The sequence below is a fragment of the Mesorhizobium sp. M1169 genome, assembly GCF_040318345.1.
In the GTDB taxonomy this organism is placed as follows: domain Bacteria; phylum Pseudomonadota; class Alphaproteobacteria; order Rhizobiales; family Rhizobiaceae; genus Mesorhizobium.
Genome location: NZ_JAMYME010000011.1, coordinates 1 through 111,946 on the forward strand (window position 1 = coordinate 1; position 111,946 = coordinate 111,946).

The following is a 111,946-nucleotide window of genomic DNA, read 5'->3' on the forward strand; positions in this document are numbered from 1 at the left end:
TGGGGGCGGGGGGGCTCCCCCGCGGGGGGGGTGTGGGGTGGGGGGGGGCGGTGGGGGCGCGGGGCCCCCCCCATCCGGGGGGCCCCCACCCCCCCTGGCGGGCGGCGGTGCGCGCGCCCCCCCCCGAGCCGGAAGTTGAGATCGTGGACCTGGATAGCCGTCAGCTCACGCCGGCAAAAGTGCCTCGCATGAGCAGATCCGGCAGATAGCTTGCCGGCTTACCGCCAACCGCCTGCCCACCGGTCAGGCCGCCTTGTATTTCAGGGCCGAAGAACGAATACGGAAAGGGCGTGACCGGCCGGCTCATCGCATCGAGCCGTGCCCGAAGATCTTCGGGAATGTCGAAATCAAGCGCGCCGAGATTGTCCTTGAGCTGGTCAAGCCTGGTGGCGCCGACGATGACGGACGCAATGCCTGGCCTGTTGGCCGTCCAGTTCAGGGCGACCTGGGCCATGCTGCGGCCGAGCTGGCCGGCAACCCTCTCCAGTTCGGCGACGATTTGCCAGTTGCGATCGGTGAATTTCTGGAAACCGGGATTGGTCGAACCACGCATTGTCTCCAGCCGGCCACCATCCTCGACGACTGTATCGAAACGGTATTTTCCGCTGAGCAGACCGCTGGCCAACGGACTCCAGACCATGATTCCGGCGCCATAGTGCGTGCCGAACGGCACGAACTCGTGCTCGATGTTGCGCTCGGCCAGCGAATATTCGAGCTGAAGCGCCGAAACCGGTTCATAGCCGCGATGCTCGGCGACGGCCTGCGCCCGGCTTGCGTACCAGGCCGGCACGTCGGACAGACCGACATGCCGGATCTTTCCGGCGCGCACCAGATCGTCCAGCGTCCGCATCACCTCCTCCGGCGGCGTCAGCCTGTCCCAGGTATGGAGGATGTAGAGATCGATGTAGTCGGTGCCGAGCCGCTTCAGCGAACCGTCTATCGCCCGCAGGATGTTCTTGCGGCCGTTGCCCCCGGCGTTCGGGTTGCCCGGTTCGGCGTTGTAGGTGAATTTGGTACTGATCACCGCCTTGTCGCGCAGCCCGCGCTCGGCGATGAATTCGCCGAGCCAGGTTTCGGCCGTGCCACCGGTATAGAGATCGGCGGTATCGAAGAAATTGCCACCGGCTTCGATATAGGCATCAACCAAGGCGCGCGCGGTTTCCTTCTCCGCGCCCCAGCCCCATTCCGTGCCGAACGTCATGGTGCCGAGCGCCAGGCGGGTGACACGCAGCCCGCTGTTGCCGAGCGTGTAGTAGGACATGGTCATGATTTCTCCTGAAGTTTGAAAAGCGGGATTGAGGTCTTGCCTGGGATACGCAGTCAGGCCTTGGCCAGAGCATCGACCACCACCTGGAAGCGGCGCGGATCGAAATAGTCGTGGTAGGCGCTGATCAGACCGCTCTTGAAGTGGAAAATCGCGATATTGCTGTTGGTGTATTCAGTGCCGCCGATCAGCACCGCGCGGTTCTTGTACTCAACGACGATCGCGTCCGAATCCGCTGCCGGATAGATGGCTGTCAGCTGCGAATCGAAGGATTCGAAATTACCGAAGAGGCCTCGGAAGGCCGCCAGGATCGCGGCCTTACCATCGATGCTGTTTCCAAATCCTGCCGGCGGGTAGAAGACAAGTATCCGGCCATCTTCAGCCCAAAGGTCGCCCCATGCCTCAATGTCCTTGCTGTGCATCAGATCAAAGAATTTACGCACGGTCTCGAGATTACGGGTTCGTTCGGAATCGAGGTCGGTCATTAGACGTCTCCTTGGCTGCTCGGCGATTGCCGTGTGATGCAGCCAAAGATGCGCCCTCCTTTTCCCGCCGATAAGATTGCATTATGCGAATGGACTATGCGATATCATGCATGAATGGACCGCGATCTGCTTAGCCACCTACCTGTAATCGTTGCCGTCGCGCGACGTGGCGGCTTCGCGCCGGCAGCCGCCGAGCTCGGCATGAGCCCGTCAGCGGTCAGCCATGCGGTTCGGCTGGTAGAGGAGCGAATCGGCCAGCCGTTGTTTGCCCGCACCACGCGCAGCGTCTCGCTGACCGAGGCTGGCACCGCGCTTGTCGCTGCGGCGGAGCCGGCGCTGGAAGACATTGCCGACCGGATCGAACGTATCCGCTCTGTCAAAGGCCGGGCAAGCGGACTGCTCAGGATCAACGCGCCGCGTTTGGCGCTGCCTCTGGCGCTGATGCCCATCCTGACGGCGATGGCGGAACGTTACCCTGACGTGACGGTGGAGATCGTCACCGACGAACGTCTGAGCGATATCGTCGGCGAGGGTTTCGACGCCGGCATCCGGCTGGGCGAGATGATCGCCGAGGATATGGTGACGGTGCGACTGACAGGGCCTTTCCGCAGCATCATCGTTGCCTCGCCGGCCTATGTCGGCGGGCGCGGGCGGCCATGGGCGTTGGCCGATCTCGCCGCGCACAACTGCATCGGCTATCGGCTGTTGCGATCACGTGCGCTCTATCACTGGGATCTATCCGATCAGGGCAAGGATATCAGCGTCGAGACACGCGGCAGCGTGGTCGTCAGCGATCCGCTGTCGGCAAGGGAAATGGCGCTTGCCGGCATCGGCCTCGCCTATCTGTTCGAGCCGCTTGTCAAGCCTGACATCGAGGCAGGCCGGCTGGTCGAAGTCCTTGGCGAGGCATCGATCGAGGAACCGGGACTGTTCCTCTATTTCCCGCGCCGCGCCGCGATGGCCCCGAAGCTCCGCGCCTTCATCGACACCGCGCAAGAAATCGGCCGGGCATCCTCGCGGATACCCGGCCGAAAAAGCCTTTCAAACGAATAGTTACTTCTTGACCGCTGCCGCGACTTCCGCCGCGAAATCGGTCTCTTCCTTCTCGATGCCCTCGCCGAGCGCGAAGCGCAGATAGGAAGCGATTTTGGCTGGCGCGCCGATTTCGCTTTCGGCATCCTTCAGCGCCTTCTCAACGGTAATGTCGGGATTGAGCACGAAAGCCTGCTTGAGCAGCACGACCTCTTCATAGAACTTGCGCAAACGGCCTTCGACCATCTTCTCGATGATCGCTTCCGGCTTGCCGGACTGGCGCGCCTGGTCGGCGAAGATCGCCTTCTCGCGTTCCACTGCGGCCGGATCGAGCTCTTCGGTGGTCAGGGCCATCGGATTGGTGGCAGCGACATGCATGGCAACCTGACGGGCGAAGGCGTTGGCGGCATGCGCGTTGCCTGTCGTCTCGATGGCCACCAGCACGCCGAGCTTGCCAAGGCCGTCGGCGACCGCATTGTGAACGTAGGTTGCGACAGCGCCGTGCTCGACGGTGAGCTTGGCCGAGCGGCGGAAGCCCAGATTCTCGCCGATGGTGCCGACAGCGTCCTTGATGGTCTCGGCGACCGACTTGCCCGAGCCCGGATAGGGAGCGGCGGCAACGGCCTCGGTCTTGCCGCCATAGGCAAGCGCGACCTTCGCGACATTGGCGACGATCTCCTGAAACGCAGCATGGCGGGCAACGAAGTCCGTCTCGGAATTGACCTCGACGATCGCTGCCTCGCGGACCCCGGAATCTACGCCGATCAGGCCTTCGGCAGCGGTACGGCCAGCCTTCTTGTCGGCCTTGGAAATGCCCTTCTTGCGCAGCCAGTCGATGGCTTCTTCCATATTGCCGTTGGTCTCGTTCAACGCCGCCTTGCAGTCCATCATGCCCGCGCCGGTCAAGTCGCGGAGTTCTTTGACCTGTGCAGCCGAAATGCTCATTGTCGCCTCTTTGTCTAAATGCACTGACGCACCATCGATTTTCGATGATGCGCCTGGTGCCGGTAGCGCTTACCGCGCCAACATATTGGAAAGATGAAGGCCGCGGCCGGCCTTCGCTACTATGCTTCCGGGGTCTGGGCTGCCGGGCTCTCGGCGGCCGGGGTCTGATCGAGCGCCGGCTCGACCGGAGCCTCGACCGATGCGCCGATATCGACACCGAGCGCGCCCTGCTGACGGGCGATGCCGTCGATAGCTGCCTTGGCGATCAAATCGCAATACAGCTGGATGGCGCGGGCCGCGTCGTCATTGCCGGGGATCGGGAAGTCGATCTTGTCCGGGTCGCAGTTGGAATCGATGATGGCAACGACCGGAATGCCGAGACGCTTGGCCTCGAGAATGGCGATCGCTTCCTTGTTGGTGTCGATCACGAACATCAAATCGGGCGTCGAACCCATATCCTTGATGCCGCCCAGCGCCTTGTCGAGCTTCTCACGCTCGCGGTCGAGGTTGAGGCGCTCCTTCTTGGTCAGGCCCTGGGCCTCGCCGGCCAGCATCTCGTCGAGCTTGCGCAGGCGCTGGATGGAATTCGAGATCGTCTTCCAGTTGGTCAGCATGCCGCCGAGCCAGCGCGAATTGACATAGTACTGGGCCGAGCGCTGCGCGGCATCGGCGACGATGTCGGAGGCCTGGCGCTTGGTGCCGACGAACAGCACGCGGCCGCCCTTGGCAACAGTGTCGGAAACCTGCTTCAGCGCCTGGTGCAGCAAAGGCACCGTCTGCGAGAGGTCGATGATGTGTATGTTGTTGCGGGCGCCGTAGATATAGGGCGCCATTTTCGGGTTCCAGCGGTGGGTCTGGTGGCCGAAGTGAATGCCAGCTTCCAATAGCTGGCGCATGCTGAAATCAGGCAGAGCCATTCTTATTTCCTTTCCGGTTAGCCTCCACGGACACAGGCATTTTTGGACTTTGTCCTCGAACGCCACCGGAGGTTTCAGCCGGATTTCTCCCGGGCAGACACCAAAGTCCGTGTGTGGAATGAGCGCGCATATAGAGGGGAAGCGCGACAAACGCAAGCGTTGTGGCATCTTGTGGTTCAGCGCGCGGCGATCAGCGCACCAGTGTCATCCCCGCATCTTCCCCTTCGGCACCCGCACACGCCGGAAAACGGCGACGATCTCCTCGCGGCTGCACTCGATGGCGCCTAACCGCACTGCGCGGTCGCGCTCGAACCCGGTTATGTCATAGTGCGGTGCCGATGTCTTCGGCGGTCCTTGGTAGGACGCGCGCTTGATGCCGAGCTGCCCGGCAAAGCGATGCAGCTCGTCGGTGTCGTCTGCCAGCAGATGACACCAGCGGTGGCCGACCCATTTCCAGATCGCCGCATCGACATAGACCGCCACAGGCTTGCCGCACTCCTTCATCTTGCGCCGACCAACACACCGCTAACGATGATAGAAGGGATTGGCATAGAAAATGAAGCCGCCGCCAGCCTCGAGTTGCGTCATCGTCTTGGTGACGGTCTCCTGCATCCGGTCGTGCAGTTCGGCGAGTGCCTCCTCGACGGAGCCTTGATAGGCGTGCAAGCCTAGCGGCTCCGGTACCCGGACATAGGCGCGGCGTGGGCCTGCCGGCTGCGGCACGAAACGGTTGATCGTATCGCGCAGCGTACCCTTGCAATAATCGTTGCGGATCCGCTTCAAATGTTCGGCGATCTCCTCCTGCGTGATGCGCGGGTTGGCTGAAGCCCACCGCCCGACACGCTGCACGCGCTGGATTGTATCCGCCAGCATTCGGACCTGCTTCTGGCTTCCGCTGCCATCCGTGTTTTCCCGCAGCCAGCGCCGCGAACGGCGCAAAAGGTCGGCATTGTCGAGCGTGCCGGCGTCGACCGAGACAAGTTCGGCAAGGCGACGGCCGAGTTCGGTCAGCAGGTCCTTTTGACGTGCGTCATACGAAGCCCGCTCATCGGACCGCAGGCCATATGCAGCCTCATCGCGCGACAGCAACGTCGCATAGATATGATGGATGCGCTCCGGCAGCGAATCGGCGGCACGGCGTTCGATCTTCAGGCTGTGCTCGACATAGGCGCATTCCTTTGCCAGCGCTGCCTCGACATTCCCCATGAAAGCAAGCTTCCAGATCACGGGCGCGATCCAAACCTTGAAATCCGGATCCGTCAGGCGGCCGCGCTTCAACGCCTCGAACCCCATTTCGACCGCGCCCGGCAGCAGCGGGGCAATGATGTTGGCATGCCAGCCGACACCGCCTTCGGGATGCAGGAGCACGCCGTGCCCCGTCAGCGCCCAGGCCACCGAATGTTCCTTGGCGGCCGCGCTGTTGCCCGGGATTTGCGCGATCAGATTGTTGGCCAACCAGAATTTCTGCATCAGCCGGCCAAGCCCGTTGACGACGCCGTGCGTGGCCCAGGATGCCGCCAGCGGGCTTACCCGCGAGACGACCTCCTTGTCGATCATCCAGTCGGTAAAGAATTCGGGATGGTTGGGCGTGATGAACGTCGCCTTGCCCGCGCCGCAACAAGCCTTCAGCCTTTGCCGGTCATCCTCCGGAAAATCGATGTGGCGGACATTGGCGACGCCGCGCAAACCGGCCAGACGGTTGAATGGCAACAGGTCGCGAAAGCCTGGAATGCCGTGCAGCATGACAATCCGGTTGACGAATGTCATAGCGTTGATCAGCGTCGCATTGGGCCGCGGCGCCACAAAAACGTCGATCCTGCTCAACCTGCTCCCCCGCGGCGCATACCGTCATAAGACGTTGATAGGCAATTGCGGCATGCTCAAGTCGATGCGACTTGTCGCGCAAGATTAAGCGCTACTATCCCGGATAGCGGCCGGCGGCTTGCCGTTCACTCGAGCTTATTTAGACGGGCAGGCCTTTGGCTGATCGAACAGCGACAGATTGACCAGTTTGCCGGTCATCGAGAACTCGCCATAGTCCATGACGAGATCGCGCGTGATGCCGTTCTTGTGCAGCTTGAAGCTGATCCGGTATTCCGGTACCTCCTCGCCGCCTTTGTCGGCATCATCGAAATAGGCGATGTCGACCGGCCAGTATTTGTCGGTGGCGAGCTTGGCCAGCGCCGGCGCTTCCGGATCGGCATTGTCGGCATCGGCTTGCTTGCCGACGACGACGGTGGTGGTCACCACCTTGTTGGCATCCTCAGAGCCGTCGAACAGGTTGGTTTCGTAGAAACGCTCGCCCTTTTCCGCCTTGCCGATCATTTCGACCATTTGCTGGGTCGGGAACTGGGTCGGCGCGAGTTCCAGGCTGTTCTTCTCGGGCTTGTCGATATCGACCTTGAGACCGTTGGCTTCCTTCGTTGCGGTACCCTTGACCTCCTTGTCGAGGTTCTGGTCGACAAAGGATTTGTTCACGAAGGAGAAGGTCTTGCCCTCGGCATCCTCGAAGGTGGTCATCTGCTGGTCGGTCAGCCTGGTGTTGTCGCTGGTTACGATCTGGGTCACCAAACGGAACTTTACCGTATAGCCCTCGCAAGGCGAGCCGTTGAACTCGTAGACCATGCGGCCGGTGATGCCGGTAATGCCGGAACGGTCTGAAGCCTTGTCGAGTGAAATGTCGTAAACAGCACGATGCGCCTGCAGCGCAGGCACCGCAAAAGCGGGAGCCGCCCAGGAAGCCGCTGTCAAGAGAACGGCGTTGAATGCGAGGCGCGTTGCGCGCATGGGGTGCTCCGATCATCGCGGCTAATGGCAAGCCGCATGGAAAGATAGTCCAGCTTAAAAAAAGTCGTGGCGGAAGCGAGGCAAAAATAGCAATTTCGGCCCGACCTGCGCGGCACCTTCAAGCAATAGGGAAATAGCATGAGCGAAACAATCGAAAAGCGGCTAAGCGATCTCGGCGTGACGCTGCCGGCCGCCGCCGCGCCCGCCGCCAATTACGTGCCCTATTGCCGGACCGGCAATCTGCTGTTCACCGCCGGGCAGTTGCCGCTCAAGGAGGGCAAGCTCCAGGCGAGCGGACTGCTTGGCCGCGATGTCGACACCGCGACCGGCAAGGAAGCCGCAAAATACTGTGCGATCAACATATTGGCCCAGGCTCAGGCGGCACTTGGCGATCTCGAGAAAATCCGTCGCTTGGTGAAGATCACCGTCTTCGTCGCCTCGGCACCGGATTTTGTCGAACAGCATCTGGTTGCCAACGGCGCCTCGGATTTTCTCGCCGCCGTGCTCGGCGATCGCGGCAAGCACGCTCGCTCCGCCGTCGGCACCGCCTCCCTGCCGCTTAATGCCGCAGTGGAAATCGAAGCGATCTTCGAAGTCGAATGACCGGGACTGCAACCATGACCGATCTTTCCTGGCTGACCGCCCGGCCCGTCGCCCATCGCGGCCTCCACGACATGAACAAGACGCGCTGGGAGAACACCCTTTCCGCCTTCGCTGCGGCGGCCGAGCGCGGCTACGCGATCGAATGCGATGTGCACCTGTCATCCGACGGCGTCCCCGTCATCATCCACGATGGCGATCTGCGGCGGCTGACCGGCGAGGACGGCTTCGTCTGGCAGCGTACGGCTGCCGAGATCACGGCGCTGAAGGTCGGCGGCACCGCCGACCATTTGCCGACGCTGCAGCAGGCGCTTGATCTGGTCGACGGCCGTGTGCCGATGGTTGTCGAGCTGAAAGGTGCTGCCGGGCACGACGAAGGCCTGGTCGAAAGCGTCGGCAAGATGCTCAAGCATTACAACGGCAAGACCGCGATCATGTCGTTCGACCATTGGCTGATCCGCGAGTTCCCGAAATATGCACCCGGCATACCCGGCGGGTTGACCGCCTACGGCAACGACAACCACCTGATCGAGGCGCATTTCGCCATGCTGGCGCATGACATCGCCTTCACCTCCTACGCTGCCGGCGACCTGCCGAACCGGTTCGTCTCCTTCGTGCGAGAGAGACTCGGCATGCCGGTGATCACCTGGACCGTGCACGACCAGCCTGCCGTCGACCTGACCTTCAAATATGCCGACCAGATGACGTTCGAAGGATTCGAGCCCGATCTGGTACGGCTCGCCTGAGCGGGCTTGTATGGGTCCGCAGCGAGCTTAAGTAAGCCTCATGGATCAAGGGGACGACTGCGAAAGACAAACGGCGAATGCGGAGCTGTCGATCCGCATCGCCGCGGGCATCGGCGCCTTTACCAGCGCTGAATGGGACAGCCTCGGCGGCACTACACGCGGCGATGTAGAATACGGCTACAACCCGCTTGTTTCATTCGCTTTTTTGAGCGCGCTGGAAGATTCCGGCTGCGCTGTTCGGCGCACCGGCTGGCAAGGCCATCACCTCAGGCTGGAAACCGCGCGAGGCAAGCTGCTCGGGGCGGTCCCCTGCTATCTGAAGTCGCACAGCCAGGGCGAATATGTCTTCGACCATGGCTGGTCGGACGCGTTCGAACGCGCCGGCGGGCGCTACTATCCGAAGCTGCAATGCGCGGTGCCGTTCACACCCGTCACCGGCCCTCGCCTGCTGGTCGGCAGGGGCGAGGACAGCCCCACCGTCAAGGCCGGTCTTGCGGCCGGCCTGAAGGCGGTGACGGATAAGCTCGGCGTGTCTTCCGCGCATGTTACTTTCGCGCCGGAGGACGACGTCCAGGTATTGGCGGCGGCCGGCTTCCTGCATCGCACCGACCAGCAGTTTCACTTCTTCAACGAAGGCTTTTCGAGCTACGACGATTTTCTCACAACGTTAGCCTCGCGCAAGCGCAAGGCAATGAAGAAAGAGCGGCGCGAGGCCCTCGCCGACGGCATCTCGATCGACTGGCTGACCGGCAAGGATCTGACCGAAAAGGCCTGGGACGACTTTTTCGCGTTCTACATGGATACCGGCAGCAGGAAATGGGGCCGGCCCTACCTCAACCGCGATTTCTTCTCGCTGATCGGCGAACGCATCGCCGACGACATCCTGCTGGTCATGGCCAAACGCAGCGGGCGCTACATTGCAGGTGCCATCAACTTCATCGGTTCAGACGCGCTCTACGGCCGCAATTGGGGCTGCATCGAGGACCACCCGTTCCTGCATTTCGAGGTCTGCTACCATCAGGCGATCGATTTCGCCATCTCGCGCAAGCTGAAGGTGGTTGAAGCCGGTGCGCAGGGCGAGCACAAGCTGGCGCGCGGCTACCGGCCCGTGACGATGCATTCGGCGCACTACATCGCCCATCCAGGTCTGCGCAATGCAGTGGCCGACTACCTCCAGCGCGAGCGGCGCGAAGTCGAGCGGATGAGCGAATATCTGGAAGAGCACACCCCGTTCCGCAAGGACATGGCGCAGTAGAGCAGCGAGACCCCACTCGCTCAGCCACACGGGCCGCATGGCCGATGTCGACCGATCGTCTTGCCCGCCCGGAACAGCTTCGCTACACGAGACAGCGAGCCAAGAACCGGAGCGCGCGCCATGGCCGAAGCAATCTATGACAGCAGCAACATCTTCGCAAAAATCCTGCGCGGAGAAATCCCTTCGCACCGCGTCTACGAGGATGACGCGGTCATTGTCTTCATGGATGTGATGCCGCAAGGACAGGGTCACACGCTGGTGGTGCCGAAAGCGCCGTCGCGCAACCTGCTCGACGCGGATCCGGCGGTGCTTGGCCCGCTCTTCGTTCACGTCCAGAAAGTTGCGCGGGCCGTAAAGAAGGCCTTCGATGCCGATGGCGTCACGGTTATGCAGTTCAACGAACCAGCTTCGGGGCAGACTGTCTTTCACCTTCACGTCCATGTCATTCCGCGCTTCGACGGCATTCCCTTGAAGCCGCACAGCGGACAGATGGAAAAGCCTGAAGTCCTGGCCGAAAACGCCGGCAAGATACGGATGGCGCTGGCAAGCTGAACTGGCGCAACCGCCCTGGCGGGCGCCGGGCGGTTAACCGGAAAATGTCATAAAAAAGCCCCGGTGCCGGGGCTTTTTTTGATTTGTGGATTCGTCAGTTCTTACGCGGCAGTTGCGGCACAAGGCTGCGCTTGCCACCATCCTTGCCTTTCGGCTCCGGCTTCGGCGCCACCGCCTTTTTCGCGGCGGGCTTCTTCGCCACGGCCTTCTTGGCCTTCGGCACGTCGTCCGGCTCTTCCTTCTTCGGCTTCACCGGCGCCTCGTCGGCGAGCGATTCGAGCTTCAGGCCGGTCTCGCCGGTTTCCTTCTTCTCGACGGTGACACGTACCGTGCCGCCCTTCTTGAGCTTGCCGAACAGCACCTCGTCGGCCAGCGGCTTCTTGATGTGCTCCTGGATGACACGGCCAAGCGGCCGGGCGCCCATGCGCTCGTCATAGCCCTTGTCGGCCAGCCATGCGATCGCCTCCTGCGACAGGTCGAATGTCACGCCGCGCTCGGAAAGCTGCGCTTCCAGCTGCATGACGAACTTCTGCACCACCTGATGGATGACCGGCACCGGCAGCGAGCCGAACGGAATGATCGCATCGAGACGGTTGCGGAACTCCGGCGTGAACAGCCGGTTGATCGCTTCGACATCGTCGCCTTCGCGCTTGGTCGAACCGAAACCGATGGCCGCGCGCTGCGCATCGGACGCGCCCGCATTGGTGGTCATGATCAGGATGACATTGCGGAAGTCGATCTGCTTGCCGTTATGGTCGGTCAGCTTACCGTGGTCCATGACCTGCAACAGGATGTTGAACAGGTCCGGATGCGCCTTCTCGACTTCGTCCAGCAACAGCACGCAATGCGGATGCTGGTCGACGCCGTCGGTCAGAAGGCCGCCCTGGTCGAACCCGACATAGCCGGGAGGGGCACCGATCAGCCGCGAAACGGTGTGGCGTTCCATATACTCCGACATGTCGAAGCGGATCAGCTCCACGCCGAGCGACGCGGCGAGTTGCTTGGCCACTTCCGTCTTGCCGACACCGGTCGGACCCGAGAACAGGTACGAGCCGATCGGCTTTTCCGGTTCCCGCAGGCCGGCCCGCGCCAGCTTGATGGCCGAAGTCAGCGCGGTGATCGCGGTGTCCTGGCCGTAGACGACGCGCTTCAACTCGATGTCGAGGCCTTGCAGCACCTTCTCGTCGTCGGCGGAAACCGTCTTCGGCGGGATACGCGCCATCGTGGCGATCGTCGCTTCGATCTCCTTGATACCGATGGTCTTCTTGCGCTTGGCTTCCGGCACGAGCATCTGCGAGGCGCCGGTCTCGTCGATCACGTCGATCGCCTTGTCCGGCAGCTTGCGGTCGTTGATGTAACGCGCCGAGAGTTCGACCGAAGCCTTGATCGCCTCGCTCGTGTAGCGGACCTTGTGGAACTCCTCGAAATAGGGCTTGAGACCCTTCATGATCTCGATGGCGTCCTCGACGGTCGGCTCGTTGACGTCGATCTTCTGGAAGCGCCGCACCAGCGCGCGGTCCTTCTCGAAGAACTGGCGGAACTCCTTGTAGGTGGTCGAGCCGATGCAGCGGATCGCGCCCGAAGACAGCGCCGGCTTCAACAGGTTCGACGCATCCATGGCCCCGCCGGAGGTGGCCCCTGCCCCGATCACGGTGTGGATTTCGTCGATGAACAGGACGGCGCCGGGATAATCCTCGAGCTCCTTGACGACCTGCTTCAGCCGCTCCTCGAAATCGCCGCGATAGCGGGTGCCGGCCAGCAACGTGCCCATGTCGAGCGCGAAGATGGTGGCATTGTGCAGCACTTCGGGAACGTCGCCCTCGACGATGCGCTTGGCGAGGCCTTCGGCGATTGCCGTCTTGCCGACGCCGGGATCACCGACATAGAGCGGGTTGTTCTTGGAGCGGCGGCACAGCACCTGGATGGTCCGGTTGATCTCGCTCTCGCGACCGATCAATGGATCGATCTTGCCGGCCTTGGCCTTGTTGTTCAGGTTGACGCAATAGGCAGTCAGCGCGTCCTGCTGCTGCTTCTTCTTGCCGCCTTCCTCTTGCGGCTCGGCTCCGCTCTGGCTGCCTTGCTCGTCGTCGGCGCCGCGCGGCGTCCGCGTCTCGGAAGCGCCGGGGCGCTTGGCGATGCCATGCGAGATGTAGTTGACCGCGTCGTAGCGGGTCATCTGCTGTTCCTGCAGGAAGTAAGCGGCGTGGCTCTCGCGCTCGGCGAAGATGGCGACGAGCACGTTGGCGCCGGACACTTCCTCGCGGCCTGACGACTGCACATGGATCACCGCGCGCTGGATGACGCGCTGGAAACCGGCAGTCGGCTTGGAATCTTCATCGTAGCCGGTGACGAGGTTGTCGAGCTCGGTGTCGATATAGGTGAGGACCGTATGCTTCAACTCGTCGAGATCGACGTTGCAGGCACGCATGACAGCGGCCGCCTCGGTGTCGTCGATCAGGGCGAGCAGCAAATGTTCAAGGGTTGCATATTCATGGTGCCGCTCATTGGCGAGCGTCAGCGCTTGGTGAAGCGCCTTTTCCAGGCCTTGGGAGAAAGCCGGCATGTTACCTCACTTCTTCTCCATCACGCATTGCAGCGGATGCTGATTCTGTCGGGCGAAATCCATGACCTGAGACACTTTGGTCTCGGCCACCTCGAATGTATAGACCCCGCACTCGCCCACCCCATGATTGTGAACATGAAGCATTATGCGTGTGGCGGCTTCGCGGTCCTTCTGGAAAAAGCGCTCCAGCACGTGGACCACGAATTCCATGGGTGTGTAGTCGTCGTTAAGAATGAGGACCCGATACAGACTGGGCTTCTTGGTCTTGGTTTTTGTGCGCGTGATGACGGCCGTGCCGCGACCGGCCTCATTGCCGTTGCTGCCGTTCTGCATTCGCACCACGTAGCTCGTGGCAGTCAAACCTATAGTCACGTAGTCCTGCCTCTTTCGAATCCTCATGCATGCTCGACATGTAGGTGTTCGATGGACGATTTTAAGCCCTTCTGTTTAGCTGACAATATGGCTAGGTGGCCAAACTTGACCGATTTTTCAAATCGTGAAGACCGCAGGCCCCCGATTTCGGGCCGGCATGAAAAAACCCGGCCGCGCGTTCGCGACCGGGTCTGTCTTTGCAAGCCCAAGGGCCGGCTCGGAATGTTCGTCGAATTTACTTCGCCTTGGCGACGATCGATTCGAACGGCTTGTAAGCTTCCTTGGCGAGTTCGGCATAGAGATCGCCAAGCTTGGTGGCCTCGGTGACGAAGCTCTCATAGGACTGCTTGGCATAGTCGGACTGGATATCGATCGCCTTGTCCAGCGACTTGGCGGAAAAGAGCTTCTCGACAGCGGCGCTACCGGCTTCGAAGCTTTTCTTGGTGTACTCACCCGCCTCGGCGGCGATAGCCTGCGCCCCCTTGGACAGCGAGGCGAAGCTCTTCAATCCGGTGTCCGCAAATTCCTTGCCGTATTTGCTGAAATCTTCATAGGTCTGGGTCATTTCACGCATTCCCTTGAACGGTTGCCTTGGATGATAGACGCGGCTTGTCCGGGCCGCGTTGTGCAATGCGTGTAAATATATTGTGCAGTGCACAAAAGTCAAGATTCCCGCGGCAATGCGGATCGTGAGCTGCCGGCATTCGCTAAGATTCGAATAAAGAGAAGCTCAATCCCACAGAAAATGGTGAACGCGGCGGTTACCATAAACGGATTGGTAACGCTGCCTGCGTTAGCGTGGCCGGAGGTGAGGCAGGACCCTTTGCCGCCTCCAAGGCAACGGAAATTCAAAGGAACTATCAGTGCGTAAGGCGTTGTCGGGCTTCGTTTCCAAATCCGTGTCCCCCTTCAAAACGATCATGATCCTCGCCATGGCGATGAGCTTCGTCGTCGCGGACGCGGCCTCATCCATGGCGGCCAAGTCGGCGGCCATCGTCATCGATGCCAAGACCGGCAAGGTGCTTTATTCGTCGGATGCCGATGGCCGGCGCTATCCGGCTTCGCTTACCAAGATGATGACGCTCTATCTGACGTTCGAGGCGTTGGCGAAGGGCAGGATCAGCAAGAATTCCCCGGTCGTGTTCTCGGCCAATGCCGCTGCCGAACCGCCGACGAAGCTCGGCGTCAAGCGGGGCGGCTCGGTCACGGTCGAGACCGCGATCCTGTCGATGGTGACCAAATCGGCAAACGATTCCGCAACGGCGCTTGGCGAGACGCTCGGCGGCAACGAAGCCAATTTCGCCCGCATGATGACCGCCAAGGCGCGGGCGCTGGGCATGAGGGGAACCGTTTTCCGCAACGCCAACGGCTTGCCTGATCCCGGCCAGTTCACGACCGCGCGCGACATGGCGATGCTCGGCATCGCCCTGAGAGAGCATTTCCCGCAATATTACGGCTATTTCTCGCAGCGCTCCTTTCTTTACGGGCGGCAGCGCATCAACGGCCACAATCGTCTGCTCGGACGCATCAAGGGCGTCGACGGCATCAAGACCGGTTACACCCGCGCCTCCGGTTACAATCTGGTCTCCTCAGTCTCGGATGGCGATCGGCGCATCGTAGCGGTGGTCATGGGCGGCAGGTCCGGCGGCAGCCGCGACAGCCAGATGGCCGGGTTGATCAATGCCTACATGCCGCAGGCGTCGTCGCGCGGGGGCGGGCTGCTGATTGCCAAGGCCGGCGGCGGCAATCCGATTTCAGCTTTGGCCAAGGTGCTTCTACCGAAGCATGACGCGCCGACACCGGACAGCAAGCCGGACGACGATGCCGTTGCCTCTCTTGTCGAGGAAAATGCGCCCGTCGTCGAAGAGACCGCTCCGGTCGTTCAGGCCAAGAGGGTCAAGACGACGGCTGTGTCGACGGTGGACGACGTGGCGACAGCCCGGGTCGCCGCAGCCTATGCCGAACCGGCGGCAGAGGTCGATCCGGTCAGCACGGCGTCGGTGCCATCCGGCTGGGCAATACAGGTCGCCTCTTCGCCAAAACAGGCCGAAGCGAAGGCTTTCCTCGACAAGGCGACGAAGCAGGCGCCCTCCGTTCTGACCGATGCCTCCGGTTTCACCGTCGCCTTCGACAAGGACGGTGTCACCTACTACCGCGCCCGATTCGGTGGTTTCGGTTCGAAGACGGCTGCCTGGAAAGCCTGCAACGCTTTGAAAAAGAAGAAGATCGAGTGCTACGCCGTCCAGCGGTAAGCGGCGCGCGAAACGATATCTGTCCCGAAGTTCTTGCGTCGAAGGAGACTAGTTGTGATTGGAGAGCAAGACGTCCTTGGCTTCATTGATCCGCGCCGCCAGGAAAGACGTGCCACCGATATCGGGGTGCAGGCGCTGCATCAGGCGGCGGTGCGCCTTGCGGACATCCGCCGCGGCAGCCCCCGCTTCAAGACCAAGGATCTTGTAGGCCTCCTCCTTAGTCATGGCGCCAGAACCTGGCGCAACACCCAGCCCTTCGCCACCATTCGCATCAGCGTCTTTGCGCCAGATGGGAAATCGGCCGTCAAGATACGTCTCTAGCAATTGGCGGCTCTCCGGATCGCCGGAGAGTTCGCGATAGAGTTGCTGCAATTCGGCAAGCCCCATCGAGCCAAGCATCTTGCCTTCATGGCGCCCGGCCAGCACAAGGCCTTCGAGGCCGCCGGTATCGTGATCGAGTTCCATCTCAAGCGCCGCCGTACGAACTGTCGAACGCTTGCCTGCCGCCAGTTTGGCTGCCGGCCGATTCATGCGCATGGAGCCGTACCAGGCGAGCGCAGCCGACAGGATCAAGCCCCCGATGCCCTCGCGCCCGACCAGCAGCACGGCGACGCCGACCAGCCCGAGCAGCACAGGTCCAAGCGTCCTCATGCCGCCTGCAAGCTTCGCCGGATCGGCGCGCAGGAAGATGGTGAGCATGCCGAGAAACACCAGAAGCAATGCTACGAAAGCGATAATCGCGCCCATCAGTTTCCGCCGCCCCGCATATGCTCGATCATCAGTCGGTCCTCCGGCCTGCCCCGGGCCTCCAGTGCCTTCAGCCCGCCGGTGGCAAACACGGCGACGGACGAAAGCAGGCCGGCCAACGTCGCGGCAGCCCGCCGATCGAACCTGAACCAGGCCCCTTTCGACAGCCGCGCAATTTCCTTGAACGCCTTTTCCGCAGCGGCATCATGGCCCTCCTGAAAGACGAAGACAGGAACGCCGTGCAGACCGAGGCTGCCGGCCTTTTCGGCCAGATCATCTATGTTTTCTTCCATCGCGTCGCCGATATAGACCAGCGCGTTGACCTTGGCCGCCGCCGTCTGTTTCAGCGCGTGGGCGAGCACCTTGCCGATCTGGGTACGGCCGCTGCGGCAGTTGATGCGCGTCATCAGCTGTTTCAGAGCTGCGGTATCGGTGACGAATGCGGATGAGCGGCACTCGCCAAGGCCGCGAAAATAGACAAGTTGAACCTTGAGCGCCCCGGCCTTGCCGACGGCGTCGAACATCTCGGCCTGCAGCGCACAGGCGAGATCCCAGGTCGGCTGGCGGCTCATTGTCGCGTCGAGGGACAGGATCAGCCTGCCTGAACCGGTGGCGGATGCAGCGAGCGTCCTTGCCTGACGGAGAAACGCGTCGATCTCGCCGGTGCTCGATTGAGACTCGACCGGCGCAGGATTGGCCCTTGCAGGCACGGGCTGCTTCTTGTCGCTCATGACATTCAAGATGTGGCGTTGTCCCCCGGCTTGCAAGCCCAGATGAGGCGACCTGGAGGACCTGTGATGATGGCACCTGCGGACAGCGCTTCGGCTGGTGGTCTTGGCGTTGCGTTTCTCGGCGTCAGAGCAGGCCGAGATCGGCAAGCTCACGCCTGAGCTTCGGCGGCATCTCGATCAGCCCGGCTTTGCCCTTGCCGAGATCGGCCGGCGCGTCCGCCGGCTTCAGGTAGCGCCACCCCTGGAATGCACGGCGCGGTTGCCAGTCAGTGCGCACGACCTCGGGATCGAGGATCAGATGGCAACGGCCGATGCCCTCGTCATCGGTGAAGGGCCGGATTTCGGTGATCAGCTGGCGGCATTGGACATTGCCCTTGATCACCCAGTAGAGCGAGCCGCCGTCGGTAATCTCGGCGCCACGCGTCGGCACCATGCGGGTGGTGTGGTAGTGCTCGGCCGGTTCGCCGGCGCGGCGCCGCTCGTCGAGACGGAAGGCAATCCACTCTTCCAGATCCTCGACGCTGTCACAGCCGACGCAAAGCTTTATGAGATTGAGAGACATCGTTTAAGGTTTAGTCCAGCACGCGAACGCGTCAACGGCCTGATCGACTTCTCCACAGTGGTGGTCCATGCCGCCAGATTGGCGCTCAGCACTCCACGACATTGACGGCCAATCCGCCAAGGCTGGTTTCCTTGTACTTTTCGTTCATGTCGAGGCCGGTCTGGCGCATCGTCTCGATCGCGGCATCGAGCGGCACGAAATGAACGCCGTCGCCCTTGATGGCCAGCGAAGCGGCGGTCACCGCCTTGACGGCACCAAGCGCGTTGCGCTCGATACACGGCACCTGCACCAGGCCGCCGACCGGATCGCAGGTCATGCCGAGATGATGTTCCAGCGCGATCTCGGCAGCATTCTCGACCTGCTCGGGCGTGCCGCCCATGACGGCGCACAATCCCGCCGCAGCCATTGCCGAAGCCGAACCGACCTCGCCCTGGCAGCCGACTTCCGCCCCCGAGATCGAAGCATTGGTTTTGATGATGCCGCCGACGGCCGCCGCCGTCAGCAGGAAATCGCGGATGCTGGGCTGGTCGGCTTCGGGATGGAAATGCAACCAGTAGCGCAGCACTGCGGGCAGAGTGCCGGCCGCCCCATTGGTTGGCGCGGTGACGACACGGCCGCCGGCAGCGTTCTCCTCATTGACCGCCATCGCATAGATCGACAGCCAGTCGTTGGCGAGCAGCGGGTTGGGCCGGTTCTGCTGCCATTGCTCCTGCAGCTTGTCGTGCAGCATCCGGGCACGGCGGCGCACCTTGAGTCCGCCCGGCATGATGCCGTCTTGCGACAGGCCGCGCTCGATGCAGCCCTTCATGGCGCTCCAGATGCCGTCGAGGCCGGCGTCGAGCTCCCCGCGCGACATCTGTGTCTCCTCGTTGACGCGCTTCATCTCGGCAATGGAAAGCCCGCTTTTCGCTGCCATGGACAGCATTTCGACGGCGTTCTTGAACGGATACGGAACCTTCTTGCCTTCGGTTGTCGCCGAGCCCCTCGCCTTCATCCGCTGCAGTTCTTCCTCGGACACTACGAAGCCGCCGCCGATCGAATAGTAGACGCGCCTCAGCAGCAACCGGTCGCCGGCATCATGGGCAGAAAACGCCATGCCATTGGCGTGACCCGGCAGCGGCGTCTTGCGATCCAGCACAAGATCCGTTGCCGGGTCGAAACGGTAGGACGGATGGCCGGGCGGCGAAATCCGCTTCTCGGCGGCGATGCCAGCGACGATGCCGTCTGCTAGGTCGGGATCCACCGTCTGCGGCGTCTGGCCGGCGAGGCCGAGCACCACGGCACGATCGGAGCCATGGCCGATGCCGGTATAGGCGAGCGAGCCATGCAGGCTGGCAGCGATCCGGTCGACCTTGGCGCCGGCCGGGCGCGGCCAGTCGTCTCCCGCAATCTCGTCGAGAAACCGCCGCGCGGCCGTCATCGGCCCCATCGTGTGCGAACTCGATGGGCCGATGCCGATCTTGAACAAGTCGAAAACCGAAAGGAACACGTGGGTGTTTTCTCCTGGGACCCTGTTGAGGTCTACATATAGGAATTCCCATGATGTTTTCCGCTGTTTTGAAGATTGCGGCGCTGCGCCTGCCGACCTTGTTTGCTCCGGCAGCGACATTCCAACTTCGGCCATCGAAGCATTACTGCCGCCTGTGGTAAAAGCAACGCATGAGCGATTCCTTTCACCTATCGACGGCCGACCTTGCGGCGCTGGGGTTCTTCCTTACCGCGTGGGTGCTGCATACGCTCGCCGCCGATGGAATGCTGGTCAGCCGCATGTCGCTGACGAGGGCTATGAACACGCAGCGCGAGGCCTGGATGCGGACCATGGCCGAACGCGAGATCCGCATCGTCGACACCGCTATCATGAGCGGGCTGCAACAGGGGACCGCCTTCTTTGCCTCCAGTTCGCTGATTGCGATCGGCGGCTGTTTTGCCCTGCTCGGCGCCTCCGATCAGGTTCTGACCGTGCTGAGCGACCTGCCGTTTGGCGCCACGTCCTCACGCGCGGCCTTCCAGACGAAGGTGTTCGGGCTGGTGCTGATCCTGGCCTTTTCCTTCTTCAAATTCGGCTGGGCTTACCGGCTGTTCAACTATTGCTCGATCCTGATCGGCGCCGTGCCGATTCCGCATGGCGAGGCGTCGCGCAATCCGGTCACCGAAACGGCGGTGTGGCGTGCCGCGCGCATGAACATGTTGGCCGGAAAGCATTTCAATTCGGGCCTGCGCGGCGTGTTCTTCTCGATCGGCTATCTTGGCTGGTTCGTCGATCCCGCGGTGTTCGTCCTGTCGACGCTGCTGCTCCTGGCGGTGCTGGTGCGCCGCCAGTTTTTCTCGGCGGCGCGGCAGGCGGTGCTCGGTCAGCCGCCCGCCCCAACATCCGGCGCCGGAAAAGGCCGGTCTATCCGGCCCGACAGCCAGTAGGCAATCAGCCCGATCCATTCACGGGTCGCGATGGTTGTGGTCTGCAGTGCTTCGTTGGCATCCGTGCGGAACAGGCCGATGCCTTCCCTGCCGGAGGTGCGGTAGTCGACCGGCCACGGAACCGTCGCAAAACCGGCTTTGTCGAACAGCGCCTTGGCGCGTGGCATGTGGAAGGCCGAGGTCACCAGCAGCCAGGTCTCGCCCGGCTTTGGCGTGATCAGTTGTTTGGCGAAGACCGCATTCTCGTAGGTGTTGCGTGATTTGCCCTCAAGGATCAGCCGATCGGCCGTCACGCCGAGCGCAGTGAACAGGCGTGGAGCTGTCGCCGCATCGCCCTCGTCTTCGCGGACCATTGCGATGGGGCCACCTGAAATGACGATCTTAGCTGTCGGAAAACGCAGTGCCAGCACCGCTGCCTCGACCATTCGATCGCCACTGGCGTTGAGTTCATAGCCGCTGCGGACGAAGTTGATGGCGCTCTCCATACCGCCGCCGAGCACAATGATTCCGTCAACTCGTTCCGGCAGGGCTGGCCTAGGGAAACGCTCCTCGAGCGGATTAAGCATCACTGCGCCGAGCGAGGTCCACGCCGAGAGTCCAAGGACAAGGAATGCCAGCACGCTGCCGGTGGCAAACAGCCTCTTGCGCCCGACCAATGCCGCAAGCAATCCAGCCAGCAGCAGGATGATCGCGAGATTAAGCGGCTGGACGAAGAGCCACAGAACCTTGGAGACATAGAAGAACATCCCTCACCCCTCAGATGAGAAACGATCCTACCACCATTTTTCCGGCTGAAATGTGCCGGCCGCCTGTTCGATGACGTGGGCGGTCTGGAACAGCGTCTCCTCGTCGAAAGGCCGGCCGATCAGCTGCAGGCCGAGCGGCAGCCCCTTGGCGTCGAGCCCGGCTGGAACCGCTATGCCGGGCAAGCCGGCCATGTTCACCGTCACCGTAAAAATGTCATTGAGATACATCTTGACCGGGTCGGCGGCCATGTCCTCGTCGGCGATGCCGAAGGCAGCGGAAGGCGTTGCCGGCGTCAGGATGACGTCGACGCCTGCTGCAAATACATTTTCGAAGTCACGCTTGATCAGGGTTCGAACTTTCTGCGCCTGCAGATAGTAGGCATCGTAATAGCCGGCGGAAAGCACATAGGTGCCTATCATGATGCGGCGCTTGACCTCCCGCCCGAAGCCGGCGGCGCGGGTCTTTTCATACATGTCGACAATGTCCTTGCCGGGCACGCGCAAGCCATAGCGGACGCCGTCGTAACGGGCGAGGTTGGACGAGGCTTCGGCCGGCGCCACGATGTAATAGGCCGGCAGCGCGTATTTTGTGTGCGGCAGCGAGATATCGACGATCTCGGCGCCGGCATCCCGCAGCCAGGCAATGCCTTTCTGCCACAGCGCCTCGATCTCCGCGGGCATGTCATCGACACGATATTCCTTTGGGATGCCGACCTTCATGCCTTTGATCGGGCGGCCGATCGCCGCCTCGTAATCCGGCACCGGCAGGTCGACGGAGGTCGTGTCCTTCGGGTCGACCGAAGCCATCGACTTCAACAGGATCGCGGCATCGCGGACGTCGCGCGCGATCGGCCCGGCCTGGTCGAGCGACGAGGCGAAAGCTACGATCCCCCAGCGCGAGCAGCGGCCGTAGGTCGGCTTGATGCCGACCGTGCCGGTGAAGGCGGCGGGCTGGCGGATCGAGCCGCCGGTGTCGGTCGCGGTAGCGCCGGCGCACAGGAAGGCCGAGACGGCTGACGCCGAGCCCCCGGACGAACCGCCCGGCACCAGTTGGGCATTGTCCAACGTGCGCGCGGTCCTGGTGCCACCGGCCGAAACGAAACCGCCCTCGCCCTGATGTGTCGTCGGCATTACCACCGTGTCGAAGCGCGAACGCCGCCACGGATTGATGACCGGCCCGTAATGCGAGGTCTCGTTGGACGAGCCCATGGCGAACTCGTCCATGTTGAGCTTGCCGAGCATGACGGCACCATCCGCCCACAGATTGGCGGTGACCGTCGATTCGTAGCGCGGTTTGAAGCCGTCCAGCACATGGCTGCAGGCCTGGGTGTGGACGCCTTCGGTGCCGAACAAATCCTTGATGCCGAGCGGGATACCCTCGAGCGACCCGCCCTCGCCCTTGGCCAGTTTCGCGTCGGAGGTCTTGGCCATGTCGCGCGCCTTGTCGTCGGTGACCACGACGTAGGCATTGAGCGCCGGATTGGCTCGCTCGACCGCCGATAGATAAGCCTCGGTGATTTCGGTGGCTGTGATCTCTCTGGAGCGCAATTTGGCGCGGGCCTGCGAAATCGTCAGCTGGGTAAGGTCGCTCATCAGGCAAGGCTCTTTTCGTAAAACACCGACCACTCGGAATCGGGATAATTCAGCACCGGCCCGCAACGCGAAAAACCGGCGCGTTCGTAGACGGTCCAGGCGGCGGGATGACGGTCGCCCGTCTCCAGAACCAGACGCTTAAGCCCTTCTTGGCGCGCCAGCGCCTCGATACGCTCGACAATCTTCGCGCCGATCTTGCGGCCGCGATGCGAAGGTCGCGTATACATGCGCTTGACCTCGCCGACGACAGCATCGTGGCGCTTCAGTGCGCCGCAACCGATGGCAAGGCCGTTGTCGCGGGCGATGAAGACGGTCGTGTCGCGGTCCGCCATCTGCTCGACCGTCAAATGGTAGCAATGCTCCGGCGGCGTCAGCTCCAGCAATGTGGCGTTGAGCTCCTCGACCAGCCCACGCACATCGTCCTGCAGCGGCGTCTCAGCCGCGATGTCGATTGCCATCGGCCTGCTACTCCACGACCTTCGGCACAAGGAAGAAATTTTCTTCGGTCGCCGGTGCATTGGCGACGATGTCGGCTGCCTTGCCGCCGTCGGTGACGACGTCCTGGCGCTTTTTCATTGCCATCGGCGTGACCGAGGTCATCGGCTCGACGCCGGAAACATCGACCTCGTTCAACTGCTCGACAAAGCCCAAAATGGCGTTCAATTCGCCGGTCATGCGCTCTGCATCCTCCTCGCTCACCGCAATACGGGCAAGATGCGCGACGCGCTTCACAGTTTTTATATCAACGGACATGTTTGTGCCTCGGGAAAACCAGCGCTATAGCGGCGCGGCGCGTGCCACGCAACATGCATCGTGCCTTCAACTGCCCTATGGCATCGCCACGCCGTCGCAGAGGAAATAACTGCCGCCGTTGCCGCTCTGCTCGCCTTCGTCGGCGGCAGGCCGAACCGATACCAGGTCGATCTGCTTCGGGCTCATCTGTGTCAGTGAGAGAACATCGGGAAAGACGTAGCCCGGCTCCTGGCATATAGCGGTCACCGCCCAGCTCGGTGAGCGTGTCGCTTTGGTGATCTGCAGGAATTCACAATTATATTCGATGCTTTCCAGGCCATTTGCCGACAGCACGATATTGCCGCCCTCGATCACCGTCTGCAGCGTATCCTTTTTGGCCTGCGCGCAGAGGTCCTCCGATTGCAGATAGACGCCCTCGATGAAATTTTCCGCGGCCAGCGTCGGCGACGCGGCAACCAGCATTGAAATGCAAAGAGAATTTCTCAAGCGCATCGTATCGTTCCGGACCGGCTTTCTTTACAGCGTAATCGTCTCGCCGATCTTCGGCAACGCAACTTTCACACCCGATCCATCCAGCCCGGCCACGAATTTGTCGGCAGTCTGATCGATCATCGGAAATGTGCCGAAGTGAGCGGGAACGACCGTCTCGAACTTGAAGAAACGCTGGCAGGCAAGGGCTGCTACCGCGCCACCCATGGTGAAGCGGTCGCCGATCGGCACGATGCCGATCTTCGGTTCGTGCAACTCGTTGATCAGCGCCATGTCGGAAAAAATGTCGGTGTCGCCCATATGATAAAGCGGCTTGTCCTCGGGAAAGTGCAGGACGAGCCCGCCCGGATTGCCGAGATAGGTATTCTGGCCACCCTCGCCCGGAAAGGACGATGAATGCAGAGCCTGAACGAAGGTGGTGGTGAAGCCGCCGCAATCGACGGTGCCGCCGATATTGCCGGGATTGATCTGCTTGTCACCGACACCCTTGCCGACCAGGTACATGCAAATCTCGAAATTGGCGACCAGCATCGCGCCGCTCTTCTTGAGCACTTCGACGGCGCCGCTGATGTGGTCACTGTGGCCATGGGTGAGCAACACGTGCGTGATCCCTTCGGCCGGCCCTTCCCAGCCGCCCGCCCATGACGGATTGCCGACCAGATAGGGGTCGATGAGGATTTTCGCGCCTTCGATTTCGATTCTGAATGCCGAATGTCCGTACCAGGTCAGTTTCATCAATGCTTTCCTCGATTTTTGCTTCGGTAGAGGATAGAACGCCGACGGCGAAATTAAAGTGCCGCGCACGCTTTGCGCGTATAGGACGTGCGGCGTCGCGGTCAAAGGAAAAGCCGTTGGGCATCATCACCATCGAGGAGTTGCCGGCCCGGCTGGGCGGCGGCAAGACCCTGGCCGGTCTCGACCTTGGCGACAAAACGATCGGCGTGGCGGTTTCGGACCGCGGCTTGTCGTTCGCGCACCCGCGCCCCGTCATCATGCGCAGGAAATTCTCGCTCGATGCCGCAGTGCTGCTCGCCCTGTTGCAGAAGGAGAATGCCGGCGCCGTGGCAATCGGCCTCCCCATCAACATGGACGGCTCGGAAGGCCCGCGCGCCCAAAAATCCCGCGCTTTCGTCCGCAACATGGCTGGATTGACCGATCTGCCGTTCGTCTTTTGGGACGAAAGGCTGTCGACGGTGGCGGCCGAGCGAACACTGATCGAGATGGATTTTTCCCGCAAGAAACGCGCCGGCAAGATCGATTCAGCGGCGGCCGCTTTCATCCTCCAGGGCGTTCTCGACCGGCTTCAGGCGCTCGGCGTCGATGCCTGGTCGAAATAGCGGTTGCGCATCGCCGTGATCCAGCCACCAATCGTCTTGCGGCGGCGAAATGCCCAGAACGCCACCAGCAGCACGCCGTCGAATACGCAAGCTTTCGCCACCATGCCCGGAATGAGCGCCGGATCGACGCCCAGCATCTGTCCATAGAGCTGGAAGACGAGATCGTGTAATTGGCGGCTCAGCATGACATAGCCGAAATTGATGTCGTTGAGCGACAGAAAGAACCAGCCCCAAAACAAGAGGAGCGGAGCCGCCCACAGCGCGAACAAGGTGCGCATCAGCGGTCATCCCTCGAATCCAGCCGGCCGGAAATGCGGGCAAGCGAGGAATTATGCGCCGCTGCCTTGGCCATGACATGCGCGGCCGCTCGGATTTCGCCGGTCCCTGGAGCTGCCGCGGCAACGGTCGACCGCCGCTCCGCGAGCACCGCGACATAGGACGCCAGAAGTGCCGCCAATTGCACCGCGACAATCATGAACAGCCCATTGATACCTTGCGCGGCGCCGCCGATGACGATCAGCGACAGCACGCCTAAGGCGGAAATGAAGGCGATTCGCATGACGCTGTCGGCGGGATCCGGGTTGGTCGTGTCGCTGGTCAGTGCTTCAACAAAGGCCCAGCAGAACAGCACCGCGACGACAAGCAGTGCCACGGCGAGCGGCGCCACGACGACGGCGTTTTCGAGATCGGCAAATCGAGTGTTCTGGACGGGAACGCCCAGTACGCCAAGGGCCGTCGCCACGCCTCGATTCTCGTCGATGCAAATGAACGCCAGCAGGGCGAAAACGGCCGCCCAATGCAATGCCAGAAAAGAGCTCAGAATATGCCGCATGACGCTCCTGCTTCGCAGGGCAAAGCCGCTCAAGCTGAACAATCCTTGCCTTAACCATAACACTGGGCTTTGCCACCGGCCGCCGCAATGGAAACCATTCGTTAAGGTTAACGGCCATCCACAGGGTCGCGAGAGCGGCAGCGAATTGGGCGACGGCCCTTAGTTGATCGGCGGGTAGAGCGTATCGATGATCATGCGCGCATCATGGCGGGAATCGATCATGCCATAGGTATTGCGCCACTGGCCGGCGAGGCGCGTTTCGACGAAGGCGTCGGCGATCCGCCCTGCCCCCAACCTGCGAAGCTCTGCCGCCGCCGCCGACAATGCCAATTGCTCGGTCAAGAGCCGCGCCGAGCCCTCGTCGGTTGCAGCGACCTGCATTGCCGCTTTGAGCACGCCGACGGTGCCGCGTCCGCCGGCGCCGAGATCGCGGTCGATGCCGGCCAGCACGTCATCGAACAGGCCGGGTGCACGCCCCAGCACACGTAGCACGTCGAGCGCCATGACGTTGCCGGATCCCTCCCATATCGCGTTGACCGGAGCTTCGCGATAGTAGCGGGCGAGCGGCCCCTCCTCGACATAGCCATTGCCGCCGAGGCACTCCATCGCTTCATAGAGCAGCGGCGGCGCAATCTTGCAGACCCAGTATTTGACGACCGGCGTCATGGCGCGCGCGAAGGCCGCCTCGCCGCGGTCGCCGGCCGCCTCGTCGAAGGAGCGCGCCAGCCGGAACGACAGCGCAGTAGCGGCGGCAACGTCGAGCGCCATATCGGCCAGCACCCGCTGCATCAGCGGCTGCTCGACCAGATTGGTTCCGAACACCTTGCGGTGGCGCGTGTGGTGGACGGCCTCGGCCAGTCCGGCCCGCATGATCGCCGATGAGGCGACGGCACAGTCGAGCCGCGTCAGGGTCACCATGTCCATGATCGTCTTCACGCCCGCGCCGGGCTCGCCGACCATCTCGCCGATGGCATTGACGAATTCCACCTCCGACGAGGCATTGGATCGGTTGCCGAGCTTGTCCTTCAGCCGTTGAAAACGGAAGCCGTTGCCGGATCCGTCGCCGAGCAGGCGGGGAACGAGAAAGCACGACAGTCCCTCCGGCACCTGTCCGAGCACCAGGAAGGCATCCGACATCGGCGCCGACATGAACCATTTGTGGCCGGTCAGGCGATAAAACCCGCTGCCGGCGCGCTCGGCCCTGGTGACGTTGGCACGGACATCGGTGCCGCCTTGCTTCTCGGTCATGCCCATGCCGAGCGTCAGCCCGGCTTTTTCGACCGGAGGCTTCTGGCTTTGATCGTATTTGCGCGTCGTCACCCGAGGCGCCCATTCGCGAAACAGCTTCGGGCTGGCCATCAGCGCTGCCAGCGAAGCGCTGGTCATGGTGATCGGGCAGAGATGTCCGGTCTCGAGCTCAGCCGTGAGGTAAAAGCGTGCAGCGCGCACCTGGTGGCGCCGGCCGATCTCGGCGTCGCCATTCTCCCAGACCGACGAATGCAGCCCGTTGGCAACAGAGCGGCGCATGAGCGCGTGATAGGCGGGATGGAACTCGACCTGGTCGATGCGCCGGCCCTGGCGGTCATGGGTCCTGAGCTTCGGCATCTCGACATTGGCAAGACGGGCCAGTTCCTGCGCCTCATGGGTCAGAACGAACCGGCCAAGCCCGTCGAGGTCCTTGCGCACCGGATCGGAAAAGCGCTCGGCAAGCTGGATCAGCAACGGATCGCCCCGCCAGGCGTTGCCGCCGGCCAGCGGCGGCGGCTGGTTGGTCACGTCGTCGGTCACGCTTCGTCCTTATCACCTGAAGGCTGCGAATCCAAAGCCAAGGCGGTTTATAGCCTATGGCCAGCGGCGCGCGACGAAAATACCGGGGAGAACCAATCCAATCCCAAGCCGGTGCTTGCAGCCGCGGAGCCTCCCCCCTATAGCAGCGACTTGAGATGACCGACGCATCGTCCCTGCCGCTTTATCCCCACCGCCATCTTCTGGGCATCCGCGATCTTTCCCCTGCCGACATCGAGCTTCTGCTCGACCGGGCGGACAGGGCCGTTGCCATCTCGCGGCAGTCGGACAAGAAGACATCGACGCTGCGCGGCCGCACCCAGATCAATCTCTTCTACGAAGCCTCGACCCGTACGCAATCGTCATTCGAGCTGGCCGGCAAACGGCTCGGCGCCGACGTCATGAACATGTCCGTAGCGAGTTCGTCGGTGAAAAAGGGCGAGACGCTGATCGATACGGCAATGACGCTGAATGCCATGCGTCCCGACATATTGATCATCCGCCATCAATCGGCCGGCGCGGCAGCACTTCTTGCCCAAAAAGTTGGCTGTTCGGTGGTCAATGCCGGCGACGGCGCCCATGAGCACCCTACCCAGGCGCTGCTCGACGCACTGACCATCCGCCGCGTCAAAGGTCCGTTGTCGAAGCTGATCGTGGCGATCTGCGGCGACATCCTGCATTCGCGCGTGGCCCGCTCCAACATCATCCTGCTCAACGCGCTTGGTGCCCAGGTCAGGGTCGTCGCCCCTTCGACGCTTTTGCCCGCCGGCATCGAGAAGATGGGCGTCATCGTCACACGTTCCATGGCCGAGGGTCTGAAGGACGCCGACGTGGTAATGATGCTGCGCCTGCAGCGCGAACGCATGGAAGGCGCTTTCGTACCGTCGGTGCGCGAATATTTCCGCTATTTCGGCCTCGACGCGGAGAAGCTGAAGGCGGCCAAGGACGGTGCGCTGGTCATGCATCCCGGCCCGATGAACCGCGGCGTCGAGATCGCCTCCGAGATCGCCGACGGCCCGCAAAGCGTTATCCAGGAACAGGTTGAGATGGGCGTCGCCGTGCGCATGGCGGTTATGGAAGCGCTGCTCGACCCCCGTCGAAACCACGAGGGCCGCGCCTGATGAGCATAACGGTCTTCCGCCGGGCCCACATCGTCGACCCGTCGCGCGGCATCGATGAGGTCGGCACCGTCATCGTCGAAGGCCGTAAAATCGTTGCCGCCGGCAGGGCGGCCTTGAACCAGGGCGCGCCCGAAGGCGCCACCATCATCGACTGCGCCGGCAAGACTATCGTCCCCGGATTGATCGACGCGCGCGTCTTCATCGGCGAACCCGGCGGCGAACACCGGGAGACCATTGCTTCGGCGAGCATCGCTGCGGCGGCGGGCGGCGTCACCTCAGTCATCATGATGCCCGATACCGACCCGGTGATCGACAATGTCGCACTGGTCGAGTTCGTGCTGCGCACCGCCAAGGACACCGCAATCGTCAACATCTTTCCGGCAGCAGCGATCACCAAGGGGCTGGAAGGCCGCGAGATGACCGAATTCGGCCTGCTGCGCGAAGCCGGCGCGGTCGCCTTCACCGATGGCCGGCATTCTATTGCCAGCGCGCTGGTGATGCGCCGCGCGCTGACCTATGCGCGCGATTTCGGTGGCGTCATCGCGCATGAAACCCAAGACGCCGACCTCGCTTTGGCCGGCGTGATGAACGAAGGCCTTTACGCAAGCTGGCTTGGCCTTGCCGGCATTCCGCGCGAAGCCGAATCGATCCCCCTGGAGCGCGATCTCGCGCTGGCTCGGCTGACCGGCGGCGCCTATCACGCTGCCAAGATTTCGACGGCTATGGCGGCAAACGCGGTAGCGCGCGCAAAAGCCGATGGCGCCAACGTCACCTCAGGCGTGTCGATCCACAATCTGTCGCTCAACGAGAATGATGTCGGCGAGTACCGCACCTTCTTCCGGCTGACGCCGCCGCTGCGCGCCGAGGAAGATCGGCTGGCGATGATCGAAGCGATCAAGGACGGCACCGTCGACCTCATCGTCTCCTCCCACGACCCGCAGGACGTCGACACCAAGCGCCTGCCCTTTGCCGATGCCGCGGCCGGCGCCATCGGGCTGGAAACGCTGCTAGGCGCAGCGCTGCGGCTCTATCACAATGGCGACCTGACGCTGCTCCGGCTGGTCGAGACACTCTCGACCGCCCCAGCAAGATTGTTCGGCCTGCCCGGCGGCACGCTGAAACCGGGGGCATTGGCCGACCTTGCGCTCGTCGATCTGGACGAGCCATGGGTCGTCAGCGAGAGCGGCATCCGCTCACGCTCGAAAAACACCTGTTTCGAAGGCGCGCGACTGCAAGGCAAGGTCTTGCAAACAATGGTGGCGGGCCGCACAGTGTTTTCGGCCTAGGACGAAAACAGGCGTCACGGCTTAAAATCCGCTCAGCCAAGGAAAGTTCGGGGGAACAATGGCTTACAGTCCCGTCTTGGCATTGGTGTTCGGCTATCTTCTCGGCTCGATCCCGTTTGGCCTGCTGATCACCCGTGCCGCCGGCCTCGGCGACGTGCGCAACATCGGCTCCGGCAACATCGGCGCCACCAATGTGCTGCGCACCGGCAACAAGAGCTTGGCCGCGGCCACGCTTCTGCTCGACGCCCTTAAAGGCACCGCGGCGGTGCTGATCGCAGGCCGCTTTGCGCCCGAGCTCGGACTTTGGGCCGGCTTCGGCGCGTTTTTAGGTCATCTCTTTCCGGTCTGGCTCGGCTTCAAGGGGGGCAAGGGTGTCGCCACTTACCTTGGCGTGCTGATCGGCCTTGCCTGGCAGGCGGCGCTGATCTTCGCCGTCGTCTGGCTGGCGGTGGCTTTCCTGTTCCGCTACTCCTCGCTCGCGGCGCTGACGGCAGCAGTCGTGGTGCCCATGGCACTGTATTTCCTGAGCACGCCGCAGATTGCCGGGCTTTTCGCGGCGATGAGCCTAATCGTCATCGTAAAGCACCGCGCCAACATTGCGCGGCTGCTTGCCGGCACCGAGGGTAAGATCGGGGCCAAGGAGTGAGCGAGCCCGACGCCGGGCCGCGCCTCAGCGACCGGCAGCGGCTGAGCTGGCTTCGTCTGATCCGCACGCCGAATGTCGGCCCGGCTTCCTTTCGCGACCTGATCAACCGGTTCGGTTCGGCCGAAGCAGCGCTATCGATGCTGCCCGAGCTGATGATTTCGGGGGGCGCCAAAAAAATCGTCCGCATCCCGTCCATTGCCGAGACCGAGGCGGAGCTGGAGACCGCCCGGCGGGCTGGCGCCCGCTTCGTCGGCATCGGCGAAGCGGATTATCCGCCGCTGATGAAAAGCATGGATCATCCGCCGCCGCTGCTCGCGGTCAGGGGCAATAGCGCGGTGTTCCGCTTGCCAGCGGTCGCCATCGTCGGCGCTCGCAACGCATCGCTGGCCGGCATCAAGATGGCGCGAATGCTGGCGGCGGATCTCGGCCGCGACGGCTATGGCATCGTCTCCGGCCTGGCGCGCGGCATCGATACGGCCGCGCACCAGGGCAGCCTTGCGACTGGCACAATCGGCGTGCTCGCCGGCGGCCTCGATTTGCCCTACCCGCCCGAAAATGCCGGCCTGTGCGACGAGATCGCCGAGCGCGGCGGCGCCATCATTTCCGAAATGCCGTTTGGCTGGCAGCCACGCGCACAGGATTTTCCGCGCCGCAACCGGCTCGTCGCCGGTGCTGCATTGGGATTGGTGGTGGTCGAGGCCGCACAGCGCTCCGGCTCACTGATCAGCGCCCGGCTTGCCGGCGAGATGGGCCGGCTGGTTTTCGCCGTTCCCGGTTCGCCGCTCGATCCGCGCGCTGCCGGCACCAATGGCCTGCTCAAGGACGGCGCCATCCTTGTCACCGAGGCCGCCGATATCACCAGTGCGATAGCGCCGCTGGTCGGCGGCTGGTCGCCAAGGACATCGCCGCTTGAAGAGCCGCCCGACTTTTCAGCAACACCGCCGCCGCGCGAGGACGACCGCGACCGCGTCGTCGAGGCGCTCGGCCCGACGCCGGTAGCAGTCGACGAGATCATCCGTCACACCGGCCTGCATCCCGCTCAAGTGTTCATGGTGCTGCTGGAGCTCGACCTCGCCGGACGGCTCGAACGCCATCCCGGCGGCAACGTCTCGCTGATCTGACCGAGAGCTTGCGCATGTCACCGCAAGCAATCCCGATGTGATTCCGATGGCCGATCCGAGCAACAAACCAAAGCAGATGCTGTTCACTCGTATGACGGCCCTCGTCTGGTCAGCACTGAGTGTCATGCTGGCGCTGCAATGGTCGATGGATCTCGGCATGTCGGGTTTTCCCGACGGCTACATAACGCCCTTCGCAAGAGCGACCAGCACGCTTCTGGGCATTCTGACGGCAGCCTGCATGGCCCAGGGTCTCTACTTTTTCCTGGCCGGTGTGTTCGGCAGGAAGGTAAGCGCCGTCGGTCTTTGCCTGCAAATCCTTGCCGCAGCGGTTCTCACCGTGGTGCCAGTGCTTATCTTGAAGGATTGTCCGCATTCACAGCTGTGCAGCAGAGCGTATGAGGCGCTCACCGGCACGATGATGGACGATGGGGCGGGCGGCTAAAGCCACTGCATGCGTTCGGCACGAGGTTGTCACCCATGTCTTAGGTACAATCTGTTACCTATGTCTCCGGGTTGGACAATCTTGATTTTGGTGAGCGCGATGGGATTCGAACCCATGACCTACTGATTAAAAGTCAGTTGCTCTACCGGCTGAGCTACGCGCTCCCGCGGGCTCAGAAAGGCCGCCCTCGAAATTGCGCGGAACATAGGGAGAGTGCCTCTACCGGTCAACCGGAAAAAGACGGCTCCCAAACCGGACTTTCCTGCCGCGTCATCATGCCGTGCGGTGCGCTTCGGCGTTGACGGAACTGCCTCCCCCTCGCGCAAGGCCGAAGCTCGCGCTTTGCGGGACAAGCGCAAGCAGCGAATCGAGAGAACCTTTGCAGATCAGCAACTTGGGATTTTTGGCGGAACAATTTGCGCAGCCTGTCCGTTTTTCCGCGACAAGGGACATGCGTTTCAAGGAGAAGATCATGAATAGGATCATGTCGGGCCTGCTGGCGACCACCCTTTCGATCTCATTCGCTGCCGCGGAGATCGTGCCAGTCAACGCTCAGCCCAGCTATGCGCCCCCTGCCCAGGGGCTCACCTCGAATGTCCAGACCGTCCAGTACGAGCCGTGGCGGAGGCACCGGAGTTTCAATCGCGATTTCTCGCGTCGCGATTTCTCCCGTCGCAATTTTTCGCGTGACGACGGCATGTACTGGCGTGGCCATCGCGGCTATCGCTACTACCGTCCCGGCTACCGCCGCCACGGCGACTTCTGGTTCCCGCTGGCCGCGTTTGCTACCGGAGCGCTGATCACTGGCGCGATTGTCAACCAGAATCGTGTCTATCGTGGCGATGCCCACGTGCAGTGGTGCTATGATCATTATCGGAGCTATCGCGCTTCTGACAACACTTACCAGCCCAACTACGGTCCGCGCCGGCAGTGCCGGTCGCCTTACTGAGTCCCAGATTAGAGGCTGCAAGCCCGCGCCCGCAACGGCGCGGGTTTTTCATTAGTGCGAATCCGGTGGCATCCCTGCCTATTGCGCACTTAGCGTCCTGCGCACAGCGTGGCGCCAACCTGCCAGCTTGGCGGCACGTGTCGAAGCATCCATGTCCGGCTTGAACCGGCGCTCGAGCGCCCAGCTCCTGGCGAATTCCGCGGCCTTCGGCCAGACACCCGCCTTCGAGCCGGCCAGCCAAGCCGCACCGAGTGCTGTCGTCTCGAGAATTGTCGGCCGGTCGACCGGCGCATCGAGAATGTCGGCCAGCCGCTGCATCGTCCAGTCCGACGCCACCATGCCGCCATCTACCCTGAGCACGGTCTTGACCGAGGCGCCTTTCCAGTCCCGGCGCATGGCGTCAAGCAGATCGCGCGTTTGGAACGCAACGGATTCCAGTGCCGCGCGGGCAAATTCCGCCGGCCCCGAATTGCGGGTCAGCCCGAAGATGGCGCCGCGCGCCTCGGCATCCCAGTGCGGTGCGCCGAGCCCGACGAAAGCCGGCACCAGATAGACGTTCTGCGTTGGATCGGCTTCCGCCGCCAATTTGCCGCTCTGCTCGGCCTTGCCGATCACTTTGATGCCGTCCCGCAGCCATTGCACGGCGGCGCCGGCGATAAAGATCGAGCCCTCCAGCGCATAGGTGGTCTTGCCGTTCAGCCTGTAGGCAATGGTGGTCAAAAGCCGGTTCTTAGAACGCACGAGATCGCTTCCGGTGTTGAGCAGCGCAAAGCAACCGGTGCCGTAGGTCGACTTCATCATGCCTGGCTCGAAACAGGCCTGGCCGATTGCCGCCGCATGCTGGTCGCCGGCCACACCGAGGATTCTGATCTCTGCACCAAACAGGCTTTTGTCGGTTATTCCAAAATCATCGGCACAATCTTTCACCTGCGGCAGCATTCTTGCAGGTATGCCAAGAACGGCCAGCAGCTCGTCATCCCAGGCGTTTTGTTCGATGTTGTAGACCAGCGTGCGCGAGGCATTGGTGGCGTCAGTGGCGTGGATCTTGCCGCCGGTCAGCCGCCAGATCAAAAAACTGTCGATGGTGCCGGCCAGCAGTTCGCCCTTCTCGGCGCGTTTTCTGGCGCCCTTCACCTTGTCCAGCATCCAGGCGATCTTGGTGCCGGAGAAATAGGGATCGAGCAGCAGGCCGGTCTTTTTCGTGAATTTCTTCTCCAGCCCCAGCTTCTTCAGTTTCTGGCATAGCGGCGCGGTGCGGCGGTCCTGCCAGACAATCGCGTTGTGGATCGGCTTGCCGGTCTCCTTGTCCCAGATGACGACGGTTTCGCGCTGGTTGGTGATGCCGATCGCGGCGACTTCCGCTGCGTTGCGGCCGGCTGTCTTCAGCGCAGCCTCTACCGTTTCCACGACACTCGACCAGATCTCCTCGGGATCGTGCTCGACCCAGCCGGAGGCCGGATAATATTGGGTGAATTCCTTTTGCCCGCTGCCGACGACCTTCATCTTGTCGTCGAACAGGATCGCCCGGCTCGATGTCGTCCCCTGGTCGATTGCAAGGATATATCCGGTCATTCTCTCTCCCGTCGAAGCGAATTCAAGGTGCTACGATGTCTCGACGCCAGATGGCGCGGAGCCGTTCACGCAAACAGGGGAGACGGCAACATGCCGCCTCCCCTGAGTATGGCGATGCAGGCGCGGACGCCCGCATCAAACAGCCCTATTGCTGCCAGCTCTTCACCAGCTCGTCGTAGTTGATGGTGACCGGCTTTTCCTTCTCGTTCTCGATCTTGAGCTGAGGAGCGAGATTGCCCTTCTTGACCGCTTCCGCATTCCAGTAGGCGAGGTCATGCTCTTCGGCCATCTTCGGGCCAATATCGCCCTGGACGCCCGACTTCTCGATGCGGCTCATCACCTTTTCCTGCTCGGCGCAGAGCGAGTCCATCGCTTCCTGCGCGCTCTTGGCGCCCGACGAAGCATCGCCGATCGCCTGCCACCAGAGCTGTGCCAGCTTCGGATAGTCCGGCACGTTGGTGCCGGTCGGGGACCACTGGACGCGCGCCGGCGAGCGGTAGAACTCGATCAAGCCGCCGAGCTTTGGCGCACGTTCGGTGAAGCTCTTGTCGTGGATCGTGCTCTCGCGGATGAAGGTCAGGCCGACATGGCTCTTCTTCACGTCGACCGTCTTCGAGGTGACGAACTGCGCGTAGAGCCAGGCGGCCTTGGCGCGGTCGGTCGGCGTCGACTTCATCAGCGTCCAGGAACCGACGTCCTGATAGCCGAGCTTCATGCCGTCCTTCCAGTAGACGCCATGCGGCGACGGCGCCATGCGCCACTTCGGCGTGCCGTCGTCGTTCAGCACCGCCTTGGCGCTGGCGTCGACCATGCTGGCGGTGAAGGCGGTGTACCAGAAGATCTGCTGGGCAACCGCGCCCTGCGCCGGAACTGGCCCCGATTCGGAGAAGGTCATGCCTTGGGCTTCCGCCGGTGCATAGGCCTTCAGCCAATCGAGGTACTTCTGGATGGCATAGACAGAAGCCGGACCATTGGTGTCGCCGCCGCGCGCCGTGCAGGAACCGACCGGACGCGAATTCTCGTCGACCTTGATGCCCCATTCGTCGACGGGCAGACCGTTCGGAATGCCCTTGTCGCCATTGCCGGCCATCGACAGCCAGGCGTCGGTGAACCGCCAGCCGAGCGAGGGGTCCTTCTTGCCATAGTCCATATGGCCGTAGACCTTCTTGCCGTCGATCTCACGCCCGGTGAAGAACGCTGCAATGTCCTCATAGGCCGACCAGTTCACCGGCACGCCGAGGTCGTAGCCGTATTTGGCCTTGAAGTCCGCCTTGTTCTTCTCGTCGTTGAACCAGTCGTAACGGAACCAGTAGAGGTTGGCGAACTGCTGGTCGGGAAGTTGGTAGAGTTTCTTGTCGGGCGCGGTGGTGAACGAAGTGCCGATGAAATCCTTCAGGTCGAGATTCGGGTTGGTGACATCCTTGCCGTCGCCTGCCATCCAGTCGGTCAGGTTGCGCACCTGCTGGTAGCGCCAGTGCGTCCCGATCAGATCGGAATCGTTGACCCAGCCGTCATAGAGGTTCTGGCCGGTCTGCATCTGGGTCTGGATCTTCTCGACGACGTCGCCTTCCTGGATGACGTCATGCGTAACCTTGATGCCGGTGATGGCCGTAAAGGCCGGCGCCAGCACCTGCGATTCATACTGATGCGTGGCGATGGTTTCGGAAACCACCTTGATATCCATGCCGGCGAAAGGTTTCGCGGCATCGATGAACCATTGCATCTCGGCTTCCTGGTCGGCGCGCGAAAGCGTCGAAAGGGGCCCGATTTCCTTATCGAGGAAGGCCTTGGCCTCGTCCATTCCGGCATAGGCATTGCTTGCCCCGAGCAATAGGACAAGCGCAGTTGTTGATGTCAAGAATTGCCGTCGCATGTATTTCCTCCACTGTTAAAGTTCAAAGTGCGATCTGGATCGGCGGCCGGCACGCCGCCGTTCCAACAGTTTCCCCCTCTATACGTAGCGGAACACGCCGACGGCGTAGACCACGGAGAGAGCGAGAGCCCACCACAGATTGGGTCCGACTAGACCCAGCCAAGCGAGATGGATAAAGGCGCTGCCAAGCAGCGACAGGAACAGGCGGTCGCCACGCGTCGTTTCGAACCGCAGCACGCCGACGCGCGGATTGCCGCCCGGCGAGACGTATTCCCACGCCGCCATGCCGCAAAGCAGCAGAAAGATGGTTCCAAAGAAGGCCGCGGTCGGCCACGTCCAGGCCATCCACGAAAAATCGAGGTTGGACGAGAGGTTAAATCCCCACAGGCGGATATTGGCCGGATCGCTGAAGCCCACCGTTATTGCCACGAAATCGATTTGAAGTGCCACCCAGGCCACGACGACCAGGGCGAGAAACAGCACGGCCCACCACCATGGGCTTCTGTCGACCTGCTCCATCATACCCTCCCCAGGGCAAAGCCCTTGGCGATGTAGTTGCGCACAAACCAGATGACGAGCGCGCCGGGAATCAGCGTCAGCACGCCGGCTGCGGCGAGCAGCCCCCAATCCATGCCGGCGGCCGAAACGGTGCGGGTCATGGTCGCGGCGATCGGCTTGGCGTCGGTGGTCGTCAGCGTGCGGGCGATCAGCAGCTCGACCCACGAGAACATGAAGCAGAAGAAGCACGCCACGCCGATGCCGCTCGCAATCAGCGGCATGAATATCTTGATGAAGAAGCGCGGGAACGAATAGCCGTCGATATAGGCGGTCTCGTCGATCTCCTTGGGTACGCCCGACATGAAGCCTTCGAGGATCCACACCGCCAGCGGCACGTTGAACAGGCAATGCGCCAGAGCCACGGCGATGTGGGTGTCGATAAGGCCGAAGGCCGAATAAAGCTGAAAGAATGGCAGCGCGAACACCGCCGGCGGCGCCATGCGGTTGGTCAGCAGCCAGAAGAACAGATGCTTGTCGCCGAGGAAGCGGTAGCGTGAGAAGGCATAGGCCGCCGGCAGCGCCGCAGCCACCGAAATCACCATGTTCATAACCACATAGGTGATCGAGTTGATGTAGCCCGAATACCAGGACGCGTCGGTGAAGATGGTGCGGTAATTCGCCAATGTCGGTGCGTGCGGGTAGAGCGTCAGCGACGAGACGATCTCGCCATTGGTCTTGAAGCTCATATTGATGAGCCAGTAGATCGGCAAAAGCAGAACGATGATGTAGAGCGTCGGCACGATCCACCACCAACGCGACTCCTCGCCGCGACGGCGCATCAGCCGTGCGATCTCGTCCTGCCGTAGCGTGCTGGCGAGCCCTTCCGAAGCTGTCGTCTCGCTCACCCTGTCGGCTCTCTCTTCGGTGCGGCTCATCTCAGCGCTCCGCGTCGTAATTGGTCATCACGGTGTAGAACACCCATGACAACAACAGGACGATAAGGAAGTAGACCAGCGACATCGCCGCCGCCGGGCCGAGGTCGAACTGGCCGAGCGCCGTCTTGACGAGATCGATCGAAAGAAAGGTCGTCGAGTTGCCGGGTCCGCCGCCGGTCACCACGAACGGTTCGGTGTAGATCATGAAGCTATCCATGAAGCGCAGCAGCACGGCGATCAGCAGCACGCGGTTCATCTTCGGCAGCTGGATGTAGCGGAACACCGCCCAGCGCGAGGCACCGTCGATCTTGGCCGCCTGATAAAAGGCATCCGGGATCGAGACCAGGCCGGCATAGCAGAGCAGAACGACGAGGCTGGTCCAATGCCAGACGTCCATGATGATGACCGTGACCCAGGCGTCGTATGGGTCTTGCACATAATTATAGTCGATGCCGAGCGCGTTGACGTAATAGCCGAGCAGGCCAATGTCGTTGCGCCCGAACACCTGCCAGATGGTGCCGACGACGTTCCACGGGATCAGCAGCGGCAACGCCATCAAAACAAGGCAAACAGGCACGCCCCAACCCTTCTTCGGCATATTGAGCGCAATGAAGATGCCGAGCGGCACTTCGATCGCCAGGATGATGAAGGAGAAGACAAGGTTGCGGATCATCGCCTGCCAGAAGCGGCTGGAGGAAAGCAGTTCCTCGAACCATTCCGTGCCGGCCCAGAAGAAGACGTTATTGCCGAAAGTGTCCTGCACCGAATAATTGACGACCGTCATCAGCGGTATGACCGCCGAGAACGCCACCAGCAGCAGCACCGGCAGCACCAGGAACCAGGCTCTGTTGTTCCAGGTCTTTTCCACTTCAGGCTCCCATCTCGACGCGCCAGGAATTGGCATAGATGTTGATGCCGGCCGGGTCGAACCGCACCTTCGGATCAGCCGGAACTGTCTCGTCCTCGCCGATGACGGCGGCGATCTCGCGCCCTTCAAGATTGGCACGGACCACCTTGTGGCGGCCGACGTCCTCGACCTTGCTGATCCGGACGGCCATGCCCTGGCTGCCTAGGCGCACATATTCGGGACGGATGCCGAGTTCGATGGCGCCGCCGCCCGCCTTGGGCACGCCCGGCAGTTCGATCTGCTGCGAGCCCAGCTTCGCTGTCTTGCCGTCGATCGCCACCGGCATGACATTCATGCCGGGCGAGCCGATGAAATAGCCGACAAAGGTGTGGCGCGGGCGCTCGAACAGCTCCGCCGGTGTGCCGATCTGCACGATTTCGCCGTCATACATGACGACCACCCTGTCGGCGAAGGTCAACGCCTCGGTCTGGTCATGCGTGACATAGACCATGGTATAACCGAAGCGGCGGTGAAGCTGCTTCAACTGCGAGCGCAGCACCCATTTCATATGCGGGTCGATGACTGTCAAAGGCTCGTCGAACAGGATGGCGTTGACGTCGGAGCGCACCAGCCCGCGCCCGAGCGAGATCTTCTGCTTCTGGTCGGCGGTCAGTCCGCGCGCCTTTCGTTTGGCCATATCGGCCAGCCCGGTCATCTCCAGCGTCTCGCGCACCTTGCGGTCGACGTCGGGCTCCGGCACGCCGCGATTGCGCAGCGGGAACGCCAGATTGTCGTAGACGGTCATCGTGTCGTAGATCACCGGGAACTGGAAGACCTGGGCGATGTTGCGCTCTTGGGTCGACAGATTGGTCACGTCCCTGCCGTTGAACAGCAGCTGGCCATGCGAGGGATGCAGCAATCCCGAAATGATGTTGAGCAGCGTGGTCTTGCCGCAGCCGGATGGGCCGAGCAGCGCATAAGCGCCGCCATCCTCGAAGGTGTGGTGCACTTCCTTCAGCGCGAAATCGGCATCCGTGCGCGGGTTCTGCAGATAGGAGTGGCGGATATGATTGACATCGATGCGCGCCATCGCTTCCTCCTAGGCCGCCAGCTTCGGCGCGGCCACGGCACGGCCGTGCTCGTCGAAGACCATGATGTGGCGCGGGTCGATGAACACCTCGACCTCCTCGTCCGGCTCGAAGTCGCGAATGCCATGGGTCAGCATGACCCAGCGCGCATCGGCAAAATCGAGATGGACGAAGCTTTCCGATCCGGTGATCTCGGTGATCGTCACCTTTGCGCGCACCGGCACTGCGGCGGCGTTGGGCCGATCGAGGGACAAATGATGCGGCTGGAAGCCGATCGTATAGATCGCATCAGCAATGCCGAAGAGTTCCGCCGGCACCGGCAATTTCACGCCGCCCTCGAGCAGGAAATCCAGACCCTTCTTGGCAAGCACGATGGTGTTGAGCGGCGGATCGGCGAAGGTTCTCGCCGTCACCAGATCAACCGGTTTGCGGAACACTTCGATGGTCGGCCCGAACTGGGTGATGCTGCCTTCGGAAAGCGTCGCCGTGTTGCCGCCGAGCAGCAAGGCTTCGTGCGGCTCGGTCGTGGCATAAACAAAGATTGTACCGGCGGCCGCGAAGACTTTCGGCAGTTCCGCGCGTAATTCTTCGCGCAGCTTGTAGTCGAGATTGGCGAGCGGCTCGTCGAGCAGCACGAGGCTGGCATTCTTGACGATCGCGCGGGCCAGCGCGGTGCGCTGCTGCTGGCCGCCCGACAGACTGAGAGGCGTCCGGTCGAGATAGGGCGTTAGTTTGAGAAGGGCGGCGGCATTGCGCACCTCCCTGTCGATCGTTGCCTGATCCGTGCCGGCCACCCGCAGCGGTGAGGCGATGTTTTCGTAGACCGTCATCGCCGGATAATTGATGAATTGCTGGTAGACCATGGCGACGTTGCGCTTTTGCACCGGCATGCCGGTGACATCCTTGCCATCGAACCAGACCGAGCCCGAGGTCGGCACGTCGAGGCCCGCCATCAGCCGCATCAGGCTGGTCTTGCCGGAGAGCGTCGGCCCGAGCAGGACGTTGAGCGAGCCGTGCTGAAGCGTCAGCGAGACGTCGCGGATATGTTCCGCCGCACCCACCGTCTTCGTCACGTTTCTCAGTTCAAGCATGATGCCTCCTCCCAGGCTTTCTGCATCAGTCGGCCGTTCCTATTCGGCAGCCGCTACGTGCTGCCGGCTTATTCCGCGCATGAACTCGTCGAGCACTGCCGCCTGCTCACGGCTGAGACGCAGGCCGCGCTTGGTCCGGCGCCACAATACATCCTCGGCAGTCATCGCCCATTCGTTTTCGACGAGGTAGCGCACCTCGGCTTCGTAGAGATCGGCGCCGAAGTTGGGGCCAAGATCGACGTTCGACTTGGCGAGGCCCAGCAGCTTCCTTGCGCGGGTGCCGTAGAGCCGGGTCAACCGGCGGGCCAGCCGGGCGTCGAGGAACGGGTACGCCGTTTTCAATTTCGCCACCTCGGCATCGAAGCCGGTGACGGGAAAGTCACCGCCGGGCAGCGGCGCGTTTGCCGTCCATGGTTTGCCGCGCTTGCCGAGAAAACCCTCGATCTTCTCGAGCATCGATTCCGACAATCGGCGGTAGGTCGTGATCTTGCCGCCAAAGGCGTTGACGATCGGGGCGGCACCCTCGCCTCCATCGGCCTTCAGCACATAGTCTCGGGTGGCTTCCTGCGCCTTTGAGGCGCCATCGTCGTAGAGCGGTCGCACCGCGGAATAGGTCCAGACGATATCCGACGGCTTGACCGGCTGCGCGAAATATTCGCTTGCCGCAGCGCAGAGATAGTCGATCTCGGCGTCATTGATCCAGACGTCGTGCGGATCGCCGGGATAGTCACGATCGGTCGTGCCGATGAGCGTGAATTCGTCCTCGTAAGGGATGGCGAAAATGATGCGCCCGTCCTTGTTCTGAAAGAAATAGGCGCGTGGGTCGTCGAATTTCTTGCCCACGACGATATGGCTGCCTTGTACGAGGCGGACATTGTGCACGTCGTTCAAGCCGACGGTGGCCGACAGCACCTGATCGACCCATGGGCCGGCGGCATTGACCAGCAGCCGCGCCTTGACCTCCTCGGTATCGCCGGTCCGCACATTTTCAAGCCTGACCGTCCAGAGATTGCCTTCGCGGCGCGCGCTGACGACCTTTGTTCGGGTTCGAATGGTTGCGCCGCGTTCGGCAGCGTCGCGGGCGTTCAACACAACCAGCCGGGCATCGTTGACCCAACCGTCCGAATATTCGAAGGCCTTTCGAAACAGCGGCTTCAGCGGCTTGCCGGCCGGATCCTTGGCCATGTCCAGCGTTTTCGTCGGCGGCAGCAATTTGCGCCCGCCAATATGGTCGTAGAGGAAAAGCCCGAGCCGGATCAGCCAGGCCGGACGCAGTCCCTTGGCGTATGGCAGCACGAAGCGCATCGGCCAGATGATATGCGGCGCGTTCCTCCACAGGACCTCGCGTTCCATCAGCGCTTCGCGCACCAGACGGAATTCGTAGAATTCGAGATAGCGCAAGCCGCCGTGGATCAGTTTGGTCGAGCCGGAAGAGGTCCCGCTGGCCAGATCGTTCATCTCGGCAAGAAAAACCGAAAAGCCACGTCCAACGGCATCGCGGGCGATGCCGCAGCCATTGATGCCGCCACCGATGACGAAAATGTCATGAATCGGTGATGCGCTCAAAGAATCCTCCCTCGACTTCGCATTGCAGCATTTTTGGGTTCTTGCGAAACCGTAGCGGAATTATTTCGAAATGATAACGAATGTCAAACGAAATATGATGGGCGGAAGATGCCGCTACGGCATCTCTAGGAGAGCGACGTTTCGATCAGCTGAACTTCTGCCTCCTGGCAGATATTACGCACCGACGGGATGTCGCAACGATCGGTGATAAAGGTGTTGACCTGCGACAGATGGCCGATGCGGACGGGCGCGGTGCGCTCGAATTTGGTCTGGTCCGACACCAGGATCACATGTCGGGCGTTGGCGATGATCGCCTGAGCCACCTTCACCTCGCGAAAATCAAAGTCGAGCAGTGCGCCGTCATGGTCGATGGCCGAGGCGCCGATCACCGCAAAATCGACCTTGAACTGCCTGATGAAATCGACCGCGGCCTCGCCGACCACACCGCCGTCGGAACCGCGCACGACACCGCCGGCGATCACCACCTCGATCGAAGGATATATGCGCATCCTGTTGGCAACATTGATGTTATTGGTGATGACCATCAGGCCGCTGTGATCGAGAAGCGACTTGCTGACAGCTTCCGTCGTTGTCCCGATATTGATGAACAGAGACGCGTTGTCGGGGATCAGCCGGGCTGCTGCGCGGCCGATCGCCTCCTTCTCCTCGGCGGCGATCTTGCGCCGAGCCTCATATTCCATGTTCTCGATGCCGGAGGGGAACAATGCCCCGCCATGGATGCGGGACAAAAGCCGCTGGTCGCAGAGATCGTTGAGATCCTTGCGGATCGTCTGCGGCGTCACGTTGAAATGCGTCGCCAGCTCCTCGACCAGTACGCGGCCATGGTCCTTGGCCATCTGGATGATTTCGGAATGACGCGGCGACAGATACATCTAGCAACCTCTCATTTTCGTTTTTCTCGTCTATAGCTGAAAACGAAAGCCATGAACAGGTATGGGCCGGCTAATGAAAATCGGGCGACTGCAGCGAGAAAAGCTCCGGTGCAATCTCGACGAGGCTATCAACTCAGCCCCCGCGCGATCTCAGTGATGACCGAGAAAGCAGTATCGACGTCCGCCGCAGTCGTTTCGAACTGCCCGACCTGAAAGCGGACCGCCACCTGCCCGTCCACCCGGGTCTGCGTCAGGTAAATGCGGCCGTCATCGTTGATCGCGCTGACCAACCGCAAATTGTGCTCGTCAGAGTCGATGGCCGCAGCCGCGAGATGGCGGAATGAGAATAGCGACAGCATGGGTTCCGTGACGATCTCGAAATCCGGTTCCCGAGCCAGCCGCGCGGCGAGGCTCTCGCTCCAGGCAACATGGTTGCGGATCATGTTCCGCAGATTTTCCAAGCCATACGCACGCAGCAGGAACCAAAGTTTCAGAGCGCGGAACCTCCGTCCGAGCGGCACCGACCATTCGGAGTAGTTGATGACCCCGTCGCGGCCATGCGTTTTCAGGAATTCGGGCTTGATCGCCAGCGTGCGGACCAGCTCTTCCGGCTGGCGGATGAACTGCATCGAGCAATCGAACTGTGCCCCCAACCATTATGCGGGTTGAAGACGATGGAATCGGCATTTTCGGCGCCGGTCCAGAAATGCCGGAACTCGTGGCAGATCATGGCGGAGCCGGCCCATGCGGCATCGACATGCAGGTAGAGCCCGTGCCGCTTCGCCACCTCGGCAACAGCCGCCACATTGTCGGTGCCGCCGGTACTTGTGCCGCCGACGCTGGCGATGATGCCCGCCGGCAGCATGCCGTTTTCGCGGTCGGTAACGATCGCGGCTTCCAGAGCCGCCGTCTGCATGGCGCGGAAGCGTCCGGCGACCGGAATGCGCACGAGGTTCGCCTCGCCGATGCCCGACACCCAGATCGCCCGGTCGATAGAAGTATGGACCTGGTCGGAAGAATAGATCCGCACGACCGGCTGCCCTTGCAAGCCGTTCTTGTTGCCTTGCCAGTCGAGCGCGCGCTCGCGCATTGTCAGCACGGCGGCAAGCGTCGCCGATGAAGCCGAATCCTGCATGACGCCGGAAAATCCCTCCGGCAAACCAAGCGCCTGCCGCATCCAGTCGACGACACGCGTCTCGAGCTCGGTTGCCGCCGGCGAGGTCTGCCAGAGCATGCATTGCGCGGCCATCGCGGAAACCAGATACTCGGCCACGACGGAGACCGGTGCCGCGTTAGCCGGGAAATAGGCGAAGAAACGCGGATGCTGCCAGTGCGTCATGCCCGGCAAGATCTTTTGTTCGAAATCGGCGAAGATTGCCTGCATCGTTTCGCCGTCTTCCGGCGGCGCGGCATCGATGCTTTTGAAGATTTCGCCCGGCTCGACAAGCGGCCGCACCGGTTTTTCGCGAAGGCTGTTTCTGTAGTCGGCGCCCCATTCAGCCGCTCGCAGCGACCATTCGCGGAATTCGTTGCTATTCATCTTCGCCTCCGTAGCGCCTCATCGAGCCGCGATCAAAGAGCACGAAAAACGAAGGTTTTCATTCGGGAAAATCAGGCAGACTGGCAAAGGCGGTCTTCAGCGCGTTCGACCAGCTATCCGAGATCGTACGATAATATTGATCGTCCTGGGTTATTCGCTTTTTGAGGCCGACCTTGAAAGTGTCCTTTTCATAGAACAGCAGGTCGAGCGGCAGGCCGACCGACAGGTTCGACTTCAGCGTCGAGTCGAACGACACCAGCAGTAACTTCACCGTCTCGGCGAAACTCATCGTCCTTTCATAAGCGCGGATAATGATCGGCTTGCCGTATTTGGTCTCACCGATCTGGAAGAACGGCGTGTCCTCGGTGGATTCGATGAAATTGCCTTCCGGATAGATCATGAACAGGCGCGGCGCGCTGCCCTTGATCTGACCGCCGAGGATGAAGGAGGCGTTGAAGTAGGAATCCGCCTTTTCGCCCGCCGGCGACGAACTGGCGATGACCTCCTTGACGGTGTCTCCGACCAACCGGACTGTCTGGTACATGGAGGGCGTTTCGAGCAGTGTGGCACGGCGCTCCGCCACTGCCTTGGTGCGTTCGTCGAGCAGGCTGACCACGGCCTGCGTCGTCGCCAGATTGCCGGCCGACATCAAAACGATGACGCGCTCGCCCGGCTCTTCCCAGACATGCATCTTCCTGAAGGTCGAGATCGAATCCATGCCGGCGTTGGTGCGCGTGTCCGACATGAACACGAGCCCGCGATCGATCTTCAGGCCGACGCAATAGGTCATCGAATCTCTTTGGCAACAATCTTGCCGGGGATTACTGCTCCACGGTGACGGTGACCGCAAGCTGTTCTTCCGCCTGTCCCAGCCGAATTCCAGATACCGGCGTGGCGTCGCGATAATCGCGGCCGGTCGCCACCTTCACATAACGCTCGTCCGGAGAAATGCCGTTGGCGACATCGAAGGCGACCCAGCCGAGGCCCGAGACATGCGCCTCGGCCCAGGCGTGGCTTGCCGCCTGCTCGATGGCCGCATCCATCATCAGGTAGCCGCTGATATAGCGGGCCGGAAAATCCATGGCACGCGCCGCGGCAACGAAGATGTGGCTGTGGTCCTGGCAAACGCCGGTCTTGAGCGCCAGGGCCTCTTCGGCCGGCGTCGTCACGTTGGTGGTGTCCGGCGTATAAGCGACGCGCTCGCCGATCACCGCCATCAACCGGTGCAGCCTTTCGATGTCGGTACCCTTGCCGACCGAGGCAGCAAGCTCGCGAATGCCGCTGCCGATCGTCGTCAGCGGCGTTTCCTGGCCGAACAGCCAGAGCGGCGCGAAACCCTGGTGCGGTCCGCAGACGCCAGCGGTGTCGCGCGTCACCACTTCGCCGGCTGCTTCGACGGTGATGAAGTCGCGCTCGCCCTCGACGCTCAACAGCCGGGTATCATTGCCGAAATGGTCGGTGAAGCGCACTTCCTCGCGTGCGCCTTCGATCTTCAGCGCCCAGGACAGTACCGTCTGGGTGCGCCCGTTCACCGGGAGCAGCCGCAAACGCTGCAACAGATAGTGCACCGGCGCATCGTAGCGGTATTCGGTCCGGTGGGTGATCTTCAGCCGCATCGCACTCGTCCCTGGAGCATGAGCTTTTCCGAAAACCGGTCTCCGCTTTTTGGGATCATGCTCAATAGAACCTGTAATCCTGCGCGATCTCGTCGCCGAGCCTGGTGTTGTCGCGGATGAAATTGGCCAGGAATTCGTGCAGGCCGGCGTCGAAAATATCCTTGATCGACCCGGCCGTCAGCATGGCCTGGGTCTTGGCAGCCGTCGCATGACAGGCGTGGCGCTCCCCATAGTCGTCACCCAGGAATTTGAGATGCTCCGTCAGGAAGCGGTAGCAAAAGGTCAGCGAGCGCGGCATGCGGACGTTGAGGATCAGATAATCGGCGATGTTGCTCGGCTTGTAGTCGGCATCATAGACCCAGCGATAGGAACGGTGCGCCGACACCGAGCGCAGGATCGATTCCCACTGGTAGTTGTCGAGCGTCGAGCCGACCCAGGAGATCGACGGCAACAGCACGTAGTATTTCACATCCAGGATGCGCGCGGTGTTGTCGGCGCGTTCGACATAAGTGCCGAGCTGCGAGAAATCGAAAATCTCGTTGCGCAGCATCGTGCCGTAGAACGAGCCGCGGATCAGCGCCGTCTCGCGCTTAATTGCGTCGAGCGCGTTGGGCAGGTCGCGCTCGTCGATCGGCTTGGCCAGCATCCGCTTCAGCGACATCCAGGCTTCGTTGATGCTTTCCCAGGTTTCACGCGTCAGTGCGGTACGCACCATGCGGGCATTGTTACGGGCCGTTTCGATAGACGACATCGTGCTCGACGGGTTCGACGTGTCGCGCAGCAGATAGTCGGCGACATTGGCGGCGGTGTAGTCGGAATATTTCTGCGTGAAGCTGGCGTCCGAACCGGCGCTGAGCAGCACCGAATTCCACTCCTCCGAAGCGTTCTGAGTACGAGTCAGCGCCATGCGCAAGCCGGCATCCACCAGCCGCGCCATGTTTTCCGCCCGCTCGATGTAGCGGTTCATCCAGTAAAGCCCGTTGGCGGTGCGGCCGAGAAGCATGTCAGGCGGTCCTGTGGTGAATAGTGAATAGTGAATGGTGAATGGTGACTATCCGGATTCCAGGGCACGATTCCGCGCGCTTCACTTTCGGGCATTTCACCAACATCAACGACCCATATCCTTACCTATTCACTATTCACTATTCACTATTCACTATTCACTATTCACTATTCACTATTCACTATTCATTACTTCCACTCTAATCATCCAACACCCACGTATCCTTCGTGCCCCCGCCTTGCGAGGAATTGACGACCAGCGAGCCTTCCTTGAGCGCTACTCGGGTCAGCCCGCCGGGCACGATCTGGATACGGTCGGAAACCAGCACATAGGGGCGCAGATCGACATGGCGCGGCGCCAGCCCCTTGTCCGTCAGGATCGGACAGGTCGACAGCGCAAGCGTCGGCTGGGCGATGTAGTTCGACGGTTTTGCCGCGACCTTTTTGGAAAACTCTTCGCATTCCTTCTTGGTCGCCGCCGGGCCGACCAGCATGCCGTAACCGCCGGAGCCGTGGACTTCCTTGATCACCAATTCATCGATATGCTCGAGCACGTATTTCAGGCTGTCCAGCTCCGAGCAGCGCCAGGTCGGGATGTTGCCGAGGATCGCCTTGCGGCCGGTGTAGAATTCGACGATCTCGGGCATGTAGGAATAGATCGCCTTGTCGTCGGCGATGCCGGTTCCCGGCGCATTGGCGATCGTGATGTTGCCGGCGCGGTAGACGTCCATAATGCCCGGCACGCCAAGTGCCGAGTCGGGGCGGAAGGTCAGCGGATCGAGGAACGAGTCGTCGACACGACGGTAAAGCACGTCGATCTGCTTGTAGCCCTCGGTGGTGCGCATCGCGACATGGCCATCGACGACGCGCAGATCCTGCCCCTCGACAAGCTGCACGCCCATCTGGTCGGCAAGGAAAGCATGTTCGAAATAGGCCGAGTTGAAGCTGCCCGGCGTCAGCACGGCAATGGTCGGCGCGCCCTTGGTGCTTTGCGGCCGCACTGCCGCCAGCGACTGGCGCAAGAGCTGCGGGTAATTCTCAACCGGCCGCACCTTGATCTGCTGGAACAGCTCGGGAAAGAGCTGCATCATCGTCTCGCGGTTCTCCAGCATGTAGGAGACGCCGGACGGCGTGCGCGCGTTGTCCTCCAGCACGTAGAACTCGTTCTCGCTGATGCGTACGATGTCGACGCCGATGATGTGGGTATAGACGCCGGCCGGCGGCCGCACCCCGATCATCTCGGGCAGGAACGCCTCGTTCTTGGCGATCAACTCCTTCGGCACCCGGCCGGCGCGTAAGATCTCCTGGCGATGGTAGATGTCGTCGAGAAAGGCGTTCAGCGCCTGGACGCGCTGCTCGATGCCTTGCGTCAGCCGTCGCCATTCGTTGCCGGAAATGATGCGCGGAACGATATCGAAGGGTATCAGCCGCTCCGATGCTTCCTGCTCGCCGTAGACGGCGAAAGTGATGCCTGTCTTGCGAAAGACGCGTTCGGCGTCCTGCATCTTCTCGGTAAGTCTGGCCGGGTCCTGTTCCTTCAGCCAGCGATCGTAAGCCGAATACGGTTTTCTCAGCCCGGAAACTTCCGGAAGCATTTCATCGAACGCTGCCAATCGCATACTCCCCTGTGGCGCCATTTCACTGGCCTGGCTGGAGAAAATCAAGCGCAATCGGTGATTTGTTGGGCGCCGGCGATCAGTATATCGCACTTGCCTAAAATTAAGGCAGCACCAATAGGGCCTTGATCAGGCTTTGCCTGGTGTCCGGGCACATGCCGGATGCGGATCAAAACGCGCGAAAGGTGACGACCGTGAACGTGTCCTTGATGCCGGGAAGAATCTGCACTTTCTCGTTGACGAAGTGGCCGATGTCTTCCTCGTCGTCGACATAGAATTTGGCGAGCAGGTCGTAGTTTCCGGCTGTCGAGTAGATTTCCGAAGCGATCTCGGCATCGGCCAGGGCGCTGGCAACGTCGTAGGCCTTGCCCAGATCGCATTTTATCTGCACGAAAAATGCCTTCATTGCCTGGTCCTGCTCACATCGCACGCTCTAATCGAGCGGCCCTTGTGGCAGACTGCCGCCCGGCTTTCAAGCATCGGCAATCGCTCAGGCTGTTCTCGCCTCGACAATGCTTTCTCGGCTCGGACACGGACTGCCACGCCGAATGTTTGCGCTCGGCTGAAACCCTGAAGCACTGCAAAGCGTATGGTATCATGTACCTTCAGGCAGCGATTTCTCAGGGACAACGGAGACAGGCCATGCGCCGCGCGTTTTTCGCATTCGCAGTCGTTCCATTCATTTTCGCATCCCAGGCCTTTGCTGGCGACGCCGAAGTCAAAGCGGCGCAGACAGTCATCGATGGGCAGTTGAGGGCGTTCATCGCCAATGACGGCGCCATCGCTTACAGTTTCGCGGCTCCGAACGTGAAGCGGATTTTCCCGACCGTCGATACCTTCATGAATATGGTGACCAACGGTTACCCGCCGGTGCGCAGGCCGCGGACCTATTCCTTCGGCAAGGCCGAGGAGACCGCTCCGGGTTCAATCGTCCAGCAGGTACTGATCGTTGGACCCGACGGCAAGGATTATGAAGCGGTCTACATGCTGCAGCAGCAGCCCGACGGTACGTTCCGGATCACAGGCTGCAGCCTGCGCGCGTCGAATTCGTTCAGCACCTGAGTAGAAAACATTCAATAGCGCGCCCTGCCGCCCGACATATCGAACACCGCCCCAGTGTTGAACGCGCTGGCATCGGAGCATAGCCAAAGCACCAATGCCGCGACTTCATCCACAGAGCCGAGGCGCCTGAGCGGACTGGCGTTGATCATGTCGTTCACGACATCGTTGCCAAGGCGCCTGATGAGCTCGGTATCGATCGGCCCCGGCGCGACGCAATTGACGCGGATGTCGGTGTCGCTGACCTCCCGCGACAATGCTTTCGTGAAAGCAATGACACCCGCACTTGCCGCAGAATAGGCTGCGAGGTTCGGCAGTCCTTCCTTGCCCGCCAGCGAACCCATATTGACGATACGACCACTCCCGGCCTTGCGCATGATCGGCAGAACTTGGTGCGTGACTTCGAAAACACCCATCAGGTTGACGCCGATGATCCGTTGCCATTCGATCGGATCGAAGGCCTCGAATCCACGATAGCTGCCAAGGTAGCCTGCATTGTTGATGAGGATATCGATCCGCCTGTCATCGGCTGTGACCCCGGCCAATGCGTCCTTTATCTGGTGTGCCTTGGTCACATCGACACTCTGGCAATAGGCGCCATCGAGAGGCAAGGGATCCGCATCCCATATCCAGACATCGGCACCGGACTGTATCAGCTGCGCGGCAACGGCTTTGCCGATACCCCTTGAGCCGCCTGTCACGATCGCGGTCTTGCCGCCAAAGTCGTACGTCACGGTCATGGCTTGACCCCGACGGGACTCTGCGTCCGGACAATCGACCAGTCAATCGTTATCACGCAGACGGTGGCTCATTCAAAGAGCAGGAATATCGCCCCTCGCCCAGCCGTCGGCAATGTCTGCGCCGCGCGCTTCGGACGTGCCGGCCTCGATTGCAGCGCGGATGTCCTGCATCAGCTTTTGATAGTAGGACAGATTGTTCCAGGTCAGGAGCATCGCCCCAAGCGCCTCTTGCGAGCGCACGAGATGGTGCAAATAGGCCCGCGAATAGTCGCGTGCGGCCGGGCAGTCGCTTTCCTCATCGAGCGGACGCGGATCGTCGGCATGGCGGGCGTTGCGCAGATTGACCTTGCCGCGCCGTGTGTAGGCAAGGCCGTGGCGCCCTGCCCGCGTCGGCATCACGCAGTCGAACATGTCGATGCCGCGCGCCACCGACTTCAAAATGTCGTCCGGGGTGCCGACGCCCATCAGGTAGCGCGGCCGGTCAGCCGGCAGCTCCGGGCAAGTGATGTCGAGCATCTCCAGCATCACCGCTTGCGGCTCGCCGACAGCCAGCCCGCCGATCGCGTAGCCCTTCAGCTCCATTGCCTTCAGCGCCTGCGCCGAGCGCAGCCGCAGATCCGGCACGTCGCCGCCTTGCACAATGCCGAACATCGCCTTGCCGGGCTGCTCGCCGAATGCCATCTTGCAACGCTCGGCCCAGCGCAACGACAACTCCATGGCACGCTCGATCTCGTTCTGCTTGGCCGGCAGCGCTGTGCATTCGTCGAGCTGCATCTGGATGTCGGAATCGAGCAGCCCCTGGATCTCTATCGAACGCTCCGGCGACATCTCGTAGGCGCCGCCGTCGATATGCGAACGGAAGGTAACGCCGTTCTCGGTCAGTTTCCGCAGCTTCGACAGCGACATCACCTGGAAGCCGCCGCTGTCGGTCAGGATTGGATGCGGCCAGCGGGCGAATTCATGCAGGCCGCCGAGCCGCGCCACGCGCTCGGCGCCGGGTCTTAGCATCAGGTGGTAGGTGTTGCCGAGGATAATGTCCGAGCCGACGCCGCGCACCTGATCCATATACATGGCCTTCACTGTGCCGCCGGTACCGACCGGCATGAAGGCAGGCGTGCGGATTTCCCCGCGCGGCATGGTGATTGCACCACGCCGCGCCCTGCCGTCGGTCGCCAGCACCTTGAAGGTGAATGCGTCAGTCATTGAATTCCCTAGCCATCGAACTCCTTGTCGAATACCGGCGCGTCCGGGGCCTGCTTGTCGAGTGATTGCCGGTAGCGGATGCAGCCGCGCATGAATTTCGGCCACGGCGGCACGGCAATCGCCGGCTCGGTCTTTTCGGGCAAAAGTGACCAGAGGTCGGGATGGTGCCAGCACAGATCATGGCCGGTGGCGTCGCGGTGTTGGCGGATGCCAGCCCGCAGTTTCCTGACCTCGGCGATCAAGGCTTCCCGGTCGAAGGTTTCCAGGTCATCGTCCATCGGTATCCTCCCTGAACAGAAGACTTGCGTCTCCATAGGAATAAAACCTGTAGCGATTCTCGATGGCATGCGCATAGGCCGCCCGCATTGTCTGCAAACCGCAGAAGGCCGAAACCAGCATGAACAGCGTCGAACGCGGCAGATGGAAATTGGTCATCAGCATGTCTGCGGTCTTGAAACGATAGCCGGGCGTGATGAAGATGTCTGTCGGGCCTGACCATGCGGCCAGCCTGCCGTCCTCGCCGGCCGCGCTCTCCAATAAGCGCAGCGATGTCGTGCCGACAGCGATAATGCGCCCTCCTTTTGCTTTCGCCGCATTCAGCGCCTCGGCGGTTTCCGGGCTGACCGAACCGGTTTCGGCGTGCATCTTGTGGTCGGCGGTGTCGTCCGCCTTCACCGGCAGGAACGTACCGGCGCCGACATGCAGCGTGACGAAACGGCGCTCTATGCCCTTGGCGTCGAGCGTCGCAAACAGCTCCGGCGTGAAATGCAGCCCTGCCGTCGGCGCGGCGACCGCGCCCTCCTCCCTCGCATAAATGGTCTGATAGTCGCTGCGGTCGCGTTCGTCGTCGTCACGCTTGGAGGCGATGTAGGGCGGCAGCGGGATGTGGCCGACTGCATGCAGCGCCTCGTCGAGGAACGGACCTGACAGGTCGAAGCCGAGCAGCACCTCGCCGCCTTCTCCCTTCTCGATCACGGTCGCGTCGAGCTGGCCGAGAAGGCAGGAATTGGCGTCATGACCGAAATGGATACGATCGCCGGCGGCGATGCGCTTGCCCGGACGCATGAAGGCGAGCCAGCGGTCGGGCGCCATCCGCATATGCAGCGTGGCTTCGACCTGCGCCGCCGCCTCGCCGCGCCGCCTGATGCCTTTCAGCTGTGCCGGAATGACCTTGGTGTCGTTGAAGACCAGCACATCACCGGCCTTGAGCAGGGCCGGCAGGTCGCGCACCGTCCGGTCTTCGAGCCCCTCACCCGGCCTGACCACCAGCATCCTGGCACTGTCGCGCGGCTCGGCTGGGCGAAGCGCGATGCGCTCCTCCGGCAGATCGAAGTCGAAAAGGTCGACGCGCAAGAGATCCCCGCCTCAAGGTTCCGGGCAGGTCACCGCCCAGGCGCCGACACCGTCTATGCTCAACGTGCCGCCCATCGCGAAGCTGGACTGCTCGCTGGCCTTGACCAGCCGCAATTTGGCGACGATCGAGCTGAGGCCCTCATCAGTGAGATCGATCAGCATGCGCTCGCCGTCTTCGAATGCCTGTCCAACGATGACTTTCGTTGAGCCTGGCTGTCCGTCCGTGGTCCATGTCTTGCCGCCGGCATCCAGCCACACACGCGCCACCGCAATGACGGCCGTGTGTCCCATCAAAACATCAATCGATGCCGCGCCGCCGTCGGCGCTGCAGACGATCGATTCCGTTGCCAGCGCCGGAGTGGCCGCCGCGGCGAGCATAATTGCGATGGCCGCGACAGCCCGGCTGGTCATTTCACGTCGGCCGCGACCTTGAGCGATACGATCTTGTCAGGATCCTGCACCGGTTCGCCGCGCTTGATCTTGTCGACGTTGTCCATGCCTTCGATGACCTGGCCCCATACCGTGTACTGGCGGTTGAGGAAGGCGGCATCGTCGAAGCAGATGAAGAACTGCGAATTGGCCGAGTTCGGGTTCTGCGAGCGCGCCATCGAGCAGGTGCCGCGGCCGTGGTTGGCGTTGGAGAACTCGGCCTTCAGATCGGGTTTGTCGGAACCGCCAGTGCCGGCGCGCGATGGCGCGAAAGACGGCTTGTTGGAATTGCCGAACTTCACGTCGCCGGTCTGCGCCATGAAGCCGTCGATGACGCGGTGGAAGACCACGCCGTCATAGGCGCCTTCGCGCGCCAGCTCCTTGATACGGCCGACATGGCCGGGCGCCAGATCTGGAAACAATTCGATGACGACCTTGCCCTTGGTCGTGTCCATGATAAGCGCGTTCTCGCGGTCCTTGATTTCGGCCATGTCAGAAATATCCTTTTGAACAATTGGGGTTACTTGCCGTCCGCGGCGATGCGCACCTTGATCATGCGATCGGGGTCGGTCACCGTCCCGTTCTGCGCCTCGTCGCCTTTCTTGATGTGGTCCACCAACTCCATGCCGCTGACGACATTGCCAACGATGGTGTACTGGCCATCGAGCGGCGGTGCCGGCGCGAACATGATGAAGAATTGCGAATTGGCGGAATTCGGATCGTCGGAGCGGGCCATGCCGACCACGCCGCGCTGGTAGTGCTCGGTGCTGGAGAATTCGGCCGGCAGGTCAGGAAGATCGGAGCCGCCGGTGCCGACAGCGTCGGCATTGAAGCCGCTCTTCATGTTGCCGAACTTGACGTCGCCGGTCTGCGCCATGAAGCCGTCAATGACGCGGTGAAAGGCGACGTTGTCGTAGGCGCCCTGGCGCACCAGCTTTTTGATCTGCGCGACGTGCTTCGGCGCAAGGTCGGGCCTCAGCGCGATGGTCACGTCGCCGTCCTTCAGCGTTACGATCATGGTGTTTTCCGGATCGGCGGCAAAGGCCGACACGGATGCGGTCACAAGACCGGCAAGCACGGCAAGCACGAAGGCAAGCTTTTTCAGCTGCATGGGATCTTTCTCCGAATATCTTCGTTCATGCATGTCGTTACCCGAAGCCGGGTTCCACTTTTGGGTGACATGCATTTATTTCGCGAATTTGGCGGTGAGCGCGCCGGCCACGGCCGCCGGCACGAAGGGGCGGATGTCGCCTCCCATCGAAGCTATCTGGCGCACAAGTGTGGCGGTAATGGTGCGCACTGAAGGGCTGGCGGGCAGGAACACCGTCTGCAGCTCCGGCGCCATGGTCTCGTTCATGCCGGCCATCTGCATCTCATAGTCAAGGTCGGTGCCGTCGCGCAGGCCGCGGATCATGATCGAGGCGCCATGCTTCCTGGCCGCGTCGATTACCAACCCGTCGAAGGCGACTACTTTGATACGCGCACCGTCGCTGCCGAATTCCGCCTTCGCGGCCGTTTCGATCAGGCCAACCCGTTCCTCGAAGGAAAATAACGGCTTCTTGCCGGGATGGATGCCGATCGCCGCATAGATTGTATCCGCCACGGCCAGCGACGCCTTCAGCACGTCGAGATGGCCGTTGGTCAGCGGGTCGAAAGAGCCGGCATAAAGGGCGATGCGTTCGGTCATGGCAGGTGCTTCTAGCGAGCCTCTCTCCTAAAGGCAAATCCGATCGCCAGCCCGCGCCGTGAACCTTTTGGCCGACGTGAACGACAGATGAATGTGCCGCTGACAACAGCTTCACGCAGTGTTCACTAAGTTGCAGCTGCAGGAGATGAAACCAAACACCCATCTAATCGTTGTTAGGCGCAGGAGAACACGCACATGCTGATCTACATGCTCGCCACCGCAATGACCGTCGCCATGCTGATCGCCACCCTATTCGGGTTGCATCAGGAAGCACAGCGCGTCCGCGCCAAGGCCAATACCAAGCGGTTCGAGGGCTTCGGCAACCGCAGGCCTTATCGCCGCTTCTAGATTGCGGGTGTCTTCACACGCCGGCCCACAGGGCTGGCGTCGTCGTGCCAAACTCACTCGACGGAAGTATCGGGCTCCCTACCATCGGCATCGGCAACAGCGCCGCTTTCAGCATTCTCTTCGATCTCTTCATCCGCTTGCGGTTCTGAAATTCGCTCCACCGAAACGACCTTCTCGCCCTCAGCGGTATTGAAGATGGTAACGCCCTTGGTGGCGCGGCTGGTGAAACGAATGCCGTTCACTGGAACACGGATAACGGTGCCGCCATCCGAAACCAGCATGATCTGATCGTCATTGCCGACCGGGAAGGTCGCCACTAGGCGGCCGATTTCGGCCGTTTTCGAGACGTCGGTGGCGCGAATACCCTTGCCGCCACGGCCAGTCAGGCGGAAATCGTAGGACGATGAACGCTTGCCGTAGCCATATTCCGTCACCGTCAACACGAACTGCTCGTGCGCCTTGAGGAATTCATAGCGGTCGTCGGAAAGCTCTGCCTCTTCGCCGACCTCTTCATTGGTGAGCTGGATTTCTTCCTCCTCGCCGGCCGCGATGTCAGCAGCGAGCCGGCGTTCGGCCACCACCCGCTTGAGGTAGGCGGCACGCTCCGCCGGCGGCGCATCGACATGCTCGATCACCGCCATCGAGATCACCCGGTCGCCATCGGCCATCGCAATGCCGCGCACGCCGACCGAATTGCGGCTCTGGAAGACGCGTACGTCGCTGACCGGAAAGCGGATGCACTGGCCGGAACTTGCCGTCAAAAGCACGTCGTCATTGTCGGTGCAGGTCTCGACGCCGAGGATCTCGTCGCCTTCCTCGTCCAGCTTCATGGCGATCTTGCCGTTGCGGTTGACCTGGACGAAGTCCGACAGCTTGTTGCGACGCACGGTACCGCGCGTGGTGGCAAACATGACGTCGAGCTCGCCCCAACTCGTCTCATCCTCCGGCAGCGGCATGATCGTGGTGATGCGCTCGCCCTGTTCGAGCGGCAGCATATTGATCAGCGCCTTGCCGCGCGATTGCGGGTTGCCGATCGGCAGGCGCCAGACCTTTTCCTTGTAGACGATGCCGCGCGAGGAGAAGAACAGCACCGGCGTGTGCGTGTTGGCGACGAACAGCCGGGTGACGAAATCCTCTTCCTTGGTCGACATGCCGGAGCGGCCCTTGCCGCCGCGGCGCTGCGCCCGGTAGAGCGACAGCGGCACGCGCTTGATGTAGCCGGAATGGCTGACCGTGACGACCATGTCCTCGCGCTGGATCAGGTCCTCGTCTTCCATGTCCGCCCCGCCCTCGGCGAGCTCGGTGCGGCGCGGCGTGCCGAACTCGTCGCGCACGGCGATGAGCTCGTCCTTGACGATCTGCTGGACGCGGGCGCGGGACGAGAGGATGTCCAGGTAGTCCTTGATCTCGTCGCCGATCGTGTTCAGCTCGTCGGCGATCTCGTCGCGGCCGAGCGCGGTCAGGCGCTGCAGGCGCAGTTCGAGGATGGCGCGCGCCTGCTCCTCGGAGAGATTGTAGGTACCATCCTCGTTGATGCGATGGCGCGGATCGTCGATCAGAAGAATCAGCGATTCCACGTCGCCCGAAGGCCAGCGCCGCTCCATCAACTGCTCGCGCGCCGTCTGCGGATCCGGAGCGCTGCGGATCAGCTTGATGACTTCATCGATGTTGGCAACAGCGATGGCAAGGCCGACCAGCACATGGGCGCGGTCGCGCGCCTTGCGCAGCAGGAATTTCGTGCGCCGGCTGATCACCTCCTCACGGAAGGCGACGAACGCCTTCAGCATGTCGGTCAGCGTCAGCAATTCCGGCTTGCCGCCGTTCAGTGCCACCATGTTGGCGCCGAAGGACGTCTGCAGCGGGGTGAAGCGGTAAAGCTGGTTGAGGATGACATCGGCGACGGCGTCGCGCTTCAGTTCGATGACGACGCGGTAGCCCTGGCGGTCGCTCTCGTCGCGAATGTCGGAAATGCCTTCGATGCGCTTGTCGCGCACCAGCTCGGCCATCTTCTCGATCATCGACGCCTTGTTCACCTGATAGGGAACCTCGGTGATGACTATCGATTCACGATCGTTGCCGCGCGCCTCGACGTTGACGCGGCCGCGCATGACGATGGAGCCGCGGCCGGTCGAATAGGCGCTGTAGATGCCGGAACGGCCAAGCACGATGCCGCCGGTCGGGAAATCCGGTCCCGGAATGATCTCCATCAGCGCCGGAAGGTCGATCGCCGGATTATCGATGAGGGCAATGGCGCCGTTGCAGACCTCGCCCAGATTGTGCGGCGGGATGTTGGTGGCCATGCCGACGGCGATACCGCCGGAGCCGTTGACCAACAGGTTCGGGAAGCGCGCCGGCAGGACTTTCGGTTCGCTGCCCGACGCATCGTAAGTGTCCTGGAAATCGACGGTGTCCTTGTCGATGTCTTCCAGCAACTCATGCGCGACCTTGGTCAGCCGCGATTCCGTGTAGCGCATCGCCGCCGGCGGATCGCCGTCGATCGAGCCGAAATTGCCCTGCCCGTCGATCAGCGGCACGCGCAGCGACCAATCCTGCGCCATGCGCACCAAAGCGTCGTAGATCGAGGCGTCGCCATGCGGATGATATTTACCCATCACGTCGGCGACCGGGCGTGCCGATTTCACATATTTGCGGTTCCAGTGATAGCCGCTCTCATAGGCGGCGTAGAGGATGCGGCGATGCACCGGCTTGAGGCCATCGCGCACGTCCGGCAGCGCGCGGCTGACGATCACGCTCATGGCGTAATCGAGATAGGAGCGCTGCATCTCCTCGATGATGGATATCGGCTCGATGCCGGTGGGGCCGCCGTCGGCGCCGCGCGGTGTCTTTTGGTCGGTCAAATCGGATCACAATCTAATCAGGAATCACTTGGTGCTTATATAGGAAGCCAGCCTGAAACTCCAACAATCGCGGCAGTTTTCCAGTGTGGTTTTTAGCGGCAAATTCAAAAGGATAAACCAATTGCGACGATATGGCCGTGTACCCTTTCACGGGCGTCGCCGGCGGGCGCGATAAGTACCCGGCGCCTCGCCCATCAGCCGCCGGAAACGGCGATTGAAGGTTGATAGATCGTTGAATCCCGCCGAAAAGGCAATCGCCGAAATCGTCTGATCCGACGTCCGCAGCCGCACGGCTGCCCTGTGCAGCCGCGCTCTCAGCAGGAATTGGTAGGGCGTCATACCGGCAACGTGCCGGAAGGTGCGCAGGAAATGGTAAGGGCTGGTGGCGGTCTCGTCGGCGAGTTCGGCAAGCGAGATCGGCCGGTCGGCATCGACTTCGATGCGCCGCACCGCTTCGGCGACACGCTTCTGGTCACGGCGGCTCGGCGTCCGTCCCCGATCCGTAGCGCTGCAAGCCGCAGTTACCGCGGCACCGGCAATGCGCAGGGCGAGTTCCTCGAACACGCCGGTGTCGGCCATCTCGCGCGCCGCCTCCGCTTCGGCAAGCAGCGGCACCAGCGCCGGCAAGGGCGGCAGGCGCGGCGTTCCGAAATCGAGCGTCTTGGCGCCCGGCACGTCGGCGACGATCCGCTCCATATAGGCCGGTCCGAAATGGAAGGAGAGGCAACGGTCGCCGGCGCCATGCTCGTGCCCGCATTCGTAGCATGTGCCGGGATTGCCGAGCAGGAGCGCGCCCGGCGCCAGCATCGCCGTGCCCTCGCGCGCACGATAGCGGAAGGTGCCGTTGGTTACGGCGGCAACGCAGAAATCCCGATGCTCCTCCTCGAATGGCCTGTCGGCGGCGCTGGCGGTGCAGATGACATCCGACACCTGCCAGCCTCGGCCCGACGCCAGCCTGTGCGCGCTCGTCGTCATCGCCGAAACATAGCAACTTTTCCCAAGCGCAGAACCCCTGTCGGCGTCTATGCTTGCCGGTCTCCTGACAAGATGAGAGCGAAGCCATGTCCAATTCCTTTGCCAAGGTCCTGCACAGCGATGGGCCCGTACCGGCCCTTGCCGAGAAACTGAATCTTTATGGCCGCTTCGTCGGCGCCTGGACGTTCGACGCCACGCGCCATCTCGAGGACGGTCAGGTGCTGACCGGGCGCGGCGAAGTGCATTTCGGCTGGGTGCTCGAAGGCCGCGCGATCCAGGACGTATGGATCCTGCCTGCCCGTGACGCCGGCCCCTCGCCCTCGCTCGGCAAATGGACCTTCTATGGCACGACGTTGCGCGTCTACGATCCCGGCGTTGACGCCTGGCACATCTTCTGGAGCGATCCGCGCAATCAGTACTACAGCCGCCAGCTCGGCCGTGCCGAGGGCGACACCATCATCCAGCAAGGCGCAGACGGCACCGGATCTGCTGTGCGCTGGAGCTTTTCGCGCATCACCGAAAATTCGTTCCGCTGGCTGGGCGAACGCTCACAGGACGACGGCGCTACCTGGCGTCTTGAAGTCGAGTTTCTGGCGCGCCGGGCCGTCAGCCCCTGATCCGCACGGTTTCCACTGGCTCCGCTTTGCTCTACCAATCCCGTTATCCGGCTTTGCCGGCGGGGAGGGTCAGCATGCCGAGCTTCGACAGCCTGTTCAACGCCTTCGTCACCATACTGGTGACGATCGATCCGCCCGGCCTGGCGCCGCTCTTCCTCGCCGTGACCCGCGGCATGAACCGCGAGGAGCGCAACCAGGTCTCCGTGCGCGCCTCGGTCATCGCCTTCCTGGTAATGGCGTTGTTCGCAATCGCCGGCGCGTCGATCCTGTCAGTCTTCGGCATCACTCTGCCGGCCTTCCGCGTCGCCGGCGGCTTTCTGCTGTTCTTCATCGCCTTCGAAATGGTGTTCGAGCGCCGGCAGGACCGCAAGGAGAAGATCGGCGACGTCGCCATCACCAGGGACATGATCCACAACATCGCCGCCTTTCCGCTGGCGATCCCGCTCATTGCCGGTCCCGGCGCGATTTCGGCGACCGTCCTGCTCTCAAGCTCGTTTCAGGGTTTGGGCGCGCAGACAGCCCTTGTCGGCATCATCGCCATCTGCCTCGTCATCACCTACCTGGTGTTCGTGCTGTCAGAGCGCATCGACCGTATCCTCGGCCAAACCGGCCGTTCGATCCTGACAAGGCTGCTCGGCGTCATCCTGGCGGCGCTCGCCGTACAGTTCGTCGCCGACGGCATCAAGGCGCTGATGGCGACGTAGGAACAGCCCTACTTCGCTGTCGTTTCAATGACTTCGAAGTCGTGGGTAATCTCGGCAGTCTTGGCCATCATTGCCGAGGCCGAGCAGTATTTCTCGATCGAAAGCCCGATCGCCCGCTTCACCTTGGCGTGTGATAGCGCCCGGCCCTTGACGACAAAATGCATGTGAATGCGGGTGAACACCCTGGGATCGGCTTCTGCACGGTCGGCATCGAGTTCGACCACGCAATCTTCGACCGCCTCGCGCCCCTTTTCGAGGATATGGACCACGTCATAGGCCGAGCAGCCGCCAGTGCCGATCAGCACCAGTTCCATTGGGCTCGGCCCCGGCGTCTTGCCCTCCGGCCCGAACGCAGTGCCTAGCACCAGCTTGTGCCCATTGGCGGACTCGCCAACGAAAGTGCGCTCCTCGACCCATTTGACCCTTGCCTTCACCTGATACGTCCTTTCACCGCTCAAACGCACAACGTCCCGAAAATCCAAGACAGATTTTCGGGACGCCATTTCGTGGCCAAGGTGCCGGCGCTTTTCGCCGCAAGGGCAGTCCGCCCGAGAAATCAGAACGGGATTTCGTCGTCCAGCTCGCGCGACGAACCACCGCCGCCGCCCTTGTTGGCGCCACCGCGATTGAAACTTTCGCCCGGGCCGGACTGGCCGAAATCGGAACCGCGGCTCGCACCACCACCGGCATAGTTGCCGACCTGGCCGCCGCCCTCGCCCCGCGCATCGAGCATCTGCAGCTCGCCGCGGAATTTCTGCAACACGATTTCGGTCGTATAGCGGTCATTGCCGGTCTGGTCCTGCCATTTGCGCGTCTGCAGCTGGCCCTCGACATAGACCTTCATGCCCTTCTTCAGATACTGCTCGGCCACCTTGGCGATCTGGTCGTTGAAGATCACGACATTGTGCCACTCGGTCTTTTCCTTGCGCTCTCCGGACGTCTTGTCGCGCCAGCTTTCCGACGTCGCGATGCGGATGTTGACGACCGGGTCACCCGAATTCAGGCGGCGGATTTCAGGGTCCGCCCCGAGGTTGCCCACCAGAATGACCTTGTTGACGCTACCCGCCATGATACTTCTCCGCGCTCATCCGAAACCGAATTTTTGTCGCCGCACCTTACAGGCTATGGACAATCCCTGCCTGCCGTCGCTGCCTTTTCCCACAAGGTTTTTGTTCTCTTTTCGTTCTATAGGAGAGGCCCTGCACTGTCAATAGTTGTCAGTAAGAAGTAGTGTCTTGGCGTCGAATTTCCACAGACCATGGGATCGAGGCGAACGCATGAAGATGGTTGCGCATAACGATCAGCCGCAAGAAGAGTGGCGGACGGGAGTAAAGACCCGCATGCATGTCTCTGCCCGCAACGGCGCAACTCAACTTTGCATGTTTGAACAATGGGTCGAACCCACCGTTGGCGCCCCGACACATTGGCACCCGGTCGAGGAAGTACTTACCGTCATCGCTGGCAGGGCCGAGATGTGGATCGACGAAGAGCATCTCGTCTTGACTGCCGGACAGTCGCTTGTTGTCGCCGCGTACAGGCAACATGGCTTCCGAAACGTCGGCTCCGAATTGCTTCATATTCATGCTGTGCTCGCGTCACCAGTTTTCGAGGCGACGTTCAACGGATCCCCCGACATGGTGAGACGCTGGCTTCCAGCGAGTTTGTAAAACCTCGCCTGTCTTAAAAAATACCGCCTGTCTTAAAAAACACGGCTTGCCAAACCGATAAGTATTTACTTATGCTTTCGGCATGATCGAAGCAGACATTTTTCGGGCACTAGCGGATCCAACGCGTCGCGCCGTCTATGAGCGGCTCGCCGACGGCGAGATGACGGTGTCGGAACTGCGCACTGGCATACCGGTATCGCAGCCGGCGGTATCGCAACATCTCGCAGTGCTGCGCGGCGCCGGCCTCGTGGTCGAGCGCCGGGCCGGTCGCAACGCCTATTACCGCGTCGATCCGAAGGGGCTTGCGCCACTGCTCGGCTGGATCGAACGCTACCGTGCGTTCTGGCCAGAGCGCATCGAAAGGCTCAAGACGGTTTTGAAGGACATGGACCAATGACCAACCGAGGCAAAGAACGCGCCGAAATGGCCGCAGACAAGATCGAGTTCGAGTGCGAGCTGCCCGAACCGCCGGAACAGGTGTGGCGGGCGCTGACGGTGCCGGACCTGCTCGCGGCCTGGATGATGCCGAACGACATCAAGCCCGAAATCGGCAACCGCTTTGCCTTTAAAGCGCCGAATGCGCCGATCGAGTGCGAAATCCTCGACGCGGATCCCGGACGGCTGCTGCGCTATTCCTGGCGGGAGCGGCCGGCGCCCGGCGATACGCAGGTGCCGCCCGGCAATCCCCTGGACAGCGCAATGAACGACAGCCCAGTGGACAGCATCGTCACCTTTACGCTCGACCGCACCGTTTCCGGCGGCACGCATCTGCGCATCGTCCATGATGGTTTTGCTCGGGCAGCAGTGCCGGAGATCGCGATGGCAGGCGCCGGTTGCCGGCTTTCCTTTGACGCGCACACTCCCAGGCACAAGCAGATCGCCGCAAACACCCCGCGCCTCTTCCTGCGCGCGGCCTGAACGACAACAGTCAACGGAGACAACCGATGAGCGGCCTTGCCAATCTGGTGCCGATGGTGATCGAGCAGTCGAGCCGCGGCGAACGTGCCTTCGACATATTTTCGCGGCTGCTGCGCGAGCGCATCGTCTTCATCAACGGCCCGATCGATGACGGCACCTCGGCGCTGGTGTGCGCCCAGCTTCTGTCGTTGGAATCCGACAATCCCGACAAGGAGGTCTCGCTCTACATCAACTCGCCGGGCGGCGTGGTGACCAGCGGTTTCGCCATCTACGATACGATGCAGTATATCAGCTGCCCGGTCTCCACGGTTTGTATGGGCTTCGCCGCCTCGATGGCCTCGTTCCTTTTGATGGCCGGCACACCGGGGCGGCGCATCGCGCTACCCAACACCAGCATCGTGCTGCATCAGCCTCTCGGCGGTTTCCAGGGCCAGGCCTCCGATATCCAGCGCCATGCCGAGGGCATCCTTCGCACCAAGCGGCGCATGACCGATCTTTACGCCCGCCATTGCGGCCGCACCTACGAAGAAGTGGAACGCACGCTCGACCGCGACTTTTTCATGACCGCGCAGGAGGCCAAGGATTGGGGCCTCGTCGACCATGTCTTCGACACTCGCAAGCAGGCCGCATGAACGTGCCGGGCCGGCGGACGGAACTGAGGCGATTGAGCGCCCGCAATTTCAGCGCCATCGGTCTGGTCTTGCCGCTATCGCGGCACTATAGTCCGGCGATGACCGCCAGCCGCTCATCCAGCCTGTTATGCCTTGCCATCGCTACCGTTGCCGGCACGAACATGCTGGTGGGTATGGCACTTGCCCAAGATAATTCGACGTCTTCGCAAAAGGGCGCTCTGCCCGGTGTGACCAGCGATTATCGCATCGCCGAGCCAGCGCCGCGGCCTGAGCCTGACGATATGGCTCTAGGCAGCGGCAACGGCACCTTCAAGATTGGCGATACCGACGTTCGGATTTCCGGTAGCATCACCATTGATGTCGCTACCGGCAGGATCAGGCCCTCCAGCCGCTAAGTTCGCCTGGTGTGAACCACAAATATTGCGCTTCAAACGAACAGCCCCGCCATTGCTTTGCAACTGACGGGGCCTTCTTGGATCTGAAATCCAAATTGCCGGGAGTGTACTGCCGGCTTTTTATTTCGGATGCTTCGCGGCGTTCAGCCGACGATCCGACTAGCAGTCTCTGATTGTTGTGGGGATCGGCAGGTCAACGTGGGCAGGTAGCGCTAAACGCCTGACCTGGCTACTTATACCTGCCGCGGCTCCAGCGACACGTGGAGCCTCAAGGAACAATCCGGTGGAGTCATGCCTCTGCTCTCCTTCTGTTCGTTGCGACTGTCGTCGAAGCGCTCATCGCATAACCCGCGGCGTCTCGCAGGCTAGCCCCAGGCCGCGAGGCCATCGAAAGACGGCCGGCTTCGTTGACAATTGGATTCTGCCCCCATGACGCGGGGACGTCAACCTTGAATAGCCGGGTTGCCGAAAAATGTGATCGCGAGACGCTTTGTGAAGCCGGCCTCACGGGCAGCTTTTGTCAGGAGCGTGTTCGGCCTTTGTTCTTTCCGCTTGCCCGTTCGCGCGAAAGGCGGTTAAACGCTTTGGTCGAGAGTTGTGGCGTCTCTCGAAAAGGCGGCGAAATTACCTACATAGGGGGTGGTCGGGAAAACCCGCCCATCCCACGAATTCCAGATTCTGAGGCGGCGACCGGCGATGGCCGACCATAAATATCTCTCCATTCGCGGGGCACGCGAACACAATCTGAAGAATGTCGATCTCGACCTGCCGCGTGACAGCCTGATCGTCATGACCGGCCTGTCGGGGTCGGGCAAGTCGTCGCTTGCCTTCGACACCATCTACGCCGAGGGCCAGCGCCGCTATGTCGAGAGCCTTTCGGCCTATGCACGGCAATTCCTCGAAATGATGCAGAAGCCGGACGTCGACCAGATCGACGGCCTGTCGCCGGCCATCTCCATCGAGCAGAAGACCACCTCGAAGAACCCTCGTTCGACGGTCGGCACCGTCACCGAGATCTACGATTATATGCGGCTTTTGTTCGCCCGCGTCGGTGTACCCTATTCGCCGGCCACCGGCCTGCCGATCGAGAGCCAGACGGTCTCGCAGATGGTCGACCGGGTGCTTGCGGTCGAGGAAGGCACCCGGCTGTTCATTCTGGCGCCGATGGTGCGCGGCCGCAAAGGCGAGTACCGCAAGGAACTGCTGGAGCTGCAGAAGAAGGGTTTTCAGCGCGTCAAGGTCGATGGCGTCTTCTATGAGATCGCAGACGTGCCGGCGCTGGACAAGAAGTACAAGCACGACATCGACGTCGTCGTCGACCGCATCGTCGTGCGCGGCGATCTGGCGACGCGGCTCGCCGATTCCATCGAGACCGCGCTGAAGCTGGCCGACGGGCTGGCGGTGGCGGAATTTGCCGACAAGCCGCTCGACGCCAGCCAGACCGGCGAGGATTCGGTCAACAAATCGAAGAACGAGACGCATGAACGCATGCTGTTCTCGGAAAAGTTCGCCTGCCCGGTGTCCGGCTTCACCATTCCCGAGATCGAGCCCAGGCTGTTCTCCTTCAACAATCCGTTCGGCGCCTGCCCGACCTGCGACGGGCTCGGCAGCCAACGCGCCATTGATGCCAGCCTGGTCGTGCCCGACGAGAATGTCTCGCTGCGCGCCGGCGCCGTCAGCCCTTGGGCGAAGTCGAGCTCGCCCTACTATGCGCAGACGCTGGAAGCGCTGGGCGTCGCCTATGGCTTCAAGCTCGGCGACAAGTTCAAGGATTTGAGCGAGGAGGCAAGGCAAGCCGTCCTGCACGGCACCGGCGAGCGCGAAATCACCTTCCATTACGATGACGGCCTGCGCTCCTACAAGACGACGAAAACCTTCGAGGGCGTCATCCCCAACCTCGAGCGCCGCTGGAAGGAAACGGAATCCGCCTGGATGCGCGAGGAGATCGAGCGCTTCATGTCGGCCACGCCCTGCCCGGCCTGCCGCGGCTATCGGCTGAAGCCCGAGGCGCTCGCGGTCAAGATCGCCGGCAAGCACATTGGCGAGGTCACCGAGCTGTCCATCCGCAAGGCCGACCAGTGGTTCACCGATCTGCCCGCTTCGCTCAACGACAAGCAGAACGAGATTGCGGTGCGCGTGCTCAAGGAAATCCGAGAGCGGCTGCGCTTCCTCAACGATGTCGGTCTCGACTATCTGACGCTGTCGCGCAACTCCGGCACGCTTTCAGGCGGTGAGAGCCAGCGCATCCGTCTTGCCTCGCAGATCGGCTCCGGCCTGACCGGCGTACTTTACGTGCTGGACGAGCCGTCGATCGGTCTGCACCAGCGCGACAACGCCCGCCTGCTCGACACGCTGAAGCATCTGCGCGACATCGGCAACACGGTCATCGTCGTCGAGCACGACGAGGACGCCATCCTGCATGCCGACTATGTCGTCGATATCGGCCCGGCTGCCGGCATTCATGGCGGCCACATCATCGCCCAGGGCACGCCGCAGCAGATCATGGCGACGCCCGCTTCGATCACCGGCAAATACCTGTCGGGCGAGCTCGAAGTGGCGACGCCGGCACGGCGCCGCGAGGCCAAGAAGAACCGCCGGCTGAAGGTCGTCGGCGCGCGCGGCAACAACCTGAAGAACGTCACCGCCGAAATCCCGCTCGGCACGTTTACCGCCGTCACCGGCGTATCCGGCGGCGGCAAGTCGACCTTCCTGATCGAGACCCTGTTCAAGGCGGCGTCGCGCCGCATCATGGGCTCGCGCGAGCATCCGGCCGAGCACGACCGCATCGAGGGGTTGGAATTCCTCGACAAGGTCATCGACATCGACCAGTCGCCGATCGGGCGCACCCCGCGTTCCAACCCTGCCACCTATACCGGCGCCTTCACGCCGATTCGCGACTGGTTCGCCGGCCTGCCGGAGGCCAAGGCGCGCGGCTACCAGCCGGGGCGCTTCTCGTTCAACGTCAAGGGCGGCCGCTGCGAGGCCTGCCAGGGCGACGGCGTCATCAAGATCGAGATGCACTTCCTGCCCGACGTCTACGTCACCTGCGACGTCTGCCACGGCAAGCGTTACAACCGCGAAACGCTGGACGTGCTGTTCAAGGGCAAGTCGATCGCCGACGTTCTCGACATGACGGTCGAGGAAGGCGTCGATTTCTTCGCCGCCGTGCCTGGCGTGCGCGACAAGCTGGAGACGCTGAAACGGGTCGGCCTCGGCTACATCCATGTTGGCCAGCAGGCAACGACTTTGTCGGGCGGCGAGGCGCAGCGCATCAAGCTCGCCAAGGAACTATCACGCAAGGCGACCGGCAAGACGCTCTACATCCTCGACGAGCCAACCACCGGCCTGCATTTCCACGACGTAGCCAAGCTGCTCGAAGTGCTGCACGAGCTGGTCGACCAGGGCAACACGGTCGTCGTCATCGAGCACAATCTCGAGGTGATCAAGACGGCTGACTGGGTACTCGATCTTGGCCCCGAAGGTGGTGACGGCGGCGGTGAGCTGGTGGCGTCCGGCACGCCGGAGGACATCGTCCGCGAAAAACGCAGCTATACCGGGCAGTTCCTGAGGGACTTGCTGGAGCGGCGCCCCGGAGGCAAGCGCGAAGCGGCGGAGTGATGGCAAAGAACGGTCTCATCACGGTCCAAAGCCGCTTCGGCGTGGCCGAGACGATCGATCGCCTGGTCGGGAGGTGCAGGATTGCTGGTCTTCGCCCGCATTGACCACGCCGCCGGTGCGCGCAGTGTCGAAGCTTCCCTGCGTCCGACCCAGCTTCTGATTTTTGGCAACCCGAAAGGCGGGACGCCGCTGATGCAGGACCGGCAGCTTGCCGGCATCGATCTGCCGGTCAAGGCACTGGCTTGGGAGGATAAGCAAGGCAAGGTCTGGCTCTCCTACAATGACGCGCACTGGCTCGCTGAGCGCCACGGCTTGGGCGACGCCAGTCGCAATGCCGTCGCCGCGATAGCGGCCGGCATGGACAAGGTGATTGCGGCCGCTGCCGGCGCGGGCCAGTTTTGATCATGAGAGCCGCTCGGGCCGATGATCTCCCCACGGTGATCTCGCTTACCACCGACGCCTACGCGCCCTACACTGCCCTGTTCGGAGCGCCGCCGATCCCCGTCACCGAGGACTATGCGCCGCGCATAGAACGCGGCGAGGTCTGGCTTTCGGAGCAGGACGGACAGCCGGCCGGCTTGATCGTTCTCGAACGACATGCGGACCATACAATGATCTTCAGCGTCGCCGTTGCGCCCGCCTTTCAGGGCAAGGGTTTCGGCATCGGGCTGCTCGACTGGGCCGAGCAACAGACGCGCTTGTGGAGCTTGCCGGAAATCCGACTCTACACCAATGCCAGAATGGAACGGAACGTTTCGTTGTATAAGGCCTACGGCTTTCGCGAAACGGGTCGCCGGCCCAATCCATATCGGCCAGGATGGACGGTCGTCGACATGGCGAAAGCCGTCGAGACGACCGCCATCGCGTGATCCTTTTCTGCAAACCGGGAGGACGACCATGACTCAATCAGGAACAATCCGCGCCGGTATGGGCGGCTGGACCTTCGAGCCGTGGGACACGTCCTTCTACCCTGACAAATTGTCAAAGGCCAAGCAACTGCATTATGCCAGCCGGCAGGTGCCCACTGTCGAGGTCAACGGCACCTATTATTCGAGCTTCAAGGAGCCGACCTTCGTCAAATGGGCCAACGAGGCGCCGGATGGTTTCGTCTATTCGCTGAAGGGCAACCGCTTCGTCACCAACCGCCGCGTGCTCGGCGAGGCCGGGGAATCGATCATGCGCTTCCTCGGGTCGGGCGTCGCGGCACTTGGCGACAAGCTCGGGCCGATCCTGTGGCAGTTCGCGCCGACCAAGAAATTCGACCCGGACGATTTCGAGGCTTTCCTCAAGCTGTTGCCGGAAAAGCAGGACGGCGTTGCGCTGCGCCACGCGGTCGAGGTGCGCAACGACAGCTTCATCGTGCCGGAGTTCGCCGCCTTGGCGCGAAAGCACAAGGCCGCCATCGTCTATGCCGACCACGCCAAATATCCGGGGATTGCCGACGTTACCGGCGATTTCATCTATGCGCGGCTGCAGACCGGCAGCGACGACAATCCCGATTGCTACACGCCACAGGCGCTCGACGAATGGGCGGCGCGCGCAAGAACCTGGGCGGAAGGCAAGGTGCCGGCCGACCTGTCGCGCGCCGATCCTTCAACCGACGCGCCGGTCAAGCCACGCGACGTGTTCGTCTACTTCATCACAGAGGGCAAGGTCCGCGCTCCATTCGGCGCCATCGCGCTGATGAAGCGGGTCGCAGGCTGACGCCCCACTGTCGGTGGTCCGCCTGGCTTGGTCCTAAACTACCGGCTATGCGGCGCGTTCGTCCGGACGCCGATCAACCCTGACGATCTCGTTAAAGGCATCGAGATCGACATAGAAGACCTTGGTGATCTCCGCGATGAGTTCGTCGTGGTCATACCCCTGCGATTTCAGAATGTTGATGGCTGTCAGGATATCGACGCGCTCCGTGAGCCGTCGTTTCTGGTAGTCCTCGACATAGCGCTCCATCGTCTGGCCCTGGCTCCCAAGCACCCGAAATGTTGGACGACAACAGATCGCTGGAAGGGAACGGCTTGCGCGCAAACGTGCCGGCGCGGCCCGCGCCTTCCCCTGATCTGCCAAATTGGAACTGGTACGGAAAGCGGCCGACTCACCAAGGCCAAGCAAAATCTAGCACGCAATCTTCGGCGCGCCAGAGTTGCAAACCAATGGAATCAATAAGAATTCAGACAGTCAGGAATTTGCGGACGTCCGCCCGGTCGAGATCCTCGGCGGGGCCGGTATGGACGATCTGGCCGCGGTCCATGATAATGACCTCGTCGGCCAATTCCCGGCAGAAATCGAGATATTGTTCGACCAAAAGCACCGCAATGCCGGCCTGGTCGCGCAGATAGCGGACGGCGCGGCCGATGTCCTTGATGATCGACGGCTGGATGCCTTCGGTCGGCTCGTCGAGCACCAGCAGCTTCGGCCGCATCACCAGCGCCCTGCCGATGGCAAGCTGCTGCTGCTGGCCGCCGGAAAGATCGCCGCCGCGGCGCGCGAGCATCTGCTTCAGCACCGGAAACAATTCGAAGACGTGAGCGGGAATGTTGCGATCGGCGCGCTTCAACGGCGCAAAACCGGATTCGAGATTTTCCCGCACCGTAAGCAGCGGAAATATCTCCCTGCCCTGCGGCACAAATGCGATGCCCGACCGGGCGCGATCATACGCCGCGCTCCGGTCGAGCGCCTTCCCCTCGAAGGCAACGCTTCCGCTCGTCAGCCGGTGATGGCCGACGATCGATCTCATCAAACTGGTCTTGCCGACGCCGTTGCGGCCGAGCACGCAGGTGATCTTGCCGGCGCTGGCCTTCAGCGAGACGCCGCGCAGCGCCTGGGCAGCGCCGTAGTGCAGCGTGGCATTGGAGACTTCGAGCATGGTCAGTGCTTTCTCCAACGCGTGAAGAACGAAAGGTCGAAATGATGGAACGGAACGCGCCAGACCATGTTCATCTCCCCAGATAGACTTCGACGACGCGCTCGTCGGCCGAAACGAAGTCGAGACTGCCCTCGGAAAGCACCGAGCCTTCGTGCAGGCAGGTGACCTTGACGCCGAGCTCGCGCACGAAATGCATGTCGTGCTCGACGACGATGACAGAATGGTCGCGCGCGATGTCCCTGAGCAGCCGCGCGGTTTCCTCGGTCTCGGCGTCGGTCATGCCGGCAACCGGTTCGTCGACCAGCAGCAGCTTCGGATCCTGCGCCAGAAGCATGCCGATCTCGAGCCATTGCTTTTGGCCGTGGCTCAGATTGGCGGCGAGTTCGTCACGCTTGTCGCCAAGCCGAATGATGCCGAGGATGTCGTCGATCTGCCGCACGTCCGCGGCCGAGCGACGATGGAACAGTGCCGGGAAGATCGAGCGCGGGCCTTTCAGCGCCAGCATCAGATTGTCCTCGATCGTGTGGCTTTCGAAGACGGTCGGCTTCTGGAATTTACGGCCGATGCCCATCATGGCGATCTCGGCCTCGTCGTGTTTGGTTAGGTCGACCTCACCATTGAAGAAAACTTCACCCGCGTCGGGCCGCGTCTTGCCGGTGACGATGTCCATCATCGTCGTCTTTCCGGCGCCGTTAGGGCCGATGATCGCCCGCATCTCGCCCTTGTCGAGCACCAGCGAAAGGTTGTTGATGGCGCGAAACCCGTCGAAGGAAACCGACACGCCGTCGAGATAGAGGATGGTGTTGCTCTTCGACATCAGGCCATCACTCCGCCGGCTGCGGTTCGGCGCCGGAGGCCGACCAGTCGCCCGGCCTTCTCGCCGCCGAGCGGTCGGTTTTCGGCGGCACCGGCGCATCGGGATCGATGCCGGCTTCTTCGGCAACCGAGGCCGCCCGCAGCGCCTTGGCGTTGCCGCGCCAGGAATCCCACATGCCGATGATGCCCTTGGGCAGGAACAGCGTGACGGCGACAAACAGTCCGCCCAGCGCAAACAGCCAGAATTCAGGCAGCACGCCGGTGAACCAGGATTTACCGGCATTGACCAGAAGCGCGCCGATGATCGGCCCAACGATGGTGCCGCGCCCGCCGACGGCCGCCCACACCACCACCTCGATCGAATTGGACGGCTCGAATTCGCCAGGGTTGATGATGCCGACCTGCGGCACGTAAAGCGCACCGGCGATGCCGGCCATCACCGCCGACACGGTGAATGCGAACAGTTTGACGTTCTCCGCCCGCCAGCCGAGAAAGCGTGTGCGGCTTTCGGCGTCTCGCACCGCCATCAAAAGCTTGCCGTACTTGGAACCGACGATTGCCCAGGTGACGAAGACGGCAAACGCCAGCATGACGGCGCTGGCCGCGAACAGCGCCGACCGCGTCATGTCGGCCTGCACGTTGAACCGTAGAATGTCCTTGAAATCGGTCAGGCCGTTATTGCCGCCGAAACCCATGTCGTTGCGGAAAAAGGCAAGCAGCAGCGCATAGGTCATCGCCTGGGTGATGATCGACAGATAGACGCCGGTGACGCGGCTGCGGAAGGCAAACCAGCCGAAGACGAAGGCGAGCAGGCCGGGCACCGCAAGCACCATGACCGCGGCAAACCAGAAGTGGTCGAAGCCATACCAGAACCATGGCAATTCCTTGTAGTTAAGGAACACCATGAAATCCGGCAGCAACGGATTGCCGTAGACGCCTCGCGAGCCGATCTGGCGCATCAGATACATGCCCATCGCATAACCGCCGAGCGCGAAGAAGGCGCCGTGGCCGAGCGAGAGGATGCCGCAATAGCCCCAGACGAGATCGAGCGCCAAGGCGAGCAGTGCATAGCAGAGGTATTTGCCGGTGAGCGCGACGATATAGGACGGCACGTAAAACGCACTTGTCGGCGAGACCGCAAGATTGAGCAGCGGCACGACGATTGCAACCGCCAGCAGGATGAAGATGGTGATGGCGACGCGGCGGTCGGCGCCGGCGGCAAAGAAGCGTCCCGTGATCATGCTTCCACCGACCTGCCCTTTAGCGCGAACAGACCGCGCGGGCGTTTCTGGATGAACAGGATGATCAGCACCAGGACGACGATCTTGCCGAGCACTGCTCCGGCATAAGGTTCGAGGAACTTGTTGACGATGCCGAGCGAGAAAGCGCCGACCAGCGTGCCCCAAAGATTACCGACACCGCCGAAAACGACGACCATGAAGCTGTCGATGATGTAGCCGCGGCCGAGATTGGGCGAGACGTTGTCGATCTGGCTGAGCGCGACACCGGCGATGCCGGCAATGCCGGAGCCGAGTGCAAACGTTAGCGCATCGACCCAAGGCGTCCTGATGCCCATCGAGGCGGCCATGCGACGATTGGCGGTGACGGCACGCATCTGCAGCCCCCAGGGCGTGCGTTTCATCACGTAGAGCAGCACCGCGAACACGCCGAGCGCGAATACCAGGATCCAGAGCCGGTTCCAGGTCACGGCAAGCTGGCCGATATTGAACGAGCCGGACATCCATGACGGGTTGCCTACCTCCTGGTTGGTCGGTCCGAACATGGTGCGTACGGCCTGCTGCAGGATCAGCGACACACCCCATGTCGCCAGCAGCGTCTCCAGCGGCCGTCCATAGAGGAAGCGGATCAGCCCGCGCTCGATGACAAGGCCGACGAGCGCCGCCACCAGAAAGGCCAGCGGCAGGGCGATGACCAGCGACCAGTCGAACAGGCCGGGAAAGGAATTGCGGATAACCTCCTGCACGACGAAGGTCGTGTAGGCGCCGAGCATGACCATCTCGCCATGCGCCATGTTGATGACGCCCATGACGCCGAAGGTGATGGCCAGGCCAATCGCCGCCAGCAGCAGCACCGATCCAAGCGATATGCCATACCAGATATTCTGGCCGGCATCCCACAGCGCCAGCGTCGAATTGATGTTGGCGATCGCAGCCGTCGCCGCGTCCTTCACCGCACCTTCGGAATTGGCCTCTACCGACGTGAGCAGCGACACCGCATCGCGGTCGCTGCGCGCACCGATGAGCCCGATTGCCGCCAGTTTGTCGGCCTCCGGCCTGTCGGAAACGAGAATCGACGCGGCGCGGGCCTGTTCTAGCAGCGCCTTGACGCTTGCCACGCTCTCATTTGCGATCGCGGTGTCGAGCGGCTCGATGTTTGCCGCGTCCGGCGTCTTGAACATTGTGTCGGCGGCGGCAATGCGCACGGCCGGATCCTTGGAGCCAAGCGTCAGTGTGCCCAGCGCGTCGCGGATAACGCGGCGCAGCGTGTTGTTGACCTTGATCTTGGTGATGTCGGCCTTGGCAGCTTCGCCCGATCTTTCGCCGGTAAGCGCATCGAGCAGCTCGATGCCGTCGCCGCTCTCCTTGCCGACAAAGACCAGTGAATCGGCCTTGCGCACGTAAAGGCTGCCCTCCGCAAGCGCGGCAAGCGGCCGTTCTACGGCCGGATCGCCGGAAGCCGCAAGCTCCCGCACCACGGCTTCTATCGCCGGAAAATTGGCGGCGGTAGCGAATTTGGCGATGACCACGCGCAGATCTGCTTCGCTGGCGTTCGACGGCAGCAGCATCCCCAGGAGAAGGAGCAGCATCAGGCCAATCGCGCGGATCAGGATCATTGGTTTCTGGTGGCTCTTGAAGATTGAATGTCGCCTCCGGGCAGGCTGGAGGAGGAGCCTGCCCGGAGGCTTGCGGGTCTGGGAGGACAGACCGGGAGGATCAGTTGGTTCCCTTGCCGCCGCATTTGCCGGTGGCAACGTTGAAGTTGCCGCAGGACAGAGGCGCGCGCCAATCGGAGATCAGGTCCTTGGAGTCAGGCAGATAGTCGGACCACTCGTCGCCCATCACCAGGCCGGGCGTCTGCGAGACGGTTTCGAACTGGCCGTCGGCCTGGATTTCGCCGATCAGCACCGGCTTGGTGATGTGATGGTTCGGCATCATCGTCGAATAACCGCCGGTCAGGTTCGGCACCGAGACGCCGACCATGGCGTCGATGACCTTGTCCGGATCGGTGGTGCCGGCCTTCTCGACCGCCTTCACCCACATGTTGAAGCCGATATAATGGGCTTCCATCGGGTCGTTGGTGGTGCGCTTGTCGTTCTTGATGAATTTGTGCCAGTCGGCGATGAACTTCGCGTTCTCGGGCGTGTCGACGCTCTCGAAATAGTTCCAGGCGGCGAGATGGCCGACCAGCGGCGCAGTGTCCAGACCGGCAAGCTCTTCCTCGCCGACCGAGAAGGCCATGACCGGGATGTCCTCGGCCTTGATGCCCTGGTTGCCGAGTTCCTTGTAGAACGGCACGTTGGCGTCGCCATTGACGGTCGAGACCACGGCGGTCTTCTTGCCGGCCGAGCCGAACTTCTTGATCGCCGAAACTTCGGTCTGCCAGTCGGAGAAGCCGAACGGCGTGTAGTTGACCATGATGTCTTCCGCAGCTACGCCCTTGGCCTTCAGATAGGCCTCGAGGATTTTGTTGGTGGTGCGCGGGTAGACGTAGTCGGTGCCTTCGAGAACCCAGCGCTTCACCGAACCGCCGTCCTCGCTCATCAAATAGTCGACCGCGGGAATGGCCTGCTGGTTCGGCGCCGCACCGGTGTAGAACACGTTGCGCTCGCTTTCCTCGCCTTCGTACTGGACGGGGTAGAACAGGATGTTGTCGAGCTCGCTGAACACGGGCAGCACCGATTTGCGCGACACCGAGGTCCAGCAGCCGAACACCGCCGCGACCTTGTCCTTCGAGATCAGCTCGCGCGCCTTTTCGGCGAATAGCGGCCAGTTGGAAGCCGGATCGACGACCACCGCCTCGAGCTTCTTGCCGAGCAGGCCGCCCTTGGCATTCTGCTCTTCGATGAGCATCAGCATGGCGTCCTTCAGCGTTGTCTCCGAGATCGCCATGGTTCCCGACAGCGAATGGAGGATGCCGACCTTGATGGTGTCGTCGGCCGCCTTGGCGGGAACGCTCATCAGCAGGCCGGCGGTGATCACGCCGGCCGAAAACATTTTTGTTATTGTCGAGAAACTGCCCCTCATACTTTTAAACTCCCAAGCTGGTTAACTGCATCGGAACAGACCATGCAACGGCTGTGCCAATCACCGGCGAAAGATCGGAGGGTTTGAGATTTCCCAGCCCTGTCAGTCGGTTAATGTATTAGCCGCAGGAGATGAACCTCGCTTGCCAAGTTTGAAATGAGAAAAGATCACTCGTATCAGCCTAAGTTTTACTCATATACAGGCCAATGCCCGAATTTTGAGCAGCATCATATGAGCGCTGGCGAGGATTGCAGCGCCGCAGCGAAATGGGGCAAGTTCGAACCCTTAAACGAGCGACGCCATGGCCTTCCGAACGTCTTGCATTTTCATCACCATGCTTCTGCTGGCGACGACGACCGTAGCGCGCGCCGGCTTCAGCGACGGCAAGCTGCCGGACGGCTCCTATCATTGCGAAGTCTATCTGCTAGGCATGTTCCTCAGCCTCGGCGACATCGCCATCAAGGGAAACGTCTATAGCGGTCCGGTTAGCTTCGGCACCGCGCCGCAGAGTTATAACTACCAGATGGATGCAGACGGGGTGATTACCTGGCTGGGTCCGCTGGGCGGCTACACCAGCGGTGGCAACTCGATCTCGCTTACGCAGGCGACGCTGGAAAGCGGAACCACCCCGTCCTTCGACATCATCATGAAGCAGCCAGACGGTGCCTTTACCGCCTCGACCTGCACGAAGCGTTGAAAAGTACGGAACCTGGCGAGCTTCCGTACTCCGAAGTAGAAGCCGCCTAGCTCTCCGCCGCCATGTCGAGCGCCAGCCGGGTCATATCGGTGAAAAGGCCCTGGCGTTCGGAATAGTCGGTCTGCTCGCCGGTTGCCACATTGTCGACGACGGTCAGGATCGACAGCGCCCGGGCGCCAAAATCGGCCGCAATGCGGTAGAGTGCGCTGGTTTCCATATCCACGGCGAGCGCCCCCTGTGCCTGTGCTTCGGCAAAGCGTTCGCGCCCCAGCGGATGATAAAAAATATCGCTGCAGATGGTCAGCCCGGCCCGATGGTCGATGCCGAGTTCCGCAGCCCGGGCCAACGCCTGGGCCAACAATGCAGGATCGGGGCCGGCATCGGCACGATAGAGCCCAAAAACCTGGCCGCTCTCCGCATTTTCGCCGCGCACCGATTGCGCGATCACCAGGCTGCGCAGCACCACCTCAGCGGTCAGGCCGCCGCAGGTGCCGGTGCGGATCAACGTTTTCGCACCGTAGAAGTCCAGCAGCTCGTGCACGTAGACCAGGAACGACGGGACGCCGATGCCGGTGGACTGGACGCTGACAGGCTTGCCGCGAAACAACCCGGTAAAGCCGAGCGCGCCGCGGCGGCGGTTGACGCAGCGCGGCGCTTCCAGAAAGGTCTCCGCCATCCATTCAGCGCGCTGCGGGTCGCCCGGCAGCAGCACCGTGCTTGCGTAGTCGCCTTTGCTAGCCTCGTTGTGTGGCGTCACGGCATGCTTTCCAAAACCCGCCGCCCGTTTCGCCTGTAATCATGGCAGTCTCACGACATTGCGCAAGCGGAGCGTTGGAAGGGTCAGGATTCCAGCATGTCCTTTACGATCGTGGCCAATTGCTTGAGCGAAAACGGCTTCGGCAAGAAGCCGAAATGCGCGTCGGCCGGCAAGTTCTTGGCGAACGCGTCTTCGGCATAGCCGGACACGAAGATAAACTTGATGTCGGGCTGCCGTTTGCGCAATTCGCCAAGCAGCGTCGGACCATCCATTTCCGGCATCACCACGTCCGACACCACGACGTCGACCTTGCCGCCGAGCGCTTCGTAGACTTCAAGCGCCTCGACGCCCGACGACGCCTCGTGGACGGTGTAGCCGCGCGATTTCAGCGCCCGCATGCCGCCCATGCGCACGGCGTCCTCGTCCTCGACCAGCAGCACCGTGGCCGAGCCCGACAGATCCTTGGCTGAGTCGGCGATCTTGGCAGGAGCGGCCGGCACTTCTCCAGCCTCGCCCGCCTTCCTTGCCTCCGCAATGTGCCGCGGCAGGAAGATGCGGAACACGGATCCCTTGCCGACTTCGGAATCGCAGAAGATGAAGCCGCCTGTCTGCTTGATGATGCCATAGACCATGGACAGGCCGAGTCCGGTTCCCTTGCCAACCTCCTTTGTCGTGAAGAAGGGCTCGAAGATCTTTTTCAGCACATCAGGCGCGATACCACTGCCGCTGTCCTCGACCTCGACCAGCACATAGTCGGCCGGAGTAAGTTCGCGGTAGGAAAAGGTCTTGCATTCCCCGGCGCTGACGTTGCGGGTGCGCACCGTGAGGTCGCCGCCGGCCGGCATTGCATCGCGCGCATTGACCACCAGATTGACCACCACTTGCTCGAACTGCCCGATATCGACCCTGACCGGCCACAGGTCGCGGCCATGGTCGATCTTGAGCTTGATATCGTTGCCGACCAGCCGGGCAAGCAGCATTCTGAGATCGGCGAGCACGTCGGTCAGGTTGAGCACCTCCGGCCGCAGCGTCTGCTTGCGCGAGAAGGCCAGCAACTGCCGCACCAGCGAGGCCGCCCGGTTGGCATTCTGCTTGATGTTCATGATGTCCGGGAATGACGGATCGGACGGCCGGTGGTTGGTCAACAGCAGGTCCGAGGCCATGATGATGGCGGTCAGCACATTGTTGAAATCATGCGCGATGCCGCCGGCGAGTTGGCCGACCGCCTGCATCTTCTGGCTCTGCGCCATCTGGCCCTCGAGGGCCTTTTGCTCAGTAGTCTCCACGGCATAGACGATGGCCGATTCCTCGGCGCCCTCGCCACCGGTACCGTCTGCGACCGCGTTGACGTAGAAGCGTATGTGGCGCTCCTCATTGCCGGGCAGCACCGTATCGATCGGCTCGATGTCAGCCTGTTGCTGGCGTGCCTTTTCAAAGGCCGCGGCGAAAGCCGGCCGGTCGCGCTCGTGGATCACCGTATCCAGCCGCACACGCCGATCGACCGCGTCGCGGTCGACGACCGAGGAAAACAGCGACAGGAATGGCGCATTGGTGCGCAGGATGCGGCCGGCATGGTCGACGCCGGCTATCGCCATCGGCGTCGAGTTGAAGAACCGCGTGAAGCGTATTTCCGATGCGCGGAGGTCGGCCGAAGCGTCCTCGCCTTGCGTCCGGTTGAGCACGATGGTGCGAGTCGGGCCGTTGAGACCCTCTCGGCTGGCCGAGACACGATGCATGAAGCGCACCGGCAGCGCCTCGCCGGTCATCGTCGTCAGATCGAGGTCGATAACGGCATTGCGCGTGGTACCAGCGTCGGCCTTGACCGAACGGACCAGCGCCATGCCGTCCCCGGCGACGATCTCCGGCAGCGTGATGGCGCCGGGAGTGAAGCTGGCCAGGTCGATGCCCAGCCACTCCGCAAGAGTCGCGTTGATATAGGTCACGCGGCCTTCCTGGTCGGCCGAAAAGAAACCGGCCGGCGCATGGTCGAGGTGATCGATCGCCTTTTGGAGGTCGAGAAAGAACCGCTCCTGCTCGGCCCGTTCCCGCGAGATATCGGCAAGCTGCCAGGCAAGCATGGGCAGCCGCTGGCCGGGAACGCTGAAGGCGCGGGCCCGAACGCGGTACCAGCGCGCGCCCGGTTCGGCGCCTGGCCGAATGGACTGCGCGAGCCGAAACTCGCCGTCGCCCGGCTGGCCGTCCCGCAGGCCTGACGCCAGCCGGTATATGGTCACCGAGGCCTCGGGAACGTCTGAAAGCAAACCTTCGACGGTCTTGAGGTCGGCGGCCGACTCGGCACCCGTCATATCGGCATAGGTCCGGTTGGCGTAGATGATACGGCCTTTGGTGTCGGTGACCAGGAGACCTTGCGACATCGAATCGACGAAAGCTTTCGACAGTTCGTCGCTTGTCGAGCGCGGCGTGATGTGCACGAAGCCGATCGCAGTGGCGAATAGAAAGCCGACGCCGATCATCGCCAGCACGCCAAGCATGCCAAGCAGGAATGGATCGCCAAGGCGCTCGCGGAAAAGGCCGAAGACGATCGCTGCCCCAGTCAGGACGACGATGAAGACGATGAGCCGGGTGACCGCTCCCGGTCGCGTGTTCTGGTCGACGATAGGTACCGGATAGAAATCGCCGCGCGCTTCCTTGGCCATGTGCCCCCTGCTCGTGAATTCCGGTGTCGGTTGAATCATATTCTCAGGGTTGGGAAAAGGCCCGGCTGCAGATGTCCGCTAAAAATGACGCCGTTCGGCTCCCGGCGTTTCAAGCTGTTCACGAAGCGTGAAAGGCAACTTGCGGTGGCCTGCCGCAACAGTCTAGTGTCGCTTCTCTTCGAAAGCTGATTTTGGGGGAACCAATGCTGCAATGGCTGGATGGCGTGGCGGGTCCTGGTTATGCCGCAGCAATCCTATGGACGTTTGCAGTACTTGTCCTTCTGCTCATCATTCTTCTTATCATCAGGCTGATCCGCAGCCTGACGTTCGGGACATTCGTCGCCGGCGGCAGGAACCGCAAGACGCGGCTGGCTGTCATGGATGCCACAGCGGTCGACAGTCACCGGCGGCTGGTGCTGGTGCGCCGTGACGATATCGAGCACCTGCTCTTGATCGGTGGTCCGACCGACGTCGTCGTCGAGCGCGACATCAGGCTCTCGGCGTTGCGGCGCCCGGCATTGACCGGAGACAACGGCCACCAGCCGGCAGCAAGGTCTGCTTCGACCACAGCCGCGCCGGTGAGGCAAGCGCCACCGCAGCCGGCAAGCGTAACCGCGACCCCTGTCCGAGCCCGCCAGACGGCGACGATGCCGGCAACAATGCCGGCGCCGGCGCCGAAACCGGCATCGAACGTCACGCCGTTGCCAAGTTATGGATCCGTCAACGCCAGTGCCTCGCGGCATGCGCAGCCGCCGGCAAGACAGGACTCCCCGGCAAGATACGAGCCGCCGGCACAGCACGAGTCGATTGACGATGCGCTGATGAAGGAGCTGGAGGTTTCCCTCGACGAGCCACGCTTCAGCCAAACGCCGAGCAAGCCGGTGGCGAAGGCATCACCCTCTCTCGACGACGAGATGACGAAGCTCCTCGGCGAGTTGTCCAATCAGAAAAGATAGGCCGATAGCGAACGGCCAATGAAAATGGCCGGAAAACCGGCCATTGTGAACGCTTTACCGATGCCGCTGTTTTTCCCGGCGATTCAGTCGTCGCGGTAGACCTTCTCGCGCCGCTCATGGCGCTCCTGTGCCTCGATCGACAAGGTGGCGATCGGGCGCGCGTCGAGCCGCTTCAGCGCGATCGGCTCGCCCGTCTCCTCGCAATAACCGTAAGTGCCTTCGTCAAGGCGCTGGAGGGCCGAATCGATCTTGGAGATGAGTTTTCGCTGGCGATCGCGGGCGCGAAGTTCGATGGCGCGGTCGGTTTCTGAGGAGGCGCGATCGGCGAGGTCGGGGTGGTTGGCGTTTTCCTGCTGCAGGATTTCGAGAGTTTCGCGCGCTTCGCGCAAGATGTCGTTCTTCCAGGTGACGAGCTTCATGCGAAAGTAGGATTTCTGCCGCTCGTTCATGAACGGCTCGTCTTCGGAGGGTACGTAATCGGCGGTAACGATGTCGTTCATTCGACTCACCCAACAAACCCCAAATTTGGCGCCTATATATTCGCGGACCGAAAGCTGCACAAGGTCAATCGACGACAGTTTCACGCAATTGTTAGTCTCGGACAAAACGGCATCGGCGATGCCCTTTTTGCGAAGAATACGACCGAATCCGTACATGATTCGCTATGCTTGAGGGGCGCTTGCCATTGCGCACGGAGCTCTTCTGATGGCAAATCCTGCGGCGTGCTGACGGGTTCGGTGCCCGGCACAACGGGGATCCGGTGACCAGACTGTACCTGCTGAGGCATGCGAAGGCCGGCTGGGCGCTGCCTGGCGTGGCTGACTTCGACCGCCCGCTCGATCCATCCGGCTTCGCCGATGCCGAAGCGATGGGCGTCCTGATGCGTTCCCGCAAATACGCACCGGCCCTCACCCTTTGCTCAAGCGCCAAGCGCGCCCGCCAGACGCTGGAAAGCCTGGCTGGCCACACGGACACGGGCCGGGTGCTGTTCTGTGACACCCTCTACAGCGACGATGCCGCCGCGTACCTCACTGCCATCCGGCAGAATGGCGGGCTGGATGCCTTGCTCGTCATCGGCCACAATCCGATGATTGAGGATCTCGCCATGGCGCTCTCAGGCGACGGCAACGAGACCGCGCGGGCCATGCTGAACCACGGCTTCCCGACCTCCGCACTTGCAGTGGTCCGGTTCAACGGCAGACTTGCCGAGGCTGCGCCAGGCACCGGCTATCTCGAAGCCTTCTTGACGCCTGCCGATATCTGAGGCCATTTCAAAGCCGCGCATCAAAGCCTATATCGGATGCTGACCGGCCCGCGAGAACAGATTTGGCATCATCGCTGACGACTTTTACCGACGAGGCGAAGATTGCCTTGGATACGTTGTCAGGCCGCGCTGCCGGGCTTTTCGCTCCGTCGCTGCGTCTTGGCGTGACTGGGCTGTCCCGCGCCGGCAAGACCGTGTTCATCTCGGCCCTTGTGCACAATCTCGTCCATGGCGGACGCTTGCCGCTGTTTGAGGCACAAAAATCGGGGCGCATCGCCCGGGCTTTTCTCGAAGAGCAGCCGGACGACGCGGTACCACGCTTCCAGTACGAGGATCACATCGCGGCTCTTGTCGACGATCGCGTCTGGCCGGATTCGACGCGTGCGATTTCCGAACTGAGGCTCACCATCGAATACGAATCGGCCTCTGGCTGGAGCCGCATGTTTTCCGCCGGCAAATTGTCGGTCGACATCGTCGATTATCCCGGCGAATGGCTGCTCGACCTGCCGCTGCTCGGCAAGTCCTACGCCGATTTTTCGCGTGAGGCCTTCGAGATGGCCGTGTTGCCGGTGCGTGTCGACCTTTCGCGGGAATGGCGGGCGCTCTCCGATCCGGTCGACCCCAACGCCGAGGCCGACGAGATGACGGCGCGCCGTCTCGCTGAGAGCTTCGCGGCCTATCTCAAGGCCTGTAAACTCGACGAGCGGGCGCTTTCGACCTTGCCGCCCGGCCGCTTCCTGATGCCCGGCGATCTTGAAGGCTCGCCCGCTCTCACCTTCGCGCCGCTGCCGAATCTGGGCGGCCGGCGCGCCCGCTCGGGATCGCTGCAGGCTATGATGGAGCGGCGCTACGAGGCTTACAAGACGCATGTCGTCAAACCGTTTTTTCGCGAACACATCACGCGTCTCGACCGCCAGATCGTGCTGATCGACGCATTGCAGGCATTGAATGCCGGCCCCGGTGCGATGGCCGATCTAGAGCGCGCGGTCACCGAAATCCTGTCCTGTTTCCGGCCCGGCCGGGGCAATTTCCTGACCGACCTGTTTTCGAGGCGTATCGACCGTATATTGGTGGCCGCGACCAAGGCCGACCATCTGCACCACGAAAGCCACGACCGGCTGCAGGCGATCGTGCGGCGGCTAGCCGACCGAGCCGTGGCGCGGGCGAATTTCACCGGCGCCGACGTCAACGTCGTCGCTATGGCTGCCATGCGCGCGACCCGGGAAGGCACGGTCAAGCAGGGCCGCGAGACTTTGCCGGTCATTATCGGCATGCCGTTGCGCGGCGAAAAAATCGATGGCGAAACCTTTGACGGAAAGACAGAAACAGCCATATTTCCCGGTGACTTGCCGGAGAAAGTTGATGCGGTGTTCGATGTTTCCGAATCGACCCGCCGGCAGAACGATGACGACCCCGCGATCCGCTTCGTGCGCTTTCGCCCGCCGAAACTCGAGCGCACCGCCGAGGGCGTGACGCTGTCGCTGCCGCATATCAGGCTCGACCGCGCGCTGCAGTTCCTGATCGGAGATCATCTCGCATGAGTGCGCCCCGCAGACCGGCGGCCTTTCGTATAGAGCCGGAGCCCCAGCAGAAGGAAGATTCGACGGCTCACCATGCTGCGTCCGGGGCCGCGCCGGCGCGAAAGCCGCGTACCGTGACGGCGGATCTTGCCGTGGTCACACCGGCGGAGATCGACGTCTTCGACGAGCCTGATATCGTCGCCGCCGAACCGCCGCCGGCGATTGCGCCGCGAAAACGTTCGCTGCTTGGCAGCCTGTTCTTCGGCGCGCTGGGCGTTCTGGTTTCGCTCGCCGTCGGCCTCTGGACCGACCAGCTGATTCGCGACCTGTTCGAGCGCGCCGAGTGGCTGGGCTGGCTGGCTGCCGCTATGGCCGCGATCGCCATCCTGGCGCTTCTGATCATCCTCGTGCGCGAATTCATGGCGATTGCCCGCCTTGCCGAGGTCGAAAAGTTGCAGAAGCGGGCGCTCGATGCGATTGCCCGTGACGATCCGAAGGCCGCCCGCGCCGTGGCCGACGAGTTGTCGGTCTTTGTCTCGGCCAAGCCTGAAACCGCGGCCGGCAGGCGCTCGCTGGCCGAATTGCGCGGCGAGATCATTGACGGCGGCAATCTGGTGCGGCTGGCCGAGACCGAGATACTCGGCCCGCTCGATGCCCGCGCCAGGGTGATGATCCTCGAAGCGGCGAAGCGCGTCTCCCTGGTGACCGCGGTCAGCCCCCGCGCGCTGGTCGACGTCGCTTATGTCGTGTTCGAAGCCGGCCGGTTGATTCGCCGGCTGTCGGAACTTTATGGCGGCCGCCCCGGCACGCTTGGCTTTTTTCGTCTGGCGCGCAGCGTTCTGGCCCATCTCGCGGTCACCGGGTCGATCGCCGTCGGCGACAGTTTCGTCCAGCAGATCGTCGGCCACGGCCTTGCCGCCCGGCTCTCGGCCAAGCTCGGCGAAGGCGTCGTCAACGGCATGATGACTGCGCGCATCGGCATTGCAGCGATGGAAACCGCAAGGCCCCTGCCCTTTTACGCGGTCAGGCGGCCCGGATTGGGCGATTTCCTCTCCGCGCTGACCTCCTTTGCAGCAAAGAAAGAAAAAGAAACATCCGCTTCCGGAACGTGACTATTGCCTTGGGGTGACAAAGCGTTAACCAATCTTGTCCATGGTCGGAAGCGTCCAAACCAGTCTCTTTGTTGCCGGGTGTCGTCGATGAAAAGCGTTATTCTGTCCAGCGGGCTGCCCGTGGCGCTCGCGCTTGTCGCAACCGTCGGCATTGCCGGAAAGACCTCGGCGGCGGAACCGGACAAGCAGTTCTTTCGGTCGGTCGAAGGCAAATGGGTCGGCCCCGGGGAAATCGTTGCCGGCAAATACAAGGGCACGAAATTCACCTGCAGCTTCATCGGCTCGACGCCTGACGGCAAGGTCGGCATGTCGCTCGACGGCGGCTGTCGGGTAGGCATGTTCACCCAGCAGATGTCGGCAACGATCGAACACAAGGGCCGGCAGGGCTACAAGGGCAGCTTTATGGGCGGGGCCGCCGGCTCCGGCCTCGACATTATCGGCGGCAATGTCGTCGATGCGCACAAGGTGGTTTTCACCATCAATCGCAATCAGTTGCGCGGCGTGATGCAGGCGCTTGTCCCCGACGACAATTCGATGACAGTGACCGTTGCCGTGCGCGTCGACCAGCAGCTGGTCCCGGTCATCGGCATGAAGCTGAAGCGGATCGATGCAGTCGAGGTCGGCTCCATAACTCCGAACTGACTTTCAGCGTGAGAAGGGCGGCGGCCAAACGGCGCCGCCCTCTTTTGATTTGCAAATAAATGCTCAGCCTTTGATCGCGGCAATCACCTCGTCATAGGCCTTGCAGGCCTCGGCTGCTGTCGTGCCGCCCTGATACTTGGTTGTCACCGCCTGAAAGGGCCGCGACTTGATCGTCGCTCGCCCTTCACTGGCCGAAGCCGGGCGTCCTTAGCGCCGGATTGCTGGAACAAGCAACGCGCGGGAGCCCATTATCCTGTTCAGTGCGCCTGCAATATCGCCTTCACAACGCGCCGGATTCGCACTGTTCGATCCGCCCCGAAGCCCCTATCTTGGCCGCTTGTTGCAAGAGAGCGGAACGGCAGGCATGGCGGCAGAGGCATCAAACGGCGATCTGATCCAGGTGGTGGCGCTGCTTGCCGCCGGCGTCGTTGCGGTGCCGATCTTCAGGCGTATCGGACTTGGCTCCATCCTCGGCTATTTGACGGCCGGCGTCGTGATCGGTCCGTTCGGGCTGCGCATTTTTTCCGAATCGGAAGCCATTCTTCATGTCGCCGAACTCGGCGTCGTCATGTTCCTGTTCATTATCGGGCTGGAGATGCAGCCGTCACGGCTATGGGGCATGCGCCGCGAGATCTTCGGGCTTGGCGCACTGCAGGTCGGCGTCTGCGCGGTCCTGCTGACCGGCGTCGGCCTGGCGGGAGGTTTCCCGATCGCGCAATCCTTCGTCGCCGGCGCCGGTTTCGTACTCACCTCGACGGCAATCGTCATGCAATTGCTGGAAGAACGCGGCGACCTGGCCACGCCCAAGGGCCAGCGCATCGTCTCGGTCCTGCTTTTGGAAGACCTGGCCATCGTGCCGCTGCTGGCGCTGATCGCCTTCCTCGCGCCGGGCGGCGCCGACATGAGCCTGTCGGATCGGTTGACGGAGGTCGGCATCGGCCTTGCCGCGATCGTCGGGCTGGTGCTTGCAGGACGCTATCTGCTCAATCCGTTCTTCCGTATCCTGGCGGATGCGCGCGCCCGTGAGGTGATGACCGCAGCCGCCCTTCTGGTCGTGCTCGGGTCGGCGCTCGCCATGCAGCTTTCCGGCCTGTCGATGGCGATGGGCGCCTTCCTGGCCGGCGTGCTTTTGTCGGAATCGACCTTCCGCCATCAGCTGGAGGCGGACATCGAACCGTTCCGTGGCATTCTGCTCGGACTGTTCTTCCTCGCCGTCGGCATGTCGCTCGACCTGCATGTGGTCGTCGTCAACTGGCAGCTCATTGCCATCTATGTCGTCGCCTACATGATGATGAAGGCGATCGGCATCTATATCGTCGCCCGCATTCTCAAAACCGGCCACCGGGAAGCGCTCGAGCGCGCGGTCTTCATGGCGCAAGGCGGCGAATTCGCCTTCGTCCTCTATTCCGCAGCGGCGGCTGTCGGTATCATCGATAGCCAGGCCAATGCGATGCTGACCGCCATCGTCATCATTTCCATGGTGCTGACGCCCTTAGCGATCATAGCATTGCGGTATCTGACGCCACGCGACGAGCAGTCGCTTGAAGGCGTCGATGTCGCCGAAGGCCTGACCGGCAGCGTGCTGATCATCGGCTTTGGCCGGTTCGGCCAGATCGCCAGCCAGCCGCTTTTGTTGCGCGGGATTGATGTGTCGATCATCGACAATGAGGTCGAGATGATCCAGGCGGCGGCCGATTTCGGCTTCAAGGTCTATTACGGCGACGGCACGCGGCTGGACATCCTGCGTGCCGCGGGAGCCGGGCGCGCACGCGCCGTGCTGATCTGCGTTGACAAGCCCGATGCCGCCGTGCGCATCGCCGAGCTCATCAAGGCGGAGTTTCCGTTGCTGACGGTGCTGGCGCGGGCTTTCGACCGCGGCACGGCATTGCAGCTCATTCGTGCCGGCGTCGACTATCAGCTCCGCGAGACGTTCGAATCGGCGCTTGTCTTCGGCGGCTCGACACTGGAAGCTCTCGGCGTCGATCCGGAAGAGGTCGCAGAGGTAGTCGAGGACGTCCGCCGCCGCGATGCTGCCCGTTTCGAACTTCAACAGGCAGAAGGCATCCGCGCCGGGCGGCGCTTCCTCAAAGGCAATATCGGCACCCCCATCCCGACGCCGCTCAGCACGCCACGGCGCGTGGGCCAGGCGCTCAACGAGGAGACCGCCGGCGTGCTGCAGAAATCCGAACCCGCCGATTAAACGTTGGAAAGACGCGAATGATGAACGAACTGGACGACCGCGCTGTCTCCATCACCAGATTCTGGCGCGACGCCGGGGAGGACGCGTGGTTCGAGAAGAACGACGCCTTTGATGCCGACTTCCGCACCCGGTTTCTCGATCTGCACTTTGCCGCCGCCCGCCGCGAATGCGACGGCTGGTCCGAACACGCCGAAGGGTCGCTGGCACTGATGATCCTGCTCGACCAGTTTCCGCGAAACTGCTTTCGCGCCACCGGCCACATGTACGCCACGGACCCGCTGGCGCGGCATTTCGCCGGGAAAGCGATCGCTGCCGGCCATGACCTGGCACTCGACGAAGAGCTCCGCGTTTTTCTCTATCTGCCCTATGAGCATTCGGAGGACCTCGCCGATCAGCTCAAATCGGTAGAGCTTACCGCCGCCAAAGCCCCGATCTATCTGAAATATGCGATCGAGCATCGCGACATCATCCAGCGCTTCGGCCGCTTTCCGCATCGAAACAGGATGCTTGGCCGCGAGACGACACCGGACGAACAAATGTTCCTCGACGGAGGTGGGTTCTCCGGCTGATTTCAGGCACCGATGGCGACAGCATCAGGTTTTCCACCAATCCCGGCCTGACGCCAGCCGTTCAATGCCCGATGTGTCGACGGCGGCCAGCCGCTCCGATACGCTCTTGCCGTCGACCACAAGCTCCGGCGCAATTTCTGCCAGCGGCGCCAGCACGAAGGCGCGCTCCAGCATGCGCGGATGCGGCACCTCCAGTCCGGTCTCGTGGATGATGCGGTCGCCGAACACCAGAATGTCGATATCGATCAGGCGTGGACCCCAGCGCTCCTCGCGCACCCGCTTCAGTTTTCGCTCGGCGTCGAGGCAAAGGTCGAGCAAAGCCCGTGGCGCGAGCGCGGTCGAGATTTCGGCCGCCGCGTTGAGGAAATCCGGCTGATCGAGCTTGCCCCAGGGCGGCGTGCGGTAGAGCGACGAAACGGCAACGACGCGCGTTCTCTCGTTGGCATCCAGAATGCCCAGTGCCGCAGCCATTGACTTCGCCGGATCACCGAGATTGCCGCCAAGGCTGAGATAGACGGTGTTGTTGTTGTTACTATTCTGGCCAGACAACGGTCACCTCGACATGATCGAGCACACCCGGCACCGGGGCGTTCGGCTTGCGCACGGTGATCTCGGCCTTTTTGATCTGCGGAAACCGCGCCGTCAGCGCCCTCGCCACTTCGAGCGCCAGCGCTTCGATCAGAAAGCGCCGTTCGCCGGTAATGATCTTCTCGATGACCGCAAAGGCGATGCCGTAATTGACGGTGTCCTCGATGGAATCCTCGACCAGCGCCCGCCCGGGATCCACCATGAGTGCCGCATCGACATAAAAGCGCTGGCCGAGCGTCTCTTCTTCGTCCAGCACACCGTGCCGGGCAAAGAAGGCGCAGTTCTTCATGCGGATGACATACATGGCTCAGCTTTCCCCGATCTCACGTGCCAGCATAGCATCGGCGATGGCCAGCGCATCCACGTTGATTGCGACATCGTGGACGCGAAAGAGATGCGCGCCTTTGAGCCTCAGGATGACGCTGGTGGCCGCGGTCCCGGCGCCTCTTGCGGCTGCGTCGCGGCCGGTGACGGTGCCGATAAAGCGCTTTCGCGATGTGCCGGCCATCAGTGGAAAACCCAGCGCATGAAGCTCGGAAAACCGTGCCATCAGGTCAAGATTTTCCGCTGCCGTCTCCTTGGCAAAGCCGAAGCCCGGATCGAGCACGATATGATCGTCGGCAACACCGCTCCGCCGCGCGATTTCCAGCGACTTCCTGAGGAAGAAGAGCTGATCGGCAATCACGTCGGGCAGTTTCTGCCGGTCCCGTCCCGTGTGCATGACGACAAGGCCAGCGCCGGTTTCGGCCGCGACGCGGGCAATGCCCGGCTCGCGCTGCAGGCCCCAGACGTCATTGACGATATGCGCGCCGGCTTGGACGGCAAGCCGGGCCGTATCCTCGCGATAGGTATCGACCGAGATCAGCGTTCCGCCGGCCTTCACCAGCGCCTCGATGACGGGCAGTATGCGGGTTTGTTCCTCCTTTGCGGAGACCGCAGACGCCCCGGGACGTGTCGATTCTCCGCCGATGTCGATGACGGAGGCCCCCTCCTCGACCATGCGGCGCGCCTGGGCCACTGCTTTTTCCGGCGCATCGAACAGGCCGCCGTCGGAAAAACTGTCCGGCGTGATGTTGAGGATGCCGACGACCACGGCCTTGCCGCCAAGGTCGACATGGCGTCCGTGCGCCAACTGCCATCGCCCTGTCATCATTGCCCATCAACCATGTTCGATCCCGCGGCGTGGCGGGGGATCAATTCCGTTGCGCCGAGGACGGCGGTAAAGCAAGGTGGGCAAAGAGGCAACACGATGAAACGATCCCTCCTTTGCGCCCTGATGCTCGCTCTGACCGCATTCCCGGCCGGCGCTGCAACGCTCGTCAAGACATATAGTTATTTCCCGATCGGCGGCAGGACGCTCGACGACATCGAGACCCAGCTGTCGAAACTCGGGCCTCAGGTGAAAAGCACCGGGTCGCGGCATCCGGGAGCTACCCAGATGGCGTTCACCACCCGCGTCAGCTATGCGCAAAAGCCGGGCTCGTGCTGGATTGCCGACGCTGTCGTCACCGTCAAGGTCAAGGTCATCCTTCCTGAGTGGCGCCGCCCGCGCAAAGCCGATGCCGGCGTCAGGCTGTTCTGGGATACGTTGTCCGCCGACATCAAGCGCCATGAGGAACGCCACGTCGAGATTGCCAAGAACCACGGCCGCGAACTAGAAGACGCCTTGAAGGCGAGCTACCCGGAAAAGACCTGCGAACTGGCAAAGGCCAAGGCCGCAAAAATCACTGCGGCCATGCTTGCCAAACACGACCAGGACCAGATGCGCTTCGATCGTGTCGAAAGCGCCAATTTCAAAAGCCGCATCCTGCGGCTTTTGCACTATCGCATCGAGCGCATTGAGAACGGCCGGCTCGCTCCCGGCTGAACTCCGCGTCGTCGGACAAAGCCAATTTTGCCGAAACATAGTGCCAGCTTCGGAAAACTTTCGAGCCGCTGTCGAAATCGGCCTATAGCGAACGACATATGCCAGGTTCGCAGGGATCAGCCTCCGGCAACGCCAATCGGCGTACTAGATGCTTCCCAGCCCGTCGCGGACGTGCACGCAGGCATAATGGATGAACGGATATGGACCAGACTGTCGACAAGCAAACGATGGTGGAAACCAGCGCGCCGCTGACCGAAACCGAGAAAAACGCCATCATCGGCGGCGTGCTTTTGTCGATGTTGCTGGCGGCGCTCGACCAGACCATCGTCGCGCCGGCGATGCCGACGATGGCACGTCTGCTCGGGCATGCCGAATATCTGCCATGGATCGTGACCGGCTATCTTCTGACCGCGACCGCCGTGGCGCCGCTCTACGGCAAGATCTCCGATATTTATGGTCGCCGGCCGACCGTCTATGCTGCAATCCTGATCTTTCTCGCCGGCTCGCTGGTCAGCGCCGCGGCCCCCAACATGCTGGTCCTGGTTGTCGGCCGGGCGATCCAGGGCGCCGGCGGCGGCGGTCTGTTCGCCCTGACGCAGACCGTGATCGGCGACCTCGTGCCGCCGCGCGAGAGGGCCCGATACGCCGCCTGGATCTCGGGCACATGGGCCGTCGCCAGCATCGCCGGGCCGCTGCTCGGCGGCACCTTCGCCGAACATCTGCATTGGTCGCTGATCTTCTGGATCAACATTCCGCTCGGCCTGCTGGCCATGGCGATCATCAACAACCCGCTCAAGAAGCTGCCGATCGCCGCAAAACATCACCGCATCGACGGCGTCGGCGCGCTGCTTCTGGTCGCGGCCACCTCGCTGCTGCTGCTTGCCTTGAACTGGGGCGGCAGCGAGTATCCGTGGCTGTCGCCTGAAATCCTTGGACTGCTCGCCTGCTCGGCGGTGTTCTGGAGCGCGTTCGCGCTACGGCTCATGCGCGCGGCCGAACCGCTGATCTCGCTCGAAGTGCTCGGCAATCCGATCGTTCTCGCCGGCACATTGTCGATGTTCCTGCTGCAGGCCGCCAATGTCGGCTTGTCGGTCTATCTGCCGGTCTACCTGCAATCGGTCGTCGGCCTGTCGGTCAGTCAATCGGGCACCGCGTTGCTTGGGCTGATGCTCGGCACGGTGGCCGGTGCGACCTTCAGCGCGCGAATGATCCCGCGCTTTTTCCACTATAAGCGCATTGCCATGATCGGAACTGTTTTCTCGATCCTGTGCCTCGGCGTGCTCAGCCTGGTCGCCGGGCATGCCTCACTGTTGCTCGTCGAGGTGTTGACGACCTGCGTAGGCCTGGGCACAGGCACGACCTTTCCGGCTGCCACCGTCTCGGTCCAGAACGCCGTCGATCGCATGCACCTTGGCGTGGCGACCGGCGTTCTCACCTTCCTCCGCTCGCTGGGCAGCGCGCTCGGCGTCGCCATGCTTGGTGCCGTCGCCCTTGGTTACGGCCTGCCGCTGGCCAGCGAAGGCATGCAGCCGGCCGGCCATATCGCCTCGGCCATGCCGTTCGTGATGATCTTTCTTGCCGCGGCCGCGATCTTGCTGTTGTCGCTCATCACGCTCTGGCTGATGCCGGAGAAAACGCTTCGCGGCCATGCCGAAGCGGTGGCTCCAGCCCTGGCGGAGTAGACCGGCCCGACAAAAATATGGCGAGGTTCAGTCGACCACGCCGAGCTTCTTCTGCAGACTGGTTGACGAGGTCGTATACTGAAAAACGATGCGCTCGCCGGGGCTGACGATGCGCTTGGCCGCTTGCGCCATCAAGGCGACCTCGTGGAAGCCCGACAGGATCAGCTTCAGCTTGCCGGGGTACCAGTTGATGTCGCCGACGGCGAAGATGCCGGGCACCGACGTCTGGAATTTTTCGGTGTCGACCGGGATCAGGTTCTCGTGGAGGTTGAGCCCCCATTCGGCGATTGGGCCGAGCTTCATCGTCAGGCCGAAGAACGGCAGCATCCGCGTGCACGGCACTTCGACATCGCCCTCCGGCCCCTTGATCGTGGCCGAGACTAGCTGGCCGTCGCTGCCGGTCAGGCCAGTCACCTGTCCAACCTGGAATTCCAGCTGCTTCATCTCCTGCATGGCATACATCTTGTTGACACTGTCGGGCGCTGCGCGGAATTCGGGCCGCCGGTGCACCAGCGTCACGCTCTTGGCGACCGGCTGCAGGTTCAGCGTCCAATCGAGCGCCGAATCGCCGCCGCCGACGATGACGAGGTCATGGCCGCGAAAGTCCTCCATCCGGCGCACCGAGTAGAACACGCTCTTGCCTTCATAGGGTTCGATGCCTGGAATCGGCGGCCGCTTCGGCTGGAACGAACCGCCGCCGGCGGCAATCACCACAATTTTGGCTTCGAACACCTCGTTTTCGTCGGTAATGACGCGGAAGCTGCCGTCGTCCAGCCTTTCCAGGCTCGAAACCATGCGGCTATAGGTGAATTCGGGCTTGAACGGCGCGATCTGCTCAAGCAGCTTGTCGACCAGGCCTTGCGCCGAGATCGAGGGCCAGCCCGGAATGTCGTAGATCGGCTTTTCCGGGTAGAGTTCGGCGCATTGCCCGCCGGGCCGGTCGAGTATGTCGATCAGATGGCACTTCATGTCGAAGAGGCCGAGCTCGAATACGGCAAACAGGCCGACAGGCCCTGCCCCGACAATGAGTACGTCCGTCTTGGTGATAGCGGTCATGAAGCATGCGCCTTTATGGGAAAACGGCGCGACACTGCATGACCATTGGTCCGCTGCCAAGCGGCAGCCGCAAAAATCGGCTTCAGCCCTGGCGGGCCGGCACGCGCACGACCAGCCCGTCGAGAGCGTCGCGCACCTTGATCTGGCATGACAGCCGCGAGTTCGGCTGGACCTCGTAGGCGAAATCCAGCATGTCCTCTTCCATGGCTTCCGGCTCGCCGACCTCCGCCGTCCAGGCTTCGTCGACATAAACATGGCAGGTCGCGCAGGCGCAGGCGCCGCCGCATTCCGCTTCTATTCCCGGCACCGCATTGCGGATCGCATTTTCCATGACGGTCGAGCCGTTTTCGGCATCCACGTCAAAATGCGTGCCGTCATGGGCGATGAAGGTCAGCTTGGTCATTTGTCACCTGAAGGGAGTCTGAGCCGACATAATCACTCTGCCGGACAAGTCAACTGCGGCGCGAAAGCGCCCGTGCGTGGCGTCTTTGGGATAAGTCCTATCGGCTGATGGCGGCGACGAAGTCGCGCACTTCTTCGATCAGCGAGCCAAGCCGCTTCAGCGTGCTGGCGTCTTCGGGCCGGCATTCGATCGCGCTGGCGCAATCGGCAATGGCGAAGGCGCCGACCCCGCGCGCCGAGCCTTTGAGCCCGTGTGCCAATAGCAGCCGCTGCCTGACATCCGCATCGACGATCTTGTCGCGCACCGACAGCGCCTGCTGCACGAACAGAGCCAGGACCTCCTGCTCGAGGCTCCGATCGCCCATCGTCTGGCGCGCAAGATGCGCCAGGTCGATCGGCCGCGCCCCGGCTGTCCCCGACACGTCGCCACCGGGCATCGAGAAGGCAATGCCGTTTTCGCCACGTATCACTTTGAGACTCCGTTCTTCGACCGCCGCAAAAACTAGGCGTATCCGGTGGACAACGGGTTAATGATTGGCCCGGAAAAATGTCGCGATAACGGCGCCGGAATCACGGCTGTGTTAACCTTATATTTAAAGTTTTACGTATCGGGCGGAATGCATGTTTTCTTTACCCGGCTGTGTCATTACGATACGACAGGTCCATTTTCAGCCTCCTGCGCGGGACACGCTAGGCAGAATCAATAAGCAGAACCATAAGTCCCGCGGCAGCTTGTACAGGGTAGCGAAGGCATGGCGAAGAAACCAACGACGACAAGAACGCTCGACAGCGACGTAGCCAGGGAACTTGAAAAGGCACTTGATATCGATCTGAGCGGCGATGCCGGCGGCGACTTCGACATGGCTGCATCCATGGAAGATCTCGAAGCGCAAATATCGCAAGCCGCCGACGAACTGGCGCGCGAAGGTCGCAGCCAGAACGAAGCGCCTGCCCCGGACCAGACCCAGAACGCGGCACCTGCCGCCAATCAAAGCCAGATCGCAAATCCCGCGCCAAAGGCCAAGCCGGCTGAGTTGCGTCCTGTCGCAACGCGCAATGGCTCGCAGCCGGCAGCTTTCTCGCCGGCCAACGACGATCGTCAAAAAGACTATAAGACGCTCCTGCACACCCTCAATCGCCGCGCCTCGAACACGATCTACTGGGTCGTGGCTTTCGTTTCGCTGGCCTGGATCGCCGGCGCTGGCGGCCTTGCGAACCTGTTGTTCGGACCTGGCATCTGGAACATCCGCACCTTCGATCAGTTTTTCGCCCGTCCGGAGCTGATCGGCCTGGCGGTAGCGGCAATCGTGCCCGTCATCCTGTTCTGGGCATTCGCAGTGATGATTCGCCGCGCTCAGGAGATGCGCCTTGCCGCGCAGTCGATGACCGAGGTGGCCTTCCGTCTGGCCGAGCCGGAAAATCTTGCCCAGGATCGCGTCATGATGATCGGCCAAGCGGTTCGCCGCGAGGTGGCAGCCATGGGCGAAGGCATCGAACGCACGCTTGCGCGTGCCGTCGAGCTCGAAACGCTGGTCCACAGCGAGGTGAACCAGATCGAGCGCTCCTATTCAGAGAACGAGTCCCGCATCCGCTCGCTGGTCGACGGGCTGGGCAGCGAGCGCGAAGCGGTCGTCACCCATGCCGAGCGCGTGCGCGCCTCGATCACCGGCGCCCACGAGACACTGAAAGACGAGATCAACGCCGCCAGCGATATCATTCGCGACAGCATTCTCAACGCCTCGACCAAACTGTCGATGACGATCAACGAATCCGGCGACACGCTGATCGACAGGATCAACGGAAGCTCGATGTCGATCTTCGATTCGGTGGAAGGCCGGCTCGAATCGATCACCGATCGGCTGTCGACGTCGGGCGAGGCCTTCGCCAGCCTGCTCGACACCCGGATCGCCAAGCTGACGGACACCACCGACGGCCTGACGCGGTCACTGACCGACCTGCTCGACGACCGCACGAGCGGCATGGTGTCGCTGCTCGGCGGTGCCGCTCGCACACTCAATTCGGAATTCGAAGCCAGTCTCAACGGCATCGAACGGACGCTTGCTGAACGTGGCCAGGCGCTGATCAGCGAGTTCCAGACCCGCGCCGAGGCGCTCGACACCGGCACGCAGAAGCTCAACGCCGCGCTGGAGGCTCGCGCACGCCAGATCAACGAGACGCTGGTCGAGCGCGCGCGCGAAATCGCCCACACCTTCCAGGATAGCAAGGAGACGCTGTCGGCGATGATCGATCAGGGCAAGACCCAGATCGGCGCCGACATGGCCGATATCATTTCATCGACCTCGACCATGCTTGAAGCCCGCGCCGGCGATTTCGCCGGGCGCATGGAAGCGGCGCGCCATGTCGTATCGCGTTCGTTCGATACGGACATCGAGCGGCTTGCCGATGCTCGCGCCGGCATCGAGGAAGCCGTCGAGAACCACAGCCGCAAGCTTTCCGAAAGCCGCGACCGGATGGCGGCGGCAATGCAGGCCGATCTGGCGAAGTTCGCCGAAGGTCGCGCCGAAATCGACGCAGCGGTGGCTAACCAGGTGCAGAAGCTAGCCGAAGGCCGCGGCCTGATCTCGCGCGCCCTTGAAGAGGATCTGCGCAAGGTCAATGAATCGCGCGCAGCGATCGACGCTTCGCTGGGCAGCCATCTCGAAAGCCTTGAAGAGGGTCGCAACAGGCTTGCCCAGGCCTTGAACGAAGACTCTGGAAAACTCGTGCAAGCCCGCACGATAATTGATGAAATGGTTGCCGGGCATGTCGGCAAGCTCGCCGAAGGCCGCAGCATTCTTTCGCGCGCGCTCGAGGCCGACCTCGGCAAACTGGCAGAGAGTCGCGCCAGCATCGACGGCCTCGTCGCCGGTCAGGTCGAAAAGATCGCCGAGGGCCGCGCCATACTCGCCAGTGCGCTGGAAGCCGACATTGCCGGCATCAATGGCCTCATCGAGGCCCATTCGGCGAAATTGGCGCAAGACCGCAGCGGGCTTTCCCAGTCACTCGATAACGACCTGTCCGACATCAGGAGCCTGATCGCCGATCATTCGGGCAGGCTCGCCGATGATCGCAGCCTGCTTTCGAAGACGCTTGAAGACGATCTTGCCAAGCTGGCCGAAAGTCGGTCGAGCATCGACGGGCTGGTTGCCGGCCAGGTCGAGAAGCTGGCCGAAGGCCGCGACATCCTCAAGCGCGCGCTGGAATCGGACCTGAACGCTATCAAGGGCGTCATCGCCGGCCAGTCCGAAAAGCTGGCGGAAGACCGTGGCCGGTTGTCGCGGGCACTGGAGAGCGACCTGCAGGCCGTGCGGGGCGTTGTCTCCGATCACATGAACAAGCTCGCCGAAGACCGTTCGACCCTTTCGAAGGCGCTCGAAGACGATCTCGCCAAGTTGGCCGAAAGCCGCTCGAGCATCGATGTGATGGTTGCCGGCCAGGTCGAAAAGCTGGCAGAGGGCCGCGACATCCTCAAGCGTGCGCTCGAAGCCGATCTGAGCACCGTCAAGGGCGTCATCGCCAGCCAGTCCGAAAAGCTGGCGGAAGACCGTGGTCAGCTGTCGCGGGCACTGGAGACCGATCTCGAGACCGTGCGGGGCGTCGTCTCCGAACATATGAACAAGCTTGCCGAAGACCGTTCGGCCCTGTCGAAAGCGCTCGAGGACGATCTTGCCAGGCTGGCAGAGAGCCGTTCGAGCATCGACGGGCTGGTCGCCGGCCAGGTCGAGAAGCTGGCTGAGGGTCGCGACATCCTCAAGAGCGCCTTGGAAGACGATCTTGCCAAGCTGGCCGAAAGCCGCTCGAGCATCGACGGACTGGTTTCCGGCCAGGTCGAGAAACTGGCCGAAGGCCGCGATATCCTCAAGCGCGCCTTGGAGGCCGATCTCAACACGATCAGGGGCGCCATCGCCGATCAGTCGCAGCTATTGACCGATAATCGCGCGCAGTTTTCGCGTGCGCTGGAAGCCGATCTCGGCAACGTCAACAGCCTTGTCGCAACCCACGCAGAGAAGCTCGTCCAGGACCGCTCGACCCTGTCGAAGGCGCTCGAGGACGATCTCGCCAAGCTGGCCGAAAGCCGCTCGAGCATCGATGGGCTGGTCGCCGGCCAGGTCGAGAAACTGGCGGAAGGCCGCGACATCCTCAGGCGCGCGTTGGAAGCCGACCTGGAGAGGCTTGCAATGAGCCGCAGCGAGGTCGACGAGATTGTCGCCGGTCATGTCGGCAAGCTGAGCGAGGGCCGCGACATGCTGACCCGCGCATTGCAGGACGATCTCTCCAGGCTCGCCGAGACGCGCAAGGATGTCGACCGTTCGCTGTCCGGCCATATCGATCAGATCGCCGCCAGGAGCACCGACATCTCTGATGCGATCGCTGCGGACGTAGAAAAGATCGAGCAGGCGTTCAGCCGGCAGACAGGCATCATTGAAGAGCGCGCCAGCACAATGGAGCGGGCGCTGTCGACGGGTGTCGACAATGTGCGCAGTGTGCTCGAAAGAAGCGCGGTCTTCGTCGCCGGCGCGCTGCGCGAGAAGGTCATGGAAGTTACCAGCGCGCTGCATGAGCAGGCGGGCGCGGCATTCAGCGATGCCGACCGCAAGATCGCCGAGCGCGCCGAGCAGACCTCGGCCGCCCTGCTCGCCAGGGCGGAGGACATCGCCCGCACCTTTGAAGAGGCGGATCGTCGCCTCGCCGCCCGCGCCGAGGATACGTCGAGCGCACTGATTGCCCGCGTCGACGACACGTCGAACAGCTTGCTCGCGCGTGCCCAGGAAACGGCCGATCAGCTGGCAGCCAGAGCAAATGAGATTGCCGGCACCTTCGACGCGGCGGACCACAGGCTGGTCTCTCGCGCCATCGAAACGGCCCAGTCGCTGGCGGCACGTGCCGGCGACATCCTGCGCAATTTCGAAACAGCCGACGAGCGGCTGGGCGTGCGCATCGGCGAATCCGCCGAAGCGCTCGCGGCACGTGCGTCGGATCTCGGCCGCATTTTCGATGCCGCCGACCAGCAACTTATTTCGCGCATTGCCGAGGGCTCCGAAGCACTTTCGGCCCGTGCGTCCGAGATCGGCCGCATCTTCGAGGAGGCCGATCATCGCCTGGTGTCCCGTATCGCTGACAGCAGCACCGCAATCGGCGAACATGCTGACACCATTGTCGGTGCCTTCACCAGCACCGAGCAGCGGGTTGCCGAACGCGCCAGGCAGACTGGCCAGGAACTCGCAGTCCATGCCCGTGAAATCGAGCAACTGCTTGCCGGTGCCGACGAACGCCTGGCATCGAGTGCTGCCGCCACTGCGGCCCGCGTCGAGGAGCAGGTCGCCAGCGTCGAGAACCGCCTCGCTTACTCCGCCGAGACAATGGGCCAAAAGCTCAACGAACAAGTCTCGGGTGCCGAAGCGCAACTGGTCTCGCGTGCCAACACCATCGCCGAAACCTTCACCGCGGTCGGCCAGCATATCGGTCAGAGCACCAATGACGCTGCAAAGACCATCGGTGCCAATACTCGCGAGCTCAGTACGATGCTTGCGGCCCGTTCGGCAGAAATATCGAAAATCCTGGACGAGACGGCGCGGCCTCTGGTCGAGCGCTTCGCCCAGGGCGGCTCCGAGCTGCAAAAGAGCATGGAAGAGGTCACCGAACGTGCGACCGAGAAGCTGCGCAATCAAAACGCCGCCCTCGTCGACGCCATCGCCAGCCGCACGGCCGAAACCCTGTCGGCCGTCGAAGGCGCGCGCTCGACGCTTGCCGACAGCGTTGCCGACCTCATCGGCCGCATGACCACCTCCAGCTCGCAGCTCGGTCAATTGATCGAGCAGGCGGCGACCAATCTCGGCCAGGTCGACGAACGCCTGACCGGGAGCACGCAAAGCTTCGCGGCGACCACGGAAAAGACCGCGCAGACCTTCGCCAGTTCGGCGCGTCTGGTCGATTCGAACACGACGCGGCTCACCGAGCTGTCGTCGTCGACCTTACGCGAGGTTGCTTCAATCGCCACCAAGTTCGACGAGCACAGCCGGTTGCTTTCCAGTGCCTCGGACCTGTTGAGCTCGGCCCAGAGCAATCTTGAGCACACGCTCGAAAGGCAATCGTCGCTGGAGGACCTCGCCGTCGGCCTTGTCAAGAAGTCGGAAGATCTCGAAAGGGTCATGCGCTCGTTCGAGAATTTGGTCGGCCAGACGCTGCAGAACGCCGAGGGCAAGACGCTGGAATCCGCCGACAAGATCCGTACCGCGATTTCCGAAGTGGTCGATTCGGCAACCAAGCGCTTTGCCGATGCGACCGAGGAGATGCGGCGTACCGCCGGCTCGATCAAGAGCGAGCTCGACCTCACCCGGGCCGAGCTTAAGAAAGGCGTCATCGAGATGCCGGAAGAGGCAAAGGAATCAACCACGGCTATCCGCCGTGCCGTTTCAGAGCAGATCAACGCGCTGAAGGAACTTTCTGAAATCGTTGCGAAATCTGGCCGCAGCGCCGACAGTTCGGAACAGCGCAACCTGCGTCCGGCGCCGCAAGCGCCTGCCGCACGCCCCGCCGAACCGCCACGTCGCCCGGCTCCGGCTCCCGAACAGCGCCGTGCACCGCAGGCGCCTTCGGGCGAGACGGCGCTGCGCGGCACGCTCGACCTCGAACGTCCGGCAGACCAAGCGCCGCGCCAGCGCGACCCCAACGGCCGCACGCCGCAGGGCGGTTGGGTGCGCGACCTCCTGACCGGTGCATCGCGCGAAGACGACGCCAAGCCGGCAGCGCCTGCCGAAGCGCCGCGCCCGGCTCCCGCTGCGCGTTCGCCGCTTCATGTCGTGGAATCGCTGAACTCGCTCTCGGTCGATATCGCACGCGCCATCGATCACGACGCCTCGATCGAGTTGTGGAACCGCTACCGGCGCGGCGAGCGCGACGTCTTCACGCGCCGACTTTACACGCTGAAGGGCCAGCAGACGTTCGACGAGATCCGCCGCAAATATCAGTCAGAGGCGGAGTTCCGCGCTGCTGTCGATCGTTACTGCGACGATTTCGAAAAGCTGCTCAAGGACGTGTCGCGCAACGACCGCGACAACATCATGGCGCAGACCTACCTGACGTCGGACACCGGCAAGGTCTACACCATGCTTGCCCATGCCAGCGGCCGTCTGCACTAAGCGGCGGGACAGGAAAACAGAAAGTGCACTCTGCCCTTTCTGCTTAGACCCGATACTGAAAAAGATAGTCCGCAAATCTCCTGATTTGGTCGGATGTTTGCGTCCAGAGCAGAGGCCGGTATCTCGTGGCAATGCAGACAATTCGCGGTGATCTGCTTCAGCTTGCGCTCGACGGAACGTTCGATGTCATTGTGCATGGATGCAACTGCCAGTGCCAGATGGGCAAAGGAATTGCTCTTTCCATAAAGCAGCGTTTTCCCGAAGCATATGCTGCGGATTGCGCGACATTGAAGGGTGACCCAGCCAAGCTGGGAAGCATATCCGTTGCCGAAATCAAGCGAGGCAGCCGCATTTTCCATGTTGTCAACGGCTACACTCAGTTCCATTGGCAGGGCAAAGGCGTGAAAGCCGACTACCAGGCAATTCGAAAAGTCATGCAGGCCGTCAAAGGTAAATTCGCGGGCAAAAGAATCGGCTACCCGAAAATTGGCGCAGGGCTGGCTGGAGGTGATTGGGAAACCATAGCCTCAATCATCAACGATGAACTCGCGGGCGAAGATCATACGCTTGTCGAATACGCTCCGTGAGCTGCTTCGGTCTCCAGCCGCCTCACAGCAGCTAGCCCGGTTCAGATCACGGTGTCCGTCCAGCGGACGATTTGCCCGGCCGCATCGCCGAACGCGGCATCGAGCGCGCCGACATAGGCCTGGTTGCCATTGCCCGAAACGGGCGCGATGGCGCTAAACGTCTTCGAAGCGCGCACTTCACCGTTGCGGTCATTCAATAGGCGCACGAACAGCTCGACCTCGGCATGTTCGCCCCCATCGACACGCACCTCGAACGAGCGGATCTCAACGATCACCTGATAGTCGATCGCCAGCCCCTCGCCTGGCTTGCCGACGCCGGTGAAGCTGCCCGAGCGCTGGAACGTCTCTGCCAGCCGCGCCTGTACGATCATCGGCAGCCGGTCGGCCCATTGCGCGCCCTTGAGATACTGGATCGATCGCGGCGATGGCTTGATGACGATGTTCTGGCTGTCCAGCGCCTTGAGCGCCGATGGCTGGGCGATGAGGATCTGGCGGCGGCTGTGGGCACGCGCTTCCAGCGACGGCGCCGAAAGCTCGAACGTATCCAGCGGCGCCGGCTTGCCGCCCAGCGCCGCGCAGCCGGCGAGCGAAAGCGCCAGCAGTGCCGCTCCGGCCTTGAACCCACTCGATCTGACGCTGCCTGAACTGATCGACTTCAAACGCGATCCCCCCCGGATCGTGGAAACAACGCGCATCCGCAAGCTATGTTCTTGCGGTGGGCGCAGGCCGAAGTCAACGGCGCACCCTGCCGTCGAACTGCCGGACCTCACCCTCGCCGCCGGACAGGATCCGCTGTGGATTGCGGCTGAGGTCGGTCACCGCCTCTTCGATGCGGTTGATCGAACGACGGCTGTCCTGGACCAGCGATTCGACGTTTTGCAGCCCCTGTCCCGAGAACCGCGCCAGATTGTCGGTGATGGTGCCGAGGCGGGCGTTCAGCGTGTCGGCGACCTGCTTGAACGATTTGAGCGTCGCCCTCGCATCGGCCATGACGCCGTCGGCCTGACCGGAGCCGAGCAGTTTGTCGACCTTGGCAAGGATACCGTCGACTCGCACCGAGGCATCGTTGAGGCGTCCTGCGAGCTGGTGCGCGTCTTTGATGGTTTCATCGATGTCGTCGGCTCGGTTTGCGAACTTGTTGGTCACCTTGGCGATGTCGGCGGCAGCCTCGTTGGCGTTTTCGCTGGCCTTCTGGATATTGGCCAGCGCGGTGCGAACCTCAGCCGGATCGATGCCGTCGAGAACGCCGTCGACCTTGGCCAGCGTGCCTTGCGTCTTCTGGGCGAAGTCGTTGATCGAGCCGACCGCGGTGTCCACGTTCTTGATGACCGTGTCGAACTGCTTGCTGGTTTCCTTCAGGTTGGAAGTGACTGTGTCGACATTGGCGACGATGCTCTTGATCTGGTCCTTGTCGACGGCGTTGAGTAGCCCTTCCGCCGCCTTCAGGGTGCCGTCGAGCTTGCCCGAAACACCCTTCAGTTCGTCCGCCAGCGAGCTGACGCTGGCCAGGAACTTGTCGACGCCGTCCGCATTCCTGGCCAGTGCATCGGAGAAGGTCTGGACATTGTTGACGGTTTGCGTCAGCGGCCCGCGAACATCCTTGGTGAAGCCTTCGAGCTCCGAAAGGACCTTGTCGGCGCGGGTGAAGATGTTCTGCGCCGTTTGCAAAAGGTTGGTGACCGCCGACGGATTGGCGACGATCTCGGCGACCTTGCCCTCCGCTTCCGCCTGGTCGAGAAGGTTCACTTCCTTGGGGTCGGCGCCCTTCAATTCGATACTGGCCTGGCCGGCGAGGCTGACGATCCCGATATCGGCCTGCGTCGACTTGGTGATCGGCGTATTCCGGCCGATCTCGGTGTCGGCGATGGCGGCGGTCGGATTGTTGACGTCGATATAGACGCGCTTGACCTCACCGACCCTGACGCCGTTGAACAGCACGAAGCTGCCGCGGCCAAGGCCGGAAGCCGAGCCCGGGATGCGCACGCGCAGCATCGCCGTCTCACCCCTGTCGCCGATCGCGGCCGTCCAATAGACGAAAGCGAAAGCCGCGAGGATCGCGGCCAGCGTGAAAATGCCGACAATGACGTAGTTGGCCCTGGTTTCCATTGCTCACTTATGGCTATGCGCGCGCCGCAAGATCAAGTTGCCGGGCGCGTTTTCCGCGGAAATAGGATTTTACCCAGGGTTCCTCGCTCCTGAGCATGTCGTCGATCGTGCCCTCGACCAGCACTTTCTTTTTGCCAAGCACCGCCACGCGGTCGCACGCCGTAAACAGCGTGTCGAGATCGTGCGTGACCATATACACGGTCAAATCCATCGTATCGCGCAGCTTGACGACCAATTCGTCGAACTCAGCCGCGCTGATCGGATCGAGCCCGGACGTCGGTTCGTCGAGAAAAACGATGTCCGGGTCGAGTGCCAGGGCGCGCGCCAGCGCAGCACGCTTGATCATGCCGCCCGAGAGCTCGGAGGGGAATTTCTGCGCCGCATCCGGCGGCAATCCGACCAGCTCGACCTTGAGCATGGCAAGTTCGTCCATCAGCTTCTTCGGCAAATCGAGATATTCGCGCATCGGCACCTGAACGTTTTCGAGGACCGTCAGCGCCGAAAAAAGGGCGCCATGCTGGAACAGCACGCCAAGCCGCATGTCGATGCGAAGGCGCTCCCTTTCGGTTGCCTTCTCGACGTCGACGCCGAACAGTTTGATTGTTCCCGATTGCTTGCGCGTCAAGCCAAGGATGGTGCGCAAGAGAACAGATTTGCCGGCACCGGAGGCACCGACGAAGCCGAGAATCTCCCCGCGCCAGATATCGAGCGACAGTTTGTCGAGAACGACCTGATCGGCGAACGACACCGTGACGTCGTGCGCCGACAGCACGATCTCGTCTTCTTTGGCTTTCGCCGCCACCTTGGTCGTGTTTGTGCCCGGCAGCGCCATCTCAGAACTCGATCGCTGCATAGAACATGGCGAAAAGCCCGTCGAGGATAATGACCACGAAGATCGACTTCACCACGGAGGCGGTCACATGCTGGCCAAGCGATTCGGCGCTGCCGCCAACCTTCATGCCCTCGACCGAGGCAATTATGCCGATGATCATGGCCATGAACGGCGCCTTGATCAGGCCGGCAAAGATGGTGCTGAGGTCGATTGCGACACGCAGCCGGTCGATGAACGCTGCCGGTGCAATATCGGAGTAGAGCCATGCAGCCAAAATGCCGCCGCCCAGTGCGGCAAAGTTGGCGATGATCGTCAGGCAAGGCAACGCGACGACCAGCGCGACGAGCCGCGGAAACACCAGCACGCCGATTGGATTAAGGCCGATCACCTTCAGCGCATCGACCTCCTCGCGCATCTTCATCGAGCCGATCTCGGCGGTGATCGCGCTACCGGAGCGGCCGGCGATCATGATCGCCGTCATCAAAACGCCGAGCTCGCGCAGGATCAGCACCCCGACCAGGTCGACGACGAAGATGTCGGCGCCGAAATAACTGAGCTGATAGGCGCCTTGCTGGGCGACGATCGCACCGACGATGGCCGACATCAGCACGACTACCGGTATGGCGCCGACACCCATGCGATCGATCTGGTTGAAGATCGCCGCCATGTTGACGGCATGGCCGCGGCCAAGCTTCATCTGAGAGCCGCGTATCGTGGCGCCGAGGATATTCATTGCGGCCAGGAAATCGTCGCGCATCTCATAAACGCGCCGACCTACCGCCTCGAGCCCGCGAATGATGAAGTTGGGCGGCTTTGCCGGACCTGATTCGGGCTCGCGACGAACGGCGTCCCCGACGGCGCCAAGCAGGATCGAGGCGATCTCGCTCTGCCCCTGCATCGTGATCTCGACGCCCTTTTTTTCGAAGCTGCTGACCAGGCGGTCGATCAGCCACGCCCCGGCAGTGTCCATCTTCTCGATTTGTGAAAGGTCGAGCGCCAGCGTCTTGAAGCCGCCGCGCTTCTCGATCTTGCGCATCTCGGCATCGACCAGCGCCACGGTACGTGTCGTCCAGGTTCCCGAGAAAGCGCAGCCGAGAACGTCGCCCTCCTCGCCGATCGCGATGCGCGGCTGGTGGTCGGGCTCCTTGGCAGGGCCGCTTGCGTCGCGTTTGCGGATGGTCAACATGGCGTCCTGTTTAGCCTGACGGGGCCGACCTGTCGATTTGCCGATATCCCCCTTGTTGCACAGCCGGAGCAGAAAAATATGGCGCGTGTCATTTCGGTCGAGGCCGAGCGCTTTCCGATAGCCGGGACCTTTACCATTTCGCGCGGCTCGAAGGCCGAAGCGGAGGTGATTTCCTGCGCCATCACCGAAAACGGCCGTACAGGACGCGGCGAATGCGTCCCTTACAAGCGCTATGGCGAGACCATGGAGGGTGTGCGCGACGCGATCGAGGCGATGCGCAGCGAGATCGCGCGCGGTATCAGCCGCATCGCCCTGCTCGATGCCATGCCTGCCGGCGCGGCACGCAACGCCATCGATTGCGCGCTCTGGGACCTGGAAGCGAAGATCAGCGGAACACCGGTGGCGCATACGATACGAACCGTTCCGTTACGACCGCTTGAGACGGCGTATACATTGTCGCTCGCCGAGCCGGAGGCGATGGCGGCGCAGGCCCGCGCCAACGCCCAGCGCCCGCTACTCAAGGTCAAGATCGGCCGCGACAACGACATCGCGCGCATCCGCGCAGTGACGGCGGCAGCACCCGACAGCCGAATCATTCTCGACGCCAATGAGGGCTGGAATGACGACAATATCGTCGCAAACCTCGCCTTTGCCGCCGAGCACGGTATCGCCTTGATCGAACAGCCGCTGCCGGCGGGACATGACAGTATTCTTCGCCACATCGCGCATCCGGTACCGATCTGTGCCGACGAAAGCGTGCACGAGGCGAAGGACCTTGAAGCGCTTGTCGGCCTTTACGACGCCGTCAACATCAAGCTCGACAAATCGGGTGGCCTGACCGCTGCACTCGTGCTTCGCGACCGCGCCCGGGAACTGGGTCTTGGTGTCATGGTCGGTTGTATGGTCGGCACATCGCTTGCGATGGCGCCGGCCGTGCTGTTGGCGCAGGATGCCGATTTCGTCGATCTCGACGGTCCGCTGCTGCTGGCCCGCGACCGCGTTCCCGGTCTCGTCTACCAAGGTTCGCTGGTGTCACCGCCCGAGCGGGCGCTGTGGGGCTGAACGCGCGGCAAGCCCGATCAGAGCCAGGCCCGTCAGGGCGATCGGGATCATCGCAAAGAAGCCATTCGCGCCGAAGCGGTCGTAAAGAGGACCGGAAATCAGCGTCGCCGCCGCCATGAAGAAGCCATTGGAGAAGTAGGCGATGCCTTGCGCCGCCCCGGTGCGTTCTTCCGCGACCGTCTCACCGATCATCTTTTGCAGGCCGATCAGCACCAGCGCCACCGAAACCGCGTGCAGCGTCTGGATCGCGAAAAACCCGCCAACGCCAAGCCCAAGCGGCCAGATCAGCGGAAAGGCGAACCAGCGCACGATCGCGCCAATGCCGGCAATCAGCATGATCGAGACGACCGAGAAGGAGGCGAAAGCGCGGGTGAAAACGACGAACATGCATATCTCGGCGACGACGCCCCACCCCCACAGAAGCCCGACAACCGAATCGCTGATGCCGATCGACTTCCAGTAGATCGACACGAAACCGTAGAGAAATGCGTGGCTGGCGGTGATGACGCCGACGCCTGTCGAAAAATAGAGGAAGTACCGGTTGAGGAGTTTCGGTGCCGATTGCTGGATATCGGCGGCCGAAAGCGGCGAGGCGCGGCGTGGACGGCCGAGGCGCGGCGCAATCAGTCCGGCGGCTAGCGCGGCACACAGCGCCGCGAAGATGATCACCGGGACAGCCTGGGCACCGCTCGCCGACAGGATGAAACCGCCGGCGAGATTGGCGCAGAGATAGGAGATCGAGCCCCATTTGCGCATGCTTGCGTAATTCGAGCCGAAGCGGCGAACACCTGAAAGGGCGAGCGAATCGGCAATCGGCGAATGCGGCGTCCAGACGACCGTCAGGGCCAGCGACACGGCAAGTACCGTTGCGTAGGTCGGCGGCAGGAGGTAGCCGGCGGACAGGATCAGCGATGCGGCGACCAGCGCAACATAGACATTGGCGCGGTCGCTCGCTTTGTCTGCCAGCGCAGTAAGAAAAGGCGTCGTCGCCACGCGCAGGAACATCGGCGCGGCGAGGATCACGGCTATCTGTTCGGCATGGAACCCCTTCGCCTGCAGCCACAGCGGGAAATACGGCACATGCGTCCCGAGCGGAACAAAGAGCGTAAAGAAGATCAAGCTCATGCACAGTTCGAAATGGCGTGGCTTGACGAGCTGTTCGGGCGAAAGCGGCGGCAGCGAGGACATTGACAGGTGATCCGTCGGCACGGCATTCAGCCGGGTCGGCCCGCCACACCTGCCGCTGCTTAACACGGCGAAAAAGTCGATGAAACCGCTGGACTAACCGATTGAAGCGAGATGCGGCCGGATTTGGTCAAGCCGCCTGGACTGCCCTGCCCTTGATGTCGATCGGCACGAGCACCTCGCTGCCGACCGGAGTCTCCGGCAGGACATGCGCCCAGTGCAGGATCTCCATCCTGCCGTCAAAATGCTCGACCACCGCCGTGCAGCTCTCCACCCAGTCGCCCGTGTTGATGTATTGCACGTCCTCATAGCTTTCGATCGCGGCATGGTGGATGTGCCCGCAGATCACGCCGTCGACATGCGAGCGGCGCGCCTCCTCGGTCAGCACGGTCTGGAACGAGCCGATGAAATTCACCGCCTTCTTGACCTTGACCTTGGCCCAGGACGAGAACGACCAGTAAGGTAGGCCGAGCACCTGGCGCAGACGTGTGATGACGCGGTTGAGCAGCATCGCCGCGTCGTAGGCATAGTCGCCGAGATAGGCCAGCCAGCGCGCATTATGGACGACGGTGTCGAACTGGTCGCCATGGATGACAAGAAGGCGTTTGCCGTCGGCGGTCTCGTGGATGGCGCGGTCGGCGACGACAATGCCGCCGAAATGAACGCCCTGGAACTGTCGCGCGAACTCGTCATGGTTGCCGGCGATGTAGGTGATGCTGGCGCCCTTGCGCGCCTTGCGCAGCAATTTCTGGATCACGTCGTTATGGCTTTGCGGCCAATGCCAGCTTCGTCTCAGGCGCCAGCCGTCGACGATGTCGCCGACGAGATAGATGATATCGGCATCGTGATGGCGCAGGAAATCGATCAGGAATTCGGCCTTCGCCGCCTTCGATCCGAGATGGACGTCGGAGATGAACATGCTGCGGAAAGTGCGAGGCTCTGCGCCGGACATCATTTGTCACCGTTGCTTTCGCCTGAGCCTATGCCCCGATTCATGCAACAACCGTATGACGGTTGCGATTGGTCCAGCCATCCGGATAGGTTGCCGCGGCAATCAGAGGAGAAAATCACCATGGATCTCGGCATTCGCGGCAAGAAGGCCATCGTCTGCGCTTCGAGCAAAGGCTTGGGACGCGGCTGCGCCATGGCACTGGCAGAGGCAGGTTGCGATCTGGTGATCAATGGCCGCAACGCCGACGTGCTGGCCAAAACCGCCGCTGAACTGCGCGAGAAATTCGGCGTCAAGGTGACCGAAATCGTCGGCGACGTATCCAAGCCCGATGTCCAGAAGGCGCTGCTTGCCGCCTGCCCCGATCCCGACATCCTCGTCAACAACAATGGCGGTCCGCCGTTTCGCGATTTCCGCGCGCTCGACCGCGAAAAGATCCTCGAGGGCGTCACCCAGAACATGGTGACCCCTGTCGAACTGGTTCAGGCCGTGATCGACGGCATGGCGGCGCGCGGCTTCGGCCGCATCGTCAACATCACCTCGCTGTCGGTCTATGTGCCTATCCCCGGCCTCGACCTGTCGTCCGGCGCCCGCGCCGGCCTCACCTCGTTCCTCGCCGGCGTCGCGCGCACGGTGGCCGACCGCAACGTGACGATCAACAACATGCTGCCAGGCAAGCTCGACACCGACCGGCTGCGTGATCCGAAGGAGGCCGGCACGCCCGAAGATCCGGCAGCGGCCGCCGCGCGCAAAGCGCAAGCAGCAGCCAACGTTCCGGCCAAACGGCTCGGTACACCGGAGGAATTCGGCCAGATCTGCGCCTTCCTGTGCTCGGTCCATGCCGGTTACCTGACCGGTCAGAACATACCGGTCGACGGCGGCCTCTATGTCAGTGCGTTCTAGCGAGAATCCAATGCTCAATGCCCACTGAATAGTGGGAGACGACCTCAAAAAGGGCGCCCAGTTCACAAGAACTAGGGTTAGTCCGCATGCTATGTCCTGCCTCGCAAATGAAAATGAGACCGGCGAATGGCGTCTATTTATCGCTTTGTTGCGCAAAAACTGCTGTCGCACGGGGTTCGAGACACGGCCGACGGCAACCTTGCAATTACCGACCGGAGATTGTTCCTTGACTTCGTTCGTCTAGAACGAGCGGTTAGGCTAGAGGATTTCGCCACAGTCCAGTCTGCGGTGGTGGCGATTGAAAATCGTTGCTTATCAATGGGTAAACGTCATATCGCGGTGTTTGCATACATGTATCTCAGGTTTTCGGATGCGGCCCCAAAGTTTACTCACCTGGACATCGAGCTTGAGGAAGAAGGAGGTATCCGCCGAACAGTCGACTACCGGCGTAGGGTGTCGTCGACAGAGCGACTTGTCGGCGAGTGGGCTGCCGCTTGGTACGATCGCTATTCCAAGAGTTTCTTTCGTGCACTTTATAGGAGCAACAGCCCCACAGCGAACTAGCGAAAGAATACCTAATCGTCCGCAAACCACACCTGAAGCAGACATTCGGCTCGCAGCTCGCTCCAGCAACGCGCCTATCGCCCCAACATTTCAATGGCAGACCGTACAGGCCGGCGGGCGGTGCAAGCCGTAAGCTCGCGCTTGCGACATATCACCTCTCGAAAAGCCTCGGCTGCATGCTAAGAGACTCAAAACATCAAACGGACTGAACTGAGGAGGCGGCCGTCATGACAGGCGAAAGCAAGAAGGCGGCTCGATCCGACCTCGACGAAGCAGCGCTCTATTTCCATAAGCACCCCCGTCCCGGAAAGCTGGAAATCCAGGCGACGAAGCCACTGGGCAATCAGCGCGACCTGGCGCTTGCCTATTCGCCGGGTGTAGCTGCCCCCTGCCTTGAAATCCGCGACGACCCGGCAACCGCTGCCGACTATACAGCCCGCGCCAATCTGGTCGGCGTTGTCACCAACGGTTCGGCGGTGCTGGGCCTCGGCAATATCGGTCCGCTCGCCTCCAAGCCGGTGATGGAAGGCAAGGCGGTGCTGTTCAAGAAATTCGCCGGCATCGACGTTTTCGACATCGAGATCGATGCACCGGGCATCGAGCGCATGGTCGAGACGATCTCGGCACTGGAGCCGACCTTCGGCGGCATCAACCTGGAAGACATCAAGGCGCCTGAATGCTTCGAGGTCGAGGAGCAGTTGAAAGCGCGCATGGGCATACCGGTCTTCCATGACGACCAGCACGGCACCGCCATCATCGTCGCTGCCGCCGTGCTCAACGGGCTGGAATTCGCCGGCAAGTCGATCTCGGACATCAAGATCGTCACGTCGGGCGCAGGTGCTGCGGCGCTCGCCT

113 protein-coding genes, 1 tRNA gene and 1 pseudogene (1 of these 115 cut by a window edge) are annotated in these 111,946 nt (G+C 62.2%); 43 read left to right on the forward strand and 72 right to left on the reverse strand.

The genetic code is table 11. The features are described 5' to 3' along the window. Positions 1-160 precede the first annotated feature (160 nt). Complete coding sequence (locus NKH41_RS13470; RefSeq protein WP_352770439.1) at positions 161-1,267, reverse strand: aldo/keto reductase; 1,107 nt, start codon at positions 1,265-1,267, stop codon at positions 161-163. 53 nt (positions 1,268-1,320) lie between these two features. Beyond that, positions 1,321-1,749 carry a nuclear transport factor 2 family protein gene (locus tag NKH41_RS13475; RefSeq protein WP_352540566.1) on the reverse strand — a complete coding sequence of 143 codons (429 nt, stop codon included), beginning with the start codon at positions 1,747-1,749 and terminating at the stop codon, positions 1,321-1,323. 114 nt (positions 1,750-1,863) lie between these two features. On the opposite strand from NKH41_RS13475, the gene NKH41_RS13480 reads away from it, so the two are divergent. After that, a complete protein-coding gene (locus NKH41_RS13480; protein WP_352770436.1) occupies positions 1,864-2,802 on the forward strand; it encodes a LysR family transcriptional regulator in 939 nt (312 codons plus the stop codon). On the opposite strand, the gene tsf is transcribed toward NKH41_RS13480, so the two are convergent. The 5 genes from tsf to NKH41_RS13505 all read right to left on the reverse strand — a co-directional run bounded on the left by tsf (position 2,803) and on the right by NKH41_RS13505 (position 7,430). Continuing rightward, a complete protein-coding gene (tsf, locus tag NKH41_RS13485; RefSeq protein ID WP_352932939.1) occupies positions 2,803-3,726 on the reverse strand; it encodes a translation elongation factor Ts in 924 nt (307 codons plus the stop codon). A 119-nt stretch (positions 3,727-3,845) separates the two neighbouring features. Then, on the reverse strand, positions 3,846-4,643 hold the full coding sequence (gene rpsB / locus NKH41_RS13490; protein ID WP_031211288.1) for a 30S ribosomal protein S2: 798 nt from the start codon (positions 4,641-4,643) through the stop codon (positions 3,846-3,848). 204 nt (positions 4,644-4,847) lie between these two features. Then, positions 4,848-5,126: a DUF4031 domain-containing protein gene (locus NKH41_RS13495; protein ID WP_352682960.1), complete on the reverse strand. Its 279-nt coding sequence runs from the start codon at positions 5,124-5,126 to the stop codon at positions 4,848-4,850. 42 nt (positions 5,127-5,168) lie between these two features. Next, positions 5,169-6,467 carry a lysophospholipid acyltransferase family protein gene (locus tag NKH41_RS13500; protein WP_352770431.1) on the reverse strand — a complete coding sequence of 433 codons (1,299 nt, stop codon included), beginning with the start codon at positions 6,465-6,467 and terminating at the stop codon, positions 5,169-5,171. A gap of 135 nt (positions 6,468-6,602) precedes the next feature. Beyond that, positions 6,603-7,430, reverse strand: coding sequence for a cell envelope integrity EipB family protein (locus NKH41_RS13505; RefSeq protein WP_352770429.1), 828 nt, complete (start codon positions 7,428-7,430; stop codon positions 6,603-6,605). Positions 7,431-7,568: 138 nt separating this feature from the next. Here NKH41_RS13505 and NKH41_RS13510 point away from each other — a divergent pair, with 138 nt between their 5' ends. The 4 genes from NKH41_RS13510 (at position 7,569) to NKH41_RS13525 (ending at position 10,583) form a co-directional block, all read left to right on the forward strand. Then, complete coding sequence (locus NKH41_RS13510; RefSeq protein ID WP_352448812.1) at positions 7,569-8,033, forward strand: RidA family protein; 465 nt, start codon at positions 7,569-7,571, stop codon at positions 8,031-8,033. Positions 8,034-8,047: 14 nt separating this feature from the next. Next, positions 8,048-8,776, forward strand: a complete 729-nt coding sequence (locus tag NKH41_RS13515) for a glycerophosphodiester phosphodiesterase (RefSeq protein ID WP_352770427.1) — start codon at positions 8,048-8,050, stop codon at positions 8,774-8,776. Between the two features lie 40 nt (positions 8,777-8,816). After that, entirely contained in the window at positions 8,817-10,031 is a 1,215-nt protein-coding gene (locus NKH41_RS13520) for a GNAT family N-acetyltransferase (RefSeq protein ID WP_352770424.1), read from the forward strand. A gap of 120 nt (positions 10,032-10,151) precedes the next feature. Next, positions 10,152-10,583, forward strand: a complete 432-nt coding sequence (locus NKH41_RS13525) for an HIT family protein (protein ID WP_352770422.1) — start codon at positions 10,152-10,154, stop codon at positions 10,581-10,583. Between the two features lie 94 nt (positions 10,584-10,677). Here NKH41_RS13525 and clpA read toward each other — a convergent pair whose 3' ends face one another. From clpA to NKH41_RS13540, 3 genes are all read right to left on the reverse strand, one after another. Then, positions 10,678-13,146 (reverse strand): ATP-dependent Clp protease ATP-binding subunit ClpA, encoded by a 2,469-nt coding sequence (gene clpA / locus NKH41_RS13530; protein WP_352613749.1) that lies wholly within the window; start codon positions 13,144-13,146, stop codon positions 10,678-10,680. Positions 13,147-13,152: 6 nt separating this feature from the next. Beyond that, on the reverse strand, positions 13,153-13,479 hold the full coding sequence (gene clpS / locus NKH41_RS13535; protein ID WP_023717744.1) for an ATP-dependent Clp protease adapter ClpS: 327 nt from the start codon (positions 13,477-13,479) through the stop codon (positions 13,153-13,155). A gap of 274 nt (positions 13,480-13,753) precedes the next feature. Continuing rightward, positions 13,754-14,083 (reverse strand): phasin family protein, encoded by a 330-nt coding sequence (locus NKH41_RS13540; protein WP_352471661.1) that lies wholly within the window; start codon positions 14,081-14,083, stop codon positions 13,754-13,756. 298 nt (positions 14,084-14,381) lie between these two features. On the opposite strand from NKH41_RS13540, the gene NKH41_RS13545 reads away from it, so the two are divergent. Next, positions 14,382-15,770, forward strand: a complete 1,389-nt coding sequence (locus NKH41_RS13545) for an SPOR domain-containing protein (RefSeq protein WP_352770419.1) — start codon at positions 14,382-14,384, stop codon at positions 15,768-15,770. Positions 15,771-15,818: 48 nt separating this feature from the next. Here the strand turns inward: NKH41_RS13545 and NKH41_RS13550 are convergent, their stop codons facing one another. From NKH41_RS13550 to NKH41_RS13565, 4 genes are all read right to left on the reverse strand, one after another. Continuing rightward, positions 15,819-16,517: a DnaJ domain-containing protein gene (locus NKH41_RS13550; RefSeq protein WP_352448805.1), complete on the reverse strand. Its 699-nt coding sequence runs from the start codon at positions 16,515-16,517 to the stop codon at positions 15,819-15,821. Further along, positions 16,517-17,248, reverse strand: coding sequence for a vWA domain-containing protein (locus NKH41_RS13555; protein ID WP_352613752.1), 732 nt, complete (start codon positions 17,246-17,248; stop codon positions 16,517-16,519). The genes NKH41_RS13550 and NKH41_RS13555 overlap by 1 nt, the downstream gene beginning before the upstream one ends. 124 nt (positions 17,249-17,372) lie before the next feature. Further along, on the reverse strand, positions 17,373-17,810 hold the full coding sequence (locus NKH41_RS13560) for a DUF1489 family protein (protein WP_352466463.1): 438 nt from the start codon (positions 17,808-17,810) through the stop codon (positions 17,373-17,375). 85 nt (positions 17,811-17,895) lie between these two features. Continuing rightward, the gene (locus NKH41_RS13565) at positions 17,896-19,299 is read right to left on the reverse strand and encodes an L-serine ammonia-lyase (RefSeq protein WP_352502378.1); all 1,404 of its coding nucleotides are present in this window, start codon (positions 19,297-19,299) and stop codon (positions 17,896-17,898) included. A gap of 170 nt (positions 19,300-19,469) precedes the next feature. On the opposite strand from NKH41_RS13565, the gene NKH41_RS13570 reads away from it, so the two are divergent. Then, positions 19,470-20,225 (forward strand): DUF599 domain-containing protein, encoded by a 756-nt coding sequence (locus NKH41_RS13570; RefSeq protein ID WP_352770416.1) that lies wholly within the window; start codon positions 19,470-19,472, stop codon positions 20,223-20,225. Here the strand turns inward: NKH41_RS13570 and NKH41_RS13575 are convergent. The 6 genes from NKH41_RS13575 to NKH41_RS13600 form a co-directional block, all read right to left on the reverse strand. Continuing rightward, positions 20,162-20,971: a YdcF family protein gene (locus tag NKH41_RS13575; RefSeq protein WP_352770413.1), complete on the reverse strand. Its 810-nt coding sequence runs from the start codon at positions 20,969-20,971 to the stop codon at positions 20,162-20,164. The genes NKH41_RS13570 and NKH41_RS13575 overlap by 64 nt on opposite strands. A gap of 27 nt (positions 20,972-20,998) precedes the next feature. After that, complete coding sequence (locus NKH41_RS13580; protein WP_352502375.1) at positions 20,999-22,564, reverse strand: amidase; 1,566 nt, start codon at positions 22,562-22,564, stop codon at positions 20,999-21,001. Then, entirely contained in the window at positions 22,564-23,022 is a 459-nt protein-coding gene (locus tag NKH41_RS13585) for a GNAT family N-acetyltransferase (RefSeq protein WP_352471668.1), read from the reverse strand. Before NKH41_RS13585 ends, NKH41_RS13580 begins: the two co-directional genes overlap by 1 nt. Before the next feature lie 7 nt (positions 23,023-23,029). Further along, entirely contained in the window at positions 23,030-23,317 is a 288-nt protein-coding gene (gene gatC / locus NKH41_RS13590; protein ID WP_023674910.1) for an Asp-tRNA(Asn)/Glu-tRNA(Gln) amidotransferase subunit GatC, read from the reverse strand. A gap of 75 nt (positions 23,318-23,392) precedes the next feature. Beyond that, positions 23,393-23,809, reverse strand: a complete 417-nt coding sequence (locus NKH41_RS13595; RefSeq protein ID WP_352471669.1) for a hypothetical protein — start codon at positions 23,807-23,809, stop codon at positions 23,393-23,395. A 24-nt stretch (positions 23,810-23,833) separates the two neighbouring features. Beyond that, positions 23,834-24,541 (reverse strand): metal-dependent hydrolase, encoded by a 708-nt coding sequence (locus NKH41_RS13600; protein ID WP_352770410.1) that lies wholly within the window; start codon positions 24,539-24,541, stop codon positions 23,834-23,836. 116 nt (positions 24,542-24,657) lie between these two features. On the opposite strand from NKH41_RS13600, the gene ruvX reads away from it, so the two are divergent. Continuing rightward, entirely contained in the window at positions 24,658-25,143 is a 486-nt protein-coding gene (gene ruvX, locus NKH41_RS13605) for a Holliday junction resolvase RuvX (protein ID WP_352471671.1), read from the forward strand. On the opposite strand, the gene NKH41_RS13610 is transcribed toward ruvX, so the two are convergent. The 3 genes from NKH41_RS13610 to NKH41_RS13620 all read right to left on the reverse strand — a co-directional run bounded on the left by NKH41_RS13610 (position 25,110) and on the right by NKH41_RS13620 (position 27,763). Continuing rightward, positions 25,110-25,421, reverse strand: coding sequence for a DUF6105 family protein (locus NKH41_RS13610; RefSeq protein WP_352471672.1), 312 nt, complete (start codon positions 25,419-25,421; stop codon positions 25,110-25,112). The two genes, ruvX and NKH41_RS13610, sit on opposite strands and share 34 nt — an antisense overlap. After that, a complete protein-coding gene (locus NKH41_RS13615; RefSeq protein WP_352770407.1) occupies positions 25,421-25,975 on the reverse strand; it encodes a hypothetical protein in 555 nt (184 codons plus the stop codon). Before NKH41_RS13615 ends, NKH41_RS13610 begins: the two co-directional genes overlap by 1 nt. Before the next feature lie 159 nt (positions 25,976-26,134). Continuing rightward, entirely contained in the window at positions 26,135-27,763 is a 1,629-nt protein-coding gene (locus NKH41_RS13620) for a DNA alkylation response protein (RefSeq protein WP_352471675.1), read from the reverse strand. 155 nt (positions 27,764-27,918) lie between these two features. Here NKH41_RS13620 and NKH41_RS13625 point away from each other — a divergent pair, with 155 nt between their 5' ends. The 5 genes from NKH41_RS13625 to NKH41_RS13645 are packed head-to-tail and all read left to right on the forward strand — an operon-like array spanning position 27,919 to position 32,376. After that, positions 27,919-28,881, forward strand: a complete 963-nt coding sequence (locus NKH41_RS13625) for an aspartate carbamoyltransferase catalytic subunit (protein WP_352448791.1) — start codon at positions 27,919-27,921, stop codon at positions 28,879-28,881. Next, on the forward strand, positions 28,881-30,167 hold the full coding sequence (locus tag NKH41_RS13630) for a dihydroorotase (protein ID WP_352770404.1): 1,287 nt from the start codon (positions 28,881-28,883) through the stop codon (positions 30,165-30,167). Before NKH41_RS13625 ends, NKH41_RS13630 begins: the two co-directional genes overlap by 1 nt. Positions 30,168-30,225: 58 nt before the next feature. Then, positions 30,226-30,813, forward strand: coding sequence for a glycerol-3-phosphate 1-O-acyltransferase PlsY (gene plsY / locus NKH41_RS13635; RefSeq protein ID WP_352471677.1), 588 nt, complete (start codon positions 30,226-30,228; stop codon positions 30,811-30,813). Further along, entirely contained in the window at positions 30,810-31,934 is a 1,125-nt protein-coding gene (gene dprA, locus NKH41_RS13640) for a DNA-processing protein DprA (protein ID WP_352471678.1), read from the forward strand. Before plsY ends, dprA begins: the two co-directional genes overlap by 4 nt. Before the next feature lie 46 nt (positions 31,935-31,980). Further along, on the forward strand, positions 31,981-32,376 hold the full coding sequence (locus NKH41_RS13645) for a hypothetical protein (RefSeq protein ID WP_352471679.1): 396 nt from the start codon (positions 31,981-31,983) through the stop codon (positions 32,374-32,376). A gap of 88 nt (positions 32,377-32,464) precedes the next feature. Here NKH41_RS13645 and NKH41_RS13650 read toward each other — a convergent pair. Then, positions 32,465-32,540, reverse strand: a tRNA-Lys gene (locus NKH41_RS13650). Between the two features lie 308 nt (positions 32,541-32,848). Here NKH41_RS13650 and NKH41_RS13655 point away from each other — a divergent pair. Next, on the forward strand, positions 32,849-33,325 hold the full coding sequence (locus NKH41_RS13655; RefSeq protein ID WP_352471794.1) for a BA14K family protein: 477 nt from the start codon (positions 32,849-32,851) through the stop codon (positions 33,323-33,325). 78 nt (positions 33,326-33,403) lie between these two features. Here NKH41_RS13655 and glpK read toward each other — a convergent pair whose 3' ends face one another. The 15 genes and pseudogenes from glpK to NKH41_RS13730 all read right to left on the reverse strand — a co-directional run bounded on the left by glpK (position 33,404) and on the right by NKH41_RS13730 (position 49,868). Next, positions 33,404-34,897 carry a glycerol kinase GlpK gene (glpK, locus tag NKH41_RS13660; RefSeq protein ID WP_352770401.1) on the reverse strand — a complete coding sequence of 498 codons (1,494 nt, stop codon included), beginning with the start codon at positions 34,895-34,897 and terminating at the stop codon, positions 33,404-33,406. Positions 34,898-35,042: 145 nt separating this feature from the next. Next, positions 35,043-36,770, reverse strand: a complete 1,728-nt coding sequence (locus NKH41_RS13665) for an ABC transporter substrate-binding protein (RefSeq protein WP_352770399.1) — start codon at positions 36,768-36,770, stop codon at positions 35,043-35,045. 78 nt (positions 36,771-36,848) lie between these two features. Further along, a complete protein-coding gene (locus NKH41_RS13670) occupies positions 36,849-37,115 on the reverse strand; it encodes a DUF2160 domain-containing protein (RefSeq protein WP_031211283.1) in 267 nt (88 codons plus the stop codon). A 173-nt stretch (positions 37,116-37,288) separates the two neighbouring features. Next, the gene (locus NKH41_RS13675; RefSeq protein ID WP_352448784.1) at positions 37,289-38,203 is read right to left on the reverse strand and encodes a carbohydrate ABC transporter permease; all 915 of its coding nucleotides are present in this window, start codon (positions 38,201-38,203) and stop codon (positions 37,289-37,291) included. A 1-nt stretch (position 38,204) separates the two neighbouring features. After that, positions 38,205-39,071, reverse strand: a complete 867-nt coding sequence (locus NKH41_RS13680) for a carbohydrate ABC transporter permease (protein ID WP_023674893.1) — start codon at positions 39,069-39,071, stop codon at positions 38,205-38,207. 1 nt (position 39,072) lies between these two features. Next, positions 39,073-40,140 (reverse strand): ABC transporter ATP-binding protein, encoded by a 1,068-nt coding sequence (locus tag NKH41_RS13685; protein WP_352540585.1) that lies wholly within the window; start codon positions 40,138-40,140, stop codon positions 39,073-39,075. 9 nt (positions 40,141-40,149) lie between these two features. Then, entirely contained in the window at positions 40,150-41,229 is a 1,080-nt protein-coding gene (locus NKH41_RS13690) for an ABC transporter ATP-binding protein (protein ID WP_352540586.1), read from the reverse strand. Between the two features lie 39 nt (positions 41,230-41,268). Continuing rightward, positions 41,269-42,795: a glycerol-3-phosphate dehydrogenase gene (gene glpD, locus NKH41_RS13695; RefSeq protein WP_352777864.1), complete on the reverse strand. Its 1,527-nt coding sequence runs from the start codon at positions 42,793-42,795 to the stop codon at positions 41,269-41,271. Positions 42,796-42,920: 125 nt separating this feature from the next. Next, positions 42,921-43,688, reverse strand: coding sequence for a DeoR/GlpR family DNA-binding transcription regulator (locus tag NKH41_RS13700; protein ID WP_352770394.1), 768 nt, complete (start codon positions 43,686-43,688; stop codon positions 42,921-42,923). A 128-nt stretch (positions 43,689-43,816) separates the two neighbouring features. Further along, a pseudogene (locus tag NKH41_RS13705) lies at positions 43,817-45,228 on the reverse strand (pyridoxal phosphate-dependent decarboxylase family protein). Positions 45,229-45,286: 58 nt separating this feature from the next. Next, positions 45,287-46,018, reverse strand: coding sequence for a proteasome-type protease (locus tag NKH41_RS13710; protein WP_352540589.1), 732 nt, complete (start codon positions 46,016-46,018; stop codon positions 45,287-45,289). A gap of 31 nt (positions 46,019-46,049) precedes the next feature. Continuing rightward, entirely contained in the window at positions 46,050-46,844 is a 795-nt protein-coding gene (locus NKH41_RS13715) for a transglutaminase family protein (protein WP_352455718.1), read from the reverse strand. Between the two features lie 61 nt (positions 46,845-46,905). Next, the gene (locus NKH41_RS13720) at positions 46,906-47,847 is read right to left on the reverse strand and encodes an alpha-E domain-containing protein (protein WP_023674885.1); all 942 of its coding nucleotides are present in this window, start codon (positions 47,845-47,847) and stop codon (positions 46,906-46,908) included. A gap of 199 nt (positions 47,848-48,046) precedes the next feature. After that, positions 48,047-49,459 (reverse strand): circularly permuted type 2 ATP-grasp protein, encoded by a 1,413-nt coding sequence (locus NKH41_RS13725; protein ID WP_352770389.1) that lies wholly within the window; start codon positions 49,457-49,459, stop codon positions 48,047-48,049. A 172-nt stretch (positions 49,460-49,631) separates the two neighbouring features. After that, positions 49,632-49,868, reverse strand: coding sequence for an Lrp/AsnC ligand binding domain-containing protein (locus NKH41_RS13730; protein ID WP_023674883.1), 237 nt, complete (start codon positions 49,866-49,868; stop codon positions 49,632-49,634). A gap of 236 nt (positions 49,869-50,104) precedes the next feature. On the opposite strand from NKH41_RS13730, the gene NKH41_RS13735 reads away from it, so the two are divergent. Further along, positions 50,105-50,524, forward strand: coding sequence for a DUF4864 domain-containing protein (locus NKH41_RS13735; RefSeq protein WP_352770445.1), 420 nt, complete (start codon positions 50,105-50,107; stop codon positions 50,522-50,524). A gap of 11 nt (positions 50,525-50,535) precedes the next feature. Here the strand turns inward: NKH41_RS13735 and NKH41_RS13740 are convergent, their stop codons facing one another. From NKH41_RS13740 to coaD, 8 genes are all read right to left on the reverse strand, one after another. Then, positions 50,536-51,261 (reverse strand): SDR family NAD(P)-dependent oxidoreductase, encoded by a 726-nt coding sequence (locus NKH41_RS13740; RefSeq protein ID WP_352766646.1) that lies wholly within the window; start codon positions 51,259-51,261, stop codon positions 50,536-50,538. A gap of 72 nt (positions 51,262-51,333) precedes the next feature. After that, positions 51,334-52,464, reverse strand: coding sequence for a tRNA guanosine(34) transglycosylase Tgt (gene tgt, locus NKH41_RS13745; RefSeq protein WP_352770387.1), 1,131 nt, complete (start codon positions 52,462-52,464; stop codon positions 51,334-51,336). Between the two features lie 8 nt (positions 52,465-52,472). Next, positions 52,473-52,742, reverse strand: a complete 270-nt coding sequence (locus NKH41_RS13750) for a hypothetical protein (protein WP_352448773.1) — start codon at positions 52,740-52,742, stop codon at positions 52,473-52,475. Further along, the gene (queA, locus tag NKH41_RS13755; protein WP_352770385.1) at positions 52,732-53,817 is read right to left on the reverse strand and encodes a tRNA preQ1(34) S-adenosylmethionine ribosyltransferase-isomerase QueA; all 1,086 of its coding nucleotides are present in this window, start codon (positions 53,815-53,817) and stop codon (positions 52,732-52,734) included. The genes NKH41_RS13750 and queA overlap by 11 nt, the downstream gene beginning before the upstream one ends. Before the next feature lie 12 nt (positions 53,818-53,829). Beyond that, positions 53,830-54,228: a hypothetical protein gene (locus NKH41_RS13760; RefSeq protein WP_352770383.1), complete on the reverse strand. Its 399-nt coding sequence runs from the start codon at positions 54,226-54,228 to the stop codon at positions 53,830-53,832. Further along, positions 54,225-54,737: a peptidylprolyl isomerase gene (locus NKH41_RS13765; RefSeq protein ID WP_254817363.1), complete on the reverse strand. Its 513-nt coding sequence runs from the start codon at positions 54,735-54,737 to the stop codon at positions 54,225-54,227. Before NKH41_RS13765 ends, NKH41_RS13760 begins: the two co-directional genes overlap by 4 nt. A gap of 29 nt (positions 54,738-54,766) precedes the next feature. Continuing rightward, entirely contained in the window at positions 54,767-55,357 is a 591-nt protein-coding gene (locus NKH41_RS13770) for a peptidylprolyl isomerase (protein WP_352770381.1), read from the reverse strand. Positions 55,358-55,432: 75 nt separating this feature from the next. Next, on the reverse strand, positions 55,433-55,933 hold the full coding sequence (coaD, locus tag NKH41_RS13775; RefSeq protein ID WP_352448768.1) for a pantetheine-phosphate adenylyltransferase: 501 nt from the start codon (positions 55,931-55,933) through the stop codon (positions 55,433-55,435). 195 nt (positions 55,934-56,128) lie between these two features. Here coaD and NKH41_RS13780 point away from each other — a divergent pair, with 195 nt between their 5' ends. Then, a complete protein-coding gene (locus tag NKH41_RS13780; protein ID WP_352502504.1) occupies positions 56,129-56,281 on the forward strand; it encodes a hypothetical protein in 153 nt (50 codons plus the stop codon). 53 nt (positions 56,282-56,334) lie between these two features. On the opposite strand, the gene gyrA is transcribed toward NKH41_RS13780, so the two are convergent. Together gyrA and NKH41_RS13790 are read right to left on the reverse strand one after the other, a co-directional pair. Next, positions 56,335-59,139: a DNA gyrase subunit A gene (gene gyrA / locus NKH41_RS13785; RefSeq protein WP_352770378.1), complete on the reverse strand. Its 2,805-nt coding sequence runs from the start codon at positions 59,137-59,139 to the stop codon at positions 56,335-56,337. Positions 59,140-59,286: 147 nt separating this feature from the next. Further along, on the reverse strand, positions 59,287-60,114 hold the full coding sequence (locus NKH41_RS13790; protein ID WP_352471698.1) for a helix-turn-helix transcriptional regulator: 828 nt from the start codon (positions 60,112-60,114) through the stop codon (positions 59,287-59,289). A gap of 86 nt (positions 60,115-60,200) precedes the next feature. Between NKH41_RS13790 and NKH41_RS13795 the strand changes: the two genes are divergently transcribed. Then, positions 60,201-60,731, forward strand: coding sequence for a hypothetical protein (locus NKH41_RS13795; RefSeq protein ID WP_352471699.1), 531 nt, complete (start codon positions 60,201-60,203; stop codon positions 60,729-60,731). 74 nt (positions 60,732-60,805) lie between these two features. Further along, a complete protein-coding gene (locus NKH41_RS13800) occupies positions 60,806-61,435 on the forward strand; it encodes a MarC family protein (protein ID WP_023674869.1) in 630 nt (209 codons plus the stop codon). 8 nt (positions 61,436-61,443) lie between these two features. Here the strand turns inward: NKH41_RS13800 and NKH41_RS13805 are convergent, their stop codons facing one another. After that, the gene (locus NKH41_RS13805) at positions 61,444-61,869 is read right to left on the reverse strand and encodes an OsmC family protein (protein ID WP_352770376.1); all 426 of its coding nucleotides are present in this window, start codon (positions 61,867-61,869) and stop codon (positions 61,444-61,446) included. A 122-nt stretch (positions 61,870-61,991) separates the two neighbouring features. Next, positions 61,992-62,504 (reverse strand): single-stranded DNA-binding protein, encoded by a 513-nt coding sequence (locus NKH41_RS13810; protein ID WP_352448761.1) that lies wholly within the window; start codon positions 62,502-62,504, stop codon positions 61,992-61,994. A gap of 208 nt (positions 62,505-62,712) precedes the next feature. Between NKH41_RS13810 and NKH41_RS13815 the strand changes: the two genes are divergently transcribed. From NKH41_RS13815 to NKH41_RS13855, 9 genes are all read left to right on the forward strand, one after another. After that, on the forward strand, positions 62,713-63,102 hold the full coding sequence (locus tag NKH41_RS13815; RefSeq protein WP_352471700.1) for a cupin domain-containing protein: 390 nt from the start codon (positions 62,713-62,715) through the stop codon (positions 63,100-63,102). A gap of 82 nt (positions 63,103-63,184) precedes the next feature. Further along, complete coding sequence (locus tag NKH41_RS13820; protein WP_352448759.1) at positions 63,185-63,499, forward strand: ArsR/SmtB family transcription factor; 315 nt, start codon at positions 63,185-63,187, stop codon at positions 63,497-63,499. Beyond that, on the forward strand, positions 63,496-64,020 hold the full coding sequence (locus tag NKH41_RS13825) for an SRPBCC family protein (protein ID WP_352682875.1): 525 nt from the start codon (positions 63,496-63,498) through the stop codon (positions 64,018-64,020). The genes NKH41_RS13820 and NKH41_RS13825 overlap by 4 nt, the downstream gene beginning before the upstream one ends. 26 nt (positions 64,021-64,046) lie before the next feature. Continuing rightward, positions 64,047-64,652: an ATP-dependent Clp protease proteolytic subunit gene (locus tag NKH41_RS13830; RefSeq protein ID WP_352455702.1), complete on the forward strand. Its 606-nt coding sequence runs from the start codon at positions 64,047-64,049 to the stop codon at positions 64,650-64,652. Then, positions 64,649-65,047 carry a hypothetical protein gene (locus NKH41_RS13835; RefSeq protein ID WP_352770373.1) on the forward strand — a complete coding sequence of 133 codons (399 nt, stop codon included), beginning with the start codon at positions 64,649-64,651 and terminating at the stop codon, positions 65,045-65,047. The genes NKH41_RS13830 and NKH41_RS13835 overlap by 4 nt, the downstream gene beginning before the upstream one ends. A 696-nt stretch (positions 65,048-65,743) precedes the next feature. Beyond that, positions 65,744-68,665, forward strand: coding sequence for an excinuclease ABC subunit UvrA (gene uvrA / locus NKH41_RS13840; RefSeq protein ID WP_352770370.1), 2,922 nt, complete (start codon positions 65,744-65,746; stop codon positions 68,663-68,665). 81 nt (positions 68,666-68,746) lie between these two features. Further along, positions 68,747-69,067: a DUF302 domain-containing protein gene (locus tag NKH41_RS13845; protein WP_352770368.1), complete on the forward strand. Its 321-nt coding sequence runs from the start codon at positions 68,747-68,749 to the stop codon at positions 69,065-69,067. Further along, a complete protein-coding gene (locus NKH41_RS13850) occupies positions 69,064-69,534 on the forward strand; it encodes a GNAT family N-acetyltransferase (protein ID WP_352744045.1) in 471 nt (156 codons plus the stop codon). Before NKH41_RS13845 ends, NKH41_RS13850 begins: the two co-directional genes overlap by 4 nt. 28 nt (positions 69,535-69,562) lie before the next feature. After that, positions 69,563-70,369, forward strand: a complete 807-nt coding sequence (locus NKH41_RS13855) for a DUF72 domain-containing protein (RefSeq protein WP_352770365.1) — start codon at positions 69,563-69,565, stop codon at positions 70,367-70,369. A gap of 45 nt (positions 70,370-70,414) precedes the next feature. On the opposite strand, the gene NKH41_RS13860 is transcribed toward NKH41_RS13855, so the two are convergent. From NKH41_RS13860 to urtA, 6 genes are all read right to left on the reverse strand, one after another. Further along, the gene (locus NKH41_RS13860; protein WP_023674857.1) at positions 70,415-70,615 is read right to left on the reverse strand and encodes a hypothetical protein; all 201 of its coding nucleotides are present in this window, start codon (positions 70,613-70,615) and stop codon (positions 70,415-70,417) included. A gap of 217 nt (positions 70,616-70,832) precedes the next feature. Continuing rightward, positions 70,833-71,528, reverse strand: a complete 696-nt coding sequence (gene urtE / locus NKH41_RS13865) for an urea ABC transporter ATP-binding subunit UrtE (RefSeq protein WP_352770362.1) — start codon at positions 71,526-71,528, stop codon at positions 70,833-70,835. Positions 71,529-71,598: 70 nt separating this feature from the next. Beyond that, a complete protein-coding gene (urtD, locus tag NKH41_RS13870; protein ID WP_023674855.1) occupies positions 71,599-72,345 on the reverse strand; it encodes an urea ABC transporter ATP-binding protein UrtD in 747 nt (248 codons plus the stop codon). Between the two features lie 7 nt (positions 72,346-72,352). Then, entirely contained in the window at positions 72,353-73,585 is a 1,233-nt protein-coding gene (urtC, locus tag NKH41_RS13875; protein WP_352682883.1) for an urea ABC transporter permease subunit UrtC, read from the reverse strand. After that, on the reverse strand, positions 73,582-75,198 hold the full coding sequence (gene urtB / locus NKH41_RS13880) for an urea ABC transporter permease subunit UrtB (protein ID WP_352770360.1): 1,617 nt from the start codon (positions 75,196-75,198) through the stop codon (positions 73,582-73,584). Before urtB ends, urtC begins: the two co-directional genes overlap by 4 nt. A 100-nt stretch (positions 75,199-75,298) precedes the next feature. Further along, the gene (gene urtA / locus NKH41_RS13885) at positions 75,299-76,609 is read right to left on the reverse strand and encodes an urea ABC transporter substrate-binding protein (RefSeq protein WP_352770357.1); all 1,311 of its coding nucleotides are present in this window, start codon (positions 76,607-76,609) and stop codon (positions 75,299-75,301) included. Positions 76,610-76,910: 301 nt separating this feature from the next. Here urtA and NKH41_RS13890 point away from each other — a divergent pair, with 301 nt between their 5' ends. Continuing rightward, entirely contained in the window at positions 76,911-77,306 is a 396-nt protein-coding gene (locus NKH41_RS13890; RefSeq protein ID WP_352448747.1) for a hypothetical protein, read from the forward strand. Positions 77,307-77,352: 46 nt separating this feature from the next. On the opposite strand, the gene NKH41_RS13895 is transcribed toward NKH41_RS13890, so the two are convergent. Both NKH41_RS13895 and cckA read right to left on the reverse strand, forming a co-directional pair. Next, positions 77,353-78,063: a purine-nucleoside phosphorylase gene (locus NKH41_RS13895; RefSeq protein WP_352448746.1), complete on the reverse strand. Its 711-nt coding sequence runs from the start codon at positions 78,061-78,063 to the stop codon at positions 77,353-77,355. Between the two features lie 83 nt (positions 78,064-78,146). Beyond that, a complete protein-coding gene (cckA, locus tag NKH41_RS13900; protein ID WP_352742617.1) occupies positions 78,147-80,720 on the reverse strand; it encodes a cell cycle histidine kinase CckA in 2,574 nt (857 codons plus the stop codon). Positions 80,721-80,923: 203 nt separating this feature from the next. Between cckA and NKH41_RS13905 the strand changes: the two genes are divergently transcribed. Beyond that, positions 80,924-81,676 carry a hypothetical protein gene (locus NKH41_RS13905; RefSeq protein ID WP_352502494.1) on the forward strand — a complete coding sequence of 251 codons (753 nt, stop codon included), beginning with the start codon at positions 80,924-80,926 and terminating at the stop codon, positions 81,674-81,676. A gap of 83 nt (positions 81,677-81,759) precedes the next feature. Here the strand turns inward: NKH41_RS13905 and dksA are convergent, their stop codons facing one another. Beyond that, a complete protein-coding gene (gene dksA, locus NKH41_RS13910) occupies positions 81,760-82,176 on the reverse strand; it encodes an RNA polymerase-binding protein DksA (protein ID WP_023674847.1) in 417 nt (138 codons plus the stop codon). A 260-nt stretch (positions 82,177-82,436) separates the two neighbouring features. On the opposite strand from dksA, the gene NKH41_RS13915 reads away from it, so the two are divergent. The 6 genes from NKH41_RS13915 to NKH41_RS13940 all read left to right on the forward strand — a co-directional run bounded on the left by NKH41_RS13915 (position 82,437) and on the right by NKH41_RS13940 (position 88,983). Beyond that, positions 82,437-82,940: a SixA phosphatase family protein gene (locus tag NKH41_RS13915; RefSeq protein WP_352613780.1), complete on the forward strand. Its 504-nt coding sequence runs from the start codon at positions 82,437-82,439 to the stop codon at positions 82,938-82,940. A 62-nt stretch (positions 82,941-83,002) separates the two neighbouring features. Further along, complete coding sequence (locus NKH41_RS13920) at positions 83,003-84,481, forward strand: YcjX family GTP-binding protein (protein WP_352770352.1); 1,479 nt, start codon at positions 83,003-83,005, stop codon at positions 84,479-84,481. Beyond that, a complete protein-coding gene (locus NKH41_RS13925) occupies positions 84,478-85,572 on the forward strand; it encodes a YcjF family protein (protein ID WP_352770349.1) in 1,095 nt (364 codons plus the stop codon). Before NKH41_RS13920 ends, NKH41_RS13925 begins: the two co-directional genes overlap by 4 nt. An 87-nt stretch (positions 85,573-85,659) precedes the next feature. Beyond that, positions 85,660-86,214, forward strand: a complete 555-nt coding sequence (locus tag NKH41_RS13930) for a hypothetical protein (protein WP_023674843.1) — start codon at positions 85,660-85,662, stop codon at positions 86,212-86,214. A 364-nt stretch (positions 86,215-86,578) separates the two neighbouring features. Continuing rightward, positions 86,579-88,414, forward strand: coding sequence for a monovalent cation:proton antiporter-2 (CPA2) family protein (locus tag NKH41_RS13935; RefSeq protein ID WP_352682898.1), 1,836 nt, complete (start codon positions 86,579-86,581; stop codon positions 88,412-88,414). Positions 88,415-88,434: 20 nt separating this feature from the next. Then, complete coding sequence (locus NKH41_RS13940) at positions 88,435-88,983, forward strand: DUF924 family protein (protein ID WP_352471797.1); 549 nt, start codon at positions 88,435-88,437, stop codon at positions 88,981-88,983. 24 nt (positions 88,984-89,007) lie between these two features. Here NKH41_RS13940 and folK read toward each other — a convergent pair whose 3' ends face one another. The 3 genes from folK to folP are packed head-to-tail and all read right to left on the reverse strand — an operon-like array spanning position 89,008 to position 90,724. Next, positions 89,008-89,532, reverse strand: coding sequence for a 2-amino-4-hydroxy-6-hydroxymethyldihydropteridine diphosphokinase (gene folK / locus NKH41_RS13945; protein ID WP_352471720.1), 525 nt, complete (start codon positions 89,530-89,532; stop codon positions 89,008-89,010). After that, the gene (gene folB, locus NKH41_RS13950) at positions 89,516-89,875 is read right to left on the reverse strand and encodes a dihydroneopterin aldolase (protein ID WP_352471721.1); all 360 of its coding nucleotides are present in this window, start codon (positions 89,873-89,875) and stop codon (positions 89,516-89,518) included. Before folB ends, folK begins: the two co-directional genes overlap by 17 nt. A gap of 3 nt (positions 89,876-89,878) precedes the next feature. Beyond that, on the reverse strand, positions 89,879-90,724 hold the full coding sequence (gene folP, locus NKH41_RS13955) for a dihydropteroate synthase (protein WP_352502492.1): 846 nt from the start codon (positions 90,722-90,724) through the stop codon (positions 89,879-89,881). Positions 90,725-90,820: 96 nt separating this feature from the next. On the opposite strand from folP, the gene NKH41_RS13960 reads away from it, so the two are divergent. Continuing rightward, on the forward strand, positions 90,821-91,438 hold the full coding sequence (locus NKH41_RS13960; protein ID WP_352770346.1) for a DUF922 domain-containing Zn-dependent protease: 618 nt from the start codon (positions 90,821-90,823) through the stop codon (positions 91,436-91,438). 200 nt (positions 91,439-91,638) lie between these two features. Next, on the forward strand, positions 91,639-93,120 hold the full coding sequence (locus NKH41_RS13965; RefSeq protein ID WP_352770343.1) for an MDR family MFS transporter: 1,482 nt from the start codon (positions 91,639-91,641) through the stop codon (positions 93,118-93,120). Between the two features lie 27 nt (positions 93,121-93,147). On the opposite strand, the gene NKH41_RS13970 is transcribed toward NKH41_RS13965, so the two are convergent. From NKH41_RS13970 to NKH41_RS13980, 3 genes are all read right to left on the reverse strand, one after another. Continuing rightward, entirely contained in the window at positions 93,148-94,176 is a 1,029-nt protein-coding gene (locus NKH41_RS13970; protein ID WP_352770340.1) for an NAD(P)/FAD-dependent oxidoreductase, read from the reverse strand. A gap of 82 nt (positions 94,177-94,258) precedes the next feature. After that, positions 94,259-94,579: a 2Fe-2S iron-sulfur cluster-binding protein gene (locus NKH41_RS13975; protein WP_023674833.1), complete on the reverse strand. Its 321-nt coding sequence runs from the start codon at positions 94,577-94,579 to the stop codon at positions 94,259-94,261. Positions 94,580-94,676: 97 nt separating this feature from the next. After that, complete coding sequence (locus NKH41_RS13980; RefSeq protein WP_292660938.1) at positions 94,677-95,045, reverse strand: Hpt domain-containing protein; 369 nt, start codon at positions 95,043-95,045, stop codon at positions 94,677-94,679. Positions 95,046-95,330: 285 nt separating this feature from the next. On the opposite strand from NKH41_RS13980, the gene NKH41_RS13985 reads away from it, so the two are divergent. Beyond that, positions 95,331-101,717, forward strand: a complete 6,387-nt coding sequence (locus NKH41_RS13985; RefSeq protein ID WP_352770337.1) for an apolipoprotein A-IV repeat region-like domain-containing protein — start codon at positions 95,331-95,333, stop codon at positions 101,715-101,717. A 131-nt stretch (positions 101,718-101,848) separates the two neighbouring features. Then, a complete protein-coding gene (locus tag NKH41_RS13990; RefSeq protein WP_352448960.1) occupies positions 101,849-102,304 on the forward strand; it encodes a macro domain-containing protein in 456 nt (151 codons plus the stop codon). A 41-nt stretch (positions 102,305-102,345) separates the two neighbouring features. Here the strand turns inward: NKH41_RS13990 and NKH41_RS13995 are convergent, their stop codons facing one another. From NKH41_RS13995 to NKH41_RS14010, 4 genes are read right to left on the reverse strand one after another with little or no spacing between them, the layout of a single operon-like run. After that, positions 102,346-102,999 (reverse strand): ABC-type transport auxiliary lipoprotein family protein, encoded by a 654-nt coding sequence (locus tag NKH41_RS13995; RefSeq protein WP_051406244.1) that lies wholly within the window; start codon positions 102,997-102,999, stop codon positions 102,346-102,348. Between the two features lie 37 nt (positions 103,000-103,036). Then, entirely contained in the window at positions 103,037-104,410 is a 1,374-nt protein-coding gene (locus NKH41_RS14000; RefSeq protein ID WP_352448731.1) for an MlaD family protein, read from the reverse strand. A 13-nt stretch (positions 104,411-104,423) separates the two neighbouring features. Beyond that, positions 104,424-105,242 (reverse strand): ABC transporter ATP-binding protein, encoded by an 819-nt coding sequence (locus NKH41_RS14005; protein WP_352613792.1) that lies wholly within the window; start codon positions 105,240-105,242, stop codon positions 104,424-104,426. 1 nt (position 105,243) lies between these two features. Further along, entirely contained in the window at positions 105,244-106,428 is a 1,185-nt protein-coding gene (locus tag NKH41_RS14010; RefSeq protein ID WP_352540617.1) for an ABC transporter permease, read from the reverse strand. 78 nt (positions 106,429-106,506) lie between these two features. Between NKH41_RS14010 and dgcA the strand changes: the two genes are divergently transcribed. After that, the gene (dgcA, locus tag NKH41_RS14015) at positions 106,507-107,490 is read left to right on the forward strand and encodes an N-acetyl-D-Glu racemase DgcA (protein ID WP_352770334.1); all 984 of its coding nucleotides are present in this window, start codon (positions 106,507-106,509) and stop codon (positions 107,488-107,490) included. Here the strand turns inward: dgcA and NKH41_RS14020 are convergent. Both NKH41_RS14020 and NKH41_RS14025 read right to left on the reverse strand, forming a co-directional pair. Beyond that, entirely contained in the window at positions 107,461-108,678 is a 1,218-nt protein-coding gene (locus NKH41_RS14020; RefSeq protein ID WP_352777883.1) for an MFS transporter, read from the reverse strand. The genes dgcA and NKH41_RS14020 overlap by 30 nt on opposite strands. Before the next feature lie 127 nt (positions 108,679-108,805). Next, positions 108,806-109,627: a UDP-2,3-diacylglucosamine diphosphatase gene (locus NKH41_RS14025; RefSeq protein WP_352502515.1), complete on the reverse strand. Its 822-nt coding sequence runs from the start codon at positions 109,625-109,627 to the stop codon at positions 108,806-108,808. 120 nt (positions 109,628-109,747) lie between these two features. On the opposite strand from NKH41_RS14025, the gene NKH41_RS14030 reads away from it, so the two are divergent. The 3 genes from NKH41_RS14030 to NKH41_RS14040 all read left to right on the forward strand — a co-directional run. Continuing rightward, on the forward strand, positions 109,748-110,527 hold the full coding sequence (locus NKH41_RS14030) for an SDR family oxidoreductase (protein WP_352682914.1): 780 nt from the start codon (positions 109,748-109,750) through the stop codon (positions 110,525-110,527). A 126-nt stretch (positions 110,528-110,653) separates the two neighbouring features. Continuing rightward, positions 110,654-111,091: a hypothetical protein gene (locus NKH41_RS14035; protein ID WP_352471736.1), complete on the forward strand. Its 438-nt coding sequence runs from the start codon at positions 110,654-110,656 to the stop codon at positions 111,089-111,091. A 227-nt stretch (positions 111,092-111,318) separates the two neighbouring features. Continuing rightward, a protein-coding gene (locus NKH41_RS14040; protein WP_352682916.1) for an NADP-dependent malic enzyme crosses the window boundary here: on the forward strand, positions 111,319-111,946 show its 5' portion. 1,697 nt of this gene lie beyond the right edge of the window; 628 of the gene's 2,325 nt are visible here — the first part of the coding sequence; its start codon is at positions 111,319-111,321; its stop codon lies off the right edge, out of view.

What these genes read in the sequence shown, in the direction of transcription:
- NKH41_RS13810 (WP_352448761.1), bottom strand. Translation starts at nt 62,504, where the DNA reads ATGGCGGGTAGCGTCAACAAGGTCATTCTGGTGGGCAACCTCGGGGCG.
- NKH41_RS13965 (WP_352770343.1), top strand. Translation starts at nt 91,639, where the DNA reads ATGGACCAGACTGTCGACAAGCAAACGATGGTGGAAACCAGCGCGCCG.
- NKH41_RS13860 (WP_023674857.1), bottom strand. Translation starts at nt 70,615, where the DNA reads ATGGAGCGCTATGTCGAGGACTACCAGAAACGACGGCTCACGGAGCGC.
- NKH41_RS13625 (WP_352448791.1), top strand. Translation starts at nt 27,919, where the DNA reads ATGACCGACGCATCGTCCCTGCCGCTTTATCCCCACCGCCATCTTCTG.
- uvrA (WP_352770370.1), top strand. Translation starts at nt 65,744, where the DNA reads ATGGCCGACCATAAATATCTCTCCATTCGCGGGGCACGCGAACACAAT.
- NKH41_RS13715 (WP_352455718.1), bottom strand. Translation starts at nt 46,844, where the DNA reads ATGCGGCTGAAGATCACCCACCGGACCGAATACCGCTACGATGCGCCG.
- urtB (WP_352770360.1), bottom strand. Translation starts at nt 75,198, where the DNA reads ATGATCCTGATCCGCGCGATTGGCCTGATGCTGCTCCTTCTCCTGGGG.
- NKH41_RS13615 (WP_352770407.1), bottom strand. Translation starts at nt 25,975, where the DNA reads ATGCGGCATATTCTGAGCTCTTTTCTGGCATTGCATTGGGCGGCCGTT.
- NKH41_RS13515 (WP_352770427.1), top strand. Translation starts at nt 8,048, where the DNA reads ATGACCGATCTTTCCTGGCTGACCGCCCGGCCCGTCGCCCATCGCGGC.
- NKH41_RS13820 (WP_352448759.1), top strand. Translation starts at nt 63,185, where the DNA reads ATGATCGAAGCAGACATTTTTCGGGCACTAGCGGATCCAACGCGTCGC.
- NKH41_RS13595 (WP_352471669.1), bottom strand. Translation starts at nt 23,809, where the DNA reads ATGCGCTTGAGAAATTCTCTTTGCATTTCAATGCTGGTTGCCGCGTCG.
- gatC (WP_023674910.1), bottom strand. Translation starts at nt 23,317, where the DNA reads ATGTCCGTTGATATAAAAACTGTGAAGCGCGTCGCGCATCTTGCCCGT.
- NKH41_RS13665 (WP_352770399.1), bottom strand. Translation starts at nt 36,770, where the DNA reads ATGCGACGGCAATTCTTGACATCAACAACTGCGCTTGTCCTATTGCTC.
- NKH41_RS13610 (WP_352471672.1), bottom strand. Translation starts at nt 25,421, where the DNA reads ATGCGCACCTTGTTCGCGCTGTGGGCGGCTCCGCTCCTCTTGTTTTGG.
- NKH41_RS13510 (WP_352448812.1), top strand. Translation starts at nt 7,569, where the DNA reads ATGAGCGAAACAATCGAAAAGCGGCTAAGCGATCTCGGCGTGACGCTG.
- NKH41_RS14030 (WP_352682914.1), top strand. Translation starts at nt 109,748, where the DNA reads ATGGATCTCGGCATTCGCGGCAAGAAGGCCATCGTCTGCGCTTCGAGC.
- NKH41_RS13960 (WP_352770346.1), top strand. Translation starts at nt 90,821, where the DNA reads ATGAAACGATCCCTCCTTTGCGCCCTGATGCTCGCTCTGACCGCATTC.
- NKH41_RS13890 (WP_352448747.1), top strand. Translation starts at nt 76,911, where the DNA reads ATGGCCTTCCGAACGTCTTGCATTTTCATCACCATGCTTCTGCTGGCG.
- NKH41_RS13720 (WP_023674885.1), bottom strand. Translation starts at nt 47,847, where the DNA reads ATGCTTCTCGGCCGCACCGCCAACGGGCTTTACTGGATGAACCGCTAC.
- NKH41_RS13780 (WP_352502504.1), top strand. Translation starts at nt 56,129, where the DNA reads ATGCTGATCTACATGCTCGCCACCGCAATGACCGTCGCCATGCTGATC.
- NKH41_RS13930 (WP_023674843.1), top strand. Translation starts at nt 85,660, where the DNA reads ATGAAAAGCGTTATTCTGTCCAGCGGGCTGCCCGTGGCGCTCGCGCTT.
- NKH41_RS14000 (WP_352448731.1), bottom strand. Translation starts at nt 104,410, where the DNA reads ATGGAAACCAGGGCCAACTACGTCATTGTCGGCATTTTCACGCTGGCC.
- NKH41_RS13585 (WP_352471668.1), bottom strand. Translation starts at nt 23,022, where the DNA reads ATGGCAATCGACATCGCGGCTGAGACGCCGCTGCAGGACGATGTGCGT.
- NKH41_RS13825 (WP_352682875.1), top strand. Translation starts at nt 63,496, where the DNA reads ATGACCAACCGAGGCAAAGAACGCGCCGAAATGGCCGCAGACAAGATC.
- NKH41_RS13975 (WP_023674833.1), bottom strand. Translation starts at nt 94,579, where the DNA reads ATGACCAAGCTGACCTTCATCGCCCATGACGGCACGCATTTTGACGTG.
- NKH41_RS14025 (WP_352502515.1), bottom strand. Translation starts at nt 109,627, where the DNA reads ATGTCCGGCGCAGAGCCTCGCACTTTCCGCAGCATGTTCATCTCCGAC.
- NKH41_RS13770 (WP_352770381.1), bottom strand. Translation starts at nt 55,357, where the DNA reads ATGCAGCTGAAAAAGCTTGCCTTCGTGCTTGCCGTGCTTGCCGGTCTT.
- glpK (WP_352770401.1), bottom strand. Translation starts at nt 34,897, where the DNA reads ATGACCGGATATATCCTTGCAATCGACCAGGGGACGACATCGAGCCGG.
- NKH41_RS13690 (WP_352540586.1), bottom strand. Translation starts at nt 41,229, where the DNA reads ATGCTTGAACTGAGAAACGTGACGAAGACGGTGGGTGCGGCGGAACAT.
- NKH41_RS13685 (WP_352540585.1), bottom strand. Translation starts at nt 40,140, where the DNA reads ATGGCGCGCATCGATGTCAATCATATCCGCCACTCCTATCTGCAGAAC.
- NKH41_RS13835 (WP_352770373.1), top strand. Translation starts at nt 64,649, where the DNA reads ATGAACGTGCCGGGCCGGCGGACGGAACTGAGGCGATTGAGCGCCCGC.
- NKH41_RS14010 (WP_352540617.1), bottom strand. Translation starts at nt 106,428, where the DNA reads ATGTTGACCATCCGCAAACGCGACGCAAGCGGCCCTGCCAAGGAGCCC.
- tgt (WP_352770387.1), bottom strand. Translation starts at nt 52,464, where the DNA reads ATGACTGACGCATTCACCTTCAAGGTGCTGGCGACCGACGGCAGGGCG.
- NKH41_RS13990 (WP_352448960.1), top strand. Translation starts at nt 101,849, where the DNA reads ATGCAGACAATTCGCGGTGATCTGCTTCAGCTTGCGCTCGACGGAACG.
- NKH41_RS13740 (WP_352766646.1), bottom strand. Translation starts at nt 51,261, where the DNA reads ATGACCGTGACGTACGACTTTGGCGGCAAGACCGCGATCGTGACAGGC.
- NKH41_RS13540 (WP_352471661.1), bottom strand. Translation starts at nt 14,083, where the DNA reads ATGACCCAGACCTATGAAGATTTCAGCAAATACGGCAAGGAATTTGCG.
- NKH41_RS14005 (WP_352613792.1), bottom strand. Translation starts at nt 105,242, where the DNA reads ATGGCGCTGCCGGGCACAAACACGACCAAGGTGGCGGCGAAAGCCAAA.
- NKH41_RS14020 (WP_352777883.1), bottom strand. Translation starts at nt 108,678, where the DNA reads ATGTCCTCGCTGCCGCCGCTTTCGCCCGAACAGCTCGTCAAGCCACGC.
- NKH41_RS13480 (WP_352770436.1), top strand. Translation starts at nt 1,864, where the DNA reads ATGGACCGCGATCTGCTTAGCCACCTACCTGTAATCGTTGCCGTCGCG.
- dksA (WP_023674847.1), bottom strand. Translation starts at nt 82,176, where the DNA reads ATGAACGACATCGTTACCGCCGATTACGTACCCTCCGAAGACGAGCCG.
- NKH41_RS13750 (WP_352448773.1), bottom strand. Translation starts at nt 52,742, where the DNA reads ATGGACGATGACCTGGAAACCTTCGACCGGGAAGCCTTGATCGCCGAG.
- NKH41_RS13555 (WP_352613752.1), bottom strand. Translation starts at nt 17,248, where the DNA reads ATGAGCGACAAGAAGCAGCCCGTGCCTGCAAGGGCCAATCCTGCGCCG.
- NKH41_RS13675 (WP_352448784.1), bottom strand. Translation starts at nt 38,203, where the DNA reads ATGAGCCGCACCGAAGAGAGAGCCGACAGGGTGAGCGAGACGACAGCT.
- NKH41_RS13575 (WP_352770413.1), bottom strand. Translation starts at nt 20,971, where the DNA reads ATGTTCTTCTATGTCTCCAAGGTTCTGTGGCTCTTCGTCCAGCCGCTT.
- NKH41_RS13940 (WP_352471797.1), top strand. Translation starts at nt 88,435, where the DNA reads ATGAACGAACTGGACGACCGCGCTGTCTCCATCACCAGATTCTGGCGC.
- NKH41_RS13645 (WP_352471679.1), top strand. Translation starts at nt 31,981, where the DNA reads ATGGCCGATCCGAGCAACAAACCAAAGCAGATGCTGTTCACTCGTATG.
- NKH41_RS13670 (WP_031211283.1), bottom strand. Translation starts at nt 37,115, where the DNA reads ATGGCCTGGACGTGGCCGACCGCGGCCTTCTTTGGAACCATCTTTCTG.
- NKH41_RS13570 (WP_352770416.1), top strand. Translation starts at nt 19,470, where the DNA reads ATGAGCGATTCCTTTCACCTATCGACGGCCGACCTTGCGGCGCTGGGG.
- urtE (WP_352770362.1), bottom strand. Translation starts at nt 71,528, where the DNA reads ATGCTCGAAGTCTCCAATGCCACGCTGCACTACGGCGCTGCCCAGGCG.
- NKH41_RS13475 (WP_352540566.1), bottom strand. Translation starts at nt 1,749, where the DNA reads ATGACCGACCTCGATTCCGAACGAACCCGTAATCTCGAGACCGTGCGT.
- NKH41_RS13995 (WP_051406244.1), bottom strand. Translation starts at nt 102,999, where the DNA reads ATGCGCGTTGTTTCCACGATCCGGGGGGGATCGCGTTTGAAGTCGATC.
- rpsB (WP_031211288.1), bottom strand. Translation starts at nt 4,643, where the DNA reads ATGGCTCTGCCTGATTTCAGCATGCGCCAGCTATTGGAAGCTGGCATT.
- NKH41_RS13505 (WP_352770429.1), bottom strand. Translation starts at nt 7,430, where the DNA reads ATGCGCGCAACGCGCCTCGCATTCAACGCCGTTCTCTTGACAGCGGCT.
- NKH41_RS13550 (WP_352448805.1), bottom strand. Translation starts at nt 16,517, where the DNA reads ATGGGCGCGATTATCGCTTTCGTAGCATTGCTTCTGGTGTTTCTCGGC.
- urtA (WP_352770357.1), bottom strand. Translation starts at nt 76,609, where the DNA reads ATGAGGGGCAGTTTCTCGACAATAACAAAAATGTTTTCGGCCGGCGTG.
- NKH41_RS13600 (WP_352770410.1), bottom strand. Translation starts at nt 24,541, where the DNA reads ATGAAACTGACCTGGTACGGACATTCGGCATTCAGAATCGAAATCGAA.
- clpS (WP_023717744.1), bottom strand. Translation starts at nt 13,479, where the DNA reads ATGCAGAACGGCAGCAACGGCAATGAGGCCGGTCGCGGCACGGCCGTC.
- NKH41_RS13795 (WP_352471699.1), top strand. Translation starts at nt 60,201, where the DNA reads ATGTCCAATTCCTTTGCCAAGGTCCTGCACAGCGATGGGCCCGTACCG.
- NKH41_RS13970 (WP_352770340.1), bottom strand. Translation starts at nt 94,176, where the DNA reads ATGACCGCTATCACCAAGACGGACGTACTCATTGTCGGGGCAGGGCCT.
- NKH41_RS13760 (WP_352770383.1), bottom strand. Translation starts at nt 54,228, where the DNA reads ATGACCAGCCGGGCTGTCGCGGCCATCGCAATTATGCTCGCCGCGGCG.
- NKH41_RS13830 (WP_352455702.1), top strand. Translation starts at nt 64,047, where the DNA reads ATGAGCGGCCTTGCCAATCTGGTGCCGATGGTGATCGAGCAGTCGAGC.
- NKH41_RS13905 (WP_352502494.1), top strand. Translation starts at nt 80,924, where the DNA reads ATGCTGCAATGGCTGGATGGCGTGGCGGGTCCTGGTTATGCCGCAGCA.
- folB (WP_352471721.1), bottom strand. Translation starts at nt 89,875, where the DNA reads ATGTATGTCATCCGCATGAAGAACTGCGCCTTCTTTGCCCGGCACGGT.
- NKH41_RS13630 (WP_352770404.1), top strand. Translation starts at nt 28,881, where the DNA reads ATGAGCATAACGGTCTTCCGCCGGGCCCACATCGTCGACCCGTCGCGC.
- urtD (WP_023674855.1), bottom strand. Translation starts at nt 72,345, where the DNA reads ATGTCGAAGAGCAACACCATCCTCTATCTCGACGGCGTGTCGGTTTCC.
- NKH41_RS13985 (WP_352770337.1), top strand. Translation starts at nt 95,331, where the DNA reads ATGGCGAAGAAACCAACGACGACAAGAACGCTCGACAGCGACGTAGCC.
- NKH41_RS13735 (WP_352770445.1), top strand. Translation starts at nt 50,105, where the DNA reads ATGCGCCGCGCGTTTTTCGCATTCGCAGTCGTTCCATTCATTTTCGCA.
- NKH41_RS13560 (WP_352466463.1), bottom strand. Translation starts at nt 17,810, where the DNA reads ATGTCTCTCAATCTCATAAAGCTTTGCGTCGGCTGTGACAGCGTCGAG.
- cckA (WP_352742617.1), bottom strand. Translation starts at nt 80,720, where the DNA reads ATGGCCAAGGAAGCGCGCGGCGATTTCTATCCGGTACCTATCGTCGAC.
- urtC (WP_352682883.1), bottom strand. Translation starts at nt 73,585, where the DNA reads ATGATCACGGGACGCTTCTTTGCCGCCGGCGCCGACCGCCGCGTCGCC.
- coaD (WP_352448768.1), bottom strand. Translation starts at nt 55,933, where the DNA reads ATGACCGAACGCATCGCCCTTTATGCCGGCTCTTTCGACCCGCTGACC.
- NKH41_RS14035 (WP_352471736.1), top strand. Translation starts at nt 110,654, where the DNA reads ATGGCGTCTATTTATCGCTTTGTTGCGCAAAAACTGCTGTCGCACGGG.
- NKH41_RS13730 (WP_023674883.1), bottom strand. Translation starts at nt 49,868, where the DNA reads ATGAAGGCATTTTTCGTGCAGATAAAATGCGATCTGGGCAAGGCCTAC.
- NKH41_RS13655 (WP_352471794.1), top strand. Translation starts at nt 32,849, where the DNA reads ATGAATAGGATCATGTCGGGCCTGCTGGCGACCACCCTTTCGATCTCA.
- NKH41_RS13925 (WP_352770349.1), top strand. Translation starts at nt 84,478, where the DNA reads ATGAGTGCGCCCCGCAGACCGGCGGCCTTTCGTATAGAGCCGGAGCCC.
- NKH41_RS13765 (WP_254817363.1), bottom strand. Translation starts at nt 54,737, where the DNA reads ATGGCCGAAATCAAGGACCGCGAGAACGCGCTTATCATGGACACGACC.
- NKH41_RS13935 (WP_352682898.1), top strand. Translation starts at nt 86,579, where the DNA reads ATGGCGGCAGAGGCATCAAACGGCGATCTGATCCAGGTGGTGGCGCTG.
- NKH41_RS13580 (WP_352502375.1), bottom strand. Translation starts at nt 22,564, where the DNA reads ATGAGCGACCTTACCCAGCTGACGATTTCGCAGGCCCGCGCCAAATTG.
- NKH41_RS13700 (WP_352770394.1), bottom strand. Translation starts at nt 43,688, where the DNA reads ATGTATCTGTCGCCGCGTCATTCCGAAATCATCCAGATGGCCAAGGAC.
- NKH41_RS13525 (WP_352770422.1), top strand. Translation starts at nt 10,152, where the DNA reads ATGGCCGAAGCAATCTATGACAGCAGCAACATCTTCGCAAAAATCCTG.
- folP (WP_352502492.1), bottom strand. Translation starts at nt 90,724, where the DNA reads ATGATGACAGGGCGATGGCAGTTGGCGCACGGACGCCATGTCGACCTT.
- dgcA (WP_352770334.1), top strand. Translation starts at nt 106,507, where the DNA reads ATGGCGCGTGTCATTTCGGTCGAGGCCGAGCGCTTTCCGATAGCCGGG.
- tsf (WP_352932939.1), bottom strand. Translation starts at nt 3,726, where the DNA reads ATGAGCATTTCGGCTGCACAGGTCAAAGAACTCCGCGACTTGACCGGC.
- clpA (WP_352613749.1), bottom strand. Translation starts at nt 13,146, where the DNA reads ATGCCGGCTTTCTCCCAAGGCCTGGAAAAGGCGCTTCACCAAGCGCTG.
- plsY (WP_352471677.1), top strand. Translation starts at nt 30,226, where the DNA reads ATGGCTTACAGTCCCGTCTTGGCATTGGTGTTCGGCTATCTTCTCGGC.
- NKH41_RS13815 (WP_352471700.1), top strand. Translation starts at nt 62,713, where the DNA reads ATGAAGATGGTTGCGCATAACGATCAGCCGCAAGAAGAGTGGCGGACG.
- NKH41_RS13800 (WP_023674869.1), top strand. Translation starts at nt 60,806, where the DNA reads ATGCCGAGCTTCGACAGCCTGTTCAACGCCTTCGTCACCATACTGGTG.
- NKH41_RS13855 (WP_352770365.1), top strand. Translation starts at nt 69,563, where the DNA reads ATGACTCAATCAGGAACAATCCGCGCCGGTATGGGCGGCTGGACCTTC.
- NKH41_RS13710 (WP_352540589.1), bottom strand. Translation starts at nt 46,018, where the DNA reads ATGACCTATTGCGTCGGCCTGAAGATCGATCGCGGGCTCGTGTTCATG.
- NKH41_RS13470 (WP_352770439.1), bottom strand. Translation starts at nt 1,267, where the DNA reads ATGACCATGTCCTACTACACGCTCGGCAACAGCGGGCTGCGTGTCACC.
- NKH41_RS13790 (WP_352471698.1), bottom strand. Translation starts at nt 60,114, where the DNA reads ATGACGACGAGCGCGCACAGGCTGGCGTCGGGCCGAGGCTGGCAGGTG.
- NKH41_RS13520 (WP_352770424.1), top strand. Translation starts at nt 8,817, where the DNA reads ATGGATCAAGGGGACGACTGCGAAAGACAAACGGCGAATGCGGAGCTG.